Below are 115,343 nucleotides of genomic sequence, written 5' to 3' on the forward strand. Positions count from 1 at the left end.
CCGCGCTCGCCAAGCTCGAGCGCGGCCGTGCCGGTGATGCGCGCGCCGGACATGCCGAGCGGATGGCCGAGCGCGATGGCCCCTCCATGAGGGTTCACATGCGCCGCATCCTCGGGGATGTCGAGTTGGCGGAGCACCGCGATCGCCTGCGCGGCGAAGGCCTCGTTGAGCTCGACCACGCCGAAGTCCTGCGGCCTCAAGCCAAGCCGCCCGCACAGCTTGCGTGTTGCCGGCACCGGGCCGATGCCCATGAGGCGCGGCTCGACGCCAGCCACGGCACCGCCAAGGATGCGCGCCAGTGGTCGCAGCCCGTATTTCCGCGCCGCGCCCTCGGATGCGATGATCAGCGCCGCCGCGCCGTCATTGACGCCCGAAGCATTGCCCGCCGTCACCGTGCCGCCCTGCCGGAACGGTGTCGGCAGCTTCGCCAGCACCTCGACGGTGGTGTCGGGGCGCGGATGCTCGTCTGTGGAGACGACGACAGGATCCCCTTTCCGTTGCTGGACCGGAACCGGCACGATCTCCTTTTCGAACCTGCCGCTGGCCTGCGCTGCGGCCGCCTTGTGGTGGCTGCGCACCGAAAACGCGTCCTGGTCCGCCCGGCTGATCTGAAAGTCCTCCGCCACGTTCTCGGCTGTCTCGGGCATGGAGTCGACGCCATATCGCTCTTTGATCAGCCGGTTCACGAAGCGCCAGCCGATGGTGGTGTCATAGATCTCCGCATTGCGGGAGAAAGCCGCCTCGGCCTTCGGCATGACGAAAGGCGCGCGGCTCATCGATTCGACGCCCCCGGTGATCACCAGATCCGCCTCGCCGGCCTTGATGGCGCGCGCCGCGATCGCCACCGCATCCATTCCCGACCCGCAGAGCCGGTTCACCGTCGAGCCCGGCACCTCCAGGGGAAGACCCGCAAGCAGCAGCGCCATGCGCGCGACATTCCGGTTGTCCTCTCCCGCCTGGTTGGCGCAGCCATAGATCACATCATCGACGGCGGCCCAGTCCACCTGCGGGTTGCGGCTCATCAGCGCCTTCAGGGGAATGGCCGCGAGATCGTCCGTGCGCACCGACGAGAGCTGCCCGCCGAAGCGGCCGATAGGCGTGCGGACGTAATCGCACAGGAACGCTTCGGGCATTCAGGCATCCTCCCGTCTCTTGGCGGCCGTATCATGCGCGGCTTTGGTGCGCGCCTGCAGGTCGCGCAGTGTCGTCAGTTCCAGTTCGGTCGGTGGCGGCGTTATGTCCAGCCTTTCGGCGAAGCGCGCCGGCCAGCCGCATGTTTCCGCCACCTGCTCCGGTGTCACGCCGGGATGCAGCGCCGTGACCACGAACTCCTTGGTCACGGGGTCGGGCTTCCACACGGCGAGGTCCGTGATGAGCAGGGTCGGCCCTGCCGTCTCGATACCCAGGCGCTTGCGGTGGTCGCCGCCTTCGCCATGCCCGAACGAGGTGACGAAGTCGATGCTTTCCACCATGCTGCGCCGCGACTGCGCCATGGTGATGTATATCTCTCTTGCGCTGGTCGCGATTTCTGGCGCGCCGCCCCCGCCGGGCAGCCGCGTCTTCGGCTGCGCATAGTCGCCGATCACCGTGGTGTTGATGTTGCCGAACCGGTCGACTTGCGCCGCTCCGAGAAAGCCGATCGAGATGCGGCCGCCCTGCAGCCAGTAGCGGAACATCTCCGGAACAGACACGGTGGTGATCGCGGTGTCGCAGAGCTCGCCGTCGCCGATCGACAGCGGCAGCACGTCCGGCGCGGTCCCGATCGTTCCCGACTCGTAGATCAGGGTGATGTCGGGCGCATGGGTCAGCCGCGCCACATTGCATGCGGCGGACGGCGCGCCGATCCCCACGAAACAGACGTCGTCATTCTTCAGCGCCCGGCTCGCCGCGATCGTCATCATCTCCGACGGTGTGAAGGCGTTTGCGGTTGTCTCGGTCATGCGGCCTTCCTCAGATGCGCCACGCGCGCGGCAAACTCGTCCGGCGTCCTCTCCATCACGTTCTTCTGCATCCATGCGCGAAATCGCTCCCGGTCTGCGGCGATTGCGTCCCATTCCACATAGGCGGCGTTGTCGCGCACGTAATAGCCATGCGTATAGGACGGATGCGCCCCGCCGGGCACCACGGCGATGGCCGTGACCGTCCAGGACGGCAGCACGCACATGTTCGGATGCAGGTCCTTGAAATCGTCGACGACCTCCTCCACGGTCACCACCGAACGCTTTGACGCCAGCACCGCCTGCTTCTGCACGCCGACGATCCCCTCGATCAGCACGTTGCCCTTTCGGTCGGCCTTCTGCGCATGGATGAACGCCACGTCCGGCCGCAGCGCCGGCACCGCCGCCAGCTCTTCGCCGGTGAAGGGACAGGTCACGGTCTTGATGGTGGGCGTCACCCTCGCCAGCTCGGCGCCGCGATAGCCGCGCAACACGGCGAAGGGCAGGCCCGCCGCGCCGGCATCATACGCATTGGCCATCGCGGAATGGCTGTGCTCCTCGAGCTCCAGCGGTCCCGGCCAGCCATTCTCCACCGCATCGCGGATGCGGCGCAGCAGCCCGACGCCCGGGTTGCCGGCATAGGAGAAGATCATCTTCCGCGCCAGCCCCATGCCGATCATCTGGTCGTAGATCAGGTCGGGCGTCATGCGGATCAGCGTCAGGTCCCGCACGCCCTGCCGGATGGCCTCGTGGGCGGCGGCCGTCGGGATCAGATGGGTGAAGCCCTCGAAGGCGGCGGCATCGCCGGCCCTCAGGTTTTCCGAGACCGCTTGTGAAAGCGGCATGAAAGTCGCCATGCCCCCGCCTCAGAGAAGTTCGTATTGCGAACAGATGTATCTCATGCGATACTGTTAGATCGCACGCGGGCGGAAAAGTCAATCGCTCCCGGCCTGTCTGTGGTGGAGCTGCATGAACGATCAGGTCATATCGCGCGACCATGTGGGCTCGCTGGAGCGCGGCCTTGCGGTCCTGGAGATTCTTGCGCGGCATCCGTCCGGCATGACCCTCACCGAGATGGCGGCGGAGGCTGGGTTGACCCGCGCGGGAGCCCGCCGTTTCCTGCTCACGCTGACGGCCTTGGGCTATGCCACGCGGTCCGGCCGGCTGTTCGCGCTGTCGCCGCGTCTCCTGACCATCGCGCGGACCTGGCTGCAGAGCGCCTCGCTCTGGAGCCATGCCGAGCCGTTCATGCGCGAGGTCGCCGCGGCCGTGAACGAATCCTGCTCGGCCGCGGTGCTTTCGGAACAGGATGTCGTCTACGTCGCGCGTGTTCCCGGCCGCCGCATCTTGAGCGTGGCGCTCAATGTCGGCACCCGCTTGCCCGCCTGGTGCACCTCCATGGGCCGCGTGCTGCTGTCCGAGTTGCCCGAGGCCGAGCTGCGCGCGTTCCTCCGGCGCGCCGATATCATCGCGCGGACGGTGAAGACCATCACCGACAGGGAGGCGCTGGCGGCGGAGATTGTCCGGGTGAAGGAAAAAGGCTTCGCCGTCGTGGACGAGGAGCTGGAGATCGGGCTGCGCTCGATCGCCGTGCCGATCCGCAACCGCTCCGGCGCGATGGTGGCGGCCATCAACGTCTCCACGCAGCCCGGGCGCTTTTCGATCGACGACATGGAGCGCGAAATCCTCCCCCGATTGCGCAATGCCGCCCGGGCGATCGAGGATTACTTCGTCGTCCAATAGCAGCAGGGTATTCTGCGCGCTCGATGATAGAGTGCGGGGAGATTCAGCCCGGATCAGTCGAGGAGCAGGGGATGGATTTCCATGAAGTGTCGCCGAAGGGTGGGCTGGCGGTTCGCCTGAACACGGGGAGAACGCTGCGGATCGTCACCCCGAAGGGGCAACAGGCCGCCGACTTCTTCGCCTACAGCGCCAGCAATCTGCGCGAGTGGCTATCGCCCATGCACACCTGGGTCACCACCCGTTCGGTGAAACCGCGGGCCGGTGACACCTTGCTCAGCTGCTTCCGGCGACCCATGCTCGATTTCACGGCCGACAGCGCCGGCGGTGTCCACGATATGATGATCGCCGCGTGCGATCAGGCGCGCTACGAGCAGTTTGGCGTCGAAGGACCCCACGCCAGCTGCGCCGAGAACCTGAGGGTGGCCATGAGCCGCCTCGGCCATGTCGTCGACGTCGTTCCCCAGCCCGTGAACTTCTTCACCAACACCCATGTCGAGCCGGACGGCAAGCTCGTCTCCCCGCCAAATCCGGTGCCGCCGGGAGCGTTCGTGGAACTGAAGGCACGGATGGATCTGGTGTGCGTGGTCTCGTCCTGCCCCTTCGATCTCCAGGTGCCGGGCTGGACCATCAATGCCGCCGCCGGTCCGACGGAACTGCATCTGGAGATCCGTTGAGCGCAAAAATTTATCCCGTCATGTCACACGCGGGCGGTCTCGGCTCGTCTTCTCATCGCAAGTACCCATGACGGAGAACCGACGATGACATCCCGACCAAATCCGTTCGCCACGCGCTTTGATCTGATACAGCCTTTGATTGACTTCGGAAAGTCGAGCCAGGAGGGGCTCGATCCGGCCATTCAGGAACTCGTCAAGATTCGCGCGTCCCAGATCAATGGCTGCGGCAAGTGCCTGCAGATGCACGTGAGCGACGCACGCCGGAACGGCGAGACCGAGGAGCGTATCTACATGCTCGATGCATGGCGGGAGTCGTCGCTCTACAGCGACAGCGAACGCGCCGTCCTGGCATGGACCGAAGCCCTGACGCGGGTCGAACAGACCGGCGCGCCCGACGAGGCTTACGAGGCGCTCAAGTCGCATTTCAGCGAGGAGGAGCAGATCAAGATCACCCTGCTCATTGCCGCGATCAACGCCTTCAACCGGGTGAATATCGGCTTGCGGGTCAGATCCGTGGTGCCTGGCGGGCGGAAGGCGGCCTGACAGCCCGGAATGACGTGAGCCTCTGATGATGCTTGCTCTGGTGGCGCCGCACTTGCCGATCGGACGAGATCAGGATCCGCGCGCCGCGAGGCCCAGCGATGCGCCTTCGGCCAGATGGTCCGTCACCAGCATGCAGCCCGGCTCGTGGGTGATGGCGATTTCCGGGCGGGCGGCGCGGATCGCCATCTGGGGGGTGACGCCGCAGGCCCAGAAAACCGGGATATCGCCTTCCGCCATCAGCGGCGGGTCTCCGAAATCCGGCTTGTTCAGGTCGGTTATCCCGATGAGCGCCGGATCGCCCATATGCACCGGCGCACCATGGGCCAGCGGGTAGCGCTCGGTCACGATGATGGCGCGGATCGCATCCTGAGGGCTGAACGCCCGCATCGAGACCACGAGCGGTCCGCCGAACCGGCCTGCCGCCGCCGTTTCCATAGTGGTGATGTACATGGGCACGTTTCGGTCGGCCTCGATATGGCGGACCGGGATGCCCGCGCGCACCAGCGCCGCTTCGAACGAGAAGGAGCAGCCGAGCACGAAAGTCACCAGATCATCGCGCCAGACCCCATGAAGATCCTCGACGGTTTCGCTCATCTCGCCATTCCGGAAGATCCGGTAGCGGGGCACGTCGGTCCTGATGTCCAGGTCGCGGCCCAGGCCGGGAAGGCGCGGATCGCCTGGCTCGCTGATCCCGATCAACGGGCACGGCTTCGGGTTGCGAACGCAGAAGCGCAGGAAATCGCTCGCCTCGCGCTCCGGCAGAATCGCGATGTTGCCCTGCATGTAGCCCGGCGCCTGCCCGCTGGTCGGGTTGGTGAACGCGCCTTTCCGGATCTGTTCCCTGAGCGTTACGGGATCCAAGGTTTGCGTGGCCAGGTCCATTGCACTTGCCCGTCCCAAAATCGGCTTCCTTCACCAGCGCCCAGGCGCGTGCGTCGCGGCGCTGCTGTCTCCTGTAGGCAATGGTTTCATCAACAAATGTTCACGTCAACCGATCGTCGCAAGATCAAAACGATCTGCTCAGTCGATCGTTACGCAGAATCGATTTCCGCCGCTGCCGAGAGGGCGGCTTGATGGAGGGCTGCGATCATCTCGCCATTCTGAGCAGGCATGTGCGCCAGCACGAACTCGAGGTCGGAGATCCTTACCTCTGGTGTCGTCTCGATCCGCCGAAGGCGGCCGGTCGCCAGATCCGCTTCAGCCATGGGTGCCGGCAAAAGGCCGATGCCGAAGCCGTCGCGCACCAGGTGCATGGTCGTGGACAGAGACGCGCAGCCGTGCAGAAGCGGAGCCGGCAGATGGGGATCGGCGAACAGCCGTTCGAGCTCCCGGTACGGAATGGTTCCCTTGGAAAAGGTCACGATGGGATATTGCGCCAGGTCGGCCAGGCCGGCAGGCCGCTGCGGCAGCACGATGGAGGGAGCCGCGAACCATGCCAGCGCGCAGGAATAGATGGGGCTCGACACGGCCCGGTCCGGTGCAAGCTGCCGCATGAGAACCGCGACGTCGAGTTCGTCCTCGAGCAGCTTCCGCGACATCACCGGCGAGGTGTCGACCGATAGCTCGAGGCGGATCCCCGGCATGCTCCCCATCCGCGTCAGCATTCGCGGAAACCACGTATGCACGATCGTTTCGGCCACACCGATGCGAACGGTCCCGGCAAAGCCGGCCAACGGCGACACGCGAGAAACGATGCCGTCGCGCATCGCGATCAGCCGGCCGGTGTGATCAAGGAAGTCGCGGCCGACCGGCGTCAATCCGACCCCGCGGTGCCGCCGCTCGAAGATCCTGATCCCCAGTCGCTCTTCCAGGGCCGCCACACGCGCCGACAGAGCCGATTGCGCGATCTGCAGCTTCGCGGCGGCCGCCCGGAACCCGCCGGCGCGCGCGATCTCCTGAACGATTTCGGCATCACGGATGTCGAACATGACGGCTGCGGTCCCCCTGCTCCGGTTTTCTACGATCGTCTTTTGAGATCAAACTGATCTCCCTCCGATCTATTGACATGAACATTACCGGATGCAACACTTTTTCAAGTCGCACGTATTGTTCATCCTGGGGCCGGAAGACAATTGGCGGACCGAGCTCTCCTTCGCACCGAGCACCTGTCCAAGAGCTTTGGCGGTGTTCACGCCGTGGAAAGCGTCTCGGTCACGGTCGTCGAAGGAAGCATTCACGCGATCATCGGTCCGAATGGGGCCGGGAAGACCACGCTCTTCCATCTGCTGACGGGCGTTTACCCGCCATCGAGCGGGCGCGTCTTCTACCGCGGCCAGGATATCACCGGGTACGGAGCGGCCGAACGCGTCAGCCTCGGCATATCGCGCTCCTATCAGCGCACCAATATCTTCCCGCGCCTTTCCGTCCGGGAGAACCTGCTCCTCGCGGCGGGCCGCTCCGCGGGCGAGCAGTGGTCGTTCGATCCGCGCGGGCCAAGCGCCTCCGCACGCGCCCTGGTCGACGAGGTTCTGTCGGTGCTCGATCTGACCTCGGCCGCCGATCTCGAGGCGCAGACCTTGCCCTATGGCGCGCAGCGGCTGCTCGATATCGGGATTGCCCTGTGCTGCCGTCCTGAGCTCCTGCTCCTGGACGAGCCGACGAGCGGCCTTTCTTCGGCGGAACTGCGTGAAGCGGTCGACACCCTTGCAGCCCTCCGCAAGAGCTACACGATCGTGTTGATCGAGCATAACATGGAGCTTGTCGTCGGCCTCGCCGACCGCGCCACTGTCTTGAACTTCGGCCGTGTGATCGCCGAGGGCACGCCGGAAGAGATCGGCGCCGATCCGGCCGTGCAATCTGCTTACTTCGGATCGAGAAGGTCGGCTACGTCATGAGCAGGCTCGCGGTGGATCGCATCGATGCCTTCTATGGCAAGAGCCATATCCTGCACGATGTGTCGCTTGAAATCCCCTCGGGCAACGTGGTGACGCTGCTCGGCCGCAACGGCGCGGGAAAGACCACCACGATCCGGTCGATCTCCGGTCTGCTCAAGCCGGCATCCGGCGCCATCCGGCTCGACGACGAGGACATCACCGGTTTGCGCGCTGATCAGGTCGCGCGCCGCGGCGTCTGCTCCGTGACCGAAAGCCGGGATGTCTTCACCCACCTCACCGTCCGCGAGAACCTGGCCATTGCCAGCCGGAAGAACAGCGCTTGGCCCATGGCCCGCGTGCTCGACGACTTTCCGCTCATCCGGCCGTTGCTCGACCGGTCCGGCGGGGCGCTCTCGGGCGGCGAGCAGCAGATCGTGGCCATAGCCCGCGCCCTGATGCTGGATCCGAAGATCCTGCTTCTCGATGAGCCCTCGCAGGGTCTGGCGCCCATAATGGTCGATCGGGTGCTGGAGGTGCTGGCGGACCTGAAAAGGGCGGGGCTCGCCATGCTGGTGGTAGAGCAGAAGCTCGACCTGGCGCTTGCGCTCGCCGAGCACGCTTACATCCTCGAGAATGGGCGGGTCGTCTACCACTCGTCGGCGGCGGAGCTTGCTGCCGATTCCGCCGTCATTCACCGCCATCTGGGAGTCGGATCCTAGGTTGCTCAGCAATCGGGCGGCGGCACATCAGCCGCGTCACCTTGAGGAAGAAAGGGAGGACGGAAATGGCTTTTTATCTCGACCGCAGAACGCTCCTTGCGAGTGCCGGCGCCCTGGCCGGATTGTCTGCCTTGCCGTTCGCAAGCCGCCCTGGCTACGGGGCACAGGGCCAGGTATCGGTGCTCGGCATTATTCCGCAGACCGGTCCCTACGCCGCCGACGGCGAGCGCATCAAGCGTGGCCAGGAGATGGCGCTTGAGGATTTCCGCGCGTCCGGCAGCGGTCTCGACGTGAATCTGGTGCTGCGCGACAGCGCCGGCGACGCCGGAACCGCCACCCGCCGCGTTTCGGAGGCTATCGAGCGCGAAAATGTCGTCGCCATCGCCGGGCCGTGGGCGGATGACGTGGCGGCCGCCGTCACCGAGGTGGCCAAGCGCGAGAAGCGCGTGCACTTCTGGAGCGGCGGTCCGCTTCCCTGCCACCGTTACTATTTCCAATGGGCTCCCCCTTACTATACGGGCGTGAACGCCACGATGCGCTATATCGCCCAGCAGCAGCCGGACGCGAAGCGCTGGTATATGCTCACCTCCGACTACGCGTTCGGCTGGACGCTCGAGGAGCTGGAGAAGCGGATCGCGCCGGAGCTCGGCATCGAATTCGTCGGCTCGGCCCGCCACGTGCTCGGCGAGCGTGAATTCAGCCCGTATATGAGCGAGATTGCGGCCGCCAATCCGGACGTGATCGTCCTCAACAACTTCGGCCTCGACACGGCCCAGGCGCTCCGGGCCGCACACTCGTTCGGCTTGACCCAGCAGGCGAAGATCCTCGTGCCCTGGGGCAGCGGCATCGAGGACTACCTGAGGCTTGATCCGTCCATCACCCAGGGCGTGGTGATCGGTTCGGCCTATTACTACACGATCGACAACCCGACGGCGGAGAGTTTCGCAAAGCGCTACATCGAGCGGTTCGACGAGCCGCCGGGATATCCGGCCGGCAGCGGATACGCCGTGATGCGGCTCATCCTGGAGGGTCTGGCCAGGGCCGAGAATACCGAGCCGGCCAGCCTCGTCCGCGCCCTCGAGGGGTGGGAGGGAGACACCGTCGTGGGCAAGACGCGGATCGACCGCGACACGCATCAGACCTACCGGCCCTTCTTCGTGACCGAGGGCAAGGCGCCCGACCAGGTGCAGGGCAAGTTCGACCTGGCGCGGATCGTCAGCACGGTCGATGCGGATGCGCCGGCCGACGTCATCGGTTGCGAGAACATCGGCGACCTCTGAGGCAGCCGGCGGCCGTTCGCGCCCCCGAGACGGCTGCCGCTGCTCCCCTTGCGAGATCGAAGAACCTTGGAACTTCTGCTCCTCAAGCTGCTGAACGGTTTGACCACGGGCGCGCTTTACGCGGTCATCGCCTTTGGCCTCACCTTCATCTTGGGTATGCTGAACATACCCAATTTCGCGCACGGCGCCCTCTTCGCGCTCGGCGGCTATGTCGGCTATACGCTCCTGCAGCAGACGGGCTCCTACTGGATCGCCCTGGTGGCTGCGCCCCTGGTCCTCGCGGCCTTCGGCGCGGCCTTGGAGCGCGGCTTTCTCCGTCCGCTTTATGGGCGGGATCCCGAGGACGAGAACTATCTTCTGCTCGCCTTGTTCGCCTTGGCCATCATCCTGCAGGAGGTGATCATCATGATCTGGGGGGCGGCGGGCGAAAGCGGCCTGCCGCCGCAGATTCTCGCTGGCGCGGCCCCGCTCGGGCCGATCTATTATCCCAAGTTCCGGCTCTTCGTTCTGGGAAGCGCCGCCCTGATCGTTCTTCTGTCATGGCTGTTCATCGAGCGGACCCGGGCGGGAGCGTTGATCAAGGCGGCGATCGAGAACCGCGATGCAGTCATGCTGCTGGGCGTCGATATCCGCATTCTGTTTGCCGCCAGCTTCGCCTTCGGCACGTTCCTCACCGCGCTCGCGGGCGTGCTGAGCCTGCCGATCCGGGGCGTCCACCCCTTCATCGGCATGGACATATTGGCCATATCCTTCGTGATCGTGGTGGTGGGCGGTCTCGGCAATCTCTATGGCGCGATCTTCGCCGGCCTGCTCGTCGGCGTGCTCCAGGAGTTTGCAACCCTCATCCATCCTCTGGCATCCTGGCTCGCGGTCTACCTGACCATGATGGTGGTGCTCCTCGTTCGCCCCAAGGGCCTTTTCGGCCAGCGTTGAGAGAAAGCCCGCGAATGCTGAATGCACTCCAAAGGCACGGGTCGGGGCAGGCGGAGACATTGGTCCGCGCGGTTCCGAGCACCCTGGCCCTTTGCCTCATCCTCGCGGCTTTGCCGATACTCCTGCCCATGGCCTTGGCGGTGGATATCGTCATCCTGGCCATCGCTGCCGTGGCCTTCAGCCTCATGCTCGGCCAAGCAGGCATGCTCTCCTTCGGGCAAGCGGCCTTCTTCGCGCTCGGCGCCTACACGGCTGGCTTTCTGGTGAAGAGCTTCGGTTTGTCCATCATCCCTGCCTTGCTGGCGGGTGCCGCCATGGGCGGGGCCGGCGCTGCCGTCGTCGCGTTCCTGACCACACGCCTGCGCGGCGTCTATTTCATCCTGATGACCCTGGCCTTCGCGCAGCTCGTCTACTTCGTGGCGCTGACCTGGCGCGACGTCACGGGCGGTCCGTCCGGGCTCAGCGGCTTCTCGCGCCCGCTGCTCGGCTTTGGGGTGGGAACGGTCAGCCTCGATACGTCCTTGTCTTTCTACCTCTTCGCATCGGCCGTGCTGCTGGTTGTCTTCGGCCTGCTGCTCGTCATTCTCAATTCCCCCGTCGGCCTCATCCTGCGCGGCATCAAGGAGAATGCCGACCGGCTCGAAGCCGTCGGCTATCCGGTCTGGCGCTACCGCTTCTTCGTCTTCACCGTCTCCGGGATCATGACCGGCATAGCCGGTGCCCTCTACGCCTTCCAATGGCTCATCGTGCCGGTCAGCACGGCCGCCATGAACCAGTCGGCCGCCATCGCCTTCATGTCCATCCTCGGTGGCGTTGGCCATCCCCTCGGCCCCATCGTCGGTGCGGCCATCTACACTTGGCTGAGCGACATCGCCTCCAGCTACTGGGCCCGCTGGCCCATTCTGTTCGGCGCCTTCATCATACTGATCGTTTTCTTCATGCGCGGCGGCATCATGCAGGGCGTCGGCATGATCGGCGGCTTGTTCAGGCGCCGATGGCGTGCAGGGCGCGCAGAGGTATGAGCTTTCCGAAGGAGGGCCCCATGGAAAAGGACAGCATCATCGCCCGGCTTCGCGAGCTGATCCAGTACAGCCCGACCGGGGAGGAGGCCGAGCAGGTGGCCTCCCTGCTTGACGCGAGCCGGCCGATCGACGTCGAAGATCCCGTTCTCGCAGCGCCGGCCGTCATCTACGCGCCGGACCTGCCATCGCCGGAGTAGTCTGTGAAGAACGGGTCGGAGCCCATGAGCCTGCTCAGCCTCTCGCTCGCCGAGGCCTCGCGGCGCATCGATGCCGGAGAGGTCTCTCCCGTGGCGCTGCTTGAGGCGTGCCTGGAGCGCATCCGGCAGGAGGACGCGCGGCTCAGGTGCTTTATCGCCGTTGCGGCGGAGAGCGCGCGGTGCGAGGCCCTGTCCGCGGAGCGTCGGGCGAAGGCGGGGCGGCGCGTCGGCCCGTTGGACGGCATTCCCGTCGCCGTGAAGGACGTGGTCGCCTCCCGCGGCCTGCCGACCACGGCCGGCAGCGCGCTCCTTGCCGATTTCATTCCCGAAAGCGACGCGCCCGCGCTGCGCGATCTCAAGGCAGCGGGCGCCGTGATCGTTGGCAAGACCAATCTGCATGAGTTCGCCTATGGGGTCACCAGCGACAACCCCGTCTTCGGGGTGGTGATCAACCCGCTCGATCCGGAGCGGCTGCCCGGCGGCTCCAGCGGCGGGTCGGCGGCGGCCGTGGCCTCGGGCATGGCCTTCGCGGCGGTCGGCTCCGACACGGGAGGGTCCATCCGCATACCGGCCGCCGCATGCGGCATCGTGGGGTTGAAGCCGAGTTTCGGCCTGCTCAGCTGCGAGGGCGTCATACCACAGGCCTGGAGCCTCGATCACATCGGCCCCATGGCCCGGACCGTGGACGACGTTCGCCTCCTGCTCGAAGCCTGGACGGGCCGGCGCTTCGGCGGCGCCCGCATCAATGCCGGCCTCCGGATCGGCGTTCCGATCGACCTGATGGCTGCCGCGAGCCTCGAGGTCGCCGAAGCCTTCGGTCACGTCTTGCGCCGGATCGAGGCCATGGGCGCACGGATCCACGAGGTCGAATTCCCGGACCTCGCTATGGCCCGCCGTGCATGGCTTACCATTCTGCTGGCGGAGTCCGCCGCCTATCACAAGCGGAACATGGAAACGCATCCGCAGCGGATCGGGCCGGATGTCCGGCCCTTCCTGCTGGCCGGGTTGCTGATCGACAGCACGCAGTATTTGCAGGCCCAGCGCTTCCGACGCCAATGGCGGGATCGCGTGGGCGCGATGATGGGCGAGCTCGACGTTCTGGCCCATCCCGTCTTTCCGGTCCCGACACCCAGGCGGGGGCAAGCCGAGGTCGAAACGGGCGCGGGCCTCATGAGCACGCGAGATGCCCTGGTGCTCTACCAGTGGCCCGCCAATCTGCTGGGCTGGCCCTCGCTTGCCTTGCCGTGCCCGGAACGGGTCGATGGCCAGCCGCTCGGCCTCATGCTCACGGCCAAGCCATTCGCGGAAGCGGGCTTGCTCGCCCTCGGCCGGCAAATCGAAGAAAGATCGGCCCGTCAGTCGCCGCGATGACCGGTGGCTGCGGCCGCCCGGCGGATTGCGCTCACCAAGGCTTCGCCCGCCACCGCCAGCTCGCCGCTATTGTCGATCTCGACCGCGCCGCCAAGCTCGCGGCACGGCATCGCCGCCCGCTGCAGCCTCTGGCGCATTTCGGCTTCGCTCTCGCGCCGCCGCGCGGCAAGCCTCGCGGCCAGGACCTCCGGGCGGCATGTGACGTGGACGGTGACGACCTGCGGGAAGGCCGCGCGTATGGCGGGCAGGGCCGCGCGCGAGCCGTTCACCACGGCCACGCCACCTCTCATCAGGTGCGTGCGCACCGCGATCGGGATGCCGTATTGCAGACCGTGGGCCTCCCAGTCCACCGCGAAGGCCCCCGCGGCGCGCGCTGCGGCGAAGGCGTCCGGCGAGCACGTATCGTGATCCTCGGCGGAGGCGAGCGCCTCCCGCGTCACCACCCGGCGCACGAACAGGATCGACGGATCCGCTGCCAGCCTCTGCCGGGCATAGGCGATCAGGCTGTCCTTGCCCGCCCCGCTCGGGCCGACCACGACCATGAGAATGCCGCCGTCCCCGGCAGCGGCCGACGCAACGACCGGGCAAGCTTCAGGCAACACGGCGGCCCTCGCGCCACACCGCGCGCACCACCGGCACGCCCTTATGCCGGCGCACGCGCACCAGATCGGCGCGCAGGCCCCGGGCGATACGCCCGCGATCCTCGAGCCCGACCACCCGTGCCGGCGTCGCACTCACCAGCCCTATGCTTTCCGGCAGGCTCATGCTGCCTTCGTCCGCGAGAATGAAAGGCGCGTGAATGAGGCTGAACGGCACATAGTCGGACGAAAGTACATCCAGCACCCCGGCATTCGCCAGCGCCTTGGCCGAGATATTCCCGGAATGCGACTTGCCGCGAACCACGTTCGGCGCGCCCACCAGCACCGCCATGCCGGCTTCATGCGACGCCTTCGCCGCCTCCATGCTGGTTGGAAACTCGGCGAGCCGGACGCCGAAGGCGCGGGACTCCATGACATGCTCCACCGTCGCGTCGTCGTGGCTGGCGAGCGCGATGCCGCGTTCCTGGCAAGCCTCCACGATCACCCTGCGGTGCGGTGCGGCGTAGCGGCGCGATTCCTCGATGCGCCTGGCAACGAAGCGGTCGAAATCGGCATCGCTCAGGCCGCGCTTCTTCCTGTAGTAGAGCGTGTACTGTTCGAGCGTCTGGAATTGGCGCTGGCCCGGCGCGTGATCCATCAGCGAGGCGAGCTTCACCTGCGGATCGCTCCGGAAATCCTCGAAATGGTCGAGCACGTCCTTGGCCGAGACTTCGCAGCGCAGATGGATCAGGTGGGTGGCGCGCAGCCGGTCCTCTGCGCCGGCGGTCTCGATCGCATCGGCAATGGCGCGCATCTCGCCTTTCTCGAACCCGGCATCCCCGTCCGAGCCGAGGCGCAGGCAGTCGAAAACTGTCGTGATGCCCGAGGCGGCGACCTGGGCGTCATGCGCCTGCAGGGCCGCAATGCTGTCCCACACCACGCCCGGGCGCGGGCTGTAGTGAGATTCGAGATGGTCCGTGTGCAGCTCCACCAGGCCGGGAATCAGATAATCGCCGTCCATGTCCTCGCCGATGCCGGCGGGGCCGCTATCGATCTCTGCAATCGATCCGTCGCGAATGAGAAGCGAGCCGCGGACGATCTCGTCTTCCAGAACGATCCGGGCATTGGTGAGCGCTAGGTCTTGCGGCATGTCAGGCAGACTTTCTCGACTGGGCGGCCGAGCCGAAACGGTGGATGGAGTGAACGGTGAAGTCGGCGCCCGGCTCGGGCTCGACGAAGACCGCCACGGCGTCGATATGGAGCGGGGCATCGAGCACGGCCGCGAAATGCGCCTGCAGGGCCGGTTCGATCCGCGCGGCGACCTCGGGCTCCAGAGCGCTGGTGAGCGTCATGTGGAAGCGGAACTCCTCCTTCACATGAGGGTAGCCGAACGCATCGAGATAGGCGCGCTGGCGTGCCGTCAGCCGCTCGGGCCGGCGCCGCTGAACATCACTCGGCGTGAGCGGCGCGCGCAGCCCGTTGAAGTGATCGACGGCGCTGGAGGCGAGCGCATCCACCTCAGGGCAAGCCGCTGCCGGTGTCAGCGCCAGGAAGCTTCCGATAGGCGTGATCGCGAGGCGTGGAATGGCGAGCTCTGTATGGCCTCGCGCAAAGGATTGGGCCGCGGAGGCAACGGCGCTCGCGCTCAGCCCGTCCCGCAGCCGGAACGGGGCGACCAGGGTGGCATGGAAGCCATAGCGGCGCGGCTCAGCCGTCAGGCGCCGGAACGCGGCGGCGGAGAACCCGTCCGGTGCCGGCATGTCCACTGGCGCGCCCGTGAAGGCGCTGCGGCCGAGCCAGGCCTCCGCTGCCATGGTCAGCGGGTCGTCGGCGTCCGGCGTGAAATAGATGGCATGACGCATCACAGGAACAGCTTCCGCAGCTGCTGCGACAGCATGTCGATGAGCGACACCGTCACCAGCATGATGATCAGCATGGCCGAGGCCTGCGGATAATAGAACCCTCGGATGGCTTCGAAGAGCACCTGGCCGATGCCGCCCGCGCCGATGACGCCCAATACGGTGGCCGCGCGCACATTGGATTCGAAGCGGTACAGCGCGTAGGACATCCATAGCGGAATGACCTGCGGCACCACCCCGAACACCACCTCCTGGAGCCGGGAGGCACCCGTTGCCCGGATGGCCTCGACCGGACGCGGGTCGATCGCCTCGACCGCCTCGGAGAACAGCTTCGCCAGGATGCCGGTGGTGTGCACGAACAGCGCCATCACGCCGGCGAACGGCCCGAGGCCGACCGCAACCACGAACAGCACGGCAAAGACGAGCTCGTGGATGGCCCGGCAGGCATCCATCAGGCGGCGCATGGGCTGCACGATGGTCCACGGCGCGATGTTGCGTGCCGACAATATGCCGAAGGGCACGGCGAAGGCCGCAGCCAGGAATGTTCCCCACAGCGCGATCTGGATGGTGACCACCATCTCGTGCACGTAATAGCGCCATTCGGAAAAATTCGGCCGCGCGAAGCCGCTGGCATATTGGGCCATGTTGCCGGCATCGGTGAACAGGAGCGTCCAGCGCGACATCTCGGTCGGCGTCCAGCTCCACGCGAGCAGCAGGCCCAGCGTGATCCAGGTCAGCGCCGTCCATGCGCTCCGTGTCCAGTCCCGCTCCACCTCCGGCCGGGCCATCTCGGGCGTCGTCATATCCGCGGTGTGGTTCATCGTCGACTCTCGACCCATGGTGGGCCGGCCGCTTCCCCATCGACGCGGCCGGGCAGGGCGATCAGCTCTGGAGCGACTTGAGCTTTGCCTCGAAGGCCGCCTTCTCGGCCTCCAGCTTCTCGATCTGCGCCTTCTTGTCGGCCTCCGACAGCGACGTGTCCGCCTGGATCTTGGCAATGCTCTTGCTCAGCTCCATGATGCGGATGGGCAGCAGCTGGTCGTTGGTGGAGGGCCGGAACGGCGCCCAGTCGAGGCCGGCGAGGACCTCCTTCTCCCGTGCCACGTCGCCATCCGACTTGTCGGTGCCGTAGGTCAGGAAGAATTCCTTGAGCTTGGCCTTGGTCTCTTCCGGCAGGTCCTTGCGCCAGACCAGCGGGTCGGCGGGGATCAGCGGCGATTTCCAGATCACCTTCACCTTGGCGAAGGCGTCCGGCGCGTTCCTCTCCAGCACCGCCAGGTTCTCGGTATTGTTGGTCGCCGCATCGAGCTGGCCGTTGGCCACGGCCATGGCATTGGTCTCGTGGTTGGAATTGGTCACGTTCTTGAAGCACGTCTTCGGGTCGATATTGTTGGCCGCGAAGACGAAGGTGGTCGGCACCAGGAAGCCCGAGGTCGAGTTCGGGTCGCCCAGGCCGAAATTCAGCGACTTGTCGCACTTCAGGAGATCTTCGACCGAGTTGAGCTTGCTGTCCTTTGGCGCGAGGATGACGGACCAGTAGCCGGGATGCCCTTCGACGCTCACGGTCTGTGCGAACACTTCGCCCCCGGCGCGGTCCACCGCCTCCATGGCCGACTTGTTGCCGTACCAGGCGACGTGAACCTTGCCGAAGCGCATGCCCTCGATCACGCCCGAATAGTCGGACGCGAAGAACGGCTTCACCTTAAGCCCGGTCTTCTTGGCGAGGTCGGCGAGCAGCGGCTCCCATTTGGGCCTGAGGTTCTGCTGCGATTCGGTGGAGATGATGCCGAAATTGATCTCTTGGGCCACGGCAGCGCCCGACAAGACGACGGCGAATAAGGCCGCCGCGGCACCCTTGAGAAATGCGTTCATGGCAAGCTTCCCTGTTTGCTGTGGTTGGCTACGCAAAGGCCGGAACCCACTCCGGGTCCGCGACACGCGTCGGTTTCGCCGGCTGCAACGGCGCATCCGGCAAGATCAGTTCCTCGGAATTGGCCCCGTAGAGCTCGACCAACATCTGGTTCGTCAGCGCCGACGAGGGACCGTCGAAGACGATGCGGCCGTCGCGCAGCGCGATCGTGCGCGGGCAGTAGCGGCGCGCATATTCCACCTGATGCAGCGACACCACGCAGGTGATCTGCTCGTCGCGATTGATCGCCGCGAGAATCTCCATGACACGCCGGGCGGAGGAGGGGTCGAGCGAGGCGATCGGCTCGTCGGCGAGCAGGATGTTGGAGCGCTGCACCAGCGTGCGGGCGATGGCCGCGCGCTGCTGCTGCCCGCCGGAAAGCGTGGAGGCGCGCTGCCAGGCGAGTTCCGGAATGCCGACCCGGGCGAGCGCGTCGCGGGCGCGGCGCTTTTCCTCCGCCGTGAACAGCCCGAGTGTGCCGCGCCAGGCCGGGACGCGCCCGAGATTGCCGAGCAGCACATTGGACAGGACGGACAGCCGGCCCACCAGGTTGAACTGCTGGAAGACGACGCCGATGTTACGACGCATTTCGCGGGCCCGCGCCGACAGCCGGCCGCCGTCCTGGATCGGCGTGCCCAGAACGTCGATGCGGCTTTGCCCCGCCTGGCCGATCTCCAGCCCGCAGATGTGGCGGATCAGCGTGCTCTTGCCCGAGCCGGACGCGCCGATCAGCGCGACCATCTCGCCGCGCTCTATATCGACGCTGACATCGTCCAGCGCCCGCTTCTTGCCGAAACTCTTGGACAGATTTCGAATGGAGATCGCGGTCATCAAGTCCCTCCTTCGGTCAGAACCGCAGGGGCTGTGGCGATGAGAGCTTTCGGGCTTGCCCTGCCGGCGATCCCGGCCGGCGGATATGGAACGGGCGCGCCGACACCATCATGGGCTTATCCCCACCGCATGAAGGGCAGTTGTCGGCTGCATGTCGGTTCCATGACGATCCACGGCGCGCTCCGGCACGCCCCCGTTTTCGTAGCGCTCCAGGAACGCCTCGGCGCTCAGCGAGCGGAAATCATCCAGCGCGGCGCGCAGGCGCTCATGCGGCCAGTCCCACCAGGCGAGCGCCCGCATCCGCGCCGCGATCGAATCGGGAAAGCGTTTGCGGATGACCTTCGCGGGCACGCCGCCGACGATGGTGTAGGGCGGCACATCCCTGGTGACCACCGCCCCGGCGCCGACCACCGCGCCGTCCCCGATCGTCACGCCCGGCAGGATGGTGGCGCCATGGCCGATCCATGTGTCATGGCCGATGAACACGCGCTTGGCCCGGCGCGCGGCGAAGAAATCCGCCTCATGCTCCGCATCGTCGAAATAGTCCGATGCACGGTAGGTGAAGTGATGCAGAGTGGCCCGCCACATGGGATGGTGGGTGGCGTTGATGCGCACCGAGGCCGCGATATTGGCGAACTTGCCGATGGTCGCGCACCAGCTCTGGCAGTTCTCCATCACATAGGAGTAGTCACCGAGTTCGGTTTCAACGAGCCGTCCGCCCTCGGCCACTTCCGTGTAGCGGCCGAGCGTGCAGTTCTCCAGGCGGGCCGTCGGATGGACCACGGGCGTTTCGGACAGGCGGGCCATGTCAGGCAGCCCTCCTGTCGGGGGCGAATGCGGTCACGTCGATGACCATGTCGGCGACGGCGTTGCGCACATCCGCATCGTGGAAGATGCCGAGCAGCGCGACGCCGGCCGCTTTCTTCTCCCGGATCATGTCGATTACGACCGACCGGTTGGCTGCGTCGAGCGAAGCGGTGGGCTCGTCGAGCAGCAGGATCGGGTGATCGGTGATGAAGCCGCGCGCGATGTTCACCCGCTGCTGCTCACCGCCCGAGAAGGTGGCCGGGGGCAGGGCCCACAGCCGCTCCGGCAGGTTGAGCCGCGCCAGGAGCTCGCCGGCGCGTCGCTGCGCCTCCTGCCGAAGAATCCCCCGTGCGATCAGCGGCTCTGCCACGATGTCGAGCGCGCCGACACGCGGCACCACGCGCAGGAACTGGCTGACATAGCCGATCGTCTCCCGGCGCAGCGCGAGGATCATTCGCGGTTCCGCACCGGCCAGATCCACCTCTCTGCCCCGATGCCGCACCAGGATCTGCCCGGCATTGGCGGCATAGTTGCCATAGAGCATCTTGAGGATCGAGCTCTTGCCCGCACCGGACGGGCCGCCGAGCACGGCGCATTGGCCCGCCTGCAGAGCGAAGGCCGCACCGGCAATCACCGGCAGCTCCACCCCGCCGCGCAGATGCATGGTGAAGGTCTTGGCAAGCCCGGAAACGGTGAGCGCAGGGGTCATCGTCATGCGGCCTCACACTTGCAGGATGGAAGAAACGAGCAGCTGGGTATAGGGCGCCTGCGGGTCGTCGAGCAGGCGGTCGGTCAAGCCATGCTCCACCACGCGGCCGTCCTTCATCACCAGCATGCGATGCGATAGGAGACGCGCCACGGCGAGATCGTGCGTCACGATCACCACGGCGAGACCGAGATCGCTCACCAGCCCGCGCAAGAGGTCGAGCAGCCTGGCCTGCACCGAGACATCGAGCCCGCCGGTGGGCTCGTCCATGAACACGAGCCGCGGCGCCGTGACCAGGTTGCGCGCGATCTGCAGGCGCTGGCGCATGCCGCCCGAAAAGGCGCGCGGCTGGTCGTCGATGCGGTCCGCGTCGATCTCCACGCGGGCGAGCCACTCGGCCGCGCTGGCGCGGATCTTGCCGTAATGCCGGTGGCCGATGGCCATCAGCCGCTCGCCCACATTGGCGCCGGCCGAGACCGTCATCCGCAATCCGTCCGCCGGGTTCTGGTGCACGAAGCCCCAGTCCGTGCGCAGGAGGAACCGGCGCTCGGCCTCGCTCAGGTCGTTGAGGTCGCGCATCTCGCCGTCGCGCATGCGATAGGACACCGTGCCCGCGCTCGGCGCCAGGCGCGTGGAGATGCAGTTGAGCAGGGTCGTCTTGCCGGAGCCGGACTCGCCGACCACCGCCAGCACTTCGCCCGGCCAGAGGTCGAAGCTCACATCCGCGCAGCCGATGCGGGTGCCGTAGCGCTTGGTCAGCCCGCGCACCGACATGAGCGGCAGCGCCTCGCTGTCATGATCGAACTCTTTGGCTGTGGGGGCAGCGAAGGTCATCATGCAGCCTCCCCAGCCAATTCGCCGCGATGGCCTTCGGCTCGCCGCGTCTCGCAATGATCCGTGTCGGAGCACACGAACATGCGCCCGCCACGATCATCCAGCACCACCTCGTCGAGATACACGTCCTCCGCGCCGCACAAGGCGCATGGTTTGTCGAAGCGCTGCACCGCGAACGGGTGGTCCTCGAAATCGAGGCTGACGACGTCCGTATGAGGGGGCAGGGCGTAGATGCGCTTCTCGCGGCCGGCCCCGAACAGCTGCAACGCCTCCGACATGTGCATCTTCGGATTGTCGAATTTCGGCGTCGGCGACGGGTCCATCACGTAGCGCCCTTGCACCTTGACGGGATAGGCATAGGTGGTGGCGATATGGCCGTTCCGCGCGATGTCCTCGTACAGCTTCACATGCATCAGCCCGTATTCCTCGAGCGCATGCATCTTCCGCGTCTCCGTCTCCCGCGGCTCGAGAAAGCGCAGCGGCTCGGGGATGGGCACCTGGTAGACCAGCACCTGGCCCTCGCGCAGCGGCGCCTCCGGGATGCGGTGGCGGGTCTGGATGATGGTGGCCTCCGCCGTCCGCGTCGTCGTCTCGACCCCGGCCACCTTCTGGAAGAACTTGCGGATCGACACCGCATTGGTGGTGTCGTCGGCGCCCTGGTCGATCACCTTCAGCACATCGTCGGGCCCGAGGATCGCGGCGGTCACCTGAACGCCGCCGGTGCCCCAGCCATAGGGCATGGGCATCTCGCGGCTGGCGAAAGGCACCTGGTAGCCGGGAATGGCGATCGCCTTGAGGATGGCACGCCGGATCATCCGCTTGGTCTGCTCGTCCAGATAGGCGAAGTTGTAGGTCGAAGCCTGAGGCTGCGCCGTCATTCCACCGCCTCCCGAACGTCCACGGCGCCCTCGGGGTGGGCATCCTCATGTTCCGCGCGCATGGTGCGCACGAGGTCGAGTTCCGCCTGGAAATCCACGTAATGCGGCAGCTTCAGATGCTCGACGAAGCCGGTCGCCTGCACGTTGTCGCAATGGGAGATGACGAACTCCTCATCCTGCGCCGGCGCCACGATGTCCTCGCCCAGCTCCTCTGCCCGGAGCGCGCGGTCGCACAGCGCCATGGCCATCGCCTTGCGCTCCGACTGGCCGAACACCAGGCCATAGCCGCGGGTGAACTGCGGCGGCGTCTTGGCCGAGCCCTTGAACTGGTTGATCATTTGGCATTCCGTCAGCTGCACCCGGCCCACCGGCACGGCAAAGCCGAGTTCCGGCATGAACACCTCCACCTCCACGTCACCGATGCGGATCTCGCCGGCGAACGGGTGGGAGCGGGCGTAGCCGCGCTGGGTCGAATAGCCGAGGCCCAAGAGGAAGCCTTCATCGCCCCGCGCCAGGGCTTGCAGGCGCATGGCGCGCGACAGGGGAAATTCCAGCGGCGTCTGGTTGATGTCGCCGGGCGTGCCCGTGCCGTCCGCATCCGCCTCGATTAGGCCCTCCCCACCGAGAATGTCGGCGATCCGCATGACGGGCTCGGCCTCGCCCTCGCGCCGCTTGGCCGCGTCGACCTCCGGATCCCCGTCCAGCTCTTCATCGAGCAGCCGATGGGTATAGTCGAAGGTGGGGCCGAGCAGCTGTCCGCCGGGCAGGTCCTTGTAGCAGGCCGATATGCGGCGCTCGACCAGCATGGCACCCGTATCCACCGGCTCACTGTAGCCGAAGCGCGGCAGTGTGGTGCGATAGGCCCGGATCAGGAAGATCGCCTCGATCAGGTCGCCGCGGGCCTGCTTGATGGCCAGCGCCGCCAGCCGGCGGTCATAGAGCGAGCCCTCGCTCATCACCCGGTCCACGCCGAGCGCGAGTTGTTCCGCGATTTGGTCGAGCGTCAGGGCTGGCACCGAGCGGTCGCCCCTACGGCGGTCCGCTAGCAGGCGATGTGCGTTGTCGATCGCGGCCTCGCCGCCCTTCACGGCCACATACATGGCTAGTCCTCCGCCCGCACGAGGTGCGCCGAGCGCGGCAGGCAGGCGATCGCCTCGCCTGCGCACAGGATCAGGTCGACACCGCGCGGGAAGCGTCGGCTATTGCTGCTCCACTGAGCGGCAAAATCGCTGGGCAGGCCGGCCGGCGCGATCGACACCTCATCCCGGATCCCCGGGCCGCGGAAGGTGAGGGGAGTGCCTCCCTCCAGGCTCTCCAGCTGCAGCACGAGGGTTGCCGAGCGGTCGGGATATTCCTGTGTCCCTTGCGCGAACTCCGCCAGCGGCGGCATCGCGGCAGGCGCGCCGATGAACGCGAAGGCCGCATGGGTGGGCACGCGCGCCACCCGTGCGCCTGTATGGAAGGCGAGCCACGCTTGCACGGCCTCGCTTCCGCCCAGTACCGGATCGAGCCACACGGGCGTATCGGCGTCCACCAGCGTGCAGGCGAGCGCCCCCGCCAGCGGGTGCAGCGGCAGCGGCGGCACGGTGCGCGCCACCAGCGGCGTTCGCCTTGCCGGCCGCGCCATTCCATCCATCACGGCGCGGAAGGTCGCCTGCGCGTCGAACACTGGCTGGGCAAAACCGCCTTCGAGCATGTGTGCTTGGGGCCTCATCAATCCTCCCCGCGCACCATGGTGAAGAAATCGACCCGGGTCGCCGCCGTCTCCTGCCGGCGCCGCTCATCGGCGTCATCGAGCTCGCGTTTGATCGGCGCGATCATCGCCGCATCGATCAAGGCGGCGGTCTCGGCATCCTGGCAGAGCGCGTCGATCACCGCGGCAAGGCGGACCTTGGCGCCGTCGCGGCCGAGCGCCATGGCATGTCCGACGGACCCATCCTCCAGCCGCACGCTCGCCCGGGTTACCGTCGCCTCGCCCAGGTTGAAGGCGGCGCCGGTCCCGCCGATGCGCCCGCGCAGCATCACCAGGCCGGAGTCTGGCCCGCGCAGCAGCGTATAGGCCGGATTGAGTCCGAGCCCGGCCCAGAGTTCCTGCAATCGGCTGGTCTTGCAGCGCGCCAGCACGGCCATCCGGTTCTTGCGCGCTAGGGTATGCGTCTCGGCCTGCATCAATGCCCCAATTCGTCTATTGATCTAGACAATAGGATGAATTATCCGACTCCTAGCCAATGAGGATGACAGGCGGGTGACAATGACAGGCTCGATTGCAAAAAGGTCTGCCGTGCAGCGCGGTGTCGGCGTCGCCCTGTGGCGGCAGATCGCCGATGAGATCCGCACCGGCCTCGCCGCCGGCACTATGGGCGATAACGAGGGGCGGCTGCCGCCCGAGAGCGATCTGGCGGCGCGGTTCGGGGTCAATCGCCATACGGTGCGCGCCGCCATCGCCGCCTTGTCCCACGAGGGCGTCCTGCAGTCCGTCCAGGGGCGCGGAACCTTTGCGCGGCGGCGCCACAGGCTGGTCTATCCGATCCGCGAGCGGACGCGCTTCTCGGCCGGCCTCGAGAACCAGGCGCGCGATCGGCAGATAGAGCTCGTCGGGCACGGTAACGAAGGGGCCCCGGCGGAGGTGGCCGCCGCGCTCGGCCTTCCCACAGGCGATCCGGTCGCGCGCATCGAGACGTTGGGAACCGCCGATGGCGTCCCGGTCTCTCGTGCCACGTCCTGGTTCAGCGCGGCGCGCTTTCCCGATATCGCTGCGGCCTTCGACCGCTACAACTCGATCACCGCGGCGCTACGTGAGTTCGGCATCGATGATTATCTGCGGGCGTCCACGAGCATCGAGGCACGCCATGCCGACGAGGCCGACACGCGCGATCTGCGCCTGTCGCCCGGGGCCATCGTCATCGTCACGCGCGCCCTTAACGTCGATACGGCCGGCGCGCCGATCCAGTTCTCGCTGACGCGCTTTCCGGCCGACCGGGTCGAGCTCCTGGTGGAGTCCCATCAGCCGCCGCGGCGAGGGGCGGCCGCGAAAACGCCGACCGTCTGACTCGGGTTAGAGTGTTTCGAGTGAGGTGGGTACCAGTTCGCGTAAAGAAAATGCGACCAAGTAAGAACTTAGGGCGTTCCGCCATTTCAGAGAAAAGCGGAACCGCCCTAGCTCTTCAGGCCCTGGATGCCCCGGTCGGAGCCGGTCATGAGGATTTTGGAGGAGTCATCGGCGGCTTACGTGGTTGCCCGGCTTGAGCTGGCAACACGGGGAACGCTGCGGAACCGCTATTGGTCCTCGCCTTTGCCGGCGCCGTTCAGCCGGTCGCGCAGCTCCTTGCCGGTCTTGAAATAGGGCACGCGCTTCGGCCCCACATCGACTGGCGTGCCGGTCCGCGGATTGCGCGCGGTGCGCGCCTGCCGCTCCTTGACCGAGAAGGCCCCGAAGCCGCGCAGCTCCACCCGGTCGCCGCGGGCGAGCGCATCGCGGATCTCGTTCAAGATCGTATTGATGATCCGTTCGACATCGCGCTGATATAAATGGGGATTCTGCTGAGCTATATGCAGAATGAGCTCAGACTTGATCATGCCCCCTCCACCCAGCGATTTTTCCCTGCTCACCGGCAGAGCGTGCTTGTCCTGGTCCTATTCAGGGTGCCAAATGGACACGAGACCGTCAAGGCTAAGTCGTTCTACCCGAAGAGTTTTTTGAACTGTGTTAAAAAAGTCACCCAAGCCGAGAGCGGTCATCAAGAGACGTGCGGCTTCCCCGCTCAGGCCAAGCTCGTTCGAGTCCGGAACGGCCCAGTTCTCGATCTTCAGGCTCCTGTCGATATTGCGCTGGGTGCGCAACCAGCGCAGCGCCTCGTCCTCGCCGCCCAGCTCGTCGGCGAGACCTGCCGCCACGGCTTGACGGCCGGTGAACACCCGGCCATCGGCGATCTGGCGCACATCCTCCATGCTCATGCCGCGGCGCTCCGCCACGAGCCCGACGAACCAGTCGTAGCTGTCATCGACCAGCGACTGGGTGACGCGGCGCACATCCTCGCGCAGCGGCGTGAAGGGCGAGGGCTCCGCTTTCAATGGACCGCTCTTGATCTCGTGCATCTCGATGCCGAGCTTGCCGAGCATTTCGGTCAGCTGCGGCCATTGCAGGATGACACCGATGGATCCGGTGGTGGTGTTGCCCAGGGCGATGATGTGGTCGGCCGCGATGGCGGTGATATAGCCGCCGGAGGCTGCGACCGTGCCCATGGTGGTGACCACCGGCTTCACGGCGGCCAATTCGCGGATTGCCTTGAACAGGAGCTCGGAGCCCGCCGTGGTGCCGCCCGGGCTGTTCACCTCGATGATGACGGCCTTGACCCGCTTGCTCTCGCGCAAATTCTTGAGCAGCTTCTCGTAGCCGTCGGTGTCGGCGATCACCCCGGAGACGCGCACGCGGGCGATATGGTCGCGCAGCTTGCCCGCATCCATCGTGCCGGCTGCGGCGAAGACCGCCAGAATGGCCGCGCCCAGCACGGCGGCGACGGCCACGAGCCTCCAGAAGGATAGCCGCCGCTTGAGGCGGCGGCGATCGGTGAGTGTGTCGGCGTCTATCACGGCATCGTTTCCAGCAAGGCTCTATTCTGCCGTGACCCGCGCGTCCTTGTCACGAGCCCTTCTCGTCGGCGGCATCCTCCGCCTGCTGCCTGGCACGGTTCAGGGCAGCGCCCAGGATGTCGCCGAGCGAGGCGCCGGAGTCGCTGGAGCCATACTGGGCGACCGCAGCCTTCTCCTCGGCAATTTCGAGGGCCTTCACCGAGACGGCGATCCGCCGGCTGGCCTTGTCGAAATTGGTGACGCGGGCATCCACCTTGTCGCCCACGGCGAAGCGCTCGGGCCGCTGCTCGGAGCGCTCCCGCGACAGGTCGGCGCGGCGGATGAAGGTGGTGAGGTCCGTATCGGCGATGCGCACGTCGATGCCGCCTTCCTTCACGCCGATGACCTCGCAGGTCACCACGTCGCCCTTCTTCAGGCCCTTCGCGGCGGAGGCCTCGATCGGGTCCTGCTGCAGCTGCTTGAACCCGAGGGAGATACGCTCCTTCTCCACATCCACGTCGAGCACGACCGCCTTCACCACATCGCCCTTCTTGTAGTCCTGGATCGCCTCCTCGCCGGGGCGGTTCCAGTCCATGTCGGACAAGTGCACCATGCCATCCACATCGCCGTCGAGCCCGATGAACAGGCCGAATTCGGTGATGTTCTTGATCTCGCCCTCGACCGTGCTGCCGACCGGATATTTCTCCGCGAAGGAATCCCACGGGTTGGGCAGGCACTGCTTGAGGCCCAGCGAGATGCGGCGCTTGTTCGGGTCGACCTCGAGAACCATCACCTCGACTTCCTGGCTGGTGGACAGGATCTTGCCGGGATGGACGTTCTTCTTGGTCCAACTCATCTCCGAGACGTGGACGAGGCCTTCCACCCCCTCCTCCAACTCGACGAAGGCGCCGTAGTCGGTGATGTTGGTGACGGTGCCGGTGACCTTCATGCCCACCGGATACTTCGCCTCAACACCTTCCCACGGATCCTTGTCCAGCTGCTTCATGCCGAGGCTGATGCGCTGGGTGTCGGAGTTGATCTTGATGATCTGCACCTTGACCGTCTGGCCCACCGTGAGCACGTCGGCGGGGTGATTGACCCGCTTCCACGAGATGTCGGTGACGTGCAGGAGGCCGTCGATGCCGCCCAGATCGACGAAGGCGCCGTAGTCGGTGATGTTCTTGACCACGCCCTCGACCACCTGGCCCTCAGACAGGCTCTGCACCAGCTCCGAACGCTGCTCGGCGCGGGTCTCCTCGAGAACCGCGCGGCGCGACACGACGATATTGCCGCGGCGCTTGTCCATCTTCAGGATCTGGAACGGCTGCGGCACGTTCATCAGCGGCGCGATGTCGCGGATCGGGCGGATGTCGACCTGGCTGCCGGGCAGGAAGGCCACGGCCCCGCCCAGGTCCACCGTGAACCCGCCCTTCACGCGGCCGAAAATATTGCCTTCCACGCGCTCATTGGCCTCGAAGGACTTCTCGAGCCGGATCCATGCCTCTTCGCGGCGCGCCTTCTCGCGCGAGAGCACCGCCTCGCCCATAGCGTTCTCGACGCGCTCGAGATAGACCTCGACCTCGTCGCCGACGTGCAGCTGATCCTCCTTGCCCGCGGTCATGAACTCCTTGAGGGGCACCCGCCCCTCGGTCTTCAGCCCGACATCGATGATGGCGAAGTCATTCTCGATCGAAACGACGCGGCCCTTGACCACGCTGCCTTCAGCAAAATCGGTGCTGCCGAAGCTTTCAGCCAGCAGTGCTTCGAAATCTTCCCGCGACGGGTGGAGCGAAGCAGCGTTTGCGTCAGTCATAAATCCTCATTCCAGTGACATTGCCCGGCTCGGGCAATCGGGTTTGCCCGCGGTAAGCCGCAGGACTTCCCATTCTGCTTCGCGGCCGCGGCGGGCCGCCTCGCACCAACGGGCTTGAACACTCACATCCTGTTCCGAATGCCCCTGCACGCCAGGGGCCAAGGGGTTTCGGAAAAGCTCAAGGGCGCGCCGGGCTCGCCGACACACCCAATCCCTTTCGCCGCGCGATGATGTCGACGGCCTGCCTGAACGCGGTTTCTATATCCAATTCCGTCGTGTCCAGCAAGACCGCGTCCTCCGCCTGCCTCAATGGCGCTTGGGCCCGGTTGCAGTCGCGCGCGTCACGATCCCTGAGCTCGGCCAGGACCGCCTCATATGTTATGCGCTCACCACGCGATTGCAACTCGGCATGACGGCGCCTGGCACGCTCCTCCACGCTGGCGGTCACGAAAAACTTCACGTCCGCCGCGGGGCAGACGACGGTGCCGATGTCGCGTCCGTCGAGCACCGCCCCCTCCTTGTCGTCCGGCGGCGAGGCGGCGAAGTTGCGCTGATAGTCCAGAAGCGCCGCGCGCACCTTCGGCATGGCCGCGACCACCGAGGCAACCCGCCCCACGGCCGTGCTGCGTAGCTCGTTCTCCTCGATCTTGGTCGCGCCGATCTGTCCCACCGCGAGCACCACCGCATCCTCGTCCGTCTCGTTGATCCCCGCGCGCAGCACGATCGCGGCCACGGCCCGATAGAGCGCGCCCGTGTCGAGATGGGCCAAATCGAAGGCCTGCGCCAGCTTGCGCGCCAAGGTGCCCTTGCCGCTGGCCGCTGGCCCGTCGAGGGCGATCACGAGCTTGCGCGCCTTTGGTGCCTTTGCCTCATTGCTCATCGAACAGCCCACCTCGGCGAAGGGATTTGCGTCCGGTCCAGCCGGTTTCCCACGTCTTCTAGAGCATTTTCGAGCGAAGTGGATACCGGTTCGCGTGAAGAAAATGCGACCAGGCAAGAACCTAGAGTGCTTCCGCGATCCGAAGAAGAGCGGAAGCGCTCTAGACAGAGGGCGCAGCGCTGTCGAGCCCGCCCCCGCGCTTGGCCCGATGTGCCGCGCGCGGACGTTCAGCGGACAGAGCATGTTCGCTTTTTGTTCTTGCATCGGCGCAGGGATTTGTTTACGATCCGCGTCAGTCGCTGTTCCGGGGGAAGTCCAGTGATCGCGCATGTCAGCACCGTCGCCTTCCAGGGCATAGAGGCCGTTCCGGTCGATGTACAGGTGCAGATCTCGCCGGGCTTTGTCGGCTTCACCATCGTCGGGCTGGCCGACAAGGCCGTGGCGGAGAGCCGCGAGCGGGTGCGCTCGGCTCTGATGGCGGTGGGCCTCGCGCTGCCGCCGAAGCGCATCACCGTCAATCTCGCACCGGCCGACCTGCCCAAGGAAGGCAGCCATTACGACCTGCCGATCGCCTTGGGGCTGCTCGCCGCCATGGGCGTGCTGCCGGTTGAAGCGCTGTCGCGTTATGTGGTGCTGGGGGAACTTTCGCTGGATGGTTCCATCAGCACGGTGGCGGGCACGCTGCCGGCTGCCGTCGCCGCCAATGCCGGCGGCCAGGGCGTCATCTGCCCGAAGTCGTGCGGTCCGGAAGCGGCCTGGGCCAGCGACGGCATGGACATTCTGGCGCCGGAAAGCTTGATCCAGCTGGTCAATCACTTCAAGGGCAGCCAGATGCTGTCGCGGCCGGCCGTGGCCTATGCGGAAGACGGCGGCCGTCTGCCCGACCTGCGCGACATCAAGGGGCAGGAAAGCGCCAAGCGGGCGCTCGAGGTTGCCGCGGCGGGCGGGCACAACATGCTGATGATCGGGCCGCCGGGTGCCGGCAAGTCGATGCTCGCGCAGCGCTTGCCGTCGATCCTGCCGCTCATGAGCCCGCGCGAGATGCTGGAGGTGAGCATGGTCGCGTCGGTGGCGGGCGAGCTTGCGGGCGGCCGCCTGGGCCGGCGGCGGCCGTTCCGGGCGCCGCATCATTCCGCGAGCCAGGCGGCGCTGGTCGGGGGCGGCTTGCGGGCACGGCCCGGCGAAATGAGCCTTGCCCATAACGGCGTGCTGTTTCTGGACGAGCTGCCGGAGTTTCAGACGCGGGTGCTTGAGGCCTTGCGGCAGCCGCTGGAAACGGGCGAGGTGGTGGTGGCGCGCGCGAACCATCACATCACCTATCCCGCGCGGTTCCAGCTGATTGCGGCGATGAACCCGTGCCGCTGCGGACGGGCAGGCGAGCCGGGCCACAGCTGCGCGCGAGGCCTGCGCTGCGCGGCCGAGTACCAGGCGCGCCTCTCGGGGCCGCTGCTCGACCGCATTGACATCGTGCTCGACGTGGCTCCGGTGCAGATCAGCGATCTGTCGCTGCCTCCGCCGCGCGAGGGTTCGGCCGACGTGGCGGAGCGGGTGGCCATGGCGCGTGCCCTTCAGCTGGAGCGGTTCGCGAGGCTCGACGCCCGTCACTTGCGCACCAATGCGGAGGCGGAGGGCGAGCTGCTGGAGGCCATGATCGATCTGGACCGCGCCGGCCAGCGGCTCCTGCAGGATGTGGCGGAGCGCATGGGCCTGTCGGCGCGCGGCTATCATCGGGTGCTGAAGCTGGCCCGCACCCTGGCCGATCTCGATGGCGGCGGAAAGATGGCGCGCAGCCATATCGCGGAGGCGTTGAGCTATCGAAACGAGATGCGGCCGCTAAGGCTGGCCGCCTGAAAGGCGATCTGCCGGCTGCGCCTCTTGGTGATGAGCGATGATGGCGTGCTTCCCACATCAGGCGCGGGCCGCACGTGCATGATGTTGCCATTGAAGGCCGTCCGAGTGGCGCGTTCCACATCCGGTCGCACGCGCGGCAGTTGTCCTGCCTCAAAATCGGCCGGACAAGATCATGCGAGTGCTCGTTAAATTTTGAATACAGATGCTCGCCAGTATCACGTCTTTGAATTTCTCGGGTTTGAGCTCCTGGAAACCGAAATATATTGCACGTGACGTTCTCGGGTGCCCATATCCGGCCAAGAATGATATGGTCGTGCAATCTTCGTAGGTTTGCGATTGACAGTTGAACGAGGGACATCGGCGCCATCTCTTCTGCCCCGGACCGTGCCGCAGGGCCATTCGCGTTCGGGCACGCCTCATCGCGAGGAGGCGGGCGCGGGCGGTGCCGGGGATTGGGGCGGATCTCGTCTCCCACCTGGACGGCTGTTCAATTCTGTTGCGCCGGGGCCGGTCGAGGACGTGCCCGGCAGCGCGTCCCTGAGCGGGGCCAGTCGCCGGGGGCAGCGCGGGATGGCGTGGTCGCGCGCGCTCGGCTGGTTGAATTTCCTTCTGCTGGCATGTGCCGGCCTCAGCCTGCTGTTGGCGATCATCGTGCTGGTCGACGGCGATGGCAGCGCCTCGGGGCTCATTCCGCGCAATGCCACGGTAGCCATTCCCATGGTGGTCGCGCTGATCGCCGTCAGCGCCGCGCTGATCGCCGCAGTGGTTGCGCGGCGCAACTTCGTGGCGCTCGAAGCGGGCACCGCCCAGCTCCGCGCCAGCGAGGCGCGCTACCGCAGCCTGATCGACAGCCAGGGCGACATCATCCTGCACATGGCGCCGGATGGGCGCATCACCTTTGCCAACCGCGCCTTCGAGCAGATGTTTGCAACGGACGGCGGGCCGAAGCTGCAGCACGAGCTTGCCCTCAACATCCTGGAAGGGCCCGATCATGCGCAGGCGCATCGGGCGCTCGAGCAGCTGCCGCACAGGGTGAGCTTCGACCAGCGGTTGCGCACGCCCCGAGGCGAGCGCTGGATTGCCTGGGAGAGCGTCGCGCTGGTCGACCGCAAGGGGAAGATCACCGAGATCCAGAGCGTGGGGCGCGATGTCACCGCGCTCAAGACAGCCCTGCACGAGGCCGCGCAGGCGCGCGACCAGGCCGAGGATGCAAGCCGGGCGAAGACGCTGTTTCTCGCCACGATCAGCCATGAAATCCGCACGCCCATGAACGGCGTGCTCGGCATGCTCGGCCTGCTGCTCGACACCGATCTCACGCCGGAGCAACGCTCCTATGTCCGGATCGCGGACATTTCCGGCCGCGCGCTGTTGTCGCTGATCGAGGAAATTCTCGACCTGTCCAAGGCCGAGGCCGACAAGCTGGACCTGAAGCCGGAAGCCTTCAACCTGGTCGATCTCGTCGAGAATGTGACGGAGCTGCTCGCCTCGCGCGCACATGCCAAGAACCTGGAAATCGCCTGCTTCGTTGACCCTGCGCTGCCCGACGAGGTCGTGGCCGACAGTCATCGGCTGCGGCAGGTGATCATCAATCTCGCGGGCAACGGCTTGAAGTTCACGGAGCAGGGCGGCGTCACCATCGTCCTCGAGCCGGATCGCGCCGCATCTTCCTCCGAGGCTCCGAACCGGCTGATGATCCGTTGCGAGGTGCGCGACACCGGCATCGGCATGGATCCCGAGATCATCCCGCGGATTTTCGATGCCTTCGCCCAGGGCGAGACCGGGAACACCCGGCGCTTCGGCGGAACCGGCCTCGGCCTTGCCATCTCCAAGCGCATCGTGGAGCGGATGGGCGGGCAGATCGAGGTTAGAAGCACGCCGGGGGTTGGCTCGGTGTTCAGCGTGACCGTGCCTGTCGAAACGCGGGCATCCCCTGGGATCCGCTGCGGCCTCGGCCTCGGCGGCCTGCATGTCGCCCTGGCGATGCCGGATGGTCCCGCGGCGGACTGCATCATGGCCTATCTCGCGGGCGATGGCGCGGTCACGGAGCGGATCGCCAGCTTGGAGGCGGCGACGGCCTTCGCCGAGCGGCTGGCCGCCGCGCGGCTGGCCACCGAGCGGCTGGCAGCTGATCAGCCCCCTGCGCAGCGCGAAACCCAGGTGCCGCAGGCGCAGTCGCCTGGCGCCGTGGTCCCGGGCGGCGCTGGCGCGCCGGCCCCCGCGCTGGTTCTGGTGGACAGCCGCTTCTCGGATGCATTCATCGCCGTGCTCGAGCGAAGCGGCGCCCGCAAGGAGGACCTGCCTCGGCTTTGGCTGATGCTGGCGGCGGAGGAGCGTACGGAGCGCCTGCCTGAGCTGCCCGCATGGTATTCGGGATATCTGGTCAAGCCGCTGCGGCGCAGCTCGCTCGCGCGCTGGCTGCCGCAGGCGCCCGCGGCCCTCGAATCGGAGGCGCCTGCGGGCATTGAGGCCCGCAGCCGGGCGAATGGCCGCGTTCAGAAACATCCCCTGCGCATTCTGGTGGCGGAGGACAATCCGGTGAATGCGCTGCTGACCCGGTCGCTGCTCGAGCGTGCCGGCCACCAGCTCGAGCTTGTCACCACCGGTGCCGCTGCCATCGCCGCGGTCGAAAGCGAGCCTGAGCCGTTCGATCTCGTGCTGATGGACGTTCAGATGCCGGACATGGACGGACTCGAAGCCACCCGCCGCATCAGGGCCATGGAAGCCCAGCAGCCCGAACGGGCCCGCCTGCCGATCATTGCCCTGACGGCGAACGGCATGGAAGAGGACCGGGCAGCCTGCCTTGCCGCCGGGATGGACTGCCACCTGGTCAAGCCCTTCCAAATGGATGATCTGCGCCGCGTGATGGATCTTGTCATGATGTCGCCATCGCAGCTTGCAACCAACCGGGCGGCGGCAAAAGCGGCCGAATGAGCGAGCGGCGGCCGATCATGGGCTTCTCGCGCTTTGCGTGTTGGCCCATGGCGCCCTGTCTTCAAACTTTAATGCGGGGATGATTTATGACAGACTGGCGGCGTGCGGCTCAACCGGACCATCGGGGTGAATCAAGCAGGAAACGGGGCCTATTCGTTGAGCTCTAGAGCATTTTCGAGCGAAGTGGATACCGGTTCGCGTGAAGAAAATGCGATCAAGCATGAACTTGGAGCGGATCCGCGATTCGAAGAAAAGCGGAAGCGCTCTAGAGGCTGGCTGCCGGTCGATGAGGCCGGCGCGTCCGCAAAACCGTTGCCGTTCCTCCGCGCCAAACAGTCGGGGTGTTGCCCATGACGGCGAATCTCCTTTCCTCGCTTCCCGTGAGGCCGGCGGGCCTGCACGGGCCCGGCCCGACTCCGGCCGGCATGGTGCTTGGCCGCAAGGGCGATCTTGAAGTCCGCCTCTGCCGTGACGGCGCGGAGCTTTCCGCCGCGCAGGCCCTGCGCTATTGCGTGTTCTACGAGGAGCGCGGCGCCCATGCCAGCCCCGAAGTGGTGGCTGCGCAACGGGACAGCGATCCCTTCGATGATGTCTGCGACCATCTCCTGGTGATCGCGCCGGCGAGCGGAAGCAGCGATCCTGCAAGGCTGGTCGGCGAGGGGGAAGTGGTGGGCACCTACCGCCTCCTGCGGCAGGAGATCGCCGAGACGACGCTGGGCTTCTACACGCAAGACGAATTCGATATCGCACCGCTGGTGGCCTCCAAGCCGGATCTCCGCTTCCTCGAATTGGGGCGCTCCTGCGTGCTGAAGCCCTACCGGACGCGTCCGGTGGTCGAGCTGCTCTGGCAGGGCATCTGGAACTATGTGCGGCTGCACCGGCTGGACGTGATGCTCGGCTGCGCCAGCTTGGAGGGCACCGATCTTGACGCCCTGCGCCAGCCCCTCAAATTCCTGCAGCAGCATTTCCGGCCGCCCGCCGAATGGCACGTGCGCGCCCATCCGGAACGCGCCGTGTTCGTGGACGATAGGCCCGACGAACCGGTGGACGGCACGATGGACGAGCGCATGGCCATGCGCGCCTTGCCGCCGTTGATCAAAGGCTATCTCCGCCTTGGCGCCTATATCGGCGAGGGCGCCTTTGTCGACCACCAGTTCAACACGGTGGACGTGCTGATCATCCTGCCGGTCTCGGCCATCAATAGCCGCTATTTCAGCCATTTTGGCGCGCCTGGCGAGGTGCCGGCCACTACTTGAGCCCCGCCGCCCGATGGCACGAGAGCCCGGCTGTCATCCCGCGCTGCCCGGCACGATGCCCGGCGCAAGCTTCAGGCAATAGTCGGCGATCCGGTCCGGGTCGGTAAGCCAGATGCGCTCCTTTGCGGCATGTCCGGCGATATGTTGCAACGCCCGGCGCAGAGGCGGCAGCCGGAACGGCTGGCCCGAAATGAACGGGTGCAGCATCAGATTGAACACGAGGGGCTGGCCCTCGCTCTGCCGCAGCATCTCGTCGAACTGGTCCACGATCATATCGGCGAATTCGGCCGCATTGGACTGCCGGTGTAGAATCTGCCCGGAGTCGTTGATCTCCATGGGCCCGGGGATCGACAGGATCCGCCCCTGCCGGGTGCGCAGCCAGACCGGCTGGTCGTCCATCGGCCAATCCAGCACGTAAGCATAGCCAAGCTCCTGGAGCAGGTCGGCCGTGTGGCTGCTTTCGAGCACGCCCACACCCAGCCATCCCTTCGGCGGATACCCCTCGTGGCGAGCGATGGTCGCGGTCGCCACCTCGATGACGCGGCGCTCGTCATCCTCCCACATCTGGGTCTGGCGTTCCGCATTGGTGCGCCCATGGGCGACGATGGCGGCGCGGCGCTTGCGCAGTTCGGCGAAGATCTCGGGATAATAGTCATAGGCCAGCGAATTGGCCGCCGCGGTGATGGGAAGCCCGAGCTGCTCGTAAAGCGCCAGCAATCTCCACAGCCCGACCCGGTTGCCATAGTCGCGCCAGGCATAATTCCGCTGGGTCTGAGGCGCCCCGTGGTGGAAAGGGTCGTGGCCATGCCCGGCCTGGAAGGCATAAACCTCGATCGCCGTGCCGATCCACACCGCCAGGCGCTTGCCGTCCGGCCATGAATAGTCGGCGCGGTTGATGATCGGCGAGAAGTCATAGCGGCGCTGCACCGGAAGCAACATGGTCTCGTCCCCTTTCCCAGCCGAGATCAACTCATGAAGTTGAGAACGGCCTCCCACATCAGCTTCCGGTTGATGCCGAGCGGCGTGCAATGGGCCACGTCCGGCAGCACGGCGAAGCGCTTGTCGCCCGTCGGCAGCAGGCGGAAGAACTCCAGCACGTCCTCCATGGTGGCAATGCCATCGTGTTCGCCGCGCACGATCATGGTCGCGGCCGCAATCCTGGTCGGATCGACCAGCGGCAGCTTGGTGGTCATGTCGAGATAGGTGCCGGTCGGCACCGAACTCCCGTAGGAAAGCTGCGCCTTGGCGCAAGCCTCGATCACCGCTGGATGGGTGGTGCCCGGCTTGTCGCGGGTGAAGATGCTCTCGATGAACGCATGATCGATGGGCCGGCGGTTATTGGCCCTGAACTGGTCCACGCCCTGCCTGCGCTTGGCCAAAGTGGGCGAGCCCTCGCCGGTCCAGACGAAGGCGTCGAGAACGATGCGGGCGGCGCGCTCCGGCATGGCCTGGGCAAAGGCCGCAACCCTGAGCGCACCGGACGACAGGCCGTAGAAATTCATCCGCATCGCGCCGGTCTCCCGCGCGATCACCGCCGTGGCGGCCTTCAAATCCTCCACCCCGCAGGCGATGTCGGAATTGCTGTCCGTCACCGTCGAGCGGCCATAGCCTTCATGGTCGAGTGTCCACACATCGAAACCTCGCTCGGCCAGCCATTCCATGAAGGAATAGTCCTCCTGGCCGGGCACCTCGAGGTCGAAGGTCGGGATCGCCGAAGTGGACGAGCCGTGCACCAGCACGATCGGCATGTCCCGGCGGACCGCCTGGGGCCGCTTCCGCCACAGGAAGAGGGAAACCGGTCCTTTGCGTGCCCAATGCTCTTCGGCGATCATCGTGGTGATCCTTATTGCTTCGGCAGGAACTCGTTGGTGAAGGTTTCCTCGAAATTGATCTCGCCCTCGCCCTTGGGCTGAAGGTAATCGTGCACCTTCTTCGCGCCGGCCAAGGTCATGCGGCCGTCCTTGCTCCAGATCTCCTTGACCACGTCATAGGCCTGCTGGTTGGCGGACGCGTCCATGGTGGAGAATTCCTCCCCCATGATCTTCGGTCCGCGGTTGGGGTCGAGCAGGATCTGCTGCGCCTCGGCAAACACCGCCACCACCTTGCGGACCAGCTCGGGCTTCTCAGCGATGAGCGATGGATGGGTGACCAGCGTCATGAAGATCAGGTCGCGAAACTGCTCGACCTCACCGCTCATCAGATTGACCAGGGTATCGCCCAGGCCGCGCTCCTTGATCACTACGCCGGCCGGCTCGAACGGCATGCCGGCGGTGATCGTCCCGGTCTGGAAGGCGCCCACATAGGAGGCAGCCTCGGTGCCGAGATAGACGAGTTCAACGTCCTTCGGCAGATCGAGGCCATATTCACGAGCGAGCACGCCCAGCATCTTCTCGCCGGAACCGCCGGCCGAGGGCGTGCCCACCTTGGCGCCCTTCAGGGCCCGCACCTTCTCGGCCAGGCTCTTGTCCTTGTTGGCTTCGTACAGCGCGTTGTTGACCACGATATTATTCAGCGGCCGGTCGGTGATGTTGAAGATCGAGACCAGGTTGCGGCCTTGCGCAGCACCGGTGAGAACATGCTCATAGCTCAGGATGCCGAAGTCCACCTCGCGATTGAAAACCGACTGGAAGGCAAGTGACCCACCCTTGACGAAGGTGACGTCCGGCTTCAGCCCATGCTTCTCGAACAAGCCCTCGCGCATGGCCACATAGAGGGGGCCTGCGAAATAGCCGCGGCCGATATTGGTGATGCGCACCACCTCCTGGGCCATGGCGGTCACCCCCATGGCCGAGATCGCCAGGCACGCGACCAGAAACGTCGTCAGCATTCTCTTCACGGCGTTGTCCTCCCTTTTTGTTTATCGGCTCAAGACTTTCCACCTCTCCAGGCGGCGCTGTAGCACGTTGACCGCTTCGTTGAACGCGACCGCCAATACCGCGATCACCAGGAGTGCGGCGAACACACCCGCGGTGTCGAATTCGCTGCCCGCCAGCTGCACCAGATAGCCGAGCCCGCGATTGGCCGCGATCAGCTCGCCGATGATGGCGCCGATCAGCGCATAGGGCACGGCGGTCCGCAAACCCACGAAGATCCAGGAGGTCGCCGAAGGCAGCACCACGCGCGTCAGAATCTGGCTTTTCGTCGCACCCATCAGCAGCAGGCAATCGGTCAGGTCCGGGTCCACCTCGCGCACGCCGGAGAAGGTGTTCACGAAGACCAGGAACACCACCAGCACCGCCGCCAGCGCGATCTTCGATTCGATCCCGAGGCCGAACCACAGCAGGAACAGGGGCGCGAGCGCCACCTTGGGCAGGGCATTGAACGCCCAGATATAGGGGTTGAGCAGGCGGCTGAGAAACGGTGACAACCCAAGCCACACGCCGCCGATAACCCCGGCGACCGCCCCGATGAGGAAGCCCAGCAGCGTCGCGTGAACCGTCGCCCAGATGTTCATCCAGATGGTGCCGTTCTCGACCCAGCCCCACAGGCGCCCGCCCACCGCGAGCGGGGTTGACACCATGAACTCGTCGATGAGCCGGCCGGATGACCATTGCCAGAAGGCGAGGAATGCGACCCCCAGAATGATCTGGAGCACCACCATGGTCGGCGTGCTCACCTCGGCCAGGCATCGGCCCCGGTGCCGCGTAGCGGCCTCGACGGCCGTGCGTTCTGTCATCTCGGGCGCGGTCACTGCTTTGCCTCGTCATATTCTTGGCGGAGGCGGTCCCAGATCGTGTTGTAGATCTCCTGGAACCGCGGCGTGAAACGCACCTGCTGCACGTCGCGCGGCCGTGGCAGGTCGACCTCCTGCTCGAAGGAGACCCGCGCCGGCCGCCGCGTGAAGGCGACCACCCGGTCGGCCAGCGTGATCGCCTCGACCAGATCATGGGTCACCAGCACGATCGTCTGCTGGTTCTCGGCCCACAGGCGCAGCAAGAGGTCGTGCATGGCGATGCGCAGCTGCGCATCGAGCGCGGCGAAGGGCTCGTCCAGGAGAAGCGCCTGGGGTTCATAGAGCAGCATGCGGGCAAGGCACGCGCGCTTGCGCATGCCGCCCGACAATTCGTTGGAATATTTGTCCTCGAAACCGTCGAGGCCCACATGCTCGATCATCGCGCGGGCCGCGTCGCGGCGCTTGCGCGCCGGCCAACCCGCCAGCTCGAGCGGCATGGCCACATTGTCGAGCACCGTCCGCCACGGCAGCAGATTGTCCTTCTGCGTCATGTAGCCGACATGGGTGTTGGGCGCCGTCACCAGGCGCCCGTCATAGAACACGGCGCCGGACGTGGGCGCGTAGAGGCCGGCGATCATGTTCAGCAGCGTGGACTTGCCGCAGCCCGAAGGCCCGATCAGCGCCACGATCGACCGCGGCTCGATCGTGAGGGTCACGTGCTCGACCGCCCGCACCTCGGTCTTGCCCTTCCGGAAGGTCTTGCCGATGGCTTCGAGAGCGATCATTGCGGCGCGTCTCTCCCTTACATACGGTTCAGAACAGCATGCGCTGGTGGCCGCCATCCACATCGATATTCGCGCCGCAGATATAGCCGGCGCGCTCCGAGGCCATGAACGCCACCGCATCCGCGATATCGTCCGGCTTGCCCCAGCGGCCCAGGGGCACGGTGGCGCCCCAGCCGCTCTGCTGCTGCTCCAGGCTGCGGCCGAGATACTGCTCCTCGTCGATGACGAGATGCGCCGTCAGCGGGCTTTCGATGCGGCTCGGGCAGACGGCGTTGACCAGGATGCCGAAGCGGCCGAGATCATCCGACAGGGATTTGACGAACGCATGCTGCGCCGCGTTGACAACGCAGGAGCCCAGCACCTGCCGCCCCGGTACCTTGCCGGCCTGTCCGATCACCACGATGAAGCGGCCGCCGCCCCGCGCGCGCATATGCGGCGCAGCGTGACGGGCGAGTTCCCACGGCCCTAGCACCTTGATGCGGAAATGCGCCGCAACCTGCTCGGAAGAGAGCGCCTCCAGGCTGCCGCGCAGATGCGTCCCCGCATTGCTGACCACGATGTCGAGGCCGGAATAGCGGGTGGCGGCGGTCTCAACGATGCGCGCAGCCCCCGCGGGGTCGCCGACATCGGCCACCACCCCTGCCACCTCGCCGAGCTGTGCCAGCTCGCCCAAGGCCCCGTCCAGTTTGGCTTTCTCCCGCCCGCAGATGACGACGCGGGCACCCTCGCTGAGCAACCGGCGCGCGATCGCCAGGCCGATGCCGCTGGTGCCGCCGGTGACGATGGCGATCTTGTCTTTTAGGCCGAGATCCATGGTGCTTCTCCTCAACCGAAGACATAGCGGTGATAGCCGCCGTCGATGGAGACCGAGCTGCCGGTCACGAACGACGCCCGATCGGAGACCATGAAGGCCACCAGATCGGCGATCTCTTCCGGCTGCCCCAGCCGCCCCAGCACATTGGCCCGGGTGAAGCCGGAGATGGCCGTTGCCCGATCGACATTGCGCTCGCGCATCTCCTTGGCCACCGTCGCGCTGATGATGTCCGTCTCCACATATTGCGGGCAGACCGAGTTCACCCGGATATTCTCGCGCGCCACCGCATCCGCCACCGACTTGGTCATGGCCTGCGCCGCGGCATTGGCGATGCCGGAAGGCATCCGGTCGGGATGGGGGTGGCGCGTGGCCTGGCCGATGATGTTCACGATGCGGCCGTCGCCGCGTGCGCGCATATGCGGCAGCACCTCGCGGATCATGCCGAGAAATCCGAACAGCTTGTCGTTCAGCTGCCGCTGCAGGTCCTCCTCCCGCATGGTGTCCAGGGCGCCGCGCACATGGGTGCCGGCATTGTTCACCAGAATGTCGATGCGGCCGAACGCAGCCGCCGTCCGTGCCACGAAGTCCCTGCGCTGCGCCCCATCTGCCGTATCGCAGCGAACCGCGATAACCTCGCCGTCCGCACTCAGCGCCGATCTGGCCTCGTTCAGCCGGCCCTCGTCCCGGCCGCAGATGGCGACCCGCGCCCCTTCCGCCAGGAACCGCTTGGCGATGGCCAGGCCGATCCCGCGCGAGCCGCCCGTGACGAGGGCAGCTTTGCCCTCGATCCCTAGGTCCATGTCCGGTGCCTCACCATAGGCCCTTGAGGCGCCCGCCATCCGTGTTCAGCGAGATGCCGGTAATGTAGCTGGCCCTCTCCGAGCACAGAAAGGCGATGGCGCCGGCCAGCTCCTCCGGCTTGCCGAAGCGGCCGAGCGCGTTCTTGCGGGTGGCGAGCTTGCGCGCTTCCTCCTCGCTGGCAGCGCCGAGCTCCTTCTGCAGACCGCTGGCGTTCCGCTTCCACAGGTCGGTCGCCACCCAGCCGGGGCACACGGCATTGACCAGCACGTTATACGGTCCGAACTCCGTCGACAGCGACTTCGTCATGTTGAGCAGGGCGCTATTGGTCATGCCCGAGCCGAACATATAGGGGTCGGGCTCCTTGCCCGCGCCGCCGATCAGGCTCACGATGCGGCCCCAGCGCCTCTCGCGCATGATGGGAAACACCTCCCTGATCAGGCGCATCCAGCCGAAAAGCTTCGTGTCGAGCTGCCTGCGCAGGCCGTCTTCGGTCAGTTCGTCGAAGCGGCCGGAATACATCGTGCCCGCATTGTTCACCAGGATATCGACGGTGCCGAAGGCTGCGACCGTCTCCTTGACCAGCCGTCTGCCGTCCTCGGCATTCATCACGTCGGCTTCGATCGAGCGGATGTCGCCCCCGGTCTCCGCTGACAGCGCCCGGCAGGCGCGCGCGGCATCTTCCCCATTGCGCGAGCAGGTCATCACCTTCACGCCCGCGTTCAGAAACTCCTTCGCCGTCTCGTAGCCGATGCCGCGGCTCCCCCCGGTCACGATCGCAACTCTGTCCTTGATGCCGAGATCCATGTCGTCAAACCCCTTGATCGCCGAAACCTGGCCGTAGGGCGGCCGTGAAGCCACTGCTGAGACTGCAATCCGGGGAAGTCAGAAAGAGCCGGCGAACCGGGCGCCTGCATCCGACGCCAGCCGGGCGCCCCGATGAGGGCCCACGGCCCATCGGTGCGGAATGCCGGGCGAGCACATGCCATTCCTCCCCAGGAATGAACGTCTCCAAAATTGGAGGCAATTTTGTATGACACTAACGGCGCATTGCTATTCCCGTCAACCACGTTGCGGTGCTAGACCATTCCGCATGACAGTCGATGTGAGCTTCGTTCGCGAGCACGAGGCCGCTGATCAAAAGCGCGGCGGCACGGTGGAATTCGTCGTTGCGCAGATTCGTCAGCGGGTCATCGAGGGCCGTCTGGTGTCCGGCCAGCGCCTGATCGCGCGGGATCTTTCAGAGGATTTGGGCATAAGCCGCGGTCCCATTCGCGAGGCCTTTCGCCGCCTGGCGGCAGATGGGCTGGTCGAGCTCACGCCCAATCGCGGCGCCACCATCCGGCAGCTCAGCCGCAAGCAGGTGAAGAACCTGTTCCAGATCCGTGAGAACCTGGAGGGCCTGGCGGCGCGTCTGGCTGCCGAGCATATCGATGAAGGCGGCAATCGGCGCACCTTCATCGAGGTGTGGGAGAAGGTGCGGCCCACGAGCACGCCTCTGCCCTGGCATGTGTTCATCCGCCAGAACCGGCTCTATCACGGCACGATCGTATCCATCAGCGGCAACGAGCAGCTCTGCGAGCTGATCGGCAATCTGCAGCTGCCCGTGATGATGTATCAGATCGGCAGCGCCATGGCCCCGGCCAATGCGGCTATCTCCCACGAAGACCATGTGCGCGTGGCCGAGGCCATTCTGGCGGGCAATCCGGAGGCGGCCGAGGAGGCCATGCGCCGCCATCTCCGGCGTTCGCTCGAATGGGTGATGCAGCTTCCCGACACCGCCTTCAAACGCAAGGCGGACTAGCTGCGCCGCATGCCCGGCCGCGCCGGGACCTTTTCGTCATTGCCGCGCTCGACGCGGCAATCCAGGGGCCAAGCGGAACGCCCGTGCCGTGTGGCCCTGGATGCCGGCTCAAGGCCGGCATGACGGTTTGGAGGCTGAGTTGCAAACCACCGTCATCACCCGGCTTGACCGGGTGATCCAGGGGCCGCCAGGGGAAAGCCCGTGCCGTGTGGCCCTCGATGCCGGCTCAAGGCCGGCATGACGGTTTGGAGGCTGAGTTGCAAACGACCGTCATCACCCGGCTTGACCGGGTGATCCAGGGGTTGCCAGGGAAAGCCCGTGCCGTGTGGCCCTGGATGCCGGCTCAAGGCCGGCATGACGATAAGCCCAACGTTTCACCCCCCCGTCATTGCCGCGCTCGACGCGGCAATCCAGGGGCCAAGCGGAACGCCCGTGCCGTGTGGCCCTGGATGCCGGCTCAAGGCCGGCATGACGATAAGCTCAACGTTTCACCCCCCCCCGTCATCACCCGGCTTGACCGGGTGATCCAGGGCGCCAGGGGAAAGCCCGTGCCGTGTGGCCCTCGATGCCGGCTCAAGGCCGGCATGACGGTTTGGAGGCTGAGTTGCAAACGACCGTCATCACCCGGCTTGACCGGGTGATCCAGGGGTTGCCAGGGAAAGCCCGTGCCGTGTGGCCCTGGATGCCGGCTCAAGGCCGGCATGACGATAAGCCCAACGTTTCACCCCCCCGTCATTGCCGCGCTCGACGCGGCAATCCAGGGGCCAAGCGGAACGCCCGTGCCGTGTGGCCCTGGATGCCGGCTCAAGGCCGGCATGACGGCGTTAGAGAAAGATCGGCTATTGCCGTCGCTGCCGCGCGTGGAAGCGTCTGGCCGCGGTGGGCCCGACCTCTTTACCCCATTTCACGAAGGCGGATACCGGCTCTTCGGAAAAGGCTATCCTCGTCCCACGCATATGAATAGGGAGCCGGACCATGAATACGATCACCACGAAAGACGGTACCCGGATCTTCTACAAGGATTGGGGCTCGGGGCAGCCCATCGTCTTCCATCACGGCTGGCCGCTCAGCGCCGATGACTGGGACAGCCAGATGCTGTTCTTCCTGAGCAAGGGTTACCGTGTGATCGCCCATGATCGGCGTGGGCACGGGCGCTCGTCGCAGACGGCGGCGGGAAACGACATGGACACCTATGCCGCCGACGTGGCGGAGCTGGCGGCCGCGCTCGACCTGCGCGCTGCCATCCATGTCGGCCACTCCACAGGTGGCGGCGAAGTGACCCGTTATGTCGCGCGCCACGGCAAGGGGCGCGTCGCCAAGGCCGTCCTGATCGGCGCCGTCCCGCCGGTCATGGTGAAGTCGGACCGGAACCCGGGTGGAACGCCCATCGAGGTGTTCGACGATTTGCGCGCGCAGCTCGCCCGCAACCGGGCGCAATTCTACTTCGACCTGCCCAGCGGACCCTTTTACGGCTTCAACCGCCCGGGCGCGAAGGTCTCGCAAGGGCTGATCCACAACTGGTGGCGTCAGGGAATGATGGGCGCCGCAAATGCACACTACGACTGCATCAAGGTCTTCTCCGAGACCGATTTCACGGAAGACCTGAAGCAGATCGATGTGCCGGTTCTCGTGATGCACGGCGACGACGACCAGATCGTTCCGATCGCCGACGCCGCGCTCCTGTCGATCAAGCTGCTCAGGAACGGCACGCTCAAAGTCTATGAGGGCCTGCCGCATGGCATGTGCAGCACCCACCCGGAGATCATCAACGAAGATCTGCTCGCTTTCGTCCGAGCATAGAGTGGTCCCGCGCCGGGGCGCCGAGGCGGTGTGGTCTCGATCCGCTCGCCGGCAATGAGAAGCCCGGCGTGGCGGCCATGCTCATCGCCCGCTCTCCCCGGCTCTCGTCTTCGGCCGCTGCCGGCCGTCGACCGCCCAATGCTCGGCCATGCCGCCCGGCCGGTGCACCACCACCACGTCATGCAGATTGAGGGCCGGATCGATATGCGCGGGGATCAGCAGAACGGGGTCGCCGACCTCGGCCGGCCAATCCGGCTTCGGCGTGATCCGCGCATGCTCGTCGGCCAGCGTAATGACGGAAAATGCACCGTCCACGGATTTCGGCATGCCGTATTCGACGGTGAGGCTCTTCAATCCGGCATTTAGCACGCCCGCGTCACGCTCGCGCCGCGAGATCAGCGTGGTACAGCAGAACAGCGCATTCTCGAATGGTAGGTCGATGGTCGCATACTTGGCGTCCATCAGCACATAGGAGCCGGCCTGGATCTCGTTGAGCACGCCGCATTCGGCGGCGATGTCCCAGGTGCCGGTGCCGCCGCCCGACACGATCGGGCAGGGATAGCCCGCCTTTTCCAGCCGCGCCTTCTCGATCCGCAGCAGTTCCTGGCATTGCCACACCATGGTGCGGCGCAGGCCGCGGTCCTCGCGCACCACCGCATGGCCTTCATAGCCTTGCAGGCCCAGCAGCTCGAGCCGGCGGGCCGCCTTGACGGCAGCAGCGAGCGGGATCAACCCGTCGCTGCCGAAATTCAGGCCGCAGCGGCCCATGCCCACATCGATCTCGATCAGCACGCCGAAATCGACGCCGTGCGTCTCGGCCGCGGCCTCGAGCAGCGCCACATGCCGCTCGCAATCCACCGCCACCGTCACGCGCTTCTTCGCAGCGGCCCGGGCCAGCGCCGCAAGGCCTGCCGGATCCGCCACCTGGTTGGCCACCAGAATGTCGTCGACTCCAGCCTCCGCCAGCACCTCGGCCTCATAGGGGGTGGCGCAGGTCACCCCCGAGCAGCCGCCGGCGGCGATCTGCATCTTCATCAGCGCCGTCATCTTGTGCGCCTTGAAGTGTGGCCTCAGCTTCACGCTGCGGTTGCGGTAGAAGTCGGCCGCGCGCCCGATATTGCGCTCGGCCGTCGCAAGGTCGACGAGCAGCGACGGCGTCGCCACTGTCGCCAGAAACGCCTTCGTGAACATCATAGGAAGTCATCCAGTTTGATCAGCCTTTCCCAGCACGGGCTCTGAGGTCGGGATGGTCCACTCGCCGGAACCGCGCACCGTGTCGATATATTCCGGCCAGCGATAGTGGACCGGCGGCGCGAAGTCTTTCGGCAGAAGCGGCGCCACCCATTGGGAGCCGCCGATACCGCCGCCGGTGCGTTCCTCGAATTCCGCGCGGGCCTTGCGCAGATGCTCGGGCTCGGTCAGCAGGTCCACGATGGTTGCAGCGATCACCCGTCCGGCCGTTTCCCACATCGGGTCGATGCAGGCAGGCGTTCCGCACATGGCATAGCGCGCCCATTCGGGATAGCGGAAGCCGCCTTCCGCCGCGCGCAGTGCGGGCCTCGCCACATACAGCCGCACGGTCGGCGCATGCCAGGTATAATCCACATAGTCGTCGGCCGAGATATTGTGCTGCCAGCTGGGCAGCTGCGAGCGGAACCAGGCCTCGCCCTCCTGCGGCGTGGTGAGCACCTGGATTTCGGGCGCGAACGGGTCCTCCATCGGCTCGACGCCGAGATTTTTCTGAAGCTCCCGGGCGAAGGCGCGGGCCTCCTCGCCCCATTGCGGCGGGCCGATCAGCTCGAAATTGTCGTAAGTGATCTCAGCCATGGCATGGTTGGCGAGGCCAAGGCGGGTGCGGGTGATCCATGCCTTGCTCACGGTGCAGTGGCTCATGGCGGCGCAGTGTTCGGCATTGCGGTCGAGCACCGCGAAAACCTGCTCGCACATCTCCAGGCTCGGCGCGCGCAGGGAATATTGGATCTGCGAGATGTTCGGCGCCAGGTTGTCGGCGGCTGCCTGCCCCGCGATAGGGATATATTCGTTGAGGCTCCAGCTGCCGGTATGCGGCAGCATCGCCTCTTTCATGTATTTGGACGACGTGTACATCAGGCACACTGCATCGATCGCGCCGGGTGCGCGGGCGATATTGTGCACATGGGCGACGCCCACATTGGCCGCGCTCGCGTTCCACGTCTCCGGCGAGGGGCATTCGAAGGTATAGATGCGGCTCCAATAGGCGGCGCAGTGTGTGTCCCAGAAGCAGCTGTTCGCCAAGGCGGGGAAGGAGTGGGGGTGGAAGCTGAAGGCCGCATCCAGGTCGTCGTAATAGCCTTTCGCGGCGTGCACCGGCTTCGACCCGCACATCTTCTCGGCCGGCTCGCCAAAGAATTTCAGCCGCCCTTTCAGCCCGTGCTGCTCCATGGCCCGCTTGGCGGCGAGGAAACCGGTGAACGAGCCGATCCCGAGCGCGGAATGGGGGTCGGTGTGCCCGGCGGCGAAGCGGTTCACGCCCTCGCGCGGCTTGCGGTAGGGCACGGCCTCCTGGCTCTGGCCGGGCACAGCGTCATATTCCGCATAGCCGCCGATCGTCGGTCCATCGCCATTGGACCAGGTGGCGCAGAAGGCGGTCGGCATGCCGCCCGAGCCCGCTTCCACCTCGAAGCCTTCGCTGCGCAAACGCTCAACATACCAGGCGGCGGAGCGGTATTCGCGCCAGGACGGCTCGTGGAAGCTCCAGATGGTCTGGTGGTCCCGGCTCAGCCGGTCACGGTTGGCGTCGATCCAGTCGAGCGCGGTCTTCTTTGCAGGGGTCAGCTCGGCTTTGGGCATGATGTCTCCTCCCGCCAGGGCTCAGTGCGTGGCGGCCGTCAGGTAATCGTAAGCGGACAGAACGTGGGTCTTCACGACCGCGAGGAACTCCTCGACGGTCACGAATTCATCGGGCTTGCCCATGGTGGCGGGCGAGGGGCCATAGACGATCGCCGGCACATGGCGCATGCGCCACAGGCGCGCGTCGGTGCCGCCGGGCGAGACCACCTTGGCCGGCCGAATGCCGGTGATCATTTCGGCATTGGCCTGCACATAGGCATACATGTCGGCATCGGGGTCGCACCAGTTCGGCTCGTTGCCGCCCTGGACCACGTAGGAGGCTTCCGGATAGCGGCCGATGATCTCATCCGCCTTGGCCAGCAATTCCTGGCGCGACAGGCCATTGGGCACCCGCAGGTCCACCTCGAATTCGCAGTCGGAGGCGATCATGTTGACCTTGGCCCCGCCTTTGATGGTGCCGAGATTGACGGTGACGCTGCGGATGGTCTTGGCAGCACCCTTGCCATAGGCTTGCTCGATGGCATCGGTTGCCTCGTCCAGGGCGGCCTTGAGGGCCGGCGCCTCGCGAACCGGAAGCTCGCCGAGCCGCAACAGCTCCGTCATGATCTCGGCGGCGATGGCGATGGCATTCGGGCTCGTATGCACGTAAGCACCATGGCCGCCTGGGGTCGAAACCTTCACGGTGAGCCAGAGCGGCCCCTTCTCGCCGAAGCGCACCGTGTGGAGGCTGCTGGGCTCGCCATTCAGGCAACAATCACCCAAGACCTCGTCCAGGTGATGCTCCATCAGGTAGCGCGTGCCCCACTCGCCGAAGGTCTCCTCGTCGGACACCACGGTGAGGGTGAGCTTGCCCTTCAGCTGCTCCGCCAAGCGGTTCAGGTAGACGTAAGTGAAGATCGAGGCGGTGGTGCCGCATTTCATGTCGCAGGCGCCACGGCCATAGATGCGGCCATCGATCAGCTCGCCACCCCAGGGGTCGCGCGTCCAGTCGCTTTCCGGCCCCACCGGAAACACATCCATATGGCCGTTCAGGACCAGGTGGCGGCCGGGCCCGAACTGGGTCGCGGCGATGATGTTGGGCATCTCCCGATTGGGCGCGATAGTCTTGAACGGCAGGCCGAGGCTTTCGAGGAACGTGCTCACGAACCTCGCGCCGGAGACCGTATTGCCCGGCGGGTTGGGGGTCTTGCAGCGCAGGAACTCCTGCAGGAATCCGATGAGCGTGTCACGGTCCTGCTCGATCCAGTCGAGCAATTGCTGCTTGGTGTCGTTCATCCCGCCACGTCCTGTTTGCGCAAGGCTGCCTCCTCGGGGCGCATATTGATTTCGCGCGCGCGGATGCAGGCGGCGCGATGCTGCGGCCATACCTCATCCAGCGAGGGATCGATCCGATCGCAAGCGTCGACGGCGAAATCACAGCGCGGCGAAAACCGGCAGCCGTTGCCGCGATAGACGGCTCCCGCACCCGCCAGTAGCTTTTGCGAGAGCTTGGCCGGCTCCACATTGGGGTCCGGCACGGGCACTGCGGCGAGCAGCTGCTTCGTATAGGGGTGAAGCGGGCTGTGCAGAACCTCTCTGGCGCGTGCCTGCTCCACCAGCCGCCCGCGATACATGATGGCGAGCTCGTCACAGATATGGGTCACGATCGACAGATCGTGGGTGATGAAGATCAACGACATGCCGCGCTGCTCGACCAGCCGGCGCATCAGGCGGAGAATGCCGGCGCGCACGGAGACGTCGAGCATCGACACCGGCTCGTCCGCCACCAGCACGGCCGGGTTGAGGATGATGGCCCGGGCGATCGCCACCCGCTGGCGCTGCCCGCCGCTCAGCTCGTGCGGCAGTCGGTCGATGAAGGCGGAGCCCGGCCGCAGCTCCGCCGCTTCCAGCGCCTCGATGGCCTGGGCGCGCCTCGAGGCGGCATCGCCCTCGCCATGGATGACCAGCGGCTCCTCCACGGTGCGGCCGATGGAGAAACGCGGATTGAGCGAGCTGAACGGGTCCTGGAACACCATCTGCACGTTGCGGCGGAACACCTGCCGCGATGCCTTGCTGCGCGCCGCGGCGGGCTCGCCGCGGAAATAGATCTCGCCCGAGGTAGGCAGCTCCAGGCCAACGAGCAGGTTAGCGAGAGTGCTCTTGCCGCTGCCGCTCTCCCCGGCAATGCCGAGCACCGCGCCCTGCTTGAGCTGGAATGAGACGCCGTCGACCGCGCGCACCGGCGGCTGGGCGCGGCCGAACAGGCCGCTGAATGTGGCCGCTCGGGTGAAGTGCTTGTGCACGTCGCGGAATTCGACGGCGGGAGGCGCTGCATTCATGCCGCTTCCGCCTCCCAGATCGAAGGTTCGGCTGCCCGCCGCCGCAGCTCGGGCGCCTCGTCGCCGAAATGACAGGTGGCCGCTTGGCCGGGGCCGAAGGGGGCGAGCGGCGGCTTCTTCTGTCGGCAAATGGGCGCGACGAAGGGGCAACGGTCGGAGAAGCTGCAATAGGACGGCACTTCGAGCAGGCGCGGCGGCGCGCCGGCGATGCTCACCAGCGGCGCCTCGGGTTCCCGGATATCGGGGAAGGCCTGCTTCAGGCCCATGGTATAGGGGTGCGTTGGCGCGGAGAGAACCTGCGCCGTCGGGCCGATCTCGGCGATCTCGCCCGCATACATCACCGCCACCCGGTCGCACAGCTCGGCCACCACGCCGATATCGTGGCTGATGAAGATGATGGCCATACCCTCCTTCGCTCGCAGGTCCCGCAGCAGGTTGATCACCTGGCGCTGCACGATCACGTCGAGGCCGGTTGTGGGCTCGTCCGCGACCAGCAGGGACGGGTTGAACATGAGCGCGAGGGCGATAATGGCGCGCTGACGCATGCCGCCGGACAGCTCGTGCGGATATCGCGATAGCAGCGCGGGGTCGAGGTCCACCCGGCGGAACAGCTCTTCCGCCCGGGCACGGCCGTCGCCGCGGCCGCCATGGGCCCTCCAGGCCATGCGGAACTGGTGGAACAGAGTGGTGACCGGGTTCAGCGAATTCACCGCGCTTTGCGGCACATAGGCCAGCCTGCGCCAGCGTACCTTGTTGCGCTCGGCTTCGCTCAAGCCGAGCAGGTTCTGCCCTTCGAAGGACACGGTGCCCTTGGCACGCGCCGTGTCCGGCAAAAGTCCGAGAATGGTAAGCGCCAGGGTGCTCTTGCCGCAGCCGGATTCGCCCACCAGGCCAAGGGTTGATCCCTGCTCCAGCACGAAGGAGATATCGCTCAGCGCATGCACCGTCTGGCCGTAGCCGCTGTATTGAACCGAGACGTTTTGGACCGAGAGCAGCGTCATGGGTCAGGCCAGCTTCGGGTTGGTCAGCTTCTCGAACTCGCGTCCGATCAGGAACACGGAGCCCACGAACAGCGTGAGACACACGCCCGGCGGAATGGTCCACCACCAGGCATGGCGAATGGCGCCAGAGAGATAGGCGAGATAGAGCATCTGCCCCCAGCTCATCTGGTTGGGGTCGCCGAAGCCCAGGAAGCTGACGCTTGCTTCCGCGATCACCGCCCAGGCGATGTCGAAGGCCACATACAGCATGGTCATGGGCAAGACATTGGGGAACAGGTGCAGGTAGATGATGCGCAGATCGCTCGCCCCGGCGATCTGCGAGGCCTTCACGAAAGCCCGCTGCTTGAGGCTGAGCACTTGTGACCGAATGACCCGCGCCGCCGTCCGCCACATCAGCAGCGATATGGTGAGGATGATGTTCCAGGTGGACGGTGCGAGCAGGGCCACCAGCACCACGGCGAACGGGATGAACGGAATGCCGAAGGCAAGGTCGGTGATGCGCATCAGCACCGCATCGACCCTGCCGCCGTAATAGCCGGAGATCAGCCCGACATTGGTGCCGATCAGGGTGATGAACAGGGCGCAGGTGAGGCCGACGATCACCACGATCCGGGTGCCCACGATCAGCTGACTGAGCACATCGGAGCCGTAATAGGTGGTGCCGAGCCAATGGGCGGCGCTCGGCGCAGCAAGCCGCAGGAGCTCGCCTTGCGCGTTGAAGTGATTGGCATTCGGGCTGTAGGGCGCGATCCAGGGGCCGATCACCGCGATGACGCAGAAGGTGAGGAAGATCACGCTGGCAATGGCGCCGGTCCAGGTGCGGAAGGGCAGGGCGATCAGGCTGCCGATGGTGCCCAGCACGCTCGCGCGTCGCGATGGCGTTTGGGCGATGGCGAGATCAGTCATAGACGATCCTCGGGTCGAGCCAGCCATAGAGCAGATCGACGATGAAGTTGAGGACGATGACCACCGCGGCCATCAGGAAGAAGGTCGCCTGGGCCACCGGATAGTCTCGCTGCGCCACCGAGTTGACCATGAGCCTGCCCATGCCCGGCCAGCTGAACACATATTCGAGCAGCACCTGACCGCCGAGCGCGAAGCCCACCATGATGGCGATATAGGTCAGAACCGGCAGGAAGGCATTGCGCCGCGCGATCTGGCGCAGGCGGCGATTGGAAAGGCCTTGGGCGCGGGCGAACTGCATATAGTCTTCGCCGCGCACTTCCAGCATGGCCGTGCGCGTGATCATCAGCGGGTCGGAAATGAAATAGATGGCGCCGGCGATCACCGGCAGCGTGAGATGCATCACAAGGTCATAGCCGGGCAGGGCCTGGATCCATGTCTCGGGATAGAAGAACTGCTCGCGCATGCCGCCGATCGGGAACCAGCCGAGCCTATAGGAGAACAGCATCAGGAGAAGGATCGCGATCCAGAAGATCGGCAGCGCACGTGGCAGGAGCGCGATCAGCGAGCCGATCTGCTCGACCCGCTCGCCCCGGTGCCAGCCGAGATAAGCGCCGGCCCAGATGCCCACGGCCAGTGCGATCACCAGAATGGGCGCCATCAGGATCAGCGTGTTGCCGAGCATCGGCAGCACGATCTCCATCACCGGCCGGCGGAAATAGAGCGACAGGCCGAGATCGCCCCGGGCCAGGTTGGCGAGATAGGAGAGATACTGCTCCCACATGGGGCGATCCAAGCCCCAGGCGGCCCGCAGCTGCTGTTGCGCTTCCGGCGGCAATTCCCCGGTGCCGAGCAGCATGGTGGTGGGGTCGCCCGGGATCAGCCGGAACATGACGAACATGATCGTCAGCAGCAGAAACAGGGTGACGACCGTCTGCACCAGGCGTCGCCCGGCATATCGCCAGAACATCATGTTTCACGCTGCTCCGTCGGTGTGCCGTCGGTCAGGGTGAGCAGGCGGCAGCCGCAGTCCCGGCTGCCGCGGGCGCGATCAGCTCGGCAGCTTCAGCTTGCCGTTGCCGTCCCAGGTGAAGCCGGCATCTTTCAGCACCTGCCGGGCCTTGTCGATGCTCGGCTCGGGGTTGGGCACATCGGGATTGCTCCACTGCTTCAGCACCGGGGTGATCATGGTGTTGTTGGCCAGCGTGCCGGCGCCGGAGAAGATGATATCGAGATACTTCTTGCGGTCGGTCGCATGCTGCAGCGCCAGCCTCAGCGCCGGATTGTCCATCGGCGCCATGGCCAGGTTGAAGCGGATCTCGTGCATGCCGTGGGTCGGCGTCTGCACGATCTCGATATCCGGGTTCTGGCCCAGCCGCTTGCCTTGGGTCACGTCCATGGTCCAGCCGAACAGGTCGGCCTCGCCGCGTTCCATCATGCCGATCTGGTTCTCGATGGCCGGAACCGGCAGCAGCACCAGCCCGTCCAGTTTGGGCGGCATGAAGAATTCCTTGTGGGCAGCCAGGTTGAGATATTCGCCCTTGCGCCACTCCACATATTTCCACGGGCCGGACCCGACCGGCTGGTCGTTCGGCCAGTCGGCAGGAGAGGCAAGGCCGCTATTGCCCGGCACCTGCTCCCATACATGCTTCGGCGCGATGAACGCGAAGCCCAGCACATTGGGCACGAAGGCCGCATAGGGCTGGTTGAGCTTCAGACGCACCGTGTTGTCGCCGGTAATCTCGGCGCTCTTCACCGAGTCCACCACCCGCGCCAGCGCCGGGAACTTCCATTTGAGGATGTAGTCGAAGGTGAATTTCACATCCTCCACGGTCACCGGCTTGCCGTCGTGGAAGGTCTGGCCGGGCCTGAGCGTGAGGTCCATGGTCGTGGGATCGACCAGCGTCCAGCTCTCCAGCGACCAGGGCATGATGTTGGCGTCCTTGTCGCGGGTGACGAAGGTCGCGTAGATCTGCCGCAGCACGGACGAATTGTAGACTTCCGGGGTGAGGAACGGATTGAGCGAGGCGATGTCGTAGATCGAGGTGATCTTGACCACCTTGCGCGGCGTCAGCGCCTCCAGCCCGAGATAGGAGAGCGGCGCATAGGGAAAACCGATGCCATTGCCGATGATCGGCGTGACGCCTCCGAACTTCGCCTTGTTGTAGGCCTGGATGATGTCGCGGTGGAACAGCACCATCAGCGGATTGTCCTTGGCCGAAATGGCCTGGGCTTCCATCACCAGCTGGCGGCGTTTTGCTTCGTCCACCTCCACGCGCTGGGCGTTGGCGACCTCGTCATAGGCCGGATTCATGTAATGGCCGTAGTTCAGCCCGCCCTTCACGGCGCGCTTGGAGTTCAGGATCTCGTTCAGGAAGAAATCCGGGTCCATGCGGTCCGGCGCGCCGCCCCAGGACATGGACACCAGATGCGGCAGCTTGTGCTCGCCAACCACCTGGGCCACCCAGGTGTCCAGCGTGCCCTGCTGCACCTCCACCTCCAAGCCGAGCTCGGCATAGTCACGGGTCGCCTGGCGCCAGATTTCGATCATATCCGGCCAGTTTGGCGACATGGCCTGCAGCTTGGGCATGACGCTTCCCGGTGCGGCCTGGGCGCGCGCCTCGCGAATCGTTGCCTCGAGGCCGGCGAGTGTCGCCCCGCTTACGGACGTTATGCCGAGAGCGCCGAGGAACTGCAGGAGCCGCCGGCGCGTGAGTTCGGTTTCCAGTGCGTTCGAAGACATGAGACCCCTCCGCCTGTGCAGACATTTTTCTTCTAACTATGGCTATAATTCATATAAACATGATCGAAGGCAACAGCTTTTGGACGGATATCAAATCGCCGTCGGGACGGGGAAGCGAGCATGGATTTGAAGGGGCAGCTGCTCGAATGGATCGAGCGGGATCGCGACGAACTCATCGATTTTGTGTGCAGGTTCGTGAGGGCCAAGAGTCCCAATCCGCCGGGGGACACCACCGAGGCGGTCAAGGTCGTCACCGATTTCCTCGGCGCGAAGGGCGTGCCTTTCCGGCTCGTCGACCCGCAGCCCACCATGGCCAATATCGTGGGCACGTTCGAAGGCGGCGCGCCTGGCCGGCATCTCGTGCTCAACGGCCATATCGACGTGTTTCCCGTGGACGAAACCGAGGAATGGACGCACGGACCTTGGAGCGGTGCTGTCGCCGATGGCAAGATCTGGGGCCGCGGCATCGCCGATATGAAATGCGGCACCTCGGCCTCGATCTTCACCTACTGCTATCTCCACCGCCTCCGTGAGCACCTGAAAGGCAAGCTGACGCTGACGGCCGTATCCGACGAGGAGACGTTCGGGCCCTGGGGCGCGCGCTATCTGATGGAGCATCATCGCGACGAGGTGCTGGGCGACTGCTGCCTCAATGGCGAGCCGAGCGGTCCGGTCACGCTGCGCTTCGGCGAGAAGGGGCCGCTATGGATCAAGTTCACGGTGCGCACGCCCGGGGCGCATGGCTCCTATACCCATCTCTCGCCCAGCGCCACCAAGATCGCCGCCAAGCTGATCCACGATCTGGAGGCGGTGACCGAGATCCCCACCCCCGGAACGCCAGACATCGAGAGGGCTCTGACGGAGGGCGAGGCGGCGATCGAGCGCGCCTTGGGTAAAGGCGCAAGCAAGACGCTGCAGAGGGTTACGCTGAACATCGGGCGCATCAATGGTGGGCTCAAAGTCAACATGATCCCCGGGCTTTGCGAATTCGAGGCCGATTTCCGCCTGCCCGTCGGCTACGCCAAGGAGCACATCCTGCCCAAGATCAGGGAGATCGCGGCGCGTTATCCCGAGGTCACCATGGAGGAGATCAACTACTCCGAGGCTAAGGCTTGCGATCCCTTTGGGGAGATGGCGCAGATCATCCAGCAGAACGTTGAGGCGCTGCGCGGCTTCAAGCCCACGCCCATTATCAGCATGGGCGGCAGCGATGCCCGGCTATGGCGGCAAAGAGGCGTGCCGGCCTATATCTATGGCCCCTATCCTTACGGCATGGGTCAGAAGGACGAATATGTGGATGTCGAAGACTTTCTCCACGTCGTCCGCACGCATGTCCTATCCGCGTTCGACTATCTCAGCCGCGGCTAGCTGGCAAGGCAACACGCGGAGGACAGGGTGAGCCTTCTCCAACGCCGCAAGCCCTTTCAGAAATTGAAGCTGTCGGACCAGATCCTGGCCGACCTGCACCAGTGGATCGCACGGGAGAACCTTCAGCCCGGCGATCGCCTGCCGAATGAGAAGCAGCTGATGCAGCATTACGGCTGCGCCAAGGGAACCATTCGCGAGGCTCTCAAGGCGCTGGAGATCCAGGGCTTCATCAAGATGCAGACGGGCCCGAACGGAGGCGCCGAGATTCAGCCGGTCTCCCTCGACCGCGTGCTGGAGCAGCTGCGCGCCTTCGTGCATTTCCAGACGATCACCTTCCAGCACATCTACGATCTTCGTGCAGACCTCGAGGTGCGTTTGGCGGACAACGTCGTCGGGCGGATTTCGGAAGAGCAGTTTGGGCGACTGCAAGCCAATATCGAGGAATGCGACAAGCTCCAGAAGAGCGGCGACTACGCCATGGGCCGCCGGGTGGAGATCGGATTCCACGACATTCTGACCGAAGCCTGCGACAACCCGATCCTCACCGTCACCTGCCGTTTCCTGAACGATCTCCTGCGCGACCTCGTCAGTATGCGCACGAACAATTATGCCGAGCACAGAAATTTCGGGCAGCACAACATCGACAGCCACCGCACGCTGCTGAAGCTGCTGCGCGATGGCGACCGCCAGAAGGTGCTGGCTGCCATGAAGGAACACATGTGCGAAGTTGAAGCCTATATGAGGCGAGCGGACGATCAGCTCGGGTCCCAACCCAGGCGCTTGCGGCGAGGATAGGTCGTTGGACGACTTGAGTGATCAGTCGAGCTCGCGCGCATAGGCGACCACCGAGATATAGCGGATCGGCAGCTGGTCCAGCTTGTCGGGCCCATGCAGGGCGGAGGCATCGAAGAACAAGGAGTCGCCCGGGCGCATCCGATAGCTCTTCGAGGCATAGCGATAGGTCATTTCCCCTTCCAGCAGGTAGATGAACTCCATCCCATTGTGCTGCAGGGCCGGATGCACGAAGGAGTCCTCCGTGAGCGTGATCAGATAGGGCTCTATGATGATCCGCGGGTTGTTGGAATGGCCCAGCACTTGGTAGAGGTGCCCGAAGCGGCTGCCCTTCCGCTCCACATGCAGCCCCTCGCCAGCCCTGACGAAGGTGGCGTCCTGCAGGTCCTCGTAGCGTCGGAAGAAGGTGGCGATCGGCACGTTCAGGGCCTTCGCCAGTGACTTCATGGTGCCGAGGGAAGGGGACGTGTTGCCGTTCTCGATCCGCGAGAGCATGGCGCGCGAGACACCCGACATGGCCGCCAGATCAGCGATGGAGAGGCCCTTTTTCTGCCGGAGGGCGCGAAGCTCGAGGCCGATGACCAGCTCGAGGTCGTTCTCCCGAGAAACCACCACCTCATCGAGATCTTCTACGGCTTCCGCCGGCCCCTTCACAGTCTCCAATGCCTTCCGCGCAGATCGCCTTTTGTCCGTCATTCGAGATGGCCTCGCCAGCTGCTGTTCGCGCCGACCATGCCCGAAGCTCTTCCCGCCATCAATGCGGAATGATCATGTCAGCCGGTCAGCTCGGCAACCGCTTCGAGTGCAGCTTCCATGGCGCTCACCCCATGCGCGAGTGCTGCGTCGTCAACCATTGTCGCCAGCGCCATGACACCTCCGGGCGCGAAGGAGACGCCCCGGTTGAGGCAGGCCAATTGGAAGAGAACAGACACGCCGAAGGCGGACGGATCGTCTTCGTGACGTGCGGGGTCGTTGAGAAAGGCGATGCCCAGCACGGAACCGGCCCCGGTCACCGCCACCGGCAGGCCCAGCGCATCGGCCTTTGCCTTGAGCGCCTGCCTCAGCTGAATGGCGCGACCGTCCATTGCCGCAATCGCACCGGCTGTGAGGTCCGCAACAGCAACCCGCCCTGCGGCCGCGCCGATGCGATTGCCGTTGAACGAGCCGCCGTGGAACACGCTGCCCCCTTTGCGCGGATCGAGGATGCTCATGATCTCCGCCCGCCCGGCCACCGCGCCCATGGGCGTTCCCCCGCCCAGGAACTTGCCCAGCATGATGAGGTCGGGATCGAGGCCGAACCTCTCCGCCGAGCCTCCTTCTGCCAAGCGAAACATCAGGCAGTCATCGAGGATGAACACCGCGCCATGCTTCTTTGCCAGCGCCTGTACGCCGGTGAGAAATCCGGGTTCCGGGGGGATCACACGCCCGGTGAACATGATCGGCTCGAGCACCACCGCCGCGATGTCGCGCCCGTGCTCGGCAAGCACCTTCTCGAAGGACGCGACATTGTTGAACTCGGCGATCAGCGCCCGTCCCGGCATGTCACGGAAACCGTAAAGTCCCGCCTCCAGATCCGAATAGCTGCCGTGATAGGCGCGTTCGGCCTTGAGAATCAGCGGTCTGCCCGTCACGGCCCGGGCAACGCGCACCGCGATCATTCCGGCCTCCGAGCCGGAATTGGTGAATCGCAGAAGCTCGGCATTGGGCAGGCGCGCTTGCAGCAGCTCCGCGAAGCTCACCAGCTCATCGGAGATGTTGCCCAGCGCCATGCCGTCGCTCAGCCGGGAAGTGATCGCCTCTCTGATCGGCGGATAATCGTGGCCGTGAATGATGCTCAGGCCATTATAGAAGAGGTCCAGGTAGCGGTTGCCATCCACATCCCACAGCCAAGGGCCGGAGCCGCGTTCAAACACCACCGGATAAGGCGGGTGGAAGACCGTGGTCCGGGTGTTGCCGCCGGTGATGGAACGCGCCGCGCGCTCCATGAGCTCAGCCGATTTGGCGGTTCTGGCACGGTATTCCCGCTCGATGGCGGTGTCCTTCAGACGGGCGTTGCTCATGGATCACCCTTGATTTTAGCGGCAGTGGGCGGTCAGCTCGACCTCGACCAGCGCCTCGGCATGGAAGAAGCGGCAGACCACGTCGGAGCGCGCGTAGGCCGCATCGCCCGCCCAGTGCCGCTCTATGCGGCGCACGATCTCGAGATGCTCGCGCTCGCGGCAGAAGATGCGGCTGGTGACGATATCGGACCATGTGCACCCGGCTGCGCTCAGCATCTTGTCCATGAAGGTCATCACGCGGCGTGCCTGCGCCTCGATATCGCGGGGATGCACGATCTCGTCCTGCTCGTCGTTCGAGATTTCCGCCTGCAGGTGCACGAGATCGCCGACCTTCACCGCGTGCGGCACGCCCGGCGTGTCCACCATGGCATTGGTGTTGAGCGAGATCTTGGTGCCGCTGGCGGCCTCGGCTTCCGCGGCGATCACCCAGCCACCGTCGTCACCGCCGCCGCTCGGGTCTTGCCGGAGACAGGCGACCGAGGTCGAGGTGAACCGCCCGGTTGGCACGAAGCTACCGCGCCCCTCGCGCACCAGGTTGAAATCCGCAGAGGTTTCAGTGATGAACTGGCGCACGCGGACCAGGTCGCGCCAGGGAATGCCCGCTTGCTTCAGGAGAGCGTCGAAGCCGGTATAGATCGCGTTCGTCTGGTCGCCGAGGGTTGCGGGATCGGCGCCGCCGGGACGATACGCACGACGCCCGCCGAGATAGACGTGACGCCCCACGCGAATGCCGGGCGCCCAGGTCTCCCCATGCCCGCTGCCGCCATCCAAGACGCGCTTTTCCGTGCCGACATGGGCGATCATCTCCACCTGGAGCCGGCTGCCCTCGTGCGCGAGCCCGAAGCAGATATCCGTGCCCGCCTGTTGGCCTTGTGGCAGATGCTCCGCAACAATTGACCGCAACTCGGCGATTTCGGCGGCTGATGGCCCGGGTGGGGCGAAGAAATGGTTGACCTTTGCCACCTCGGACCAGCCCGCGCCCGCCGCCGCGAGAATCGCGCCCAGGTTCCGGTAGATCTGCCGGGCCTGGGCCGCGAGATCACCCGGGCGGACAAGCCGGCCGTCTCGATCGAGTGCGGCGATGGACGAGGTGTAGACCACATTGTCCACCCGGACCGCATGGGCAAAGGGCCCGGGGTCGAAGATCTCCGGCGCGATGACGTTCAACTTTCTCATGGAGATCTCCTGAAAGCCAGGCGCGACGAGCCGCCGGGCACGCTGCAGGACGGAATATCCTGAGCCTAGTGACTCCCTCTATTGTGTGTCAAGCAACTTTGTTGCATGACTGGCAACACAGCTCAATGGGCGACCGCACGCTTGCGCCGGTCCCGCATCGCCGTCGCGGCGGTGCTGTTCTCTCCCGAGCGTCTGACGAGCTGTCCATCCCGAACGGCAAGACCCAGCCCTGCCGCCACAGCCTGCAGGAAGCTTCGCTCGACCGATGCCTTGTCGAGGTTCTCAGCCCCGGTGACGGTATGGATGCAAAGACCGTTCACATAGGCATCGAGCTCGGCAGCCAGGGCTTTCGCATGTTGCGGATCGATGTCGGGCCGGATGAAAGCGAGCACCTCCGCAATCATCTCTTCGAACAGGCGACGGCGTTCTTGAATGACTTGCCTGAGCTCTTTCGATTGCATGGACTCGGCCATGGCCCAAGCCCAGATGCGGGATCCCACATAGGGCATGCCCTTCGTGTCGAACGGCCCGATGCGGGTCAGCGCGCGCAGCTTGCCCTCCCCAGTCGTCTCCGCTTCGACCTCGGCACGAATGGCGGTCTGGAACCATTCCGACACATAGAGCAACGTATCGACCAAGAGCGCGATCTTGTTCTTGTAATAGTGATTGATCATGCCTGTGCTGACCTTCGCCGCCTTGGCGACGTCGGCCAGCGTGGTGCGGTCGAACCCCCTCTTGGAAATGACCTTGGCGGCAGCCCGCCGGATCTGCTCCCGCCGTATCGGTTCCATGCCAACCTTCGGCATTCCGCCCTTCTCCTTCTGTCCTGCAGCATCGAAGGCCCTCGCAGCCTCCAGGCGGCACATGCCGCCGCGTCCACGCTCCTGTCAACCCCAAGCTGCTGTTCTCCGCCCGCGTTTTGCATACTGGCTGATTGGCATGCGAAACGTGCTCCATCATATGCGGCTGAACGCTTTTCCGGCTGATCGGCCTTGACCAACTTTCCGGCGAGGCATAACATTTTAAACCAATCAGCCGATATGAAAAACAGGGTTGGAGGGAGATCAAATGGGGTTTTCAGCGACTTGCAGCACAGCCATGCGGCGGTTGTTCGCCTCCGCAGCGATCGTCATCGGCACGGCCGCTCTCGTGCCGGGCGCCGCGTCGGCCGAAACCGTCCTGACCTATGTCAGCTTCGGCGGCGCGCTTCAGAAGGCCGAGGAGCCGGCGTGGCTCAAGCCCTTCATGGAGGCCAACCCGGATGTGAAGATCGTCTACGACATCATCGACTATGCCAAGCTAAAAGCCATGGTCGAATCGGGCAACGTCGTGTGGGACCTTGCGGTGGTCGCCAATGATTTCGGAATGGATAGCGACGCGCCCTTGCTGGAGAAGATCGATTGCACCTTAGTGCCGTGTTCGGAGCTGCAGCCGGACAAGTACATGACGACCGGCTACCGGGCGGGGCATTCCAACAGCGGGCTCGCCATCGGCTACAACACCAATCTGGTCCCGGCCGACAAGGCGCCGAAGGACTGGAAAGATTTCTTCGACACCGATAAGGTCCCGGGCAAGCGCGTGCTCATGAACGACGCGAGCTCCTATGTGTTCGAGCAGGCCTTGCTGGGTGACGGGGTGGATCCCAAGCAGCTCTATCCGCTCGATCTTGACCGTGCCGTGAAGAAGCTCGAGTCTCTGGGCGATGATCTGGTGATCGCGCCGAGCTACCAAGGCTGTGCCGAGCTGGTAGCGAGCGGCGAGGCGGTGATGGGCGGCTGCTGGACCGGGCGGTTCACGGACCTGATGAAGAATGCGAATGCGCCGATTGCCATTCAGTGGAACCAGGGCATCGTATCGCCTGGCTATCTGGTCATCCCCAAGGGTACCAAGAATAAAGACCTCGCCATGAAGCTCGCGGCCTATATCACATCCGCCGAGAACAATGCGAAGCTGTCCGATTACATCGACTACGGTCCCATAAACGAAAAATCCTTGGATAAGGTCGATCCGGCCAAGAAGCCTTATCTCCAATCCACCTATGCGGACATTTCGGTGTTCCTCGATGATGCCTGGTACGACAAGAACCGCCCCGAGGTGAACCGCCGTTGGACCGAGTGGCTGGCGGGCGTCAACTGAGCGGCGAGCCGTCGCTCTATTCACGCCGACCGAGCCTTTTGGTTGAGGCAAGCCTCTGTCCATTCAGCAGGCTTGCCTCGTCCCACACGACTTAGAAGCGGATTGGAGACGAATTTTGACCTTTCGGGCCGTGGCCGAGCCGATATCCGCACAGGGATGGAAAATCCTGGCGCCACGATGGGGCGTCGGCTGGCTGGTGGTTCCGGCGGCCGCATTCATTCTGGTCTTCTTCTTCGTGCCGCTCGCGGTGATGGTGGAGCGCAGCCTCTTTGACCCCTCACCGGCGAATTACCTGAAGTTCTTCGAATCCGCGGTGTATCCGCGCGCGCTGATGTTCACCCTGTGGATGGCCGGGTTGGTCACTGCGCTTTGCCTGCTGTTGGGCTTCCCCTACGCCTATCTCACCTACAGGCTCGCCGGAAAATGGCAGTGGCTGCTCATTGTCCTCGTGCTCCTGCCTTTCTGGTCCAGTCTGCTGGTGCGCACCTATGCCTGGACCATCCTCCTGCGTGATTCCGGCCTGATCAACTGGAGCCTGCTCAATTTGGGTCTCATTGAGCGGCCGCTGAAGCTCATGGGCAATTCCTTGGGGATCGTCATCGGCATGACCCACGTGCTGCTCCCGTTCATGGTTCTGCCGCTGATCGCCGCGATGCGCCGCTTCGACGAGAACCTGCACCTTGCCGCCTCGGGGCTTGGTGCCTCACCGCTTGTCGCCTTCTGGCGCGTGTTCGTCCCCCTGTGCATGCCGGGTGTTTTGGCTGGCTGCCTGCTGGTCTTCGTGCTGGCGGTGGGCTTTTACATCACGCCGGCCATTCTCGGCGGGCGGACGGCCTTTTTCAGCCTGCTCATCGTCATGCAGGTGAACAAGCTGCTCGATTTCGGCTTCGGCAGCGCCCTGGGTGTCGTGCTGCTCGCAGTCGTACTCATCGCGATCGCCCTAGGCAGCCGTGTCGTGCGGCTTGAGTCCATGTTCGATCAGGGTCGGGGCTGAGCTATGTACACGCGGCCCGGATTATGGCTCTACTTCTTGGGCGCGCTGATCGCGACCTTTCTCATCGCGCCGTCCCTCGTCATCGTGGTGATGTCGTTCTCATCGGGCAAGCTGCTCTCGTTTCCGCCGCCCGGCTTCAGCCTGGACTGGTACCGGCACTTCTTCACCTCCGATCACTGGCGCAGCTCGGCGCTGAACAGCCTGGAAATCGGCTTGGTTGCCGCCGCCGTCGCGACGGTTCTCGGCACCTTGACCGCCTTTGCGCTGGTGCGTGGGAGGTTCATCGGCGCCGGGATCATCAAGGGCGCGATCATAAGCCCCCTGATCGCGCCCTTGGTGGTCACCGCAGTCGGCATGTATTTCGCCTACCAGCGCTATGGGCTCAGCCCCTATGTCGGGCTGGTCTTCGCACACGCAACGCTCGGGCTGCCTTTCGTCGTCATCACCGTCGCGGCGTCATTGCAAAGCATCGATCCCGACCTGGAGCGCGCGGCGCAGAACTTAGGGGCCAGTCCCTTCCGCAGTTTCGTTCGCGTCACGCTGCCGCTGATCACGCCCGGGGTGCTGGTTGGTGCGCTCTTCGCCTTCATCACCTCATGGGACGAGGTGGTGATCGCGCTGTTTCTGACCACGCCGGCCCTACGCACCTTGCCCGTAACCATGTGGGAACAGGCGAATTTCACCATGGACCCAACTATTGCCGCGGCCGCCAGCCTGCTGACGGCTCTCACGCTGCTCATCCTGCTTGCGGTGCTCGCGGCCCGCAAATTGGCCGGCGCGAATAGCGGAGGGCCTGCCGAATGACCGCCACCACGGGCCGGCTCGAGATCGAGGCCATCAACAAAAGCTTTGGACCGCTGCACATCCTCAAGGACGTGTCGCTGAACGTGCGTGCCGGGGAGTTCATCACCCTGCTTGGACCGTCCGGCTCGGGCAAGACCACCACCTTGCGCATCGTGGCCGGCTTCCTCGCGGCGGACCGCGGGCGGGTGGTGCTGGATGACGTCGATCTCACCCATGTTCCGCCGCACAAGCGCGACATCGGCATGGTGTTTCAGAACTACGCGCTGTTTCCCCATTTGACGGTTGCGCGCAACATTGCCTTCCCGCTCGAAATGCGCGGCCTACCCCGCGCCGAGATCAAGCGGAAGGTGCAGGATGCGCTGGACCTGGTGCAGCTCGGCGCCTTCGGTGAGCGCAAGCCCCAGCAGCTCTCGGGCGGGCAGCAGCAGCGGGTCGCCCTGGCCCGCGCCCTGGTGTTTGAGCCGCGCCTCCTGCTGATGGACGAGCCGTTGGGCGCGCTCGATCGGCAGCTGCGCGAATCCATGCAGATCGAGATCATGAAGATCTGCCGTGAGGTGGGCCACACCGCGCTCTACGTGACCCATGACCAGGAAGAGGCGCTGGCCATGAGCGATCGCATTGCGTTGTTCAACGGCGGTCGCATCGAGCAGATCGGGACGCCGGAGGAGATCTATAGGAAACCGGCCAGCCTGTTTGCCGCGACCTTTATCGGCGAGTCGACCACCTTCATCGGCGAGATTCGGCAAGGCATGCTGGCAGCCAATTCTCTCGTGCTGCCGATCGCCGACAAGGCTCTGCGCCAGGCGGCGCTGGGCAACGGCGACCGTGCGGCTTTGGTGCTGCGTCCGGACATGCTGCGCATCCGCCCCGCGGGCCCGGCTGGGATCACCCCGGGCACCGCTTCCGTGCGCGGCCGCGTCGAGAGCCAGGTCTATTTGGGCACCACCCGCAAATATGTGGTGAAGGTCCTGGACGGGCCCACCGCTCTTGTGCGGAAGCCGGCCGATGCCGCCGACGGGCTCGTCGCACCCTCCGGCCAGGAGGTCGAGCTGTCCTGGGACATCGAGAAGGCGGCCGTGGTGCCCCTGGAATTGCCTGAAGCCAATGCGCGCGAACACGACCGCGCGTCCGCGGCGACGCAGATCGATTTGCGCACCCGCGCAAGAGCTTAACACGAGATAACGAGGGCGGGATGGCCAATTCTCATAGTGGAAAGATCATGACTGTGCTCGGGCCGGTGTCGCCCAGCGAGATAGGCATCACCCAGATGCATGAGCACATGGTGATAGACTTCCTGGCGGTGGGGCTCGACAGTCAGGGCAGCCACGCCGCGGCCGTGGCGGAGGCCACGACTGCAGGGCTCGACTGGTATGAGCCGATCACGCTGCAGAACTACTATGCCGTCCGGCGCAACCCGTTCCTGCTGAAGGAGGCGATGCAGCTCCTCGATGTGGATCTGGTGACGAACGCGCTACTCGACTACCGCAAGGCGGGTGGCAGCTGCATCGTGGAAGTCACGCCGATCGGGGTCGGGCGCGATCCGCAGGCCTTGCGGCGCATGGCCGAGGCAACCGGCCTCCAGGTCGTCATGGGCACCGGCTTCTATGTTCGGGACTTTCAGCCGCCGGAGCTTGCGACGATGGACGAGGACGCGATTGCCGACGTCATCGTTGCAGATATCGAGCAAGGCGCCGGCACGCCTGCTGTCCGGCCCGGCATCATCGGCGAGGTCGGCCTGTCCTGGCCGATGCATCCTCAGGAAGTCAAGGCTTTGAGGGCTGCGGCGAAGGCGCAGCGGCGCACCGGCCTTGGCCTCACGATCCACCCGGGGCGAGATGTGAACGCGCCGTTCGAGGCCATGCGCATCGTCGAGGAGGCGGGCGGCGACCCCACCCGCACCATCATCTGCCATCTCGACCGCACGATCTTCGAGGATCGCGACTTCATCCGGCTCGCCAAGACCGGCTGCTATTGCGAGCAGGACCTGTTCGGCTGGGAAACCCGCCACTATCCGCTTTCGGATATCGACATGCCCAATGATGCCGGGCGGATTGCCCATATCAGGGCGCTGGCCGATGCCGGCCATCTCGATCAGGTGCTTGTCTCGCACGACGTGGATTCCAAGCTTCGCCTCAAGCCGTATGGCGGCGAAGGCTATCAGCACATTCTCGAGAACGTTGTGCCGGTGATGAAGCGGAAGGGCTTCAGCCAGGCCGAGATCGACCGGATTCTCATCGAGAACCCGCGACGGGTGCTGACAATCCAGTGACGTTCGCCAATCATGCAGCTGGTGCCGGCGGCACATGCCGGCCGACAGGGAGGAGAAGATCATGACTGTTCAACGTGTCAATCCGCCGACCATGATGAAGCCGTTCGGCAGCTATTGCCAGGCGACCAGGCGGGGCAACATCGTCGCCACGGCGGGCGTCGCCGCCATCGACAAGGACGGCAAGATCGTCGGCGGCAATGACATCGAAGCGCAGACCAGGGCGACGCTCGACAATCTCCGATACGCGCTGGAGTCCGTCGGAGCCAGTCTCGCCGACGTCCTGAAAGTGACGGTATTCATCACCGACTTTGCCAATTACAAGGGGTTCAACAAGGCATTCGATGAGTATTTCGCCAATAATCCGCCGGCCCGCGCCACGGTGCGGGCCGATCTTGTCCTGAAGGAGCTTCTGATCGAGATCGATGCGATCGCGGTCGTGGCCTAGCGGTGATGGCGAACGGCGAGCCGAGTGCCATGGGCGACCGGCCGCTGCCGGTGTCTCTGCTGACCGGCTTTCTCGGCAGCGGCAAGACCACCGTTCTGCGTCATGTCCTGGCGCTGCCAGGCATGGCGCGCACGGCGGTCATCGTCAACGAGCTGGGTGAAGTCGGGCTAGACCATCATCTGATCGGCACCACGGTTGCGGACAACACCGTGCTGTTGGACAATGGCTGCCTCTGCTGTGCCATGAAGGATGATCTCATCCGGACGCTGCGCCAGCTCTATATGCGGCGTTATGCGGGGGAGGTTCCGCCATTCGAGCGGGTCGTGATCGAAACCACGGGTCTTGCCGATCCGGCCTCCATCATTCACAGCCTGCTCACCGACCAGCTGCTGGCGGACTGCTTTCGGCTCGACGGCGTCCTTGCGACGGTGGACGGCGTGACCGGGATGGCGACGCTCGAAGCTTACGCGGAAGCGGTGAAGCAGGCAGCCATGGCCGATCGCCTGCTGCTGACCAAGAGCGACTTGGTGAGCGATGCCGAAGAAGCAGCCTTGCGGGCGCGGCTGCATGACCTGAACCCGGGCGCGCCGATCATCACCGTGGTCGAGGGCGTGGTGTCTCCCGAGCAGCTGTTCAATGCGGGCTACTACAATCCCGAAACGAAAACCGCGGACGTGAGACGCTGGCTTGCCGCGGAAGCCTATCAGCAGACGGACGAAGATCATCATCACCATGACCACGATCACGAAGGTCATGGCGACGCGCTCGATCGACCACGGCACCAGCGGGAGATCGCGTCGTTCTGCGTGACCCTGGAGGAACCGTTGGACTGGCGCGACTTCGTGATCCGGCTGCGGAAGCTGATCGCCACGCACGGCAGCAAGCTGCTCCGAATCAAGGGCATCGTGAACGTCATGGGCCGGGACGCGCCCATCGTCATTCATGGTGTGCAGCATCTCCTGCATCCGCCGGTGGCGCTCGAGGCCTGGCCGGATGCAGATCATCGCAGCCGGATCGTGTTCATTACCCGCGCACTCGACCCGGAGGCTGTTCGGCAAGCCCTGGCCGCGTGAGATCGCGGCGCCGCCGGCGCGGGACCCCTCAGCTCAACGCGGCAGCTCCTTGACCAGACGGCTTCGCTCAGCCTATTGTTAAACCGATCAATCGATATGAAAAAAGAGGAATGCCAGTGACCACCCGCCAGCTCTCCTCCGAGGCGATCGATCTCTTGGGCAAGCTCAAGCGATATGCAGCCGACCCGCTGGGGCACACGCGAACCACGCCGCCCGCGCTCTACAACAGCCAGGAGATCTTCGACCTGGAGATGGAGCGGATCTTTGCCAAAGCCTGGGTGTGTCCGGGCTACGCGGCGGAGATCCCGAATGTCGGGGATTACATCACCTATTCCATCGCAGATCAGCCCGTATATGTCATCCGCGACAAGGACGGGCGTATACGGACCTTTTCGAACGTCTGCCTGCACCGCATGATGATCCTGGTGGAAGGCCGCGGCAATATGCGCCGAGCGATCTGCCCCTATCACGCCTGGACCTATGATCTGGATGGAAAGCTGATCGGCGCCGGCCATATGCAGCAGACCGACAGCTTCAGGAAGGAAGACTACTGCCTGCCGGAGATCCGGACCGAAGTTTGGAACGGCTGGATCTACATTACCCTCGACCAGAACGCGCCGAGCATCGCGTCGGAGCTTGCTCCGCTGGAGCCGCTATTGGCTCGTTACGGAATGGCCAGCTATGTGCCGGTCATTCACCAGGACCATGTGTGGCAGACCAATTGGAAGCTGCTGACCGAGAATTTCATGGAGGGCTATCACGGCCCTGTTGCGCACAAGGCGACAGTGGGCGCCGGGATGCGGCTTGAAGACACGAGCTTCCCGAAGGAGCGCTATCGCGCCTTCACCTATTCGACCTTCACCAAGCCGGAGGGGGCGAAATACGGCAATGCCCATCCCGAAAACAAGCGGCTGGAGGGCATCTGGCGGCGCACGGCGGTGATGCCGACCGTGTTTCCCACACACATGTTCTCCTGCTCGCCGGATTATCTCTGGCACCTGTCCCTGCGTCCGAAAAGCCCCGGCGAGGTGCAGGTCCGGGTGGGCGTTGCCCTTGCCCCGGAGAACTATGCGGAGATCAACGATCTCGAGGCGCACTTGACGCCGCTGGTGCAGTTCTTCGATCAGGTGAATGCGGAGGACCGGTTCGTGGTCGAGGGGATCTACAAGGGCTCGTGCGCCCCCTTGGCGGCGAGTGGCCCGCTCAGCTGGCTGGAGCGGGAAATTCACGATTTCATGGCCTATCTGGCCGACAATCTCGCGCCGGACCTGGCGCCGCATCCCGCATGACTAGCTTCCGTTCGGGGCACTCAGGTCGCGCTTGAAGGCGAAGGCGCGGATCACGTTCCCCGTCAGACGGGAGATGTTGTTGTCGTAATTGTTGTGCGACAGGCTTCCCATGTAGGTGATGGAGCCGACGGAGAACACGGCGCCGCCCTTGGGCGTCTCGAAATAGGTGATATCGGCGCGCACATCCGGGCATTCGGTCCCGCCCTGGTGTGGGTCGACCGCCACCAGCTCTTCAATGGCTCGCTGCATCGCATCCGGATGCCCGAAGGACGCGGCGAGCACGGTCGCATTGGGCGGTGTGCCCAGGCGATGATCCGCCCGGTCGATCTCCCAGCCGGCGGCGCCGCCCATATGCAGGCCGAAATCCCCGAGCACCTCATCCTCGATACCTTCGAAGATGAAGGCCACGGCCGGCTGATAACTGGCCGGCGTGCGCCGGTAGGCACCCGCTGGCGCAAGACCCGACATCGCGGATGTTCCGATGCCCACCACTGCCTGGGGCGGCAGGCCGCGCGTGCGCCACAGGCCGCCGAACTCACCGGTCTGGCTGTGATGGCATTCGCCCGGTTCGGAGGTCCAGGTGCGCGACCCGGTATACCCTCTCCGGATCTCCATCAGGTGCGGCCGCTCGGCATCGATGGAGGTCACCCAGTAGAAGCCATTGCCGCCGAGATACATGAGCCGCCCGCCCTCAGCGAGATAGGCTTGCAAGGCCGTCATCATCTGCGTGGTCCAGTATTCCGGATGGGCCCCGGTGACGATGACCTTGTAGCGGTCCAGCAGTGACTTGCCCTCATCGTGCAGAAGCACATCATCGATCACGTCGAAGGGCAGCTGCTTTTCTTCGAGCCAGTCGACCAGATAAAGGTCGCAAGACAGTAGGTGGGGGAAGCGGAACTCCAGGTTCGGCTTGTTGTAGCGCGGCCGGATATTGACCAGCGGGCGCAGCCAAGAGGCATAGCAGACGGGGCTGCCGTCGCTGTGATGCTCGTAAAGCGACCTGAGCCGGTGCCGCGGCACATAGCGGAGGATCGACTCTTCATAGGGGGTCGCCAGCTTGGCCAAATCCTCGAGGATTTCCGCGGAAGGCGTGCTGGTGAGGTGCCCCTCTTCGAAGATCAGGTTGTTGTTGGCATAGGCGAGGTAGGTGAGGCTCGGAATGAGGAAGCCGATCGGCGCCGTCGCCCGACCGGTTGGCGGCCGCACGATGAACGGCACGTAGTCCTCCGCGCCATCGGTCGTGAGGTGGAAGGCATAGATGCCCGACGGCCAGTCCTCGGGCACAGTGAGATGGATGTCCGGCGTCCAGCCGACGTCCTCCAGGTCATCGTCGTGGAAGTGGATCGCGCCATATTGCTCGGGTGCGGAGCGATAGTCCTGTTCGACCGCAGCCCAGTTGTGCCCGGTCACGGCCCGCGCCGGCATGTTGTGGATGGCGCCGTGGAGCTGGTTTGGTGACCGGTCGAAAGCCACCGCGCTGCTGATGCCGACGGAAAAATCCCAAGCCGCCACCACGCCCGGCATCCGCTCAGGCCCCTGCGCGCCGGAACGAAGGGCGTCCAGCTCGGCATCGGCGAGTGCGCGCTCGAACACCATTGGCCGGTCGATTTTGCCATTGAAATGATGCTGAATGGCCGATGGTTGTTCCGACGGTACCCGATGGCTCGCGGCAATCAGGAACGGGACCTCGGGAATGCCTGGCTTGGTCGCCGCCACGTGCCGTTCCGTACGGCCCGTGATGGGCAGCCCCGGCCACTCGTGCTTGGCGAATTGGTCGAGGATGAGCTTCCCCTGTTCTGCATCGAAGCGGCAGGCGACGAATGTCCATTCCCGCTCGCGCAATGAGTGCTTGCTCCGCAAAGACACAGCAGGGCTTTGCAGTCCTTCACCCATCCGGGCGGTGAGACAACCACCTTCACCGATCTCCAATGCGAAGCCGCACTGGCCTTCTTCGACCCGCCGCGACATGAGGGCGGCCGGGGCGGCTGCCAGTAGGGTGGGGTAGATCCAGCAGCACAGGGTGAAGCTACGCAGCCTGTCGAATGGCCCGCACTCGGCTACAGAAATATAAGACCCGGGATGGATCCCCTGGACATGCCCGGCATATGTCCCATCGATGCCGGAGGCGACCGGCCTCGCGCGAAAGCCGGGGCCTGAAGGGTTCACGTCACCATGGCGCAGTTGCAGGATTTCGGCGCGATACGCCGGCGCTTCGCAGCTCACCATGCAGGCGAGCCGCTCTCCCGGCGCCACGGCGAACCGATGCACGTAGCCGACGATCTTCATCAAGACCTCCGCGTCTGCCGGGCTTGTTAGGCGCGAGAGGGAAGGGGAAAGAGCGGTCGCGCGACACCACCGGCCAGTACGGCCAGCTCGGTGCCCGCCGCGACAGGGGCCTCGATCAGGGCCATGAGCACCGTGTCGTCGCCACCGTCGCCGCCAGCCGCGACACTGGTCACGTGGCCGACCCGCGCGCCGTCGGCCAGAAGCGGTGCGTGCAGCAACCCATCCCCGCGATATCCAGGCAGCCTGAAGACGAAGCTGCGCCGCAGGGCACGCTCCTGATTGTGAGTGAGAACGGCATCCCGGCCGAGAAACACCCTATTGTGCTCAGGTTCGAGGAGGTCCATCAGACCAGTCGATCCCAAATCCGTGAACGGCGTGACGTCGATGCCAAAGCGCGGCATTCCGTTGCGGGTGGCGAGCGTGGCAGCGGCAAGGCTCCCGGCATGGCGCAGTCCGAAATGCTCGCCCTTGTCGATGATCGCCCGATAGGCGCAGACGGCGAATTCGGTGTGCATCAGCAGGAACACTCCGGTCAGCCCGGCCACGGTCAAGGCGTGCGCTGGGGCGAAGCCGAGCTGGATCGGCTGCAGCGATGGTCCCTCGGGATCGTAACCCTCCGCGGCGGCCGCAACGAGCGCTGCAGCATGCGGACCGACCAGGCGCAGGCAGGCCCAGCCCGAGGTCACGTCCACGAGCGCGACGGTCCCATCCGGACGGTGGCGCTCTACCCAAGCCTTGAGGCGGGTGCTCTGTTCGGCTTCCGTGAACAGGAGATAGCCGTTCTCCTTGAGCCCGACGACCACCGGCAACGCTTCCAAGCCGCCGAACCGGTTGAGGAACGGCGCCAGTCGCGCCTCGCCAACAGCCACTCGGGGGGCTCCGCTCAGGTGCCGCAACGTCTGCTCGGCCGCCGGACCTTCGAGATGCAGGACACAGTCGCTGGACCGGTCGAACAGCGCCACGGCGGTTTCCGCGGCTTGCACTTCCTCGGCCACAGCGACTGCTCCAGGTTCGCCCTTGCCGAACCAGATCGGGCATTCCCAGCTCTGCACGGTGGTGAATTGAGCGCCTTGCGCCGCCATGGCCTCGTGCAGCGGCGAAAGCCTGATCTGCCGGGTGTTGTCGAAATCAAGCTCCGGCTCGGGGAAACGGCACATATGGGTGACGACTTCGCTCGCCCTCTGGCGGAGATAGGGCCGGCCCGCTTGTGCTTCACCGAAGCGACGGATGTCGAGCTTGGTCACGTCCATGCTCGGCCGTCCGTCCATGATCCATTCGGCGGTCAGGCGGCCCACCGCGCCCGACAGGGCAATCCCGGAAGAGTTCATGCCGGCGGCCACGAACAGGCCGCCAACCGCTGGCGCCTCGCCCAGCACCATCTGCATGTCCGGGGTGAAGCTTTCCGGGCCGTTGATGACGGTGCGCACCTCCGCGGTCTGCATCACCGGAAAGCGCTCCAGGGCGGCCTCCATGTTGGGCTCGATCTGCTCCCAATTGACATCGAATAGGCCGAAGGAGAAATCATCCGGCAGTTCGGCCGGTGACACCGGTATGGCATTGATGTCGAAGAAGCCGAGCAGCAGCCCGCCCACGTCTTCCCGGCCGTAGCACTTCTCGTCATAGGAGAGGAACATGGGCATGTCCCGGGTGATGACGTCGATAGGCTTGGTCAGCAGATAGTGATGCTGAACCGCGTGCAGCGGAATGTGCACGCCGGCCAAGGTGCCAAGGTCCGACGACCACATGCCGGCGGCGATCACCGCATGCTCGCAGATGATCTCGCCGTGTTTCGTCAAGACCGCATGGATGCGGCCGTTTCGGGTGGCGAAGCCGGTGGCCGGCGTATCCTCGAACACCCGGGCGCTTCGCAGCCTGGCGCCGCGCGCCATGGCCGTGGCCAGATCGGTAGGATTGATGCGGCCATCGCCCGGCACCCATAGGCCGCCCTCAAGACCTTTCGCACTGACCACCGGAAGCTTGGCGGCGACCTCCGCCGGCGTCATAGGCTCCAGCTCGATGCCGCGGACCTGGCCCAGCGGCTTGAGGCCACGAAAGATCTCCATCCGCCGCTTCTCGGTTGTGAAGAAAACCCGGCCCGTCTGCCGCCAGCCGAGGGCTTGGCCGGTTTCCGCCTCGAGCTTGGGATAAAGGCCGACCGAATAGGCGATCATGTCGCTGATCAGCGGGTCGGCGCGATAGGTCTCCATGTTCCCGGCAGCATGCCACGTGGTTCCGCTGCCGAGCTTCGAGCGCTCGAGCAGCACCACGTCGGTGCAACCCAGCGCGGCCAAGTGGTAGGCTATGCTGCAGCCGACCACGCCGCCGCCGATCACCACGACACGGGCATGACTGGGCAACTCGGTGCTCATGGATTTCCCCCTGGGCGGCTCACGATGCACCCGTTTTGGCCGGGGCTATCTGCGTTATTGGCCGCTCTCATTCCACATCACTATTTATGCGCGTCTGTTCTCTGTCAAGCAACATTGGTGCATGACAGTGGTTGCGAGATGTGATACCCATGCTGGAGGGACAGGGGTATCGCGCGACAGTCGTAGGGTCGGCCAACAGACAGGCACTGGAGCCGGGTCGTTCTGCCTTTGCTGTAATTCTTCCGGTTCGCCACTAAAGTTGCTTGACCGTTTATCCGGCGTTATTCAGGCTGAGTGCACCACCTCAGCTTTTGCGTAGAAAAACGAGACCAGCACGAGAGCTGTTACTGGGGAGGATATCATGAAACGACAGCTTGGCATTGTGGGCACGCTGGCAGCGCTCGCCCATCTTCTCACGCCGCCAGCACAAGCGACCGAAACGATCGTCTATGCCGGCTATGGTGGCACCTATCAGGAAGCTGTGCGAAAGGGCGCGCTGGAGCCGCTGGCAAAGGAAATGGGCATAACCATCCGCGAAGAGACGATCAGTTCGCTCGCCGATGTGAAGGTGCAGGTGGAAGCCGGCAGTCCTTCGATGGATCTGTCCGAGGCCAATGTGAACGATTGTCTGGTCGGCTCCCAGCAAAACCTTTGGGAACCGCTCGACTATAGCGTCATCGATACGTCCGGCATCGATCCGGCGGTGGTCAAGAAGGACTGGGTGGGCGGCCTGACCAACTGGTCGACGGTGTTGGCCTACAGCACCAAGAAATATGGCGATAATCCGCCGAAGAGCTGGGCTGATTTCTGGGATGTCGAGAAGTTCCCGGGCACGCGGGCCATGTGGAACAACCCCTATCACAACGTGGAAATCGCGCTGCTTGCAGATGGGGTTGCGCCGGACAAGCTCTATCCGCTCGATCTCGAGCGGGCCTTCCGGAAGCTCCGGGAAATCAAGCCGCACATCACGGTCTGGTACACCTCCGGCGGCCAGGCGACCCAGCTCTTGACCGACGGTGAAATCGACATGATGCCGTTCTGGAACGGGCGTGTTGCCAAGGTGATCGAGGATGGTGCGCCGGTGGCCCTCACCTTCAACCAGGGCATCCTCGCCTTCGATTGCATGGTGGTGCCGCGGGGCGCCAAGAACAAGGAACTGGCCATGAAGGTGCTGAACCGGCTGCTCGCGCCGGACATGCAGGCCGCCATCCCCCAATTCATCGCCTATGGTCCCGTGAACAGCAAGGCCTACGAGACGGGCAAGATCACGCCGGAGATCGCGGAGACCCTGCCGTCAGCGCCGCAGAACCTGAAGGTTCAGGTCCCGGTGAATGACGAGTGGTGGGGGGACCTGAAGAACGCCGAGAAGGTCCAGGAAATGTGGACGCAGCTGGTTCAGGAATAGCCGGCCGGCCCACTCGACGAGCTCCTGCCCGCATCGGCCGCGCCGGTGCGGGCGCTGTGCCCCTGGATAGCACACAGGTTCGAATGCGTTCGACATGACCGCCACCACACCTGCGCGTTCACTGCCGATCAAAATCGAGGCGCTTACCAAGGTCTATGGGAGCGCCCATGCCCTGGCCGGCGTCAGCCTCGACATCATGGCAGGCGAGTTCCTGACCTTGCTGGGGCCTTCCGGCTCGGGAAAGACCACGCTGCTGATGGCGCTGGCGGGGTTCGTCCATCCGGATTCCGGCCGCATCAGGTTCGGCGAGACAGAAGTGACCTTGCTGCCGCCGCACAAGCGCAATGTGGGCATGGTCTTTCAGAACTATGCCCTGTTTCCGCACATGACGGTGCTGGAAAACGTCAAGTATCCGCTGAAGCTGCGCGGCATCAAGGGTAGCGAAGCGGAACAGCGCGCCGAACGGGCGCTGGGTTTGGTGCAGCTCGACGGCTTCGGCAACCGCCGGATCGACCAGCTCTCCGGCGGCCAGCAGCAGCGGGTCGCGCTCGCCCGGGCCATCGTCTTCGAGCCGCCGGTCCTGCTGATGGACGAGCCGCTCTCGGCGCTCGACAAGAAGCTGCGCGAGGCGATGCAGGTTGAAATTCGGCGGCTGCACGAGCGCGTCGGCGCAACCACCGTCTATGTCACCCACGACCAGCACGAAGCGCTGGCCATGTCCGACCGGGTGGCGGTTCTGAGCCAGGGGCGGTTGCAGCAAGTCGGGCCGCCTGAAGAGATCTACCAGCACCCCGCCAACCTGTTCGTGGCGGACTTCATCGGCGATTCCCACGTATTCCCGGTTCAACGGGAAAACGGCCGGATCCTGCTTGGATCGCGTCCATTGAACCCGCCCGGTTCGATCCCGGACGGGCCGCTGATGCTGGTGGTGCGGCCGGAGAAGCTCAACCTGCTGAATGGACCGTCGAGCTCCGACATGAACGAACTGGACGGGCTTGTGAGCCGGAAGGTTTTCGTGGGCGATGCGGTCATCGTCTTCGTTACGCTGGCAAACGGCCCGGAGCTCACGGTCAAGGTTCAGACGCGGCACGGCCTGACCGATACGCTTCCTGATCCCGGCCAGCCCATCAGGCTCGGTCTGCACCAGGCCGACACGATCCTGCTGCCGGCGGAGAGGTGAGGCGCATGGTCAATCCACCCGTGAACGGCGAAGCGCTGCGCGCCTATGCCCGCAAGGAATACTGGAGCGTCCTCGCCTTGAGCTTTCCGGCGCTCCTGCTGGTTTCAGTCGTGCTTTTTCTCCCGACCGGATGGCTGTTCGCCTTGTCGTTCTTCGACGATGCCGGTCAGTTGTCCTTGGTGAACTACCAGCGCCTGGTCGAGCAGCCGTCCTATCTCCGGGTGTTCCAAACCACGTTCCTGCTCAGCCTGGCCGTCACCTTCTTCACCGTGCTCATCGGCTATCCCCTGGCCTATCTGCTGTCGCAGCTGCCCCGGCGCGTCGCCAATTTCTGCCTGCTGGCGGTTCTGCTGCCGTTCTGGACGTCGCTTCTGGTCCGCACCTATGCGTGGCTGGTGCTCCTCCAGCGCAACGGTCTCATCAACACCACGCTTCGGGATCTCGGGCTGACGGACGAGCCGCTCCGGCTGGTGCACAACTTCACCGGTGCCGCCATCGGCATGACCCATATCATGGTGCCGTTTCTGGTGCTGCCGCTCTATGCGTCCATGCGCGCGATCAACCCGAATTACGTGAAGGCCGCCGCCAATCTCGGCGCTGGACCCGCCCGGAGCTTCTGGGACGTTTTCGTGCCGCTATCCCTCCCCGGATTGCTTGCGGGCATCTCCCTCGTGTTCGTGTTGTGCCTCGGCTTCTATGTGACGCCGGCGCTGCTCGGCGGAGGCAAGGTCATCATGATCGCGCTGCGCATCGATATGAATCTGCGGCTCTATAACAGCTGGGGCGCGGCAAGCGCCCTCGGCGTGGTGCTGCTCATCGCCACGGGCCTCATTCTCTATCTCGCCAACCGCCTCACCCGGGCCGGTTTTGGCGCCGGCGCGTTTCGCTGACCATGGCCTCGCACTGGCAAGCCACCCACCGGCAGCGCGCCTGGCTTTATGTGCTCGGCGGCGCGATCATGATGTTCCTGCTGCTGCCCACCTTGCTGGTCGTGCCGATGTCGTTCTCCGACTCCAGCTTCCTCGGCTTTCCCCCGCCGGGCTGGTCCACGCGATGGTATGAGCACTACTGGAACTCGACCGAATGGACCTCTGCGACTTGGGTATCCCTGCGCGTCGCCCTGGTCACGGTGCTCGTCGCCACGCCTCTGGGCACGCTCGCTGCCTATGGCCTGCACATGAGCCGCGGACCCCTCGCCACCGCCATTTTCTTCGCCTTGGCCACCCCCCTGGTCGTCCCCGTGATCTTCATCGCCATCGGCGTGTTCTATCTCTACTCGCGGCTAAACCTGCTCTACACGACCACCGGGCTGGTCATCGCCCATTCGACCCTTGCGTTGCCCTTTGTCATGGCGCTGGTGGCCTCGGGTCTCAAGAGCTTCGACGAGAATCAGGAGAAAGCCGCCCGCAGCCTTGGCGCACCCCGCTGGCGCGCCTTTCTTACGATCACCTTGCCGCAGATCAGGTTCTCCGTTATCTCAGCCGCGCTGCTCGCTTTTCTCACCTCCTTCGACGAGGTGATCATCGCGCTGTTGATCTCCGGCGGGCTCAACGAGACCTTGACACGCCGCATGTTCACGACTTTGCGTGATCAGATCGATCCGACCATCGCCGCCATCTCCACCATCCTGATCGGCATCTCGATCGGCTGCGTTCTGCTGTCCCAGGCTCTGCAGGCCAAGAGCGACGAGAGGGGGTGAACGACAGCCCCTTCCTTTACGCCGCAAACCGCTTTCCAATCTTTATGGCGGAGCATTTGTGGCCTCTACGGCGTTGTCATGGGAAGGAGCTGGGAGTCATTGATGCGGATCTTCGATCATCCGAGCTTTTCCGATCACGAGCAGGTCGTGTTCGTTGCAGACCGGGAAGCTGGGCTGCGCGGCATCATAGCCGTGCACAATACGGTGCGTGGTCCAGCGCTCGGCGGCTGCCGGATCTGGCCATACAGGGACGAGAGCGAGGCGGTTGCCGACGTTCTGCGCCTCTCCCTCGGCATGACCTACAAGGGCGCCATGGCGGATCTGCCGTTTGGCGGCGGCAAGATGGTGGTGATCGCCGATTCAGCCACGGAGAAGACCCCTGCCTTGCTCCATGCGATCGGCACGGCGGTCGATCGCATGCAGGGACGCTACATCACCGGCGAGGATGTCGGCACCACGTCCGACGACATGGCCGAGATCGCGAAGAAAACCGACAAGGTGCTGGGATTGCCGCCAAGCCTCGGCGGCAGCGGTGATCCTTCGCCCAGCACCGCCCGCGGCTGTTTCGCGGGCATCAAGGCATCCATCCAGCACCTTACCGGCGCGGACGATCTCTCCGGTGCCACGGTTGCGGTTCAGGGGCTCGGCCATGTGGGCTGGCGCCTTTGCGAATTGCTGGCTGGCGCTGGCGCCGTCCTCGTGGTCACGGACATCAGGCCTGAGACGGTGGCTAAAGCTGCTGCCCGTTTCGGGGCACGGACCGTGGCCCCCGAAGAGATCTATGACGTACCGGCGGACATCTTCGCCCCCTGCGCCCTTGGCGCGGTCCTGAACGATGATACGGTGCCTCGGCTCAAAATGCGCATGGTCGCGGGTTCGGCCAACAATCAGCTGGCGGCTCCAACGCATGCGGAGATGCTGCGAGATCGAGGCATTCTCTACGCCCCCGATTACGTGATCAATGCCGGCGGCCTCATTCAGCTTGCCGGCGAGTATTTCGGCTTCGGGCGCGAGGAGCTCGACCGCCGGCTCGCCGGTATCGGCAACACGTTGCTGCAGGTGTTCGAGACGGCGCAAGCGCGGGGCCTGTCGACCCACGAAGCTGCCGATAGGCTGGCAGAGCAGCGGCTGAAGCGCGAGCCCGCGCCGACTGCACAGCCTTCTCCCGAACGCGTAGACGCCGACGGATCTCGCGGCTAAGAAGCTTGCGGATAGATCGGGCCAACGGCCCCACACGCGTCAGGACAGAAGCAGGGCGCGACGGCCGTTGTCGCAGAACATTGCAAGGAAATCCGCCTTGGAGATCTCACCGTCGAGCAGGGCCGCCAGTTCGGCGGCATAGCGCACCGTGCCTTCGGGAAACGGCTCGCTGTTGACCTGGCCGAAATCGGTGGAGAGCAGGGTCTTCTCCGGACCGACGGCGCGGATCGCCTGGGCAAAGGCTGAGAGTGCGACGCCATCCTGGGTATGGATGGCGAAGCAATGTTCGACGAAGACCTCGGGGAACTTTGCCAACTGGCGCTGGTCCTCGTCGGAAAGACCAATGGCAGGATGGTGCGGATGGGTGAGGATCACGCGCTTTATCCCCATTTCGCGCGCCATGGGAACGAGGCGCTTGACTTCGCGACCCGACAGATGGCCGGTCGCAAGAATGCAGCCATTGGCCGCGATGGCTTCGAGTGTCGCGATCAGACCGGTCGTCGCGCGCAGCTCGCTGTCGAAGGCGACCACGGGCACCGGCTCGGAACTGGCGCTTGCCGGATCGGGCTCGTGGCCATGCGAGCAACATCCAGACCAGCGCGGGTCGAAGCCGAAACCATAGGTCTCGAGGTGCGCCACCGCATGGACGGTTGGCATCCAGACGACGACAGGTGCATTGTCCGGTGCCGGATCATCGACGCGGGTCCGATTCCCGGATATGGCACCTTCGATCGCCGCCGGATTGAGCCCGCCCACATAGTTGTTGAGGACCACCCCGCCGAAGAAACGGGCGCCGAAACGGGCGCGCGCCAGGGCGGCCAGCGGCGTGGTTGGATAGGTATGGTTCTTGAGCACGAGCGTCGCGCCGAAGGGGGCAGCGACGTCCGCCAGAGACTTCACGTCGTACCGGCGGATCACCAGCTCCGGGCCGACGTGATAATGGGTGTCCACAACCCCGGCGGACTGCAGCAGCTGTCGGATCTCTTCCGTCGACTGGAACATCTCGGTCTCTGCCTCGGCAACAGACGTTCACTAAAGCATCGCGCCGCCGGCCACACAAGCAAGGAGCACCCACGCGGGGGCTGTTGGGGTACCGCATAACTCGCGGTTTTGCCGTTGGGTCAAATTTGAATTGGCAAAGGGCTTGCCAGCCATGCCACTCCTGTCGGTCACCAACGATGGCTGGGAGCGGGCATGGCGTATCGTGTTGGGGTGGATGTCGGCGGATCCTTCACCGACTTCGCTGTGTTCAGCGAGACCGACGCGACCATCTTCACCCTGAAGGTGCTGTCGCGGCCGGATGCGCCAGGCGCAGAAATCGTGAGAGGCCTTGACGTCCTCAAGGAGCGGCACGGGATCGAGCCTTCCGCGATCAGCTACTTCACCCACGGCACCACTGTGGGCGTGAATACGGTCATACAGCGCAATGGGCAGGACGTCGCCCTGTTCACGACCTTGAATTTCGAGGACGTGCTGCAGATCGCGCGGCTGAAGATCCCGCAGATCCACAATCTCTACTCCAGGCGCCCCAACCCGCTCATCCCGCGCTGGCGGGTGTTCGGGATCAATGAGCGCATCGACGCCACCGGCCATATCCTGATCGAGCCGAGCCATGTGGACGTTGCCGATGCGGTCGCCCGGGCCAAAGCTGCAGGCGCCACGGGAATCGTGATCTCCTTCCTCCACTCCTATCGCAACCCGGCCAATGAGCTGGCCGTCAAATCGATGATCGCCGAAATCGCCCCGGGCCTGCCGGTGTTCTGCTCGAGCGAGATCTGGCCGATCATCCGAGAATATGAGCGCACCATCACCGCCGTGATCAGCGGGTATGTGCAGCCGAAGGTCGCGCACTATTTGGACTCGTTCGAGCGGGTTCTGCGCGAGCGCGGTGTCGCCTGTCCCCTGCACATCACCAAGACCAATGGCGGCGTGATGGGAATCGAGCAGGCGAAAGCCGAATGCGTTCAGATGATCCTGTCCGGCACGGCCTCCGGTGTCATCGGCGCCGGATATTTGGCCAAGACCTGCGGCCTTCTCAAGGTGCTCAGCCTCGATATCGGCGGGACCAGCGCCGACATGGCGGTCATCATCGACGGCACGCCGCAATATGGCGTGGGCGAACTGATCGGCGACTTTCAGATCCATGTGCCATCGGTGTCGGTCAGCTCGGTGGGCCAGGGCGGCGGCTCGATCGCCTGGGTCGATGAGCTCGGCATCCTCAAGGTCGGCCCCGACAGCGCCGGCTCCACGCCGGGGCCGGTCTGCTACGGACGAGGCGGCGAAAGGCCGACCCTCACGGATGCCGTTGCCGCAAGCAATCTCATCGGCCACATGCCGTTGGGTTATGGCGCGGTCACGGTCGACCATGCCGCCGCCCGCGCCGCCATTGCCCCGCTTGCGCAAAAGCTCGGGCTTTCGGTCGAGCAGACCGCCGGCAACATCATCGAAATCTCGGTTTCCAGCATGTATGCCGAGGCCAGCGGGCTCATTTCCCGCTACGGCATAGATCCGCGCGAGTTCCACCTCTTCGCCTTTGGTGGCGCCGGCCCCATGCTCGCTTGCTTTCTCGCCCGCGAGCTGAACATGCGGGGTGTCGTCGTGCCGCCGACGCCCGGGGTGGTCTCGGCCCTCGGTGGGCTCATTGCGGATCTCAAGAACGACTTCATCCGTACCCTTTACGTGGATCTCGACCATGCCGGGGTCACGCAGGTGGCAAGCCCCTATGTGGCGCTGAAGGCGACCGCGCTGGACTGGCTCCATCGCAAGCAGGGCCACGCGGGTGATGCGACGCTCGCCGTTTCCGCCGATATGCGCTACCGGGGGCAATCCTACGAGATCGAGACCCCGTTGGAGGAAGCCTGGATCAACGAGGCGAATGCAGCCGCCATCGCCGGGGCTTTCCATGCCGAGCACGAGCGCATCTTCGGTCATGCGGATGAGAACGCGTCTGTTCAGATGGTGAACCTCCGCGTCGTCATCTCCGGCGCAACGGCGAAACCCGGCATCCGCGCCCTGCCGCGCGCCAACCGCCCGGTTCAGCCAATGCAGCAGATCACGGCGTGGTTTGACGGTGCCCCGCACGAGGTCAGCCTCTATGCCCGCGGCAGCCTGTTGGCCGGGCATGAGATCGCCTCGCCCGCCATCATCGTGCAGGAGGATACGACCACGGTGGTTCCGCCTGGCTTCTCGATCACCGTCGATGCCTTCGGCAATCTGTTGATCGCGCTGAACCATGAGGCTCGCGAACATGGCCATTGACCAGCGCAATCTTCAGGTACTCGCCAATTTCTGTGGCGCTGCCGCCGATGCCATGGCCTTCACCCTCATGCGCACGGCGCATTCGGCCTTCGTGAAGGAGACTGAAGACTTTTCCTGTCAGATCGTGACGCGGGAAGGGCTTGCCTTCGGCAACCCGCGCCAGTTCGGTGCGCCCTGGTACAGCGGCATCGACTATGGACCGCTGATCGAGATGTTCGACAGCTATTCGGAAGGTGACATCTGCATCACCAACGATCCCTATAGCGGCTATGTCGCCACCCATACGCCGGACATTCACATCTGGAAGCCGGTGTTTTACGAGGGCAAGCTCGCCTGCTTTGCGGTCGGACATATTCACAATACCGATGTGGGTGGCGCCGTCCCCGCGTCCCTGTCGCGCTCGCTGACCGAGATCGAGCAGGAGGGCATCCGCATCCCGCCGGTGAAGCTCATGGAGCGCGGCGTGATGAACGCGTTCGTGGGCCGCGTGCTTCGGACCAATGTTCGCCTGCCCGATCAGAACTGGGGCGACCTCAACGCACAGATCGCCTCGGTCAATGTGGGTGAACGGAAGATCCTGGAGATCATCCACCGCTTCGGCTTCGACGCGTTCATCGATGGCGTCGAGCAGATCCTCGACTATGCCGAGCAGCAAGCCCGGGCCATACTGCGCAAGGTGCCCGACGGCAGCTATTTCTTTGCCGATTATGCGGACGAGGACTCGAGTGGTGGCCGTCCGTGCCGGGTGGCCTTGACGTTGCGTGTCCGTGGCGACGAGGTGGAGCTGGACTATACCGGAAGCGATCCACAGCTTGGGTCCTCCCTGAACATGCCGACCGGTGGCCGCGAGCGCCACCCACTGGTCATGGTCGGGCTCACCTACGTGCTCTTTACTCTGAACAACAACCTCCTGCTGAATGCCGGCACCTTGCGGCCGGCTCGGGCCATTCTGCCGGAGGGAAGCATCGTCAATGCGCAAGCGCCTGCTGCGGTTGGCATGCGGTCGCTGATCTGCGCCATGACCCAGATCGTCACGGTGGGTGCCTTCTCCCAGGCCCTGCCGGACCTGATGCCGGCCGCTTCTCCCGGCGGCAATGCCATCATGAACGTGAAGACCACGGCCCGGAACGGCATGCCCGTGATGGCGTCCATCGGTCCGGTGGGTGGGGGCGGAGGCGGCACGCCCTTCTGCGATGGCAGCGACGGCGCCGGTGGCGCCACCGGCTTCCTGCGCAACACCCCGATCGAGATCAGCGAGGCGGAAGTTCCCATCCATTTCCTGCGCTACGGCCTGTGCCCCGACACGGGCGCCCCGGGCAAATTTCGGGGCGGGCTTTCTGCAGTGATGGAATTCCGGGTATCCGCGCCAGGCACGGTGGTCACCGCACGGAATCGCAATCGATCCATCATGCCCTCCTGGGGCGTGCGCGGGGCGCAGGCCGCCAAGCTGTCGCAATTTGTCAAAAATCCCGACCAGCCCGAGGAAGTGCAATTGGGCAATGCCGATCTCGTCGAGTGCCATCCAGGCGATGTGATCCGCGTGGTCGGGCCGGGTGCCGGCGGCTATGGCGATCCGTTGGAACGCTCGCCCGAGGCCGTCTTCGCCGACGTCCGCCAGGGCTATGTCTCGCCGGCCAGCGCGATGGCCGATTATGGCGTGGTCGTCCATGACGGCATGCTCGACCTCGAGGCCACGAAGCGCCAGCGCGCCTCCCGCGCGCGCCGACCAGCCCCGCATTTCACCTATGGCCGCGAGCGGATGGAATTCGAGCAGATTTGGACGAAGAAGCGTTTCGACCTGCTGACCGCGTTCCTGTGGCAAATGCCCGTGCAATGGCGCTTTTTCCTGAAGCACCGGATTTTCGAGGCGGTCGAACAGTCAACCGAAACGGAAAAACCGGTCGAAGCACAAATGGTCGAGATTTTCGAGGCCTTGCGCAAGCAATACGCTCTGCCAATTCCATATCGGCCGTTCACCGTATCGCAACAGGACTGAGCGGGTCGTCGACGGCGCCAGATCCTCAGTGAGCGGCGCTTACCTGGAGCCGCGCGGCAGGCTGCAGCGTGAAGCGGTTGACATGGTACTCGTCAATCGGCGTCTCGGTCTTTCCGGTCGCGATGAGCTCGGCCATCACGTCGCCGACGCCCGGCCCCAGCTGGAACCCGTAGCCGCAGAAGCCGAAAGCATAATAGAGACCGCTCGTCTTCTCGCTTGCACCCATGATCGGCCGGTCGTCGCCGATATAGCCTTCAACCCCCGACCAGGTGCGGATCAGCCGTAAATGGCGCAAGGTGGGCGCCAGGCGCAGGATCTGCCGGAACTGCGCCATCAGCCCGGCTGGGTCATACTTCGCCCGGCGCTCGTCCAGCGCGGCCGGGCGCCGGTGAACGCCGCCAAAGATGATGTTGCCACGCGGAATTTGCCGGAGATAGGCCACTTCGCCCGGAATCTTGGTCGAGACCCCGACCACGGGATGAATGAAGTAGGGCGCCGGCTCGGTGACGCCCATCTGCGGCCCCGCAACCTCGATCGGAACCGGCTCGGCCAGCTGCTCGGCCAAGCCGCCACCCCAGGCGCCGCTCGCGATCAGAACAAGCGGCGCGCGGAACTGGCCGGTTGGCGTCGTGACGATGAAGTCCTCGCCGGTTTTCTCGATGGCCGATGCTGCGCAGTTCTCGTGGATGGCCGCGCCCAGCTTGGCGGCTGCGCGCGCGAAGGCTGGCGCAACCAGCCGCGGATTGGCGTGGCCGTCATGAGGTGACCAGGAGCCTGCCACCGCCTCCGGTCCGACGAAGGGAAACCTCTCGCGGATCTCGCGCTGGCTGAGAATGTGCAGTTCCAACCCATAGTGGCTGGCTTGCCGCGCATAGTCCTCCACCACCGCGATCTGCTCCTCGCTCCATAGGAAGCGAACGTGCCCGACCGGCATGAACTCCACATCCGATCCGGTCAGCGACGGGATCTGCGCCCAGATGGCGCGCGAGCGATTGGCCAGCGGCAGCTGCGTGAGATGGCGCCCCTGACGGCGCACATTGCCGAAATTGGTACCGCTCGCCTGCTGGCCGACCAGGTAGCGCTCCAGCAGGATCACGGAGAGATTGCGGCGCCGCAGAAAGAAGGCCGCGGAGCACCCCACGATCCCCCCACCGATGATGATGATATCCGCTGCGCCGCGTGTCTCAGCCATGGCCAACCTCTTCGCACACGCCGATGGGCAGCGGCTTGACTGGCGCCTGGCCGCGCAGCCGGCCGGAAGACTCCACCGATGCCTGCTGCGCGAAGGCGACGATCTCCTGGCTCGCCTGCCCGCAGAACCGGCCCTGGCAGCGTCCCATCCCCACGCGAGAGAAGGCCTTGGCGCGGTTGACCTCCGGCGCCTGGCAGGTCTCGACCGCGCTGCACAGCTCGTCCACGGTGATGGCTTCGCACCGGCAGACCACCGTGGTGCGGGGCATCGTGGCCATCTGCTGCCACGGCCAGGGAAAGGCCTTGGCTATTCCCTGCGCGAAGCGCTTGTGGCGCTGCATCAGCCGCCGCAGACGGTCCATTGCGAATCGAGGCTGGGCCCGTCCGAAGTCGGTCAGCAGCGCCATCGCCGCCAGCCGGCCGCTCGTCTCTGCCGCATCCGCACCCAGAATGCGCACGCCATCGCCAGCCAAGTAGACATTGGCAACCGAGCTGCGGCCGGCATCGTCCACATGCGGCAGCCATTGCCTAAGCAGCGGGTCGAAGGCGAATTCGCACCCGGCAAGATCGGCGAGCTGGCTTTCGGCCCGGAGGTGATAACCCATCCCTATGGCATTGCAGTCGATCTGCCGATCCTGCCCGTTCGCATCGGTGAAACGGATGCCGGCCACGCCCCTGTCCGGGTCGCCGAGCACCTCGCGCGGGAGGATGCCGCGCCAGATAGCAACGCCCGCTCGCCGCAGGCCTGAAACGAGCCGGGCGCCCTTCAGCAGCTGTTCGGGGCGCGAGGCCATCAGCGGCAAGCCGGCAAGATGATCAGCCATGCGCGATGTATCGAGTACGGCCAGGGGCGCGCAGCCGGCCTTGAGATACTGCCAGGCGACGAGATACAGGAGCGGGCCCGTGCCCAGGAACACCACGCGGCTGCCAATGGCGCAAGCCTGCATCTTCAGGGTGATCTGCGCCGCGCCGAGCGAATAGCAGCCCGGGAAGGTCCAGCCCGGCAGGGGTATCACGCGATCGGTCGCGCCAGAGGCGATGAGCAGCGCATCATAATCGAGCGCCTCGATCCGCATGTTTTTCTGGATGTGCAGCGTGTTGTCCTTCACCGCCCAGGCAAGCGTCTCCGGCCGATAATCGATGCGTCCGGCCAGTTGGTCGAAAGCCGAGTGAATGGCCCGCGCCTTGGCGGCTTCGGTGCCATACAGCGCCTCCGGCCTGCGCGTGAAGTTCGGGGGCTGCCGGCGATAGATCTGTCCGCCGCTGTAGCGCCCCTCATCGATCACGGTCGGCCGCAGGCCCGCCGCAACCAGAGCCTCAGCCGCGCGTGTGCCAGCGGGACCCGCGCCCACGATGACTATGCGGGGATCGGCCACAGTCCCTCCGGCGCTGTCGTGCAGATCTCCATGCCCTCGGCGACGGGCACCGAGCACGAGCGCAACCGCTCGCCCTCCCTGGTCCAGACCCAGCAGTCCTGGCAGGCGCCCATGAAGCAGAAGCCGGCGCGCTTGCCGTCGCCGAAATCGGAAAGCCGCGCGAAGCCGATATTCAGCATGAGCACGGTGAGCAGCATGTCGCCCTCCAGAGCCTGAACTTCGGCGCCGTCGATGATCAGCCTGACCGGTCTTCGATTCTGTTCGGCAAGGCGCAAGAACCTGGCTTCCATACCGGCTGCTCGTTGAAGGAAGGGGTCGGTATTCTGCATGCTTGCATGCCCGCGCTTGCCCTGGCCAATCGCATTTCATGCCTTGTATGTAACCTCGGGTTATGGGAAGTCTTGGCCCAGATGAGATGACGTGATCTGCGGATCCCAGGATATGAATGCCCGCCAGCTTGAAGTCTTCCGCGCCATAATGCGCGACGGCTCCGCCACCGCTGCCGCCAATTCCCTCTCCGTGTCGCAGCCGGCGGTCAGCAAGGTGCTGCATCATCTGGAGAGCCAGCTCGGATACAAGCTGTTCGAGCGTATCGGCGGCCGCCTCATCCCCACCATGGAAGCGCATCTGCTCTACGAGGATGCGGACCGCGTATTTCGCGAAATCGAGGTTCTGAAGAACCTCGCCATGACCATAGGGGAGCGCAAGATCGGCCTGCTCCGGATCGGGGCGAGCCCGCCGGTGACCTATTCCGTCATTGCCTCGGCGCTGCTGAAGTTCCGCCGGAAATATGAGACGGTGAAGATCCAGCTGCACACCTTGCCGAAGCGCGAAATCACCGAGCAGCTGCTCATCGGCGATATCGACATGGCCGTGACGCTCTCGACGATCCAGGCGCCCACCGTGCGCACTGAGGTGCTCGCGCCGGTCAGGATCATGGCTGTCATGCGCGAGGACGATCCGCTGGCTGAGAAAGACGAGATCACGCCCCTGGATCTGGCCGGCAGGCACCTGATCTCCTATAGCTCGGTCGCGGAAATAACGCCGGCGCTGGACGATGCCTTCCAGCAGTGCGGCACCGTGCGCGACGTCTCGATTCAAATATCGTCGTCGATCGGGGCCGTGCCGCTGGTCAGCGCCGGCTTGGGCATTGCGGTCGTGGATGGCCTGGTCGCCTGGCACAATTTCCAGGGGCTCGTGGCGCGGCCCTTCGTGCCGATCGTGACCATGAACATGGCGGTCTCGACCAACAGCGCGCGCCCGCTCTCGCGCTTCTTCAAGCCGTTCCTGAACTGCCTGCGCGAGTTGCTCTGATCAAGCGTTGCCGTCAGAGGTCGATGAGCACGCTCTTCTGCCGGCGGTTGGCTCTGTAGGCTTCCCGGCCGAGATCCTTGCCGATGCCGGATGACTTGTACCCGCCCGTCGGCAGGATATGGTCCCGGCTGCGGCCGTAGCGGTTCACCCACACGGTGCCAGCCTCGATCCGCTTGGTCACACGCATGGCCCGCGACAGGTCCCGGGTGTAGACCCCGGCGGCCAAGCCATAGGTCGGGTGCCTGGCCAGCATCAGTGCTTCGTCCTCGCTGCGGAAGGTCTGCATGGTCAGCACCGGTCCGAAGATCTCCTCCGTCACGGCCGGCGAGTCTGCGCGAACTTCGCCCAGCAAGGTCGGCTGGTAGAAATAGCCGGAGCGATCGATCCGTGCGCCGCCCGCCATGACCTTCGCGCCTTGCGCCACTGATGCCTGGACGATCTCCGCGATGCGCGCGATCTGACGCTGCGAGATGATCGGTGGAAAACCCGTCTCGGCCTCCCAAGTGGCGCCGGGCCGGATTTCCGCCATCCGCCGCGCAATGGCGGCGGCCAGGGCTTCGGCTGCGCTCTCTTCCACCAACAGGCGCGAGCCGGCCACGCAGACCTGCCCGGCATTGGCGATGATGCCGCGGGTCACGCAGTCCGCCGCGAGATCCATGTCGGCATCGGCGAACACGATCTGCGGGCTCTTTCCGCCCAGCTCGAGCGTCATCGGCTTCACGCCGATGCGCGCCACATTGGCCATGATGGCCTGGCCTGCGCGGGTCGATCCGGTGAAGCTGATCTTGCCGATATCCGGATGGCCGGTGATCGCATTGCCCGTGGTGGGGCCGTCGCCCAGCACGATATTGATCAGCCCGGCAGGAAGCCCGGCGCGCTCTGCGAGCATGGCCAGATAGACGGTCGAAAACGGCGTCATTTCCGACGGCTTGAGCACGACGGCGTTGCCCGCCGCCAAAGCCGGCCCCAGCTTCCAACCGGCCATGGCGATGGGGAAGTTCCATGGCGTGATCGCGCCAACCACCCCATAGGGCTCGGTCAGGATCATGCCCATCTGGCTTTCCGCGGTGGGCACCAGGTCGCCGCCCTCCTTGTCGGCCATTTCGGCGAAGAACCGGATCTGTTCGGCCGTGATGGCCACGTCAGCCTCGATCGCTTGCGCAACCGGCCGGGTGGAGGCGACCGCCTCCAGCCGTGCGAGCGTCTCCGCCTCGGCCTCGATCAGATCGGCCCAGCGGTGCATGGCATTCACCCGCTCGCGCGGCCGGCAGCTTGCCCAGCCGCTCGCTTTCAGTGCCGCAAGCGCCGTCTGCACCGCCTCGTCCACCAGGTTTTCATCGCCAATGGGACAGTCGGCGAAAGCCACCCCGTCGCTCGGCCGGTACAAGGTGACGCCGCCGGTTGCGGGGCGATGGCGGCCGCCGATGTAGTGCCCGCTGGGGAGTGACACGTCGGCGGGATCGAAGCTCAGGTCCATGCGGATATCCTCTTCAGCCGGCGCATCGCAAGTCCTGCCGCAGCTGCGGATAGGTCGCTCTCAGCTGGTCGAAGATCTCTTGGACCGAACGCGCCGTGCCGCGGGCTTCATCGGGCAGGGTCTCGACCGCGCGGAAAATCTCGTGCTTGATGAAGAAGCGCCACTCGACCGGCAGCGAGAACAGGATGTCCATCAGCGCGCTGTAGGCTTCCCCGGTCCAGACGGTCTCATAGGCGGTTCGCTGCGCGCCATAGTCGAAGAAGCCAGTACTCCGTCTCGCCTGCTCATCCTTCCGGCCGCGGCGCTCGGCGGCAGTCGCCGCTTCGTCCAGCTCGCCGTTCCGGAGCACCACGCCATAGTCGGACAATGCCGAGGCTTCCGAGACGAACCCCTTCTCCACATCGCGCAATACGCGCCAGGGCTCGCGCTCGAGCGGGCAGCCGCGGCCCCCGCCACCGGGCGAGAAGATGCGGAAGACATCGCCAGGCCCCGCCACCACGAAATCCTGGTTGCCCAGGGCGATCTCGCGCGGCGTGCCTGGGTTCAGCATGGAGCCAGAAGCCTTGCCGGCCTTGCCGCCGAGAATGCCCCAGGCGGAGAATCGCGACCGGTCCCGATTGCGGATGGTGATGCGCGTGTTCGGAGAGAACACCTTGAATTCCAGCACGGTGCCGAGGCCGCCGCGCCAGCGGCCCGCTCCGCCGGAATCGGGCGCGAGGCTGTAGCGGATGATCTCGACGGGAACCTCCGCCTCGTTGATCTCGACCGGGGTGTTCTTGAGATAGGCGCCGTCCGCGCCGGAGCCGTCGGTGCCGTCCCGGAAGGGCATGCCGCCGCCGCCGCCGACGATGGGGTCGATGGCGGCGATGACTCGGCGGCCGTCCCTGGGGTCGGTGGTCATCACATTGACGATGGAGCTGGACCCGGCCGGAGCCGCCGGCATGCGTTCCGGTATGGCTTGGGCGAAGGCACCGAAAATCAGGCTGCGCAGCCGGCCGCAGGTAAGGCTGCGCATGCCGACAGCGGCGGGAAAGCGGGGGTTCACCACGCTGCCATCCGGCAAGATGCAGGTGAACGGCCGCGTCATCCCCGAATTGACCATGATCTCGGGATTGAGGCTGTAGAGCACGTAGTAAACACCCACCAGCATCAGGGTGTGGCGCGGGTTGCCCCCGGTGGGCACGTTCAGCGATGAGGTGAGCTGCGGATCCGTGCCGGTGAAGTCGAGCACCGCCTCGTCGCCTTTGATGGTCAGCGCGAGGTTCAATCGCACCGGATATCCGCCGACGGAGTCCTCGTCGCAGTAATCCGTAAACTGATAGGTGCCGTCGGGAACGGAGCGCAGGATGGCCCTGGTCTGCACCTCCGCGTAGTCCATCACCTCGTACATGGACCGTTTCACGCTCTCCACGCCCATCTTGGCGATCATTTCCTGTATCTTCCGCGCGCCCGTATTGAGCGCGCCGACAAAGGCCTTGAGATCGCCCCAGTTCATGTCCGGCTGGCGGACATTGAGCAGCATGGTCCCCAACAGCTCCTCGTTCAGCATGCCGGCCTTGTAGAGCTTCGAGGGCGCGAAGCGTATGCCTTCCTGATGCACCTCCGTATTGGCGCGCGACAGCGAAGCCGGGACCGAGCCACCCATATCCGTGTTGTGGATGTGGCCGACCGTGAAGCAGACGATCTCACCTTCGTGGAACACCGGCTTCCACATGTGGATGTCCGGCGTGTGGGTGCAGAGAAACCCGCTATAGGGGTCGTTGGTGAAGCAGATGTCGCCGTCCTGGTAGCTCTCGACCATGCGGATCGCCGGACCATAATCCAGGCCCGGATACCACGTGGCGCCATAGTCCATCGGCACGGAGAAGGTCTTTCCCTCCGGCGTCACCAGGCCGATGGTGAAATCCTCCGTCTCCTTCACGAAGGTCGATTGTGCCGTCCGGTAAAGGGTATATGCCATGCTTTCCGAGGCGGCTCGGAAATGGTTGGCAACGATTTGCAGCGTGGCCTTGTCGGTCATCTCGAGCTTTCTATCAAGCCGCCATGCGGGACAAGAGAATGTTGCCGAAGGTGTCGACGCGCGCGTCGAAACCGGCGGGAATGCAGGAGGTGGTATCTGACTGCAGGATGATGGCCGGCCCTTTGAAACGCTGCCCCGGGCCGAGGTCATCCCGGCGGTAAAGGCCAGCCGTGACCACGGCGCCGTCGAGCATCGCTTCGACCTCACCGACAGGGACAGCTGGCCCGTCCGCCGCGGCAAGTTCGGTCAGATCGGGCTTGAGCCCTTCAGCCGTCGCGACCAGCCGCAGGTTCACCACATGGATTTCCGCGGCATCGTCGTGATAGGCATAGAGCTGCTCGTGCCGCGCGTGGAACGCAGCGCTGATCGCCACAAGATCGCCTGCTGCGATCCACGCCGCCTCGAGCGGCACTTCGATCTCGAAGGATTGCCCAGCATAGCGCATGTCGGCCGAAAGCAGATACTGGGCTTCACCGTGGAACTGCTGTTCATTCTGAAGCCAATTGTCGGCTTGCGCGCGAAGGGTTGCATAGCCGTCGGCAAGCTTGGGCAAGGTTTCCGCCGACAGTGACACATAGAGGCTCTGGATGAAGTCGTTGCGGATATCCGCGACGAGCCCGCCAAGCGCCGAGACGACACCGGGCCGCAGCGGTATGAGCACTTTGGGGATGCCGAGCTCCCGTGCCAGCATGGGTGCGAGCATCGGTCCCGCGCCGCCAAAGGCCAGCATGGTGAACGCGCGCAGGTCGATGCCATGCCGCGCGACCAGCTTATTGATCTCCAGGAACATGCCCGAGATCGCGACATCGATGATCGCTTGAGCCGTGCGTTCGACCGTCCAGCCCAGCCGGTCGGCGAGTGCCCCGACCGCCTTGCGTGCCAGCGCGCGGTCGACGGAGATCGCGCCATAGGCGAGGCTCTCGTGTCCAATGAGGCCGCAGACCGCGAAGGCATCGGTGATGGTCGCGCGCTCCCCGCCACGGCCGTAGCAAGCCGGCCCGGGGTTCGATCCCGCGCTTTCCGGGCCGACCTTCAGCACGCCGAAGTCGTCCACCCACGCGATCGAGCCGCCGCCATCGCCGATGGAACTGACCGCGACGGCGGGAACGTGAAGCACGTGCTCGCCAATCTTCTCTCCCGTGGCGTATTGCGGCTGGCCGTCATTGATAACGGCCACGTCGGCGCTCGTGCCGCCGATGTCGATGGTGAGCACATGATCGATACCCGCCTTCTTGGCGATGAAGGCTGCGCCCATCACCCCGGATGCCGTGCCGGATAGGAGCATGCTCACACAATTCGTCTTGCCCAGTTCGGCATTCATGATGCCGCCGTTGGACTTGGTGATGAGCGGTGCCGAGGGAACGCGATGTTCACGCAGTGCCTGCTGCAGGCGGGTGATGTAGTGCGCCACGCGCGGGTGGACATAGCCGTTGATCACCGCCGTGGTGGTGCGCTCGTATTCGCGGATGACCGGCCAGATCTCGGTCGAGGTGAAGACGAATAGCTCCGGTGCGAGGGCTTGGACGAGGCTCTTGGCCTCGCGTTCGTGCTGGTCGTTGCGGTAGGCATTGATGAAGGAGATGATGATCCCTTCGACGCCCCTGACCTTGGCCGCGCTCACGGCGGCCTCGATGCTGCCCCGGTCGAGCGGCCGGCTGACGGTGCCGTCCGACCGCATGCGCTCGGCAATGGGAAAGATCCTGTCGCGCGGAATAAGCGGGTCGGCGCGGAATGACATGAGGTTATAGGTTTCCGGCATGCGCAGCCGGGCCAGTTCCAGCACGTCGCAGAAGTTCTCGGTGGCGAACAGCGCCAGCTTCGCGCCGGTGCCCGTGATCACCGTGTTCACGCCGACCGTGGTGCCGTGAATGAAATGCGAAATGGCGGATGGCTTCACGCCGATGCGCTCTTCGGCGAGCTTCAGGCCGGTCATCACCTCCGCGCCAGGATTATCCGGAGTGGTCAGCACCTTGAAGGTGGACAGCGTCTTGGTCCCTTCCTCGAAGAAGCAGAAATCGATGAAGGTGCCGCCAATATCGACACCGACCCGGTAACCCATTCAAGCTCTCCAGATTGAGAGATGGCACCGTGTGTTTATGGATGTGCCATCCAGGTCTCGGCGTAATCGGACCGATGCGGTCCGCTCGCCCAAGGAACACCCAAAATGGGGGAAATCGTCCAATTCCATGATATTGCGTCCATATAGCCATAAGCTATGGACGCTGACGGAACACGACTCCTGCCAGCACCACCGACGGCCAGGTTTATCTCAGATGTCCGCTTTCGCTTCGGGATTGCGGGGCACCACCACCGTGTCCTGCACGTGAAGCTTCAGGCGCACGGTCGCTCCAGCCTGGGGAAGAGACCGGGCATTATAGGAATGGCTGGGCAGCCGGAAGTTGATGCTCGTCCCGCCCTCCAGCCGCACCGCGCCTTTCAGGCTTTCGCCCTGGAACACGAGATCGGTCACGACACCCGAAAGATAGTTGCTGCCCGGCTCGTCCTCGGCGCCGCACGGCAGAATCGTTTCAGCCTGCAGTGCAAGGAAAAGCTCCTCGCCCGCAGGCACCTCGCGCGGCGTCTGCAGCGTGAACGGCCCCAAGGCGACCTGCCGGGAGCCGACCCGCCGGGTGGGAACCAGGGTCGACTCGCCCACGAAGCCCGCAACGAAATGGTCCACGGGAGAGGAGTAAAGCGCGCGCGGCGTGTCGATCTGCACGATCCGGCCGGCATGCATCACCGCAACCCGATCGGACATGGTCAGGGCCTCGCGCTGGTCGTGGGTCACATAGATGATCGTCGCGCCGAGCTGACTGTGAAGCTTGCGCAATTCCAGCTGCATGCTCTCCCGCAGGTTCTTGTCCAGGGCCGAGAGCGGCTCGTCCATCAGGATGAGGCGCGGCTCGAACACGATGGCCCGCGCCAAGGCGACGCGCTGCTTCTGGCCGCCCGAAAGCTTGCTGACGGGGCGGTCGCCATAGCCGCTCAGCTCCACCGTCGCCAAGGCGCGGTTCACTTTCGCCGCGCACTCCGCCGCCGAAACCTTGCGTGCGCGTAAGGGAAAGGCGATGTTCTCCGCCACCGTCAGATGCGGGAAGAGCGCATAGTTCTGGAACACCACGCCGATGTCCCGCTTCTGCGGCGGCAACAGCGTTACGTCCGCATCGCCGAAGAACACATGTCCCGAGGTTGGCCGGATGAAGCCGCCGACGATCTGCAGCAGCGTCGTCTTGCCCGAGCCGGACGGGCCCAATATCGACACGAACTCGCCCGCGGCAATGTCGAGGGATACGTCCCGCAAGGCGTAGAATTGGTGGTAGGCCTTGGACAGGTTCTGCACCCGGGCCGGAACAAAGCGGGATATCGCTCGCATATGCGCTACCAAAGTTTGGAGTTGGCCTTATCAGGAGCCTGAACCTTGCCTCGCTCCTGCAACGACTGGGACGACCAGCTTCACTGCATTTGTGATTTCCTGCCCCGCATCCCAAACAGGATGACGAGCGAGAACGAGATGGCGATCAGCACCGAGCTGATGGCGGCAATGGTCGGGTCGATCTCGTTTCTCAGGCTCATGAACATGCGTCGTGGCAGGGTCTGGTTCTCCCCGCCGGCGATGAAGATCGACACCACCGTTTCATCCAGCGCTCCGATGAAGGCGAACAGCGCGCCCGTGATGATCGACGGCTTGATCTGCGGCAGGGTCACCTTCATGAACGCCTCGAAACGGTTCACCCCGAGGCTGCGCGCCACGTCTTCCTGGCTCATGTCGAAGGACCGCAGCCCGGCCAGCACCGCAATGAACACATAGGGCAGGTTCATCATGGTATAGGCGCACACCAGCCCTGTTTTGGTGGCGACGAGACCCACCTGCGCATAGACCATGTAGATGCCGGCGGCGAGAATGATGACCGGCACCATCACCGGCGTGAGCAGCCACAGCTGCAGCAGCCGCACCAGCTTGGACGACGAGACGTTTGCCGCATAAGCGGCCGCCGTTCCGATCGGCACGGCAAACACCGTGGCCAAAGTGGCCAGCAGCACGCTCGTGCGGGTCGCGTCCATCCAGTCGCGATCGCCGAAATAGGCCTCATACCAGCGCAGCGAGAAACTCGGCGGCGGAAAGGTGAGAAAGCGCGACCCCGAGAAGGACATGATCACCACGATCACGATCGGCAGGATCAGGAAAGCGAGGATCGCGACCGTCGTTGTCCAGAGCAGGGGGCGAGACCAGGTCTGCATGCCGGCAGTCCCTAGCGCATGCCGACGATCTTCTCGACCGGCAGGATGCGATCCACCAGCCAGAAGATCACGAACACGATGAGCAGCAGGATCATCGCGACGGCACTCGCCGCGCCGAACTGCAGGTAGAGCTCGATATTGCGCTGAACGAGCGAGGATACCAGGATGGTCTTGCCGCCGCCCAGCAGTTCCGGCGTGAGGTAGAAGCCGAGAGAAAGAATGAAGACCAGCACGCTGCCGGCGAACATGCCGGGAAGGGAGAGCGGCAGCAGAACCCGCCTGAACACGTACCAGGGGCTGCCCCCCAGGCTCGAGCCGGCCTGCAGCAGGTCCTGCGGTATTTTGCTGATGGCGGCATAGAGCGGGAACACCATGAAGGGCAGCATCACGTGCACCATGCCGATCAGGACGGCAAAGGTATTGTGCGACAGCGACAGCGGGGCATCGATGATGCCTGCACTCATCAGCAGACTGTTGACGATGCCGCGGCGCTGCAGCACCACCAGCCAAGCATAGGTCCGCACCAGCACGCTCGTCCAGAACGGCAGCATCACCAGCGCGAGGATCAGCGTCGACCAGCCGCGGGGCGCGATGGCCGCCGCATAGGCCAGCGGAAAGCCCAGCAGGATGCACAGCACGGTAACCGCGACGCTGATCTCGAGCGTGTCGTAATAGGTCCGCCAATAGATCGGCTCGTCGAAAATGCGGGCGTAATGTTCAAGGGTGAGGTGCCCGCCTTCTTGAAACGACTGGATCGCGAGAATGAGCAGCGGCACGCCGAGAAAGAGAACCACAAGCATCACCGCGGGCATGAACAGCATCAGGTAGATGCGCTGTTCCTTCCTTTCTTCCCGGGCAATGGCCTGCTCGATCGGAAGATCTGACATGCTGACAGTTCTTCCTGCCTCATGCGGCGTCGCGAGCGTGTAATTCTGCTGCTGCACAATGTCCCCTAATTGTCTGCTTGCACGGCCGAGGTGCATTATCGCGGCATCGGCAGCACCCGTCCACCTTGCGGGGCCGAGCGCTGCCGGGGGAGCGTGCCGGTTTTACTTCTGCATGAATTCGAGCCAGCGCTTCTCCGCATTCGCCCCGGCTTCCGATGCCCACCACGCCGCATTCAGCGGCACTTGGACCTTAAGGTTCTCCGGCGCTGTCGTCAGCCGCGCCAGTCGCTTCGGCTCCACATGCTGCGCGAACGCCGTGTTGAGCGGGCCGGTCAGGTAGTCGGTTGCCCAGCCTGCCTGTCCTTTGGGATCGAGCAGCGCGTTGATGAATTTCATCGCCGCATCCTTGTGCTGCGTCCCTTTCAGCACGGCCAGGCACGTATATTCCATGATCGCCTGGTTCCGGGTGAATTTGGCAGCCGCGCCCTCTTGTATGGCCGTATCCGCGCGGCCGTCCCACAGGGGCAGCATGTCCACTTCCCCGTCGAACAGCAGCTGCGTGGTTTCGGCGCCGGAGGTCCACCACACATTGATATGCGGCTTGATTTCCTCGAGCTTCTTGTACGCTCGGTCCACATCCAGCGGATAAAGGTCCTCAGGCGCGACGCCGTCTGCCAGCAAAGCAATCTCCAGCGTCGGGCGCGCATAGTTGCGCAGGGCCCGCCGGCCAGGGAACTTCTCCACATCCCAGAAATCGGCCCAGGTCTTCGGACCGTTATCGCCGTAGGTGTCGGTGTTATAGGCCAAAACGGTCGCATAGGCCGAGAGCCCCACCGAGTATTCATCCTTGAACTGCTCGGGCACCGAGGCGGCGTTCGGAATTTCCGAATAGTCCAGCGGCTCGAGCAGGCCTTCCTGCTGGCCGCGCGCGCAATATCCGGCGGAGAAGTCGACCACGTCCCAGGTCGGCTTGCCCGACAGCACCTGCGCCTTGAGAACGGGGTAGCGGTCGGCATTGGGATCGGGAACGACCCGGATGCCCAGCTTCTGCTCGGCTGGTCCGATCAGGGTCTTCTTCATCACGTCCAGAATGTTGCCGCCGTCGGTCGCGTAAGTCACCGTTTCCTGGGCGACCGCTGGAGAAAACAATGCGGCGGCAAGCACAAGGCTCAGCCCCATCACACGCGAAAAAGCAGGTTTCATCGGCTCGATCCCCTCTGTTCTGTGGCGTTTTTCGGTGAATAGTGCCCTGGGGCGACATGCCTGAACCAATGAAAATTGCTGTGGACTCTATAACACCGCCTCATGGCCGGCCCGGAAGCGGGCGCGTCTGCTTTACTTACTCACAACCCCACGAGCGCCGGCAGGCCGCCGATATCGGAAATGATGTCGGTTGCGTATTCGGGCGCGATCGGCTCGAACCCGCGTGCAACGTGAACGCGGCGGCCGAACTTGAGATCGCGGGCCGATTGCAGGTCGTACCGGTAGCTGGCCGAGACGTGCATGATCTCGGAGGGATCGCAGCTCAGCTTGTCCAGCATGTACTCGAATGCGCGGAACCGCGGCTTGTAGGCGCCGGCGTCTTCCGCCGTGAACACCGCGTGGAATGGCGCGCCCAGCTTCTCCACGTTCTGGTGGATTTGAGCATTGGAGGCGTTGGACAGGATAACCAGAGGGAATGCTCTGCCGACGCGTCCCAGAGGCTCGGGCACGTCGTCCCAAGGTCCCCAGCTGGGCACGGTCTCATAGATCTTCGTCGCGTCCTCGGGCCGATAGTCGATCTTCCAAAGCCTGCAAGTCCGCTCGAGCGCAGAGGCAATCACCTCCGCATAAGGCTTCCAGGCGCCCATCACCTCGTCCAGCCGATAGGCTGCGAAATCGCGCGAGAACGCGGGGCTCTGTTCATGCGGAATGCGCCCTTTGCTGACCATGTCGGCCATGTCGCCCATGCGGAATCGCGTGAGCGTGCCATAGCAGTCAAAGGTTATGTATTTGGGGCGAAACACGCTCATGGGAGTTCCTCGCACTGTTGATGAGGGAAAGGGTCAACCATCGGGTATGCACGTTATATTCGGTGGCTAAGGCCCAATTTCGTGCCGAATATGGCCGCCCGAACAGCAGGAAACGCTGGCCCGGGCGTCTTTGCCGCTCAATCGGCCTCGCCGAATAGAGCGTTGATCGGATAGTAGCTCTTCACGACAGGTGACTTGATCACCACGTAGCTGAAGTATTTCTCAATGCCGAGGTTGCGCTGCAGAAGGCCCTCGATCGTCTCCTGGTAATGCGCAATGCCGCGGGTGACGAATTTCAGGAGATAATCGTAGCCGCCACTGACCAGGTGGCATTCCATGATCTCGTCGAGACTGCGCGCGGCCGCCTCGAACCGCGCGAAATCACCCTGCTTGTGATCCGACAAGGTGACCTCGGTGAACACCAGGACCACGTCCCCCAGCTTCGCCATGTTGATCGCCGCGCCGTAGCCGGAGATATAGCCCGCTTTCTCCAGTCGCCGCACCCGCATCAGGCATGGGCTGGGCGACAGCCCCACGATGCCGGCAAGCTCGACATTGGTCATTCGGCCATTCTTCTGCAGTTCGCAAAGGATCTTCAGATCGATCCGGTCAAGTTTCGCCAGCCGCAATGTCAGAAGCCCTTCTCGGGCTCTCCCCGAAGGAAGAGCGACGCCCCGTTCCGGAACGAATCCACCGCAGCCCGGCGCCATATTCCAATTCCCAGAGCGGCAGGTCACATAACCCGCCGTAGCGGATAGCCCGGCTGAACCGCAAACTGTTTCGGCTTGGATCGGCAATACGCAATTCTGTGCTCGAGCTGACCCGACAAACATATTGAATATTCGATCCATCCGGTCATCTGATAGGGCCAACGGATGCGATCCGCGCGACGCGGCTGCTGTCAACCAGGATTCTCTACATGAAGACCGTCCCCTATTGGCTGGATACCCGGCCCGATTTCCGCTCCGCTTGCGTGGAGCCGCTGCCGGACAAGGCCGACGTCGTGGTGATTGGCGGCGGATTCACCGGCCTGTCCTGCGCACTGGCAACAGCCAAACGCGGCGCCGGCGTGGTGCTCCTGGAAGCCGATGTGGTGGCGGCCGCTGCGTCCGGTCGCAATGGCGGACAGTGCAACACCGGCTTCGCGCATGATTACCGGCAGGCGCGCGACCTGCTCGGGCCGGACAAGGCGCGCGAGATTTTCCAGTCCTATAATGCGGCTGTCGATACGGTGGAGCGCATCGTGCGCGAGGAGGGCATCGATTGCGCGTTTCGGCGTGTGGGCAAGCTGAAGCTCGCGGTCTCTCCGGCCGCTTTCGATGATTTCCGGCGGTCGGTCGATCTCATCAACCGCGAAGCCGACCCCGAGGTCTACGCCGTGGCCAAGGCCGATCTGCACACCGAGGTCGGCTCCGACCGGTTTCACGGCGGGATCATCTATCCCCGAAGCGCCATGCTCCATGTCGGGAAGTTCGGGGTCGGGCTCGCGGAAGCCGCTGCGCGAGCGGGTGCCCGCCTGTATGAACACACACCCGTCGTCCAACTCGAGCGCATCGCGGGCAGCCGCTATCGCGTGACCACACCACGCGGCAGCATGGAAGCCGGACAGGTGGTGATCGCCACGGGCATTTCCCGGCAAGGGCCGTTCTTCTATTTCCGCCGCCGCATCGTGCCGGTGGGCAGCTTCGTGATCGCAACCGAACCCCTGGATCAGTCCACCGTCGATCGTCTCATTCCCAAGCATCGGACCGTGGCGGTCGCCCGCAACCTAGGCAATTACTACCGCATCTCGCCGGATAACCGGCTGATCTTCGGCGGCCGCGCCCAGTTTGCGGTTTCAAGTCCGCGGGTCGATCTGCGGAGCGGCCGGATTCTCGCTGGGCAGATGCGCGAGATCTACCCCAAGCTGCGCGACGTGCGGCTCGACTACTGCTGGGGCGGCATGATCGAGGTGACCCGCGACCGCTTCGCGAGAGCGGGAGAATACAAGGGCATGTATTATTCGCTTGGCTATAGCGGCAGCGGTGTCCAGGCAGCCACCCACATGGGCACGATCCTGGCCCGAATGCTCGAAGGCGATGCCTCGGCCAACCCATACCGCGATCTGAGCTGGCCGCCTATCCCCGGGCATTTTGGTCCGCCCTGGTTCCTGCCCTTCGTCGGTGCCTATTACAAAGTGAAGGACAGGCTGGCCGCGTGATACCCGATCCGCCTCCGCAGGAATGGCACAAGGATGGCTATTGCCTCAGCACCGACCGCCGCCGGTTGGACCTCGCGATCATTCTGAAATTCCTGGCCGAGGACTCCTACTGGGGGCAAGGCATGACGCTGCCGCTTCTGGAGCGTGCCCTGCAAGGCTCCCTCCCCATGGGCATCTATGCGCGCGACGGCTCCATGGCGGGGTTCGGGCGTGTCGTTACGGATTATGCGGTGTTCGCCTATCTTCGCGACGTCTTCGTTCTCCCGGATCACCGCGGCAAGGGCCTCGCCACCTGGCTGGCCGTCGCCATTCGCGACCATCCGGCGCTCGCGACCGTCAGCACCTGGCTGCTCGCCACCAAGGATGCGCAGACGGTTTACCAGCGGGCAGGCTACCAGCCGGTGCCACATCCGGAATACTACATGATCATCCGCAAGCCACTGGCATAGATGCGAAATCACGGCGCAGCGATGCGCTCGACCCAAGCCCTCACCGCTCGCGCCATCGTCCTCATGTGGTCGGCTGCGGAATAGCCGGAGATGCTTCTGCGCGGCCTCAAGTCGTGGTCGCCATCCTCGAGCCATAGCAGCTCGATCCGGTTCGACAGCTTATAGGCGCCAACCTCCTCATACGTGCCGAATTCATCGCGCGTGCCCTGGACGATCAGGGCAGGGGTCTCGAGGGCCAGGAGATGGGCGGTCCGCAACTGTGCTGGTTTTCCGGGCGGGTGAAAGGGATAGCCGAGGCAGAGCAGGCCCGCGATTTTCCCCTGGCCATAGAGCTCGTCGGCCACCATGGACGCGACGCGGCCGCCCATCGATTTCCCGCCGATGATCAAGGGGCCCGGCGCGCCGAGCGCCTCGGCGGCGGCAACATATTCGGGCATCAGGCTCTCAGCGCGTGGCGGCGGCTTTCGCTGCCCCTGGCGGCGCGCGGCCATATAGCCGAACTCGAACCGCGCCACCCGCAAGCCTTCATCCGCCAGCGCCTTGGCGACGGCAGTCATCGAGGCCGAGTCCATCGGCGCTCCTGCCCCATGTGCAAGGAGCAGCGTCGCTGCGCCATGTACAGGACCGTCGAGCAGAAATCTCACGAGAACAACCGCCTGAACCGCCCCGAAGCACCCGCCAAAATGGACAAGCGCCGCACGCCCCCGGCTGCCCGGCTGCCGCGGCGGTGCCGCCTCTCATCATTCGCCACCTAGAGGGCGACCACAGCCATCGCGGCTGCATTGGGGATCTGGATATCGATTTCCAGCGTCGATACCTTTTCTCCACGGTCCATGGTCACCTGCACATTGTCATGGTCGACCTGGACGTGCTTGGTGATCACGGCCATGATCTCCTTGTGCAGCACGGCAATCAGGTCGGGCTGGTCTCTGTTGCTGCGTTCGTAAGCGAGCAGCAGCTGCAGGCGCTCGCGGGCCACGGGCGCGCTGTCACGGCGCTTGAAGAGGTTCCACAGGTTCATGCTGCCCTCCTTCCCAGGAGACGGCCGAGGAAGCCCTTCTTCTCCAGCGGCAGGACGAGCGGCAGGTCCTCGCCTTCAAGCCGTCTTGCAGCATCGAGATAGGCGCATGCGGCCGGATTGTTTGGCTCGCTGAGGGTCACCGGCGAGCCGATATTGGAGGCCCGGAGCACCCCTTGGCTTTCCGGAACGATCCCCAAGAGGGGCGTGGACAGGATCTCGACGATATCCTCTATTCGGAGCATTTCGCCCCGCGTCGCCCGCCCGGCGTCATAGCGCGTGACGAGGACGTGCTTGCCGACGCTCTCTCCGCGCTCGGCCTTCAAGGTCTTGGCGTCCAGCAGGCCGATGATGCGGTCGGAATCCCGCACGGAGCTCACTTCCGGGTTCGTCACGATCACTGCCTCGTCGGCGAAGCGCATCGCCAGCTGGGCGCCGCGCTCTATGCCCGCCGGGCTGTCGCAGAAGACGTAGTCGAACACTTCGCGCAGGCTGCCGATCACATCGGCGACGCCCTCCTCGGTGAGCGCGTCCTTGTCGCGTGTTTGCGAGGCGGGGAGCAGGAACAGTGTGTCCACCCGTTTGTCGCGGATCAGCGCCTGAGAGAGCTTCGCCACGCCCTGGATGACGTTGACGAGATCGAACACCACCCGCCGCTCGGCGCCCATGACCAGGTCGAGATTGCGCAGACCGATGTCGAAGTCGATGAGGGCAACTCTCTTCCCGTTCTGCGCCAGGGCCGCGCCGAGTGCGGCAGTGGAGGTGGTCTTGCCGACGCCTCCCTTGCCGGATGTGACTACAACGACTTTGCCCATATCCGTGCCTCCAATCTTGTTACGTGAGCGGGGCGACCCAAATCACGCCGTTCTCGAGAAAGGCTTGTACCGGTCTGCCGCGCGAGGATGAATCCATGTCTTCCGCCGTGCGGTACCAGCCGTCCACCGCCAGAAGCTCGGCTTCATTCTTCAGGCAGAAGATGCGCGCCTCCGCATTTCCCGTCGCACCGGCGAAGGCGCATCCCCGCAGCGCGCCATAGACGTGAATGGATCCCCCTGCGATGATCTCGGATCCGGAGCTGACCGAGCCGAGGATGATCACATCCCCATGAGGATGAAACACCGATTGCCCCGATCGGACGGGTGACTTGATGAGCAGGGAACGCGCATCTTGGCGTTCTTCCGGTCTGGCAGGCGAGGCAGCCTTTCCGTTCTGCGCGGGCTGCACGTCCAGCCCGCCGAGGCTCGCTTCCTTCGCCCCGGTGAGCAGCGGAGGCAGGTCGGGCCCCAGGCCATCCAGGCCGTAGGCCTCGATCGCATAGATCCGGATCCCGCGCTCCGCGAGTTCAGAGATCAGACCTTCGATCTCGCTGACATTCGCCGGCTTCAGGACGTTCAGATCGAGCACCACCGGGCGGCGGGTAAAGAAGCCCGGAGAGTTCTCGGTCCAGCGATCCAGCCCTCGCAGCCACTCCGTCAGAGGAGGCTCTGGCGTGAGTGCGAAGGCGACGAACGAGCGCGCTCGAAAGCGTATGGATTTCTTCTGGACGGGCGTGGCGCAATTCACAGAGGCGAATCCTTACTGACTGGTTAAAGCTAGGCTCGCCTTGGTTAATTAAAGGTAAACTAGCCGCGGAGTGCAGGTCTCAGTAGACGTGCTCCTCGATCCGCCGGTTCTCGGCAATCCGTTCGAACGCGAACGGGGTGAGATCGATCGAGCGACAATCGCCGTAGGTAATCAGCTCGCTGACGCCTGCTCCGGCTGCAGGCGAGTGCATCATGCCGTGGCCGCTGAATCCGGTGGCGAGGATGAGGTTCGTCACCTCGGGGTGGCGCCCGATGACGGCACTGTGGTCGAAAGTGTTGTACTCGTACAGGCCCGCCCACGCCCGCAACAGTCTAAGCTGCTCGAAACCGGGCACGCGGTGGGCGAGCGCCGGCCAGATGAGTTCGTCGAATAGATCGTAGTCCACATCGAGCCCGAAATCGTCCGGCGCGTTGTCGCGCGGAGGCGTGATCCCGCAGATATAGAGATGGCCCTCGGGCCGGACGACGGTGCCGCTCGTGTCGAAGATGAACGGACAGCTCGCAATCTCGGCCGGGGTCTCGAACACGAAGATGCAGCGCTTTCTGGGCACCACGGGCAGGTCGATGCCTGCCATCCGCGCGATGCCGCCGCTCCAGGCGCCGGCTGCATTCACGACGATCCCGGTCGCGAGCCGGCCTCCACTGGCCAGTTGAACCGCGCCGATATGGCCCGGAGCCGCCATGTCCAGCCCGACAACCGTATCCGCGATGTATTCCACGCCTTGCGCCCGCGCCTTCCGCCTGAACGCCTGCAGCAGGGCAGGGCCGTCGAACCAGCCTTCCTTTTCCGGACCATATGAGCCTATGCCGAGATCCTCCGTATTCAGCCAGGGGTAGCGCTGGCCGAGTTCTGCCGGGCTGAGCAGTTCGGCATCGAAGCCGCACGCTTTCTGCACCGCGTTCCGGCTCTCGAAGATGGCGACATCTTCTTTTCCGCCCAGGATCAGGTATCCGGGCTCTCTCAGGCCGATATCCGCCTCATAGCCGTCCACGCTGAGGCGCTCCTTGACCTGGCGCAGAAACGCGATGCTGTAGGCGGACATCTCGATATTGGGTCTTGTTCCGAACTGCTGCCGGATCGCGCTTGTGGACAGCGACGACGACGAGGCCGTGTAATAGGGATCGCGCTCCACCACAGCCACCTTGCCGCCGAAATCCGCATTGGCGGACAGGAAATACGCGACCGCGCTGCCAATGACCCCCCCACCGACAATCACGACGTCATAGGCTGGCTGCATGGTGAATTCCACGTCACAGGACTGAAGGCCAAGCATCCGATCCATTGCCTGGCGAGGATGCATCGCCTCAGACATACGGAGTGCGGAATGAAGTGTCCAGCCGGTACTCTGGGCGGGTCAGAGAAGGGGAACGAACCAGCCGGGCCGGTGCAGCGACACGCGAATGTCCGGGTTCTCGCACACCAGCGCGGCAATGTGATCCAACGAAGGTTGGTATTCGTGCCATGCGAGCCGCGCGCAGCCCTGGGGGCCGGAGACCTGCAGCGTGCGGTCCGCACAGGGGCTGCAATCGATCTGATCCAGGGCGTCCACGAGGCCGGTGCCGAGCATTTTCAGGAAGGCCTCCTTCCGGGTCCAGGCACGGAAGAATGCCAGCAGCCTCTCGTTTCCCGCCGACGCGTCGATGAGTGCCCGCTCCCTGGTGCTGAAACAGCGCCCGATCATGCTGTCGAGATCAGCAACGTCCCGCACCCGCTCGACATCGATGCCGACCGACCCCGCTCGGGAAAGGGCGAGAACGACATGGCCGCCCGAATGCGACACGCTGAAGCTCAGCTGGGGCATGTCCGGCAATACCGGCTTTCCCCCATCGGTCGTGTGCAGATGAATGTCTCCCGGAGCCCGATCGAGATATCGCCCGAGAAGCTGTCTCAGCATGGCGCGGCCGATGACGAACCGCGCCCGATCCTCGGCCCGGCGAAAGCGCTCGGCTCTCGCCTGCTCGTCATCGGTCAGCAAGCCGAGCAGCGGCTCAACACCAATGCAAGTGGTCTCGAACTGCCAGAGATGCGCGTCGCGCCCGTCCAGCCTCGAGGTCATCGGAGGCTTCTCAATGGCGGTTGCGGCGGCAGAGGGATGTCGCGCGCATACCCACCGCGGGGATAGATCCAGGCATCGATCCGTCCGTCGCTCATCTCGACCACCCGATCGAACAGGTCGATCCAGCGCGGGTCGTGGGTGATGACGCAGACCGCCACGCCGCGGTGGTCGGCAAGCTCCCGGAACTGTCGCATGACGTGACGGCCGAGATGGCCGTCCAGCGCGGCGGTCGGCTCGTCCGCAAGAAGCAGGACGGGGTCGTTGGCAAGCGCGCGGGCGATGGAGACCCGCTGCTGCTCGCCGCCGGAGAGCTGCGAGGGGTAGTTGTCGCATCGGTGGCCAATCCCGAGCTGATCGAGCAGCTCCACGGCCTCGCGCCGGGAGTTGCGCGAGCGCGCGCTGATCTCTAGGGCCACCTGCACGTTTTCCGCCGCCGTCAGAAAGGGAATGAGATTGGCCTTCTGGAAGACATAGCCGAAATGCGAGCGGCGAAACTCCCGCAACGTGTTGGGCTTTGTCCCGGGATCAGCGATCACCTGGCCGGCGAACAGAACCTCGCCGCGCGTGGGCGGCTCCAGAAGCCCCGCGATCATCAGGAACGTCGTCTTGCCCGAGCCGCTCGGCCCCATGATGCCCGTAAGCTCGCCCGCGCGCAGATCGAGGCTGAGGTCCGCCAATGCAATGACTTCCTGGTCCCCGCTCTTGTAAATCTTCTGCGCGCCGCGAACCTCGATCACCGTCTCGCCGGGCTGAAAGCTCGTCGTCATGACAGCACCTCCTGCGCCCTCACCACGAGCGCGCGGCGGATGGCGAACCAGCTGGCAACCAGTGTGATGGCCAGGAGCACGGCGCCGATGCCGGCAAGGTCGGGCACCTCGAGGAGCACGGTTCTCGGAAAGTGCGGATATACGGTGACCGACAGCGCGATGGCCAGAGCAAAGCCGGCGCCGGCGATGATCATCGCCTGCTGAACGATCATTCCAACGATCGTTCGGTCTCTGGCGCCGATCAGTTTCAGCAGCGCGATATGCGGAATTTTTTCCAGCGTCATGGTGTAGATGGTGAGGGCCACCACGCTGCCGGACACGAGCAGCGTCATCGCCGTGAAGGCCAGGATTTGGACCCGCAGCCGCCACAGCCGCCCGTCCAGCAGCAGCGACTGCTGGTCCGCCCGGGTGAGCACCGAGACGTCACCCCACCGCTCGATCCGCTCCTTTATGGATTCCGGGTCGATGCCGGGGCGAGCCTCCACGATGACCGCACCGATGCTGCCGGCCTGGCTGTAGCCGGTGCGGTTCAAGGCGGATGCGACGCGGTTCAGCAAAATCGCCTCGCTCGGCAGCACCCGGTTGATGGCTTGCGCATCCGGTATGGTGACGAAAAACATGCCGTCGCCCGCCATGTCCACCTGGCCGACCGAAATGCCGACCACGGTGTAGTCGTCGCGGCCAAGGCGAATCACATCGCCCATCTGCAGGCCGGTGGACTGGTCGGCGATGGCCTCGTAGCGGCTGGAGTAGAAATACCGGCCGGCGATCAGCGGAATCCAGCTACCGGTGTCCTTGGGGAAATCGATGCCGGTGACGGCAAGCCGCAGGGGCTTCCCGTTGAACGAATATTGCTGATTGTACTGGATGAACCGGCGCACGGACTTGACCCCCGGAACCCCTTCCACGCGGCGATCCAGCGTTGCCGAGACGGCCGATGTCTCCGCGAAAGGACCGCCGCGGCCGCCTTCCACCACCCACAGGTCGGCGCCGATATCGTTGATGATCAGGAGCGCCTCATAGACGATGCCGCGATAGAGGCCGATCATGCCCATGGTGGCGCCGAGCAGCATGCCGACGCCGAGCGCCGTCAGGATGAAGCGCACAGGGCTGAACCGCAGGTCTTTCGCCGCAAGGTTCACTGCGTCTTCCTGCTCGGTGAAACAGGCTCGTAAGGATACCGGCCTTCGGGATCGAGCACGGCATCGCCTTCACTGAGGCCGTGGGTGATCTGCACGTCCGTTCCGCTGAGATAGCCGAGCGTGACCGGCGTCCAGACGGCGCGCCCGTCTCGGTCGACCCACACCCCGGCGCGGTTGTCCCGCCGCGTGATGTAATTTTGCGGGACGGCGATGGCTGTCGTGGTCGATGCGCCGAGGACGGTGACATGGGTGCGCTGGCCCATGGCCCAATTCCGGGGCAGTTCCTTCAGGGTTATATCGACGGTGAACTCCCGGGTCTCTTGGTCGACTTGGCGGCTGAGGCGCAACACCTTGCCCTCGAAAGTGCGGCCTGGCTCCGACGCGAAGGTCACCCGGGCATCCTGACCAGGCTTTATGCCGCCCATGGCGGATTCGTCGAAGCGCGCGGAAACGATGATCGTGGCCGGGTCGACGATCTGCATCAGCGCGGCGCCGGGCATCAGCAGGTCGCCCACATTGCGCTCCCGAAACACGACGACCCCGTTTAGGGGCGAGCGGATGGTGGCTTCCGCCAGCCGTGCCTCCAGCACCTTCACATTGGCGGCGGCCGCAGCGGCCTCCGCCTGCGCTCGCTGCACGCTGGTCCCGGCCCGGACCAGATCCGCCTCGGCCTCCTTGTAGGCCGCCTCGACCACGGAAAATTCCGCTTCCGACACCGTTTTGGATTTCAGCAGCGGCAGCCGCCGGTCGTAGTCGCGTTTCGCCTTGTCGAAGGAGATGCTCGCCCGGTCCCGCGTGCTCTCCGCCTCCGCCACCGCCCGCAGCGTCGATTCCGCCGTGGCCTTGGCCGCCGCCAGCTCGTTCTCGAGATCGGTGGATTCGAGCGTCGCCAGCACCTGGCCTGTGGTGACCCTGTCGTTGCGGTCGGCATTGATCGCCGTGAGAAAGCCTTGAATCCGGGCGGTGATCGTCACCCGGTTGATCGCATCGAGAAGCCCGGGGCCGGTCATCTCCAGGCCCATCATGCGCTGATGCACCACATGGGCATCAACCGAGGTTGGAACGAGGTACCAGCCGGCGAGCAGCCCTGTCCCGGAGCAGGCCACCAGCAGCATGGCTGCGACGCGGAAGAACCCCTTCGGCAGGCGTTCCCTGTATGAACGCGGCTCGATGCGCGCCCGCCCGCTGAGCCTGTCCTGCGCCGGGCGGAAGTGTTCTGGTGGTTTCAGCACCGCTCAGCTCGTCTCGCTCGTTGCGACGATCGGCCCAATCGCATCTCCTTCCAGGCCCATTCGATCGAGGATCTCGGCAAAGATCGCGGAGGCTTCGGCCTGCGTGAAGGATAGCCGGTCATAGCCGAAACGATAGCTCAGTCCATCCGCGCCTTGGAAGCTTCTGATGTCCACCTCGTACATCGTGTGGGAGCGGATGTGCGCCGGTCCCACATTCGAGACCTTCACGATGCCGAAGTCGATCTCGCCCGTGCCGCCAAGCCGTTGCAGCGGCGAACTGGAGGCGCCCTTTGCCCACCGCTCCACCGTCTGCATGCCGGCATTGTACCGGGCCATATAGGAGCCGCCGGCGATGATCTCGTCGCCAAGCGTGCCACCCAGCATGCCCAGGAACGACATGTGCTCGAGCGAGCGATCGAGCTGTGTCCTCATCTCGGCGGCCAGCTGATCCGTCGAGGGTGTGGTGCGCACGGCGGCCCGCACCAGGGCAAGATCCGCCGCGAAGCCGACGAAGTTTGCCATCCGCCGGTCCGTGCGCATCGCAATGGGCACCGACATCATGATCTCGTCTACGCCACCCTTCCTGGCCAAGACCTGGGCGGCGGCCGCGATCAGCAAGCTGCTTTCGGTGATGCCAGCGGCACGCACGCGATCCTGCAGCCGCTGCTGGCCAAACGGCGTGGTCACGGCGACGAGCTCGCCGGCCTCGCCGCTGCGGATGTGATCCACATTGGCGGGGAGCCCTCGCGCCGTGCGGCCCAGATGGGGCAAAGGCGGCATCGGCGCCGCATAGAGCTGGCGCAGATAGGCTTCCGCGGCTCGCCGGCCTTCCGGCATGGAGGCCGGATCATAGAGCGGTATCGCTGCTTCCGTACCCAGCTCGACGGGCGGCAGGACCATGCCCACGAACGCCGCGATCATCTCCTCGACGATGAGGCCGAGCGACCAGCCGTCCACCACCGTATGATGGGCCGCGATATGGATGATGTCGCTATCCCGCCGGCGCAAGACCATCAGCTGAAACAGCGGGTCTCGGAACGGATCGATGATCCTCTCGCCGAGGGCGTAAAGGCGCGCATCGAGTGCCGCCTCATCCGCATCGCTGAGATCCTCGACCACGATCGGAATGCGCGGTGCCGTATCGATTAACGCTCGGAAGCGGTCGCCATCGACTTCGAAGCGGGTTCTCAGAGACTCATGGCGCCCGACGACCGTGTCGTAAGCACGGCCGAGGCGCGCTATGTCGATTCGCGGCCGCACGCGAATGGCTCGCCCGAGACACCAGAATGAAGCATATGACGTGCTGATGTCGGGCTTGAGCAGTGTGCGCAGCAGCCACGCCTGTTTCGAGGACACGCGGACCTCGCGCGCTCCGGCGCGCATCGCGGATCTCTCGCCGGCGGTCTTGGCTTGCACCGGCACAGGCTCCGACTGAAGGCGACTCGGCCGCTGCGGCACCGTCCAGTGGACGGGCTCGGCGGCAGGTCCGGCTTGCTCGGCGCCCCGCAATGCCGCCAGCTCATCGACCATCCGGCCAAGCAGCACCTCTGCGAAGGCCCGGTCCACCACGTCGAGATCGACCGTGAGGGCGAGATGGTGGCCGCCCTCGACCGGCACCACGTCCAGCCGGATTTCATTGGACGGCTCGCTGAGCTGATCGAGAAGCGCGTCCACCCTATCGCTTCCCCGGTCATGGCGATGGAGCATGGCAAAGCCGATCTGCCGCAGATGGATGTTGCCCGCGCGCAGTTTGCTTTCCAGCGCCGCTTCTATGTCAGCGGTATCAAAGCGCCTGTGGCTCAGCCCCAGCTTCAACGCATGTGAGATCCTGCGCAGAACGTCGCCAGGCTGGTCCGGCAGGTTGTGCACCACCACCGGAAAGCTGTCGGCCACGGGTCCGACGACACCGGGCGGCAGGCCGCGGCGCGCAGGGTCATGCCGTTCGACGAGCACGGATTCCGTGCCCGTGGCATGGGCAAGGCTGCGCACGAAAGCGGACAGGAATATTGCTTCCTCCTCGTGCCCGTTCACCGCCGCGCCTGCGGGATGCTTGACCAGAACGGTTGCCCGGCCGGCTGGACCTCGGTTCATGCCGAGGCCGGCTGGCGCTGCCGCCCGCCCACGATGGGGCATGGTCAAAAGCTGCGGCGCATCGTCGAGGATTGCCGACCAGAAGGAGAGGTGCCGTATTGTCTCGGGGCTGCCCTCGCCCGACCGGCTCATGGTCGCGTAATGGACGAAGCCGGGCCCCTCCGCTGCCGCATGACCCTGCACCATGTCGGCAATCGCCTGCAGGGCCAGCATGGGGGAGATCGCATCCGCCACCGCTCGCTGCGCCTTGGCCACGAGTGTGTTTCGGCAATCCCCATCGGTGCACAGACCGAAGCGCCACAGCGCCCCTTCCTGGCCCGGCGCTTCGAGACCCTCCGGGCTGGCCACAATCTCCAAGGCAGGCGGTGCAGCAAGCTCGATGCTGAGCCGGCCGTCCAGCTGCCGCTTGCCCACGAGCCGCAAGGCATCCTGCTGCCTGGCAAGCTCGGACAAAGCCGCCGCCACCGCGGCCGTTTCCACCGTCGCGTCCAGCGCAAGCTCCGACACGCGGATTTCCGCCGCCGCGAGGGGGGAGGTCATCGGCAGACCGGGCCTGTTGAGCTCCGCGAGCTGCCGCGCCAGGGGCTGGAAGGCCGCCTCATCGGCCACGATCTCCCCACCTTCCGCGCAAGCGCGCGCTTCCGCTGCGGCACGAGTGGCCAGCACCGCCTCGAACGCATTCGCCACCACCACCGACAGCCCCGCGACCGTGGGCGTCTGCAGGAATTTGGCCACGGGAATGTTGATGTCGATCTGCGCCTCGATCCGGTTCTTGAGCTCGAACGACGAGAGACTGTCGAGGCCAAGCTCGCTGAGCTTCCGGTCGGCAGGAATCTCCGCCGGCTTGACCTTCAACACCTTGGCCACTTCCGTGCGGATGAGATCGGCCAGCATGCCCTCCCATCCGCTGCGGGGCGCGGTGACCAGTTCCGCCTGGAACCGCGAATTGCCCGCGGCACGGCGCGCAAACAGCAGCTTCAAGCGCGGGTTGGCGGGCGCGCCAGCCACCGTGCGTGCAACCTTCGCCCAGTCGACGGCTGCGTAGGCCACGTTCTCCCGAGCGTTCCGCAGCGCATAGGCCAGGGATTGCGCCGCCTGGTCATGCGGCACCAGCCTGATGCCCGTGCTTTCAAGATAGTTGGTCAGCGCCTCAGAGCGCGAGACGAAGCCGCTGCCGCCGATGGCGCCCCAGGCGATGGACACGCCGGGCAAGCCGCGGCTGCGCTGGAAGGTGGCAATGGCATTGAGCACCGAATTGGCCGCGGTGTAATTGCCCTGACCGGACGAGCCGATCACCTGCGCGATGGAGGAGAAGCTCGCGAAGAAATCCAGCGAAAGACCTTCGGCCAGCACGGCGCGGTGGAGGTTCCAGGCACCGGCCACTTTGGGGCGGATCACGCGCTCGATCTGGCCGCGGTCCAGCTGCGGCAGGAAGCCATCCTCGATCACCGCGGCGCCATGGATGATGCCGCGCAGCGGCCGGTTCCCGCGCGCATATTCGGCGACAACGGCATGCACCGCCGCGGGGTCGGCAACGTCGAGCGCCAGGGGCACCACCTCGGTGCCGCGCGCCCGGATCGCCTCGATGACGGGCTGGGCCTCGGCATCGACCTCACCCTTGCGGCCGGCCAGCAGCAGGCGCCCGGCGCCTTGCCGGCTCATCCAATCGGCAACCGATACGCCGAAGCCGCGCAGGCCGCCGGTGACGAGATAGCTGGCATGGGGCGACAGTCGGAAGGGCCTTGCGAGATCCAGGTCCACATCGATCCGCGGCTCGTCGAAGGTGATGACGACCTTGCCGATATGCTGCCCCTTGGCCAGCAGGCCCAGGGCCTCCGCGGCGCGGGAAGCCGGGAAGACCGTGGACGGAATAGGCCTGTAGGCGCCACTCATGATCTTGTCGGAGATCTCGTCGAGCAGCTTGCGCAGGAGGTCCGGCCGTTCGCCGCTCAGGGTCGAGAGGTCGATGACGGAATAGGAGTTGTTGTAATAGAGTGACTTGAGCCCCACGGGCTTGTCCTGGGCGAGGTCGCGCTTGCCGATCTCGACGAAGCGGCCAAAGGGCGCCAGGCATTCCAGTCCCTTGTCGATGCCAGCGCCGGAGAGCGCGTTCAGCACCACGTCCACACCGCGGCCATGGGTGGCCTCCCGAACCTCGCCGGCGAATTCGAGGGCTCGGGAATTCATGACATGCGTGATGTTGAGATCGCGCAGATAGGCGCGCTTCTGGTCGCTTCCGGCGGTGGCCAGGATTTCCGCGCCGATGTTGCGGGCCACCTGGATCGCCGCGAGCCCCACCCCGCCGGTGGCGAGGTGGATGAGCACGCGCTCGCCCTGCCGCAGCCGGCCGATCCAATCCAGCGCGTAATGGGCCGTCATGAATCCCACAGGCATCGTGGCAGCGGAAACGAGGTCCACGTCTTCCGGCACCGGCATGAGCGCTGCCGCGGGCACGATGGCGTAGCGCCGCATCAGGCCCTTGCCCATGCCCATCACCCGGGTGCCGACCGCAAGCCCTTCAACGCCTGCGCCCACCGCGTGCACCGTTCCGGCGAATTCGAGGCCGAGGTTGCGCCACCAGGCGTCCTCGCCCTCGAGCTCATCGGGCAGGATGCTGGTCGCCGCCATCACGTCGCGGAAATTGAGCCCGACGGCGGCAACGGCCACCACCACTTCGCCCGGCTTCGGCTCGGGCGTCGCAGCCTCGCGCACGACGACATTATCGATCACCCCCGGCGCCGACATGGTGACCATGTAGTTCGACGGGTCTTGCCGTGTGTCTATGGTCCGCCTGGCCGGGGTCAGGGCTTGAGGTTCGCGCCGCTCAACCCGACCGACAAAGGCCTGTCCGCCGCGCAGCACGATCTCGATCTCCGGGCCGGACCCAAGGATGATGCCGGCGAGATCGGGGCTCGCCAGCGCTTGCGTATCCACATCGATCTGCCGAACGTCGAATTCCGGGCATTCATTGGCAACCGTTCTGGTCAGGCCGACGAGAGCGCTGCTGACCACGCCGGCAATCGGCATAGGCCCGTCCACGGGGACGCGCTGGGCGTGCCTGGTGAGCACCACGACCCGGGGCCGGTGTGACGCCGAGCGCAGCCGGTCGAGTGCCTGGCCCAAGGTGACCAGCGCGGTGGTTACCGTCTCGACCGCGCCCACCACTCCCGATGTATCGGTCGTTTCGCCGATGTCATCGGTGGGAACGGCTCCGGCGGCGAAAATGATGCCGGCCAGCGGCCGATCCTCTTCGCTCTTCTGCTCGATCAACGCGGCGACGCTGGCGAGGTCCATGGCCTGGAACCGGTCGATCCCGACCTTCTCGACAATGGCGCCGAGATCGGTAAGCCCGCCAACAAGGGGAACGAGATCGGAATGCTCATCCGCAACCAGCAGCCAGCGCTTCGGCGCCCCCGGCTGCAGGGGGCTGGTCAACCGGCCCAGCCCGCCCTCGGCCGGCTCGAAGATCTCTTCGAGGAACCCGGCCTCGGAGCCAGCCGTGCCGCCCGCATGCTGTGAGCTGCCCAAGGCCTTGGTGGTGAAGCCCTCGATCGTCAGATAGGGCGTTCCGTCCATCCCATAGACCCGGTAGTCACCGGCAAAATCCTTGCGAAATGCCGTGAAGGTGGTGACGATTTCCGACGGCAACCGGTCGGCCACCAGGATCTTGCGGGCGCCGATCGGCAGCTTCAGCTTGTAGCGATGCTCGTTGCCGGCGACGTCCTCCAGGGGCTTGCCCGGCTCCCAAATCCCGGCGTCCATGTCGTCGATGGCGATGCCGGACTGCAGAACGCTGTCGAGCAGGCCGGGGAACGCGACGAACCCGGTGGCGGGCACGTTCTCGCCGACCGCCATTCGGCACATGGCCGTGTCTTCGTCCGCAATCCACAGCTTGTCGATATTGCGGAAGGTGGGGCCGTAATCCAGGCCGTGGCGGCTGGTCAGCTCATAGAAGTCGGTGCGCGAGATCGCCGGCTCTTGCCACAGCAGCCCGAGATCCAGCGGGCGAGGCCGAAGCTTGAAGTCATGGCGCCAGCCATAGGCCTCCGACCGCAGCCGCCAGCCGTCGTCGCTGTCCCGCTGCAGA

At 65.0% G+C, this 115,343-nt stretch carries 103 protein-coding genes (2 of these 103 running past the window's edge); 36 read left to right on the forward strand and 67 right to left on the reverse strand.

Annotation, left to right across the window (positions count from 1 at the left end; all coding sequences use genetic code 11):
- The 3 genes in view from pcaF to E4P09_RS18180 are tightly spaced (each overlapping or abutting the next) and all read right to left on the reverse strand, a layout consistent with a single transcriptional unit that may run on beyond the window.
- Positions 1-1,133 carry the 5' portion of a 3-oxoadipyl-CoA thiolase gene (pcaF, locus tag E4P09_RS18170; protein ID WP_137391043.1) on the reverse strand. The gene continues 73 nt to the left of window position 1, outside the view, so the window shows 1,133 of its 1,206 coding nt (coding positions 1-1,133); it begins with the start codon at positions 1,131-1,133; its stop codon lies off the left edge, out of view.
- Entirely contained in the window at positions 1,134-1,940 is an 807-nt protein-coding gene (locus tag E4P09_RS18175; protein WP_137391044.1) for a CoA-transferase subunit beta, read from the reverse strand.
- Entirely contained in the window at positions 1,937-2,794 is an 858-nt protein-coding gene (locus E4P09_RS18180) for a CoA transferase subunit A (protein ID WP_137391045.1), read from the reverse strand. The genes E4P09_RS18175 and E4P09_RS18180 overlap by 4 nt, the downstream gene beginning before the upstream one ends.
- A gap of 112 nt (positions 2,795-2,906) precedes the next feature.
- On the opposite strand from E4P09_RS18180, the gene E4P09_RS18185 reads away from it, so the two are divergent.
- From E4P09_RS18185 to E4P09_RS18195, 3 genes are all read left to right on the forward strand, one after another.
- Positions 2,907-3,680, forward strand: coding sequence for an IclR family transcriptional regulator domain-containing protein (locus tag E4P09_RS18185; protein WP_137391046.1), 774 nt, complete (start codon positions 2,907-2,909; stop codon positions 3,678-3,680).
- A gap of 71 nt (positions 3,681-3,751) precedes the next feature.
- Positions 3,752-4,354 carry a DUF1989 domain-containing protein gene (locus E4P09_RS18190; RefSeq protein WP_170984491.1) on the forward strand — a complete coding sequence of 201 codons (603 nt, stop codon included), beginning with the start codon at positions 3,752-3,754 and terminating at the stop codon, positions 4,352-4,354.
- Between the two features lie 84 nt (positions 4,355-4,438).
- Positions 4,439-4,897 (forward strand): carboxymuconolactone decarboxylase family protein, encoded by a 459-nt coding sequence (locus E4P09_RS18195; protein ID WP_137391048.1) that lies wholly within the window; start codon positions 4,439-4,441, stop codon positions 4,895-4,897.
- Positions 4,898-4,966: 69 nt separating this feature from the next.
- Here the strand turns inward: E4P09_RS18195 and E4P09_RS18200 are convergent, their stop codons facing one another.
- Both E4P09_RS18200 and E4P09_RS18205 read right to left on the reverse strand, forming a co-directional pair.
- The gene (locus tag E4P09_RS18200; RefSeq protein WP_137391049.1) at positions 4,967-5,779 is read right to left on the reverse strand and encodes a putative hydro-lyase; all 813 of its coding nucleotides are present in this window, start codon (positions 5,777-5,779) and stop codon (positions 4,967-4,969) included.
- 149 nt (positions 5,780-5,928) lie between these two features.
- Complete coding sequence (locus E4P09_RS18205; RefSeq protein ID WP_137391050.1) at positions 5,929-6,825, reverse strand: LysR family transcriptional regulator; 897 nt, start codon at positions 6,823-6,825, stop codon at positions 5,929-5,931.
- A 144-nt stretch (positions 6,826-6,969) separates the two neighbouring features.
- Here E4P09_RS18205 and E4P09_RS18210 point away from each other — a divergent pair, with 144 nt between their 5' ends.
- The 7 genes from E4P09_RS18210 to E4P09_RS18235 all read left to right on the forward strand — a co-directional run bounded on the left by E4P09_RS18210 (position 6,970) and on the right by E4P09_RS18235 (position 13,232).
- Entirely contained in the window at positions 6,970-7,731 is a 762-nt protein-coding gene (locus E4P09_RS18210; protein WP_137391051.1) for an ABC transporter ATP-binding protein, read from the forward strand.
- Entirely contained in the window at positions 7,728-8,429 is a 702-nt protein-coding gene (locus tag E4P09_RS18215; protein ID WP_137391052.1) for an ABC transporter ATP-binding protein, read from the forward strand. Before E4P09_RS18210 ends, E4P09_RS18215 begins: the two co-directional genes overlap by 4 nt.
- Positions 8,430-8,494: 65 nt before the next feature.
- Positions 8,495-9,709 (forward strand): ABC transporter substrate-binding protein, encoded by a 1,215-nt coding sequence (locus tag E4P09_RS18220; RefSeq protein ID WP_137391053.1) that lies wholly within the window; start codon positions 8,495-8,497, stop codon positions 9,707-9,709.
- A gap of 66 nt (positions 9,710-9,775) precedes the next feature.
- A complete protein-coding gene (locus E4P09_RS18225; protein ID WP_170984492.1) occupies positions 9,776-10,642 on the forward strand; it encodes a branched-chain amino acid ABC transporter permease in 867 nt (288 codons plus the stop codon).
- A 14-nt stretch (positions 10,643-10,656) separates the two neighbouring features.
- Positions 10,657-11,664, forward strand: coding sequence for a branched-chain amino acid ABC transporter permease (locus E4P09_RS18230; RefSeq protein ID WP_137391055.1), 1,008 nt, complete (start codon positions 10,657-10,659; stop codon positions 11,662-11,664).
- A gap of 20 nt (positions 11,665-11,684) precedes the next feature.
- Positions 11,685-11,861 (forward strand): hypothetical protein, encoded by a 177-nt coding sequence (locus E4P09_RS26065; protein ID WP_170984493.1) that lies wholly within the window; start codon positions 11,685-11,687, stop codon positions 11,859-11,861.
- Positions 11,862-11,864: 3 nt separating this feature from the next.
- Complete coding sequence (locus E4P09_RS18235) at positions 11,865-13,232, forward strand: amidase (protein WP_137391056.1); 1,368 nt, start codon at positions 11,865-11,867, stop codon at positions 13,230-13,232.
- Here E4P09_RS18235 and phnN read toward each other — a convergent pair.
- From phnN to phnG, 13 genes are all read right to left on the reverse strand, one after another.
- Complete coding sequence (phnN, locus tag E4P09_RS18240) at positions 13,217-13,834, reverse strand: phosphonate metabolism protein/1,5-bisphosphokinase (PRPP-forming) PhnN (RefSeq protein WP_239025261.1); 618 nt, start codon at positions 13,832-13,834, stop codon at positions 13,217-13,219. The genes E4P09_RS18235 and phnN overlap by 16 nt on opposite strands.
- Positions 13,824-14,960 (reverse strand): alpha-D-ribose 1-methylphosphonate 5-triphosphate diphosphatase, encoded by a 1,137-nt coding sequence (locus E4P09_RS18245; RefSeq protein ID WP_137391057.1) that lies wholly within the window; start codon positions 14,958-14,960, stop codon positions 13,824-13,826. The genes phnN and E4P09_RS18245 overlap by 11 nt, the downstream gene beginning before the upstream one ends.
- Before the next feature lies 1 nt (position 14,961).
- Positions 14,962-15,672 carry a DUF1045 domain-containing protein gene (locus E4P09_RS18250; protein ID WP_137391222.1) on the reverse strand — a complete coding sequence of 237 codons (711 nt, stop codon included), beginning with the start codon at positions 15,670-15,672 and terminating at the stop codon, positions 14,962-14,964.
- A complete protein-coding gene (phnE, locus tag E4P09_RS18255; protein WP_239025262.1) occupies positions 15,672-16,490 on the reverse strand; it encodes a phosphonate ABC transporter, permease protein PhnE in 819 nt (272 codons plus the stop codon). The genes E4P09_RS18250 and phnE overlap by 1 nt, the downstream gene beginning before the upstream one ends.
- Before the next feature lie 61 nt (positions 16,491-16,551).
- Entirely contained in the window at positions 16,552-17,541 is a 990-nt protein-coding gene (gene phnD, locus E4P09_RS18260; protein WP_137391058.1) for a phosphonate ABC transporter substrate-binding protein, read from the reverse strand.
- A 28-nt stretch (positions 17,542-17,569) separates the two neighbouring features.
- Entirely contained in the window at positions 17,570-18,409 is an 840-nt protein-coding gene (gene phnC / locus E4P09_RS18265) for a phosphonate ABC transporter ATP-binding protein (RefSeq protein WP_137391059.1), read from the reverse strand.
- 108 nt (positions 18,410-18,517) lie between these two features.
- Positions 18,518-19,216, reverse strand: a complete 699-nt coding sequence (locus tag E4P09_RS18270) for a DapH/DapD/GlmU-related protein (protein ID WP_137391060.1) — start codon at positions 19,214-19,216, stop codon at positions 18,518-18,520.
- Position 19,217: 1 nt separating this feature from the next.
- Positions 19,218-19,925 (reverse strand): phosphonate C-P lyase system protein PhnL, encoded by a 708-nt coding sequence (gene phnL, locus E4P09_RS18275; RefSeq protein WP_137391224.1) that lies wholly within the window; start codon positions 19,923-19,925, stop codon positions 19,218-19,220.
- Positions 19,926-19,937: 12 nt separating this feature from the next.
- Positions 19,938-20,696, reverse strand: a complete 759-nt coding sequence (gene phnK / locus E4P09_RS18280) for a phosphonate C-P lyase system protein PhnK (RefSeq protein ID WP_428977730.1) — start codon at positions 20,694-20,696, stop codon at positions 19,938-19,940.
- A 59-nt stretch (positions 20,697-20,755) separates the two neighbouring features.
- A complete protein-coding gene (locus E4P09_RS18285; RefSeq protein ID WP_137391061.1) occupies positions 20,756-21,634 on the reverse strand; it encodes an alpha-D-ribose 1-methylphosphonate 5-phosphate C-P-lyase PhnJ in 879 nt (292 codons plus the stop codon).
- Positions 21,631-22,734, reverse strand: coding sequence for a carbon-phosphorus lyase complex subunit (locus E4P09_RS18290; RefSeq protein ID WP_137391062.1), 1,104 nt, complete (start codon positions 22,732-22,734; stop codon positions 21,631-21,633). The genes E4P09_RS18285 and E4P09_RS18290 overlap by 4 nt, the downstream gene beginning before the upstream one ends.
- Before the next feature lie 2 nt (positions 22,735-22,736).
- Positions 22,737-23,348: a phosphonate C-P lyase system protein PhnH gene (gene phnH / locus E4P09_RS18295; RefSeq protein ID WP_137391063.1), complete on the reverse strand. Its 612-nt coding sequence runs from the start codon at positions 23,346-23,348 to the stop codon at positions 22,737-22,739.
- Positions 23,348-23,803 (reverse strand): phosphonate C-P lyase system protein PhnG, encoded by a 456-nt coding sequence (gene phnG, locus E4P09_RS18300; protein WP_137391064.1) that lies wholly within the window; start codon positions 23,801-23,803, stop codon positions 23,348-23,350. Before phnG ends, phnH begins: the two co-directional genes overlap by 1 nt.
- An 82-nt stretch (positions 23,804-23,885) precedes the next feature.
- On the opposite strand from phnG, the gene phnF reads away from it, so the two are divergent.
- Entirely contained in the window at positions 23,886-24,683 is a 798-nt protein-coding gene (gene phnF / locus E4P09_RS18305) for a phosphonate metabolism transcriptional regulator PhnF (RefSeq protein WP_137391065.1), read from the forward strand.
- Positions 24,684-24,910: 227 nt separating this feature from the next.
- Here phnF and ihfB read toward each other — a convergent pair whose 3' ends face one another.
- From ihfB to cmk, 4 genes are all read right to left on the reverse strand, one after another.
- Positions 24,911-25,210, reverse strand: a complete 300-nt coding sequence (ihfB, locus tag E4P09_RS18310) for an integration host factor subunit beta (RefSeq protein ID WP_137391066.1) — start codon at positions 25,208-25,210, stop codon at positions 24,911-24,913.
- Between the two features lie 57 nt (positions 25,211-25,267).
- Positions 25,268-26,224: a signal peptide peptidase SppA gene (gene sppA, locus E4P09_RS18315; RefSeq protein ID WP_239025263.1), complete on the reverse strand. Its 957-nt coding sequence runs from the start codon at positions 26,222-26,224 to the stop codon at positions 25,268-25,270.
- Between the two features lie 49 nt (positions 26,225-26,273).
- Entirely contained in the window at positions 26,274-28,016 is a 1,743-nt protein-coding gene (rpsA, locus tag E4P09_RS18320; RefSeq protein ID WP_137391067.1) for a 30S ribosomal protein S1, read from the reverse strand.
- Positions 28,017-28,194: 178 nt separating this feature from the next.
- Positions 28,195-28,896 carry a (d)CMP kinase gene (gene cmk, locus E4P09_RS18325; protein WP_137391068.1) on the reverse strand — a complete coding sequence of 234 codons (702 nt, stop codon included), beginning with the start codon at positions 28,894-28,896 and terminating at the stop codon, positions 28,195-28,197.
- 318 nt (positions 28,897-29,214) lie between these two features.
- Between cmk and E4P09_RS18330 the strand changes: the two genes are divergently transcribed.
- The 3 genes from E4P09_RS18330 (at position 29,215) to olsB (ending at position 34,934) form a co-directional block, all read left to right on the forward strand.
- Entirely contained in the window at positions 29,215-30,747 is a 1,533-nt protein-coding gene (locus E4P09_RS18330) for a YifB family Mg chelatase-like AAA ATPase (protein WP_137391069.1), read from the forward strand.
- A 570-nt stretch (positions 30,748-31,317) separates the two neighbouring features.
- Positions 31,318-33,678, forward strand: a complete 2,361-nt coding sequence (locus tag E4P09_RS18335) for a PAS domain-containing hybrid sensor histidine kinase/response regulator (RefSeq protein WP_137391070.1) — start codon at positions 31,318-31,320, stop codon at positions 33,676-33,678.
- 350 nt (positions 33,679-34,028) lie between these two features.
- A complete protein-coding gene (gene olsB / locus E4P09_RS18345) occupies positions 34,029-34,934 on the forward strand; it encodes a l-ornithine N(alpha)-acyltransferase (protein WP_137391072.1) in 906 nt (301 codons plus the stop codon).
- 33 nt (positions 34,935-34,967) lie between these two features.
- On the opposite strand, the gene E4P09_RS18350 is transcribed toward olsB, so the two are convergent.
- Genes E4P09_RS18350 through E4P09_RS18385 form a run of 8 tightly spaced genes read right to left on the reverse strand, consistent with a single transcriptional unit; the run spans position 34,968 to position 41,865 of the window.
- Entirely contained in the window at positions 34,968-35,873 is a 906-nt protein-coding gene (locus tag E4P09_RS18350) for a polysaccharide deacetylase family protein (protein ID WP_137391073.1), read from the reverse strand.
- Between the two features lie 26 nt (positions 35,874-35,899).
- A complete protein-coding gene (locus tag E4P09_RS18355; protein ID WP_137391074.1) occupies positions 35,900-36,766 on the reverse strand; it encodes an alpha/beta hydrolase in 867 nt (288 codons plus the stop codon).
- Positions 36,767-36,777: 11 nt separating this feature from the next.
- Positions 36,778-37,761, reverse strand: a complete 984-nt coding sequence (locus E4P09_RS18360) for an ABC transporter substrate-binding protein (RefSeq protein ID WP_137391227.1) — start codon at positions 37,759-37,761, stop codon at positions 36,778-36,780.
- Between the two features lie 30 nt (positions 37,762-37,791).
- On the reverse strand, positions 37,792-38,625 hold the full coding sequence (locus E4P09_RS18365) for an ABC transporter permease (RefSeq protein ID WP_239025264.1): 834 nt from the start codon (positions 38,623-38,625) through the stop codon (positions 37,792-37,794).
- Positions 38,622-39,392 (reverse strand): ABC transporter ATP-binding protein, encoded by a 771-nt coding sequence (locus E4P09_RS18370; protein ID WP_137391075.1) that lies wholly within the window; start codon positions 39,390-39,392, stop codon positions 38,622-38,624. The genes E4P09_RS18365 and E4P09_RS18370 overlap by 4 nt, the downstream gene beginning before the upstream one ends.
- A 28-nt stretch (positions 39,393-39,420) precedes the next feature.
- On the reverse strand, positions 39,421-40,206 hold the full coding sequence (locus E4P09_RS18375; RefSeq protein ID WP_137391076.1) for an SDR family NAD(P)-dependent oxidoreductase: 786 nt from the start codon (positions 40,204-40,206) through the stop codon (positions 39,421-39,423).
- A gap of 11 nt (positions 40,207-40,217) precedes the next feature.
- Positions 40,218-41,006 carry an SDR family NAD(P)-dependent oxidoreductase gene (locus E4P09_RS18380; RefSeq protein ID WP_170984494.1) on the reverse strand — a complete coding sequence of 263 codons (789 nt, stop codon included), beginning with the start codon at positions 41,004-41,006 and terminating at the stop codon, positions 40,218-40,220.
- A gap of 10 nt (positions 41,007-41,016) precedes the next feature.
- Positions 41,017-41,865, reverse strand: a complete 849-nt coding sequence (locus tag E4P09_RS18385; protein WP_239025265.1) for an SDR family NAD(P)-dependent oxidoreductase — start codon at positions 41,863-41,865, stop codon at positions 41,017-41,019.
- A gap of 232 nt (positions 41,866-42,097) precedes the next feature.
- On the opposite strand from E4P09_RS18385, the gene E4P09_RS18390 reads away from it, so the two are divergent.
- Together E4P09_RS18390 and E4P09_RS18395 are read left to right on the forward strand one after the other, a co-directional pair.
- Positions 42,098-42,808, forward strand: a complete 711-nt coding sequence (locus tag E4P09_RS18390; protein ID WP_137391078.1) for a GntR family transcriptional regulator — start codon at positions 42,098-42,100, stop codon at positions 42,806-42,808.
- A 975-nt stretch (positions 42,809-43,783) separates the two neighbouring features.
- Positions 43,784-44,608: an alpha/beta fold hydrolase gene (locus tag E4P09_RS18395; RefSeq protein ID WP_137391079.1), complete on the forward strand. Its 825-nt coding sequence runs from the start codon at positions 43,784-43,786 to the stop codon at positions 44,606-44,608.
- A gap of 81 nt (positions 44,609-44,689) precedes the next feature.
- Here the strand turns inward: E4P09_RS18395 and E4P09_RS18400 are convergent, their stop codons facing one another.
- From E4P09_RS18400 to E4P09_RS18435, 8 genes are all read right to left on the reverse strand, one after another.
- Positions 44,690-45,802 carry an alanine racemase gene (locus E4P09_RS18400; RefSeq protein ID WP_137391080.1) on the reverse strand — a complete coding sequence of 371 codons (1,113 nt, stop codon included), beginning with the start codon at positions 45,800-45,802 and terminating at the stop codon, positions 44,690-44,692.
- Between the two features lie 6 nt (positions 45,803-45,808).
- Positions 45,809-47,437, reverse strand: coding sequence for a zinc-binding metallopeptidase family protein (locus tag E4P09_RS18405; protein WP_137391081.1), 1,629 nt, complete (start codon positions 47,435-47,437; stop codon positions 45,809-45,811).
- A gap of 21 nt (positions 47,438-47,458) precedes the next feature.
- Positions 47,459-48,712: a M20/M25/M40 family metallo-hydrolase gene (locus tag E4P09_RS18410; protein WP_137391082.1), complete on the reverse strand. Its 1,254-nt coding sequence runs from the start codon at positions 48,710-48,712 to the stop codon at positions 47,459-47,461.
- Positions 48,709-49,755 carry an oligopeptide/dipeptide ABC transporter ATP-binding protein gene (locus E4P09_RS18415; protein ID WP_137391083.1) on the reverse strand — a complete coding sequence of 349 codons (1,047 nt, stop codon included), beginning with the start codon at positions 49,753-49,755 and terminating at the stop codon, positions 48,709-48,711. Before E4P09_RS18415 ends, E4P09_RS18410 begins: the two co-directional genes overlap by 4 nt.
- Entirely contained in the window at positions 49,752-50,756 is a 1,005-nt protein-coding gene (locus E4P09_RS18420) for an ABC transporter ATP-binding protein (RefSeq protein WP_137391084.1), read from the reverse strand. The genes E4P09_RS18415 and E4P09_RS18420 overlap by 4 nt, the downstream gene beginning before the upstream one ends.
- A 3-nt stretch (positions 50,757-50,759) precedes the next feature.
- Positions 50,760-51,662, reverse strand: a complete 903-nt coding sequence (locus tag E4P09_RS18425) for an ABC transporter permease (protein WP_205042177.1) — start codon at positions 51,660-51,662, stop codon at positions 50,760-50,762.
- On the reverse strand, positions 51,655-52,632 hold the full coding sequence (locus tag E4P09_RS18430; protein ID WP_137391086.1) for an ABC transporter permease: 978 nt from the start codon (positions 52,630-52,632) through the stop codon (positions 51,655-51,657). Before E4P09_RS18430 ends, E4P09_RS18425 begins: the two co-directional genes overlap by 8 nt.
- A 78-nt stretch (positions 52,633-52,710) precedes the next feature.
- Positions 52,711-54,402, reverse strand: coding sequence for an ABC transporter substrate-binding protein (locus tag E4P09_RS18435; protein WP_137391087.1), 1,692 nt, complete (start codon positions 54,400-54,402; stop codon positions 52,711-52,713).
- 120 nt (positions 54,403-54,522) lie between these two features.
- On the opposite strand from E4P09_RS18435, the gene E4P09_RS18440 reads away from it, so the two are divergent.
- Together E4P09_RS18440 and E4P09_RS18445 are read left to right on the forward strand one after the other, a co-directional pair.
- Positions 54,523-55,770 (forward strand): M20/M25/M40 family metallo-hydrolase, encoded by a 1,248-nt coding sequence (locus E4P09_RS18440; RefSeq protein WP_137391088.1) that lies wholly within the window; start codon positions 54,523-54,525, stop codon positions 55,768-55,770.
- A 27-nt stretch (positions 55,771-55,797) separates the two neighbouring features.
- Entirely contained in the window at positions 55,798-56,565 is a 768-nt protein-coding gene (locus E4P09_RS18445) for a FadR/GntR family transcriptional regulator (protein WP_137391089.1), read from the forward strand.
- 21 nt (positions 56,566-56,586) lie between these two features.
- Here E4P09_RS18445 and E4P09_RS18450 read toward each other — a convergent pair whose 3' ends face one another.
- The 4 genes from E4P09_RS18450 to E4P09_RS18465 all read right to left on the reverse strand — a co-directional run bounded on the left by E4P09_RS18450 (position 56,587) and on the right by E4P09_RS18465 (position 60,604).
- Entirely contained in the window at positions 56,587-57,258 is a 672-nt protein-coding gene (locus tag E4P09_RS18450) for a helix-turn-helix domain-containing protein (protein WP_137391090.1), read from the reverse strand.
- 77 nt (positions 57,259-57,335) lie between these two features.
- Positions 57,336-58,622 (reverse strand): aspartate aminotransferase family protein, encoded by a 1,287-nt coding sequence (locus E4P09_RS18455; protein WP_137391091.1) that lies wholly within the window; start codon positions 58,620-58,622, stop codon positions 57,336-57,338.
- A 15-nt stretch (positions 58,623-58,637) separates the two neighbouring features.
- Entirely contained in the window at positions 58,638-59,798 is a 1,161-nt protein-coding gene (locus tag E4P09_RS18460) for a RidA family protein (protein ID WP_137391092.1), read from the reverse strand.
- Positions 59,799-59,920: 122 nt separating this feature from the next.
- A complete protein-coding gene (locus tag E4P09_RS18465; RefSeq protein WP_170984495.1) occupies positions 59,921-60,604 on the reverse strand; it encodes a TetR family transcriptional regulator in 684 nt (227 codons plus the stop codon).
- A gap of 292 nt (positions 60,605-60,896) precedes the next feature.
- On the opposite strand from E4P09_RS18465, the gene E4P09_RS18470 reads away from it, so the two are divergent.
- The 8 genes from E4P09_RS18470 (at position 60,897) to E4P09_RS18505 (ending at position 68,808) form a co-directional block, all read left to right on the forward strand.
- Positions 60,897-61,934 carry an extracellular solute-binding protein gene (locus E4P09_RS18470; RefSeq protein WP_170984496.1) on the forward strand — a complete coding sequence of 346 codons (1,038 nt, stop codon included), beginning with the start codon at positions 60,897-60,899 and terminating at the stop codon, positions 61,932-61,934.
- Positions 61,935-62,049: 115 nt separating this feature from the next.
- A complete protein-coding gene (locus tag E4P09_RS18475; protein ID WP_205042178.1) occupies positions 62,050-62,928 on the forward strand; it encodes an ABC transporter permease in 879 nt (292 codons plus the stop codon).
- Between the two features lie 3 nt (positions 62,929-62,931).
- Positions 62,932-63,732, forward strand: coding sequence for an ABC transporter permease (locus tag E4P09_RS18480; RefSeq protein WP_137391096.1), 801 nt, complete (start codon positions 62,932-62,934; stop codon positions 63,730-63,732).
- Positions 63,729-64,904 carry an ABC transporter ATP-binding protein gene (locus E4P09_RS18485; protein ID WP_137391097.1) on the forward strand — a complete coding sequence of 392 codons (1,176 nt, stop codon included), beginning with the start codon at positions 63,729-63,731 and terminating at the stop codon, positions 64,902-64,904. The genes E4P09_RS18480 and E4P09_RS18485 overlap by 4 nt, the downstream gene beginning before the upstream one ends.
- A 47-nt stretch (positions 64,905-64,951) precedes the next feature.
- Complete coding sequence (locus E4P09_RS18490; protein WP_170984497.1) at positions 64,952-66,001, forward strand: phosphotriesterase family protein; 1,050 nt, start codon at positions 64,952-64,954, stop codon at positions 65,999-66,001.
- Between the two features lie 61 nt (positions 66,002-66,062).
- On the forward strand, positions 66,063-66,446 hold the full coding sequence (locus tag E4P09_RS18495; RefSeq protein ID WP_170984498.1) for a RidA family protein: 384 nt from the start codon (positions 66,063-66,065) through the stop codon (positions 66,444-66,446).
- Positions 66,447-66,451: 5 nt separating this feature from the next.
- Complete coding sequence (locus tag E4P09_RS18500; RefSeq protein WP_205042179.1) at positions 66,452-67,519, forward strand: CobW family GTP-binding protein; 1,068 nt, start codon at positions 66,452-66,454, stop codon at positions 67,517-67,519.
- Positions 67,520-67,629: 110 nt separating this feature from the next.
- Positions 67,630-68,808 carry an aromatic ring-hydroxylating oxygenase subunit alpha gene (locus E4P09_RS18505; protein ID WP_137391100.1) on the forward strand — a complete coding sequence of 393 codons (1,179 nt, stop codon included), beginning with the start codon at positions 67,630-67,632 and terminating at the stop codon, positions 68,806-68,808.
- On the opposite strand, the gene E4P09_RS18510 is transcribed toward E4P09_RS18505, so the two are convergent.
- The gene (locus E4P09_RS18510; protein ID WP_137391101.1) at positions 68,809-71,094 is read right to left on the reverse strand and encodes a N,N-dimethylformamidase beta subunit family domain-containing protein; all 2,286 of its coding nucleotides are present in this window, start codon (positions 71,092-71,094) and stop codon (positions 68,809-68,811) included.
- A 26-nt stretch (positions 71,095-71,120) separates the two neighbouring features.
- The gene (locus tag E4P09_RS18515) at positions 71,121-73,463 is read right to left on the reverse strand and encodes an FAD-dependent oxidoreductase (protein WP_137391102.1); all 2,343 of its coding nucleotides are present in this window, start codon (positions 73,461-73,463) and stop codon (positions 71,121-71,123) included.
- 361 nt (positions 73,464-73,824) lie between these two features.
- Between E4P09_RS18515 and E4P09_RS18520 the strand changes: the two genes are divergently transcribed.
- The 5 genes from E4P09_RS18520 to E4P09_RS18540 all read left to right on the forward strand — a co-directional run bounded on the left by E4P09_RS18520 (position 73,825) and on the right by E4P09_RS18540 (position 78,947).
- A complete protein-coding gene (locus tag E4P09_RS18520) occupies positions 73,825-74,868 on the forward strand; it encodes an ABC transporter substrate-binding protein (protein ID WP_137391103.1) in 1,044 nt (347 codons plus the stop codon).
- A gap of 94 nt (positions 74,869-74,962) precedes the next feature.
- Positions 74,963-76,048 (forward strand): ABC transporter ATP-binding protein, encoded by a 1,086-nt coding sequence (locus E4P09_RS18525; protein WP_137391104.1) that lies wholly within the window; start codon positions 74,963-74,965, stop codon positions 76,046-76,048.
- 5 nt (positions 76,049-76,053) lie between these two features.
- Positions 76,054-76,938 carry an ABC transporter permease gene (locus tag E4P09_RS18530; protein WP_137391105.1) on the forward strand — a complete coding sequence of 295 codons (885 nt, stop codon included), beginning with the start codon at positions 76,054-76,056 and terminating at the stop codon, positions 76,936-76,938.
- A 2-nt stretch (positions 76,939-76,940) separates the two neighbouring features.
- Entirely contained in the window at positions 76,941-77,747 is an 807-nt protein-coding gene (locus E4P09_RS18535; protein WP_137391106.1) for an ABC transporter permease, read from the forward strand.
- A gap of 102 nt (positions 77,748-77,849) precedes the next feature.
- On the forward strand, positions 77,850-78,947 hold the full coding sequence (locus E4P09_RS18540) for a Glu/Leu/Phe/Val dehydrogenase dimerization domain-containing protein (protein ID WP_137391107.1): 1,098 nt from the start codon (positions 77,850-77,852) through the stop codon (positions 78,945-78,947).
- 39 nt (positions 78,948-78,986) lie between these two features.
- On the opposite strand, the gene E4P09_RS18545 is transcribed toward E4P09_RS18540, so the two are convergent.
- Positions 78,987-79,949 (reverse strand): DUF6282 family protein, encoded by a 963-nt coding sequence (locus E4P09_RS18545; RefSeq protein ID WP_137391108.1) that lies wholly within the window; start codon positions 79,947-79,949, stop codon positions 78,987-78,989.
- Between the two features lie 192 nt (positions 79,950-80,141).
- Between E4P09_RS18545 and E4P09_RS18550 the strand changes: the two genes are divergently transcribed.
- Both E4P09_RS18550 and E4P09_RS18555 read left to right on the forward strand, forming a co-directional pair.
- Entirely contained in the window at positions 80,142-82,205 is a 2,064-nt protein-coding gene (locus E4P09_RS18550) for a hydantoinase/oxoprolinase family protein (RefSeq protein ID WP_137391109.1), read from the forward strand.
- Positions 82,195-84,201: a hydantoinase B/oxoprolinase family protein gene (locus E4P09_RS18555; protein ID WP_137391110.1), complete on the forward strand. Its 2,007-nt coding sequence runs from the start codon at positions 82,195-82,197 to the stop codon at positions 84,199-84,201. Before E4P09_RS18550 ends, E4P09_RS18555 begins: the two co-directional genes overlap by 11 nt.
- A 25-nt stretch (positions 84,202-84,226) precedes the next feature.
- On the opposite strand, the gene E4P09_RS18560 is transcribed toward E4P09_RS18555, so the two are convergent.
- The 3 genes from E4P09_RS18560 to E4P09_RS18570 are packed head-to-tail and all read right to left on the reverse strand — an operon-like array spanning position 84,227 to position 87,058.
- On the reverse strand, positions 84,227-85,393 hold the full coding sequence (locus E4P09_RS18560; RefSeq protein WP_137391111.1) for an NAD(P)/FAD-dependent oxidoreductase: 1,167 nt from the start codon (positions 85,391-85,393) through the stop codon (positions 84,227-84,229).
- Complete coding sequence (locus tag E4P09_RS18565; protein WP_137391112.1) at positions 85,386-86,768, reverse strand: FAD/NAD(P)-dependent oxidoreductase; 1,383 nt, start codon at positions 86,766-86,768, stop codon at positions 85,386-85,388. The genes E4P09_RS18560 and E4P09_RS18565 overlap by 8 nt, the downstream gene beginning before the upstream one ends.
- Positions 86,750-87,058 carry a (2Fe-2S)-binding protein gene (locus E4P09_RS18570; RefSeq protein WP_137391113.1) on the reverse strand — a complete coding sequence of 103 codons (309 nt, stop codon included), beginning with the start codon at positions 87,056-87,058 and terminating at the stop codon, positions 86,750-86,752. Before E4P09_RS18570 ends, E4P09_RS18565 begins: the two co-directional genes overlap by 19 nt.
- Before the next feature lie 151 nt (positions 87,059-87,209).
- Here E4P09_RS18570 and E4P09_RS18575 point away from each other — a divergent pair, with 151 nt between their 5' ends.
- Complete coding sequence (locus tag E4P09_RS18575; protein WP_137391114.1) at positions 87,210-88,082, forward strand: LysR family transcriptional regulator; 873 nt, start codon at positions 87,210-87,212, stop codon at positions 88,080-88,082.
- 13 nt (positions 88,083-88,095) lie between these two features.
- Here the strand turns inward: E4P09_RS18575 and E4P09_RS18580 are convergent, their stop codons facing one another.
- The 9 genes from E4P09_RS18580 to E4P09_RS18620 all read right to left on the reverse strand — a co-directional run bounded on the left by E4P09_RS18580 (position 88,096) and on the right by E4P09_RS18620 (position 99,340).
- Positions 88,096-89,559, reverse strand: coding sequence for an aldehyde dehydrogenase family protein (locus tag E4P09_RS18580; RefSeq protein WP_137391115.1), 1,464 nt, complete (start codon positions 89,557-89,559; stop codon positions 88,096-88,098).
- 13 nt (positions 89,560-89,572) lie between these two features.
- Positions 89,573-91,579, reverse strand: coding sequence for a hydantoinase B/oxoprolinase family protein (locus tag E4P09_RS18585; RefSeq protein WP_137391116.1), 2,007 nt, complete (start codon positions 91,577-91,579; stop codon positions 89,573-89,575).
- Positions 91,580-91,592: 13 nt separating this feature from the next.
- Entirely contained in the window at positions 91,593-93,638 is a 2,046-nt protein-coding gene (locus E4P09_RS18590; RefSeq protein WP_137391117.1) for a hydantoinase/oxoprolinase family protein, read from the reverse strand.
- A 210-nt stretch (positions 93,639-93,848) separates the two neighbouring features.
- Positions 93,849-94,952 (reverse strand): ABC transporter ATP-binding protein, encoded by a 1,104-nt coding sequence (locus E4P09_RS18595; RefSeq protein ID WP_137391118.1) that lies wholly within the window; start codon positions 94,950-94,952, stop codon positions 93,849-93,851.
- Between the two features lie 80 nt (positions 94,953-95,032).
- Positions 95,033-95,818 carry an ABC transporter permease gene (locus E4P09_RS18600; RefSeq protein ID WP_137391119.1) on the reverse strand — a complete coding sequence of 262 codons (786 nt, stop codon included), beginning with the start codon at positions 95,816-95,818 and terminating at the stop codon, positions 95,033-95,035.
- An 11-nt stretch (positions 95,819-95,829) separates the two neighbouring features.
- Positions 95,830-96,705 carry an ABC transporter permease gene (locus E4P09_RS18605; protein WP_137391120.1) on the reverse strand — a complete coding sequence of 292 codons (876 nt, stop codon included), beginning with the start codon at positions 96,703-96,705 and terminating at the stop codon, positions 95,830-95,832.
- A 162-nt stretch (positions 96,706-96,867) separates the two neighbouring features.
- Entirely contained in the window at positions 96,868-97,908 is a 1,041-nt protein-coding gene (locus tag E4P09_RS18610; protein ID WP_137391121.1) for an ABC transporter substrate-binding protein, read from the reverse strand.
- Positions 97,909-98,048: 140 nt separating this feature from the next.
- On the reverse strand, positions 98,049-98,717 hold the full coding sequence (locus E4P09_RS18615) for a haloacid dehalogenase type II (RefSeq protein WP_137391122.1): 669 nt from the start codon (positions 98,715-98,717) through the stop codon (positions 98,049-98,051).
- Positions 98,718-98,854: 137 nt separating this feature from the next.
- Positions 98,855-99,340: an Lrp/AsnC family transcriptional regulator gene (locus E4P09_RS18620; RefSeq protein ID WP_275406475.1), complete on the reverse strand. Its 486-nt coding sequence runs from the start codon at positions 99,338-99,340 to the stop codon at positions 98,855-98,857.
- 296 nt (positions 99,341-99,636) lie between these two features.
- Between E4P09_RS18620 and E4P09_RS18625 the strand changes: the two genes are divergently transcribed.
- Together E4P09_RS18625 and E4P09_RS18630 are read left to right on the forward strand one after the other, a co-directional pair.
- The gene (locus E4P09_RS18625) at positions 99,637-100,917 is read left to right on the forward strand and encodes an NAD(P)/FAD-dependent oxidoreductase (RefSeq protein WP_137391124.1); all 1,281 of its coding nucleotides are present in this window, start codon (positions 99,637-99,639) and stop codon (positions 100,915-100,917) included.
- The gene (locus E4P09_RS18630) at positions 100,914-101,366 is read left to right on the forward strand and encodes a GNAT family N-acetyltransferase (RefSeq protein ID WP_137391125.1); all 453 of its coding nucleotides are present in this window, start codon (positions 100,914-100,916) and stop codon (positions 101,364-101,366) included. The genes E4P09_RS18625 and E4P09_RS18630 overlap by 4 nt, the downstream gene beginning before the upstream one ends.
- Before the next feature lie 8 nt (positions 101,367-101,374).
- On the opposite strand, the gene E4P09_RS18635 is transcribed toward E4P09_RS18630, so the two are convergent.
- The 10 genes from E4P09_RS18635 to E4P09_RS18680 all read right to left on the reverse strand — a co-directional run.
- Positions 101,375-102,010 (reverse strand): alpha/beta hydrolase family protein, encoded by a 636-nt coding sequence (locus E4P09_RS18635; RefSeq protein WP_170984500.1) that lies wholly within the window; start codon positions 102,008-102,010, stop codon positions 101,375-101,377.
- Positions 102,011-102,117: 107 nt separating this feature from the next.
- Positions 102,118-102,387 carry a cell division topological specificity factor MinE gene (gene minE / locus E4P09_RS18640; RefSeq protein ID WP_137391127.1) on the reverse strand — a complete coding sequence of 90 codons (270 nt, stop codon included), beginning with the start codon at positions 102,385-102,387 and terminating at the stop codon, positions 102,118-102,120.
- Complete coding sequence (gene minD, locus E4P09_RS18645; RefSeq protein WP_137391128.1) at positions 102,384-103,199, reverse strand: septum site-determining protein MinD; 816 nt, start codon at positions 103,197-103,199, stop codon at positions 102,384-102,386. Before minD ends, minE begins: the two co-directional genes overlap by 4 nt.
- A 19-nt stretch (positions 103,200-103,218) precedes the next feature.
- Complete coding sequence (minC, locus tag E4P09_RS18650) at positions 103,219-103,947, reverse strand: septum site-determining protein MinC (RefSeq protein WP_137391129.1); 729 nt, start codon at positions 103,945-103,947, stop codon at positions 103,219-103,221.
- Positions 103,948-104,026: 79 nt separating this feature from the next.
- Positions 104,027-105,205: an NAD(P)/FAD-dependent oxidoreductase gene (locus tag E4P09_RS18655; protein ID WP_137391130.1), complete on the reverse strand. Its 1,179-nt coding sequence runs from the start codon at positions 105,203-105,205 to the stop codon at positions 104,027-104,029.
- Between the two features lie 117 nt (positions 105,206-105,322).
- Positions 105,323-106,024 (reverse strand): 4'-phosphopantetheinyl transferase family protein, encoded by a 702-nt coding sequence (locus E4P09_RS18660; RefSeq protein ID WP_137391131.1) that lies wholly within the window; start codon positions 106,022-106,024, stop codon positions 105,323-105,325.
- Positions 106,021-106,791, reverse strand: a complete 771-nt coding sequence (locus E4P09_RS18665) for an ABC transporter ATP-binding protein (protein ID WP_137391132.1) — start codon at positions 106,789-106,791, stop codon at positions 106,021-106,023. The genes E4P09_RS18660 and E4P09_RS18665 overlap by 4 nt, the downstream gene beginning before the upstream one ends.
- Positions 106,788-107,933, reverse strand: a complete 1,146-nt coding sequence (locus E4P09_RS18670) for an ABC transporter permease (protein WP_137391133.1) — start codon at positions 107,931-107,933, stop codon at positions 106,788-106,790. The genes E4P09_RS18665 and E4P09_RS18670 overlap by 4 nt, the downstream gene beginning before the upstream one ends.
- Entirely contained in the window at positions 107,930-109,165 is a 1,236-nt protein-coding gene (locus E4P09_RS18675; RefSeq protein ID WP_137391134.1) for an efflux RND transporter periplasmic adaptor subunit, read from the reverse strand. The genes E4P09_RS18670 and E4P09_RS18675 overlap by 4 nt, the downstream gene beginning before the upstream one ends.
- A 3-nt stretch (positions 109,166-109,168) precedes the next feature.
- Positions 109,169-115,343 carry the 3' portion of a type I polyketide synthase gene (locus E4P09_RS18680; protein ID WP_137391135.1) on the reverse strand. Its footprint extends 3,065 nt past the window's final position, so 6,175 of the gene's 9,240 nt are visible here — the last part of the coding sequence; its start codon lies off the right edge, out of view; its stop codon occupies positions 109,169-109,171.

Origin of the sequence: Rhodoligotrophos defluvii (genome assembly GCF_005281615.1) — a bacterium.
Classification (GTDB): domain Bacteria; phylum Pseudomonadota; class Alphaproteobacteria; order Rhizobiales; family Im1; genus Rhodoligotrophos; species Rhodoligotrophos defluvii.

Bases quoted from the DNA above. Each gene is read 5' to 3' on its own strand.
- E4P09_RS18175 (WP_137391044.1), bottom strand. From the start codon at position 1,940: ATGACCGAGACAACCGCAAACGCCTTCACACCGTCGGAGATGATGACG.
- E4P09_RS18180 (WP_137391045.1), bottom strand. From the start codon at position 2,794: ATGGCGACTTTCATGCCGCTTTCACAAGCGGTCTCGGAAAACCTGAGG.
- E4P09_RS18185 (WP_137391046.1), top strand. From the start codon at position 2,907: ATGAACGATCAGGTCATATCGCGCGACCATGTGGGCTCGCTGGAGCGC.
- E4P09_RS18190 (WP_170984491.1), top strand. From the start codon at position 3,752: ATGGATTTCCATGAAGTGTCGCCGAAGGGTGGGCTGGCGGTTCGCCTG.
- E4P09_RS18195 (WP_137391048.1), top strand. From the start codon at position 4,439: ATGACATCCCGACCAAATCCGTTCGCCACGCGCTTTGATCTGATACAG.
- E4P09_RS18200 (WP_137391049.1), bottom strand. From the start codon at position 5,779: ATGGACCTGGCCACGCAAACCTTGGATCCCGTAACGCTCAGGGAACAG.
- E4P09_RS18205 (WP_137391050.1), bottom strand. From the start codon at position 6,825: ATGTTCGACATCCGTGATGCCGAAATCGTTCAGGAGATCGCGCGCGCC.
- E4P09_RS18215 (WP_137391052.1), top strand. From the start codon at position 7,728: ATGAGCAGGCTCGCGGTGGATCGCATCGATGCCTTCTATGGCAAGAGC.
- E4P09_RS18220 (WP_137391053.1), top strand. From the start codon at position 8,495: ATGGCTTTTTATCTCGACCGCAGAACGCTCCTTGCGAGTGCCGGCGCC.
- E4P09_RS18230 (WP_137391055.1), top strand. From the start codon at position 10,657: ATGCTGAATGCACTCCAAAGGCACGGGTCGGGGCAGGCGGAGACATTG.
- E4P09_RS26065 (WP_170984493.1), top strand. From the start codon at position 11,685: ATGGAAAAGGACAGCATCATCGCCCGGCTTCGCGAGCTGATCCAGTAC.
- E4P09_RS18245 (WP_137391057.1), bottom strand. From the start codon at position 14,960: ATGCCGCAAGACCTAGCGCTCACCAATGCCCGGATCGTTCTGGAAGAC.
- E4P09_RS18250 (WP_137391222.1), bottom strand. From the start codon at position 15,672: ATGCGTCATGCCATCTATTTCACGCCGGACGCCGACGACCCGCTGACC.
- phnE (WP_239025262.1), bottom strand. From the start codon at position 16,490: ATGAACCACACCGCGGATATGACGACGCCCGAGATGGCCCGGCCGGAG.
- phnD (WP_137391058.1), bottom strand. From the start codon at position 17,541: ATGAACGCATTTCTCAAGGGTGCCGCGGCGGCCTTATTCGCCGTCGTC.
- phnC (WP_137391059.1), bottom strand. From the start codon at position 18,409: ATGACCGCGATCTCCATTCGAAATCTGTCCAAGAGTTTCGGCAAGAAG.
- E4P09_RS18270 (WP_137391060.1), bottom strand. From the start codon at position 19,216: ATGGCCCGCCTGTCCGAAACGCCCGTGGTCCATCCGACGGCCCGCCTG.
- phnL (WP_137391224.1), bottom strand. From the start codon at position 19,925: ATGACCCCTGCGCTCACCGTTTCCGGGCTTGCCAAGACCTTCACCATG.
- phnK (WP_428977730.1), bottom strand. From the start codon at position 20,696: ATGTCGGTGCGCGGGCTGACCAAGCGCTACGGCACCCGCATCGGCTGC.
- E4P09_RS18285 (WP_137391061.1), bottom strand. From the start codon at position 21,634: ATGACGGCGCAGCCTCAGGCTTCGACCTACAACTTCGCCTATCTGGAC.
- E4P09_RS18290 (WP_137391062.1), bottom strand. From the start codon at position 22,734: ATGTATGTGGCCGTGAAGGGCGGCGAGGCCGCGATCGACAACGCACAT.
- phnH (WP_137391063.1), bottom strand. From the start codon at position 23,348: ATGAGGCCCCAAGCACACATGCTCGAAGGCGGTTTTGCCCAGCCAGTG.
- phnG (WP_137391064.1), bottom strand. From the start codon at position 23,803: ATGCAGGCCGAGACGCATACCCTAGCGCGCAAGAACCGGATGGCCGTG.
- phnF (WP_137391065.1), top strand. From the start codon at position 23,886: ATGACAGGCTCGATTGCAAAAAGGTCTGCCGTGCAGCGCGGTGTCGGC.
- ihfB (WP_137391066.1), bottom strand. From the start codon at position 25,210: ATGATCAAGTCTGAGCTCATTCTGCATATAGCTCAGCAGAATCCCCAT.
- rpsA (WP_137391067.1), bottom strand. From the start codon at position 28,016: ATGACTGACGCAAACGCTGCTTCGCTCCACCCGTCGCGGGAAGATTTC.
- cmk (WP_137391068.1), bottom strand. From the start codon at position 28,896: ATGAGCAATGAGGCAAAGGCACCAAAGGCGCGCAAGCTCGTGATCGCC.
- E4P09_RS18335 (WP_137391070.1), top strand. From the start codon at position 31,318: ATGGCGTGGTCGCGCGCGCTCGGCTGGTTGAATTTCCTTCTGCTGGCA.
- olsB (WP_137391072.1), top strand. From the start codon at position 34,029: ATGACGGCGAATCTCCTTTCCTCGCTTCCCGTGAGGCCGGCGGGCCTG.
- E4P09_RS18350 (WP_137391073.1), bottom strand. From the start codon at position 35,873: ATGTTGCTTCCGGTGCAGCGCCGCTATGACTTCTCGCCGATCATCAAC.
- E4P09_RS18355 (WP_137391074.1), bottom strand. From the start codon at position 36,766: ATGATCGCCGAAGAGCATTGGGCACGCAAAGGACCGGTTTCCCTCTTC.
- E4P09_RS18360 (WP_137391227.1), bottom strand. From the start codon at position 37,761: ATGCTGACGACGTTTCTGGTCGCGTGCCTGGCGATCTCGGCCATGGGG.
- E4P09_RS18370 (WP_137391075.1), bottom strand. From the start codon at position 39,392: ATGATCGCTCTCGAAGCCATCGGCAAGACCTTCCGGAAGGGCAAGACC.
- E4P09_RS18375 (WP_137391076.1), bottom strand. From the start codon at position 40,206: ATGGATCTCGGCCTAAAAGACAAGATCGCCATCGTCACCGGCGGCACC.
- E4P09_RS18380 (WP_170984494.1), bottom strand. From the start codon at position 41,006: ATGGACCTAGGGATCGAGGGCAAAGCTGCCCTCGTCACGGGCGGCTCG.
- E4P09_RS18390 (WP_137391078.1), top strand. From the start codon at position 42,098: ATGACAGTCGATGTGAGCTTCGTTCGCGAGCACGAGGCCGCTGATCAA.
- E4P09_RS18395 (WP_137391079.1), top strand. From the start codon at position 43,784: ATGAATACGATCACCACGAAAGACGGTACCCGGATCTTCTACAAGGAT.
- E4P09_RS18400 (WP_137391080.1), bottom strand. From the start codon at position 45,802: ATGATGTTCACGAAGGCGTTTCTGGCGACAGTGGCGACGCCGTCGCTG.
- E4P09_RS18405 (WP_137391081.1), bottom strand. From the start codon at position 47,437: ATGCCCAAAGCCGAGCTGACCCCTGCAAAGAAGACCGCGCTCGACTGG.
- E4P09_RS18410 (WP_137391082.1), bottom strand. From the start codon at position 48,712: ATGAACGACACCAAGCAGCAATTGCTCGACTGGATCGAGCAGGACCGT.
- E4P09_RS18415 (WP_137391083.1), bottom strand. From the start codon at position 49,755: ATGAATGCAGCGCCTCCCGCCGTCGAATTCCGCGACGTGCACAAGCAC.
- E4P09_RS18420 (WP_137391084.1), bottom strand. From the start codon at position 50,756: ATGACGCTGCTCTCGGTCCAAAACGTCTCGGTTCAATACAGCGGCTAC.
- E4P09_RS18425 (WP_205042177.1), bottom strand. From the start codon at position 51,662: ATGACTGATCTCGCCATCGCCCAAACGCCATCGCGACGCGCGAGCGTG.
- E4P09_RS18430 (WP_137391086.1), bottom strand. From the start codon at position 52,632: ATGATGTTCTGGCGATATGCCGGGCGACGCCTGGTGCAGACGGTCGTC.
- E4P09_RS18435 (WP_137391087.1), bottom strand. From the start codon at position 54,402: ATGTCTTCGAACGCACTGGAAACCGAACTCACGCGCCGGCGGCTCCTG.
- E4P09_RS18440 (WP_137391088.1), top strand. From the start codon at position 54,523: ATGGATTTGAAGGGGCAGCTGCTCGAATGGATCGAGCGGGATCGCGAC.
- E4P09_RS18450 (WP_137391090.1), bottom strand. From the start codon at position 57,258: ATGACGGACAAAAGGCGATCTGCGCGGAAGGCATTGGAGACTGTGAAG.
- E4P09_RS18455 (WP_137391091.1), bottom strand. From the start codon at position 58,622: ATGAGCAACGCCCGTCTGAAGGACACCGCCATCGAGCGGGAATACCGT.
- E4P09_RS18460 (WP_137391092.1), bottom strand. From the start codon at position 59,798: ATGAGAAAGTTGAACGTCATCGCGCCGGAGATCTTCGACCCCGGGCCC.
- E4P09_RS18465 (WP_170984495.1), bottom strand. From the start codon at position 60,604: ATGCCGAAGGTTGGCATGGAACCGATACGGCGGGAGCAGATCCGGCGG.
- E4P09_RS18470 (WP_170984496.1), top strand. From the start codon at position 60,897: ATGCGGCGGTTGTTCGCCTCCGCAGCGATCGTCATCGGCACGGCCGCT.
- E4P09_RS18480 (WP_137391096.1), top strand. From the start codon at position 62,932: ATGTACACGCGGCCCGGATTATGGCTCTACTTCTTGGGCGCGCTGATC.
- E4P09_RS18485 (WP_137391097.1), top strand. From the start codon at position 63,729: ATGACCGCCACCACGGGCCGGCTCGAGATCGAGGCCATCAACAAAAGC.
- E4P09_RS18490 (WP_170984497.1), top strand. From the start codon at position 64,952: ATGACTGTGCTCGGGCCGGTGTCGCCCAGCGAGATAGGCATCACCCAG.
- E4P09_RS18495 (WP_170984498.1), top strand. From the start codon at position 66,063: ATGACTGTTCAACGTGTCAATCCGCCGACCATGATGAAGCCGTTCGGC.
- E4P09_RS18500 (WP_205042179.1), top strand. From the start codon at position 66,452: ATGGCGAACGGCGAGCCGAGTGCCATGGGCGACCGGCCGCTGCCGGTG.
- E4P09_RS18505 (WP_137391100.1), top strand. From the start codon at position 67,630: ATGCCAGTGACCACCCGCCAGCTCTCCTCCGAGGCGATCGATCTCTTG.
- E4P09_RS18510 (WP_137391101.1), bottom strand. From the start codon at position 71,094: ATGAAGATCGTCGGCTACGTGCATCGGTTCGCCGTGGCGCCGGGAGAG.
- E4P09_RS18515 (WP_137391102.1), bottom strand. From the start codon at position 73,463: ATGAGCACCGAGTTGCCCAGTCATGCCCGTGTCGTGGTGATCGGCGGC.
- E4P09_RS18520 (WP_137391103.1), top strand. From the start codon at position 73,825: ATGAAACGACAGCTTGGCATTGTGGGCACGCTGGCAGCGCTCGCCCAT.
- E4P09_RS18525 (WP_137391104.1), top strand. From the start codon at position 74,963: ATGACCGCCACCACACCTGCGCGTTCACTGCCGATCAAAATCGAGGCG.
- E4P09_RS18530 (WP_137391105.1), top strand. From the start codon at position 76,054: ATGGTCAATCCACCCGTGAACGGCGAAGCGCTGCGCGCCTATGCCCGC.
- E4P09_RS18535 (WP_137391106.1), top strand. From the start codon at position 76,941: ATGGCCTCGCACTGGCAAGCCACCCACCGGCAGCGCGCCTGGCTTTAT.
- E4P09_RS18540 (WP_137391107.1), top strand. From the start codon at position 77,850: ATGCGGATCTTCGATCATCCGAGCTTTTCCGATCACGAGCAGGTCGTG.
- E4P09_RS18545 (WP_137391108.1), bottom strand. From the start codon at position 79,949: ATGTTCCAGTCGACGGAAGAGATCCGACAGCTGCTGCAGTCCGCCGGG.
- E4P09_RS18550 (WP_137391109.1), top strand. From the start codon at position 80,142: ATGGCGTATCGTGTTGGGGTGGATGTCGGCGGATCCTTCACCGACTTC.
- E4P09_RS18555 (WP_137391110.1), top strand. From the start codon at position 82,195: ATGGCCATTGACCAGCGCAATCTTCAGGTACTCGCCAATTTCTGTGGC.
- E4P09_RS18560 (WP_137391111.1), bottom strand. From the start codon at position 85,393: ATGGCTGAGACACGCGGCGCAGCGGATATCATCATCATCGGTGGGGGG.
- E4P09_RS18570 (WP_137391113.1), bottom strand. From the start codon at position 87,058: ATGGAAGCCAGGTTCTTGCGCCTTGCCGAACAGAATCGAAGACCGGTC.
- E4P09_RS18575 (WP_137391114.1), top strand. From the start codon at position 87,210: ATGAATGCCCGCCAGCTTGAAGTCTTCCGCGCCATAATGCGCGACGGC.
- E4P09_RS18580 (WP_137391115.1), bottom strand. From the start codon at position 89,559: ATGGACCTGAGCTTCGATCCCGCCGACGTGTCACTCCCCAGCGGGCAC.
- E4P09_RS18585 (WP_137391116.1), bottom strand. From the start codon at position 91,579: ATGACCGACAAGGCCACGCTGCAAATCGTTGCCAACCATTTCCGAGCC.
- E4P09_RS18590 (WP_137391117.1), bottom strand. From the start codon at position 93,638: ATGGGTTACCGGGTCGGTGTCGATATTGGCGGCACCTTCATCGATTTC.
- E4P09_RS18595 (WP_137391118.1), bottom strand. From the start codon at position 94,952: ATGCGAGCGATATCCCGCTTTGTTCCGGCCCGGGTGCAGAACCTGTCC.
- E4P09_RS18600 (WP_137391119.1), bottom strand. From the start codon at position 95,818: ATGCAGACCTGGTCTCGCCCCCTGCTCTGGACAACGACGGTCGCGATC.
- E4P09_RS18605 (WP_137391120.1), bottom strand. From the start codon at position 96,705: ATGTCAGATCTTCCGATCGAGCAGGCCATTGCCCGGGAAGAAAGGAAG.
- E4P09_RS18610 (WP_137391121.1), bottom strand. From the start codon at position 97,908: ATGAAACCTGCTTTTTCGCGTGTGATGGGGCTGAGCCTTGTGCTTGCC.
- E4P09_RS18615 (WP_137391122.1), bottom strand. From the start codon at position 98,717: ATGAGCGTGTTTCGCCCCAAATACATAACCTTTGACTGCTATGGCACG.
- E4P09_RS18625 (WP_137391124.1), top strand. From the start codon at position 99,637: ATGAAGACCGTCCCCTATTGGCTGGATACCCGGCCCGATTTCCGCTCC.
- minE (WP_137391127.1), bottom strand. From the start codon at position 102,387: ATGAACCTGTGGAACCTCTTCAAGCGCCGTGACAGCGCGCCCGTGGCC.
- minD (WP_137391128.1), bottom strand. From the start codon at position 103,199: ATGGGCAAAGTCGTTGTAGTCACATCCGGCAAGGGAGGCGTCGGCAAG.
- E4P09_RS18655 (WP_137391130.1), bottom strand. From the start codon at position 105,205: ATGCAGCCAGCCTATGACGTCGTGATTGTCGGTGGGGGGGTCATTGGC.
- E4P09_RS18660 (WP_137391131.1), bottom strand. From the start codon at position 106,024: ATGACCTCGAGGCTGGACGGGCGCGACGCGCATCTCTGGCAGTTCGAG.
- E4P09_RS18665 (WP_137391132.1), bottom strand. From the start codon at position 106,791: ATGACGACGAGCTTTCAGCCCGGCGAGACGGTGATCGAGGTTCGCGGC.